The sequence below is a fragment of the Arcicella gelida genome, assembly GCF_034931025.1.
In the GTDB taxonomy this organism is placed as follows: Bacteria; Bacteroidota; Bacteroidia; order Cytophagales; family Spirosomataceae; genus Arcicella; species Arcicella gelida.
In genome coordinates, this window is sequence record NZ_JAYGIL010000008.1 from 1 (window position 1) to 115,343 (window position 115,343).

The 115,343-nt window shown below is 34.4% G+C and carries 98 protein-coding genes, 2 pseudogenes and 1 CRISPR repeat array; of the genes and pseudogenes, 26 read left to right on the forward strand and 74 right to left on the reverse strand.

What is annotated here, in order from left to right; translation table 11 throughout:
- Nucleotides 1–400: 400 nt before the first annotated feature.
- Both VB776_RS07940 and VB776_RS07945 read left to right on the forward strand, forming a co-directional pair.
- Entirely contained in the window at nucleotides 401–1,030 is a 630-nt protein-coding gene (locus tag VB776_RS07940) for a S41 family peptidase (RefSeq protein ID WP_323327787.1), read from the forward strand.
- A gap of 273 nt (nucleotides 1,031–1,303) precedes the next feature.
- Nucleotides 1,304–1,828, forward strand: coding sequence for a hypothetical protein (locus tag VB776_RS07945; protein ID WP_323327789.1), 525 nt, complete (start codon nucleotides 1,304–1,306; stop codon nucleotides 1,826–1,828).
- A 230-nt stretch (nucleotides 1,829–2,058) separates the two neighbouring features.
- Here VB776_RS07945 and VB776_RS07950 read toward each other — a convergent pair whose 3' ends face one another.
- The 10 genes from VB776_RS07950 to VB776_RS07995 all read right to left on the reverse strand — a co-directional run bounded on the left by VB776_RS07950 (nucleotide 2,059) and on the right by VB776_RS07995 (nucleotide 7,979).
- Nucleotides 2,059–2,805, reverse strand: coding sequence for an SDR family oxidoreductase (locus VB776_RS07950; protein WP_323327791.1), 747 nt, complete (start codon nucleotides 2,803–2,805; stop codon nucleotides 2,059–2,061).
- Between the two features lie 13 nt (nucleotides 2,806–2,818).
- Complete coding sequence (locus tag VB776_RS07955) at nucleotides 2,819–3,358, reverse strand: NADPH-dependent FMN reductase (RefSeq protein WP_323327793.1); 540 nt, start codon at nucleotides 3,356–3,358, stop codon at nucleotides 2,819–2,821.
- 10 nt (nucleotides 3,359–3,368) lie between these two features.
- Nucleotides 3,369–4,235 (reverse strand): pirin family protein, encoded by an 867-nt coding sequence (locus VB776_RS07960; protein ID WP_323327795.1) that lies wholly within the window; start codon nucleotides 4,233–4,235, stop codon nucleotides 3,369–3,371.
- A 138-nt stretch (nucleotides 4,236–4,373) separates the two neighbouring features.
- A complete protein-coding gene (locus tag VB776_RS07965) occupies nucleotides 4,374–4,802 on the reverse strand; it encodes a nuclear transport factor 2 family protein (RefSeq protein WP_323327797.1) in 429 nt (142 codons plus the stop codon).
- A 142-nt stretch (nucleotides 4,803–4,944) separates the two neighbouring features.
- Entirely contained in the window at nucleotides 4,945–5,526 is a 582-nt protein-coding gene (locus VB776_RS07970) for a Crp/Fnr family transcriptional regulator (protein WP_323327799.1), read from the reverse strand.
- A 190-nt stretch (nucleotides 5,527–5,716) separates the two neighbouring features.
- Nucleotides 5,717–5,929: a restriction endonuclease subunit S domain-containing protein gene (locus VB776_RS07975; RefSeq protein ID WP_323327801.1), complete on the reverse strand. Its 213-nt coding sequence runs from the start codon at nucleotides 5,927–5,929 to the stop codon at nucleotides 5,717–5,719.
- A 15-nt stretch (nucleotides 5,930–5,944) separates the two neighbouring features.
- Nucleotides 5,945–6,280, reverse strand: coding sequence for a DUF1016 N-terminal domain-containing protein (locus VB776_RS07980; protein WP_323327803.1), 336 nt, complete (start codon nucleotides 6,278–6,280; stop codon nucleotides 5,945–5,947).
- Between the two features lie 47 nt (nucleotides 6,281–6,327).
- The gene (locus VB776_RS07985) at nucleotides 6,328–7,344 is read right to left on the reverse strand and encodes a PDDEXK nuclease domain-containing protein (protein ID WP_323327805.1); all 1,017 of its coding nucleotides are present in this window, start codon (nucleotides 7,342–7,344) and stop codon (nucleotides 6,328–6,330) included.
- A 3-nt stretch (nucleotides 7,345–7,347) separates the two neighbouring features.
- Complete coding sequence (locus tag VB776_RS07990; protein WP_323327807.1) at nucleotides 7,348–7,599, reverse strand: type I restriction-modification system subunit M N-terminal domain-containing protein; 252 nt, start codon at nucleotides 7,597–7,599, stop codon at nucleotides 7,348–7,350.
- A 206-nt stretch (nucleotides 7,600–7,805) separates the two neighbouring features.
- Nucleotides 7,806–7,979 carry a hypothetical protein gene (locus VB776_RS07995; RefSeq protein WP_323327809.1) on the reverse strand — a complete coding sequence of 58 codons (174 nt, stop codon included), beginning with the start codon at nucleotides 7,977–7,979 and terminating at the stop codon, nucleotides 7,806–7,808.
- A 187-nt stretch (nucleotides 7,980–8,166) separates the two neighbouring features.
- On the opposite strand from VB776_RS07995, the gene VB776_RS08000 reads away from it, so the two are divergent.
- Nucleotides 8,167–8,352: a hypothetical protein gene (locus tag VB776_RS08000; protein ID WP_323327811.1), complete on the forward strand. Its 186-nt coding sequence runs from the start codon at nucleotides 8,167–8,169 to the stop codon at nucleotides 8,350–8,352.
- 107 nt (nucleotides 8,353–8,459) lie between these two features.
- Nucleotides 8,460–8,855 (forward strand): DUF1281 family ferredoxin-like fold protein, encoded by a 396-nt coding sequence (locus tag VB776_RS08005; protein WP_323327813.1) that lies wholly within the window; start codon nucleotides 8,460–8,462, stop codon nucleotides 8,853–8,855.
- A 676-nt stretch (nucleotides 8,856–9,531) separates the two neighbouring features.
- On the opposite strand, the gene lodB is transcribed toward VB776_RS08005, so the two are convergent.
- The 7 genes from lodB to VB776_RS08040 form a co-directional block, all read right to left on the reverse strand.
- Nucleotides 9,532–10,632 carry a lysine-epsilon-oxidase maturase LodB gene (gene lodB / locus VB776_RS08010; protein ID WP_323327815.1) on the reverse strand — a complete coding sequence of 367 codons (1,101 nt, stop codon included), beginning with the start codon at nucleotides 10,630–10,632 and terminating at the stop codon, nucleotides 9,532–9,534.
- 1 nt (nucleotide 10,633) lies between these two features.
- On the reverse strand, nucleotides 10,634–12,688 hold the full coding sequence (lodA, locus tag VB776_RS08015; RefSeq protein WP_323327817.1) for a CTQ-dependent lysine 6-oxidase LodA: 2,055 nt from the start codon (nucleotides 12,686–12,688) through the stop codon (nucleotides 10,634–10,636).
- Between the two features lie 923 nt (nucleotides 12,689–13,611).
- Complete coding sequence (locus VB776_RS08020) at nucleotides 13,612–13,923, reverse strand: AtuA-related protein (RefSeq protein WP_323327819.1); 312 nt, start codon at nucleotides 13,921–13,923, stop codon at nucleotides 13,612–13,614.
- A complete protein-coding gene (locus VB776_RS08025) occupies nucleotides 13,920–15,251 on the reverse strand; it encodes an acyclic terpene utilization AtuA family protein (RefSeq protein WP_323327821.1) in 1,332 nt (443 codons plus the stop codon). Before VB776_RS08025 ends, VB776_RS08020 begins: the two co-directional genes overlap by 4 nt.
- Nucleotides 15,248–16,546, reverse strand: a complete 1,299-nt coding sequence (locus VB776_RS08030; protein ID WP_323327823.1) for a CitMHS family transporter — start codon at nucleotides 16,544–16,546, stop codon at nucleotides 15,248–15,250. The genes VB776_RS08025 and VB776_RS08030 overlap by 4 nt, the downstream gene beginning before the upstream one ends.
- A 6-nt stretch (nucleotides 16,547–16,552) precedes the next feature.
- Entirely contained in the window at nucleotides 16,553–17,422 is an 870-nt protein-coding gene (locus VB776_RS08035; protein WP_323327825.1) for an alpha/beta hydrolase, read from the reverse strand.
- Between the two features lie 11 nt (nucleotides 17,423–17,433).
- Nucleotides 17,434–18,306, reverse strand: a complete 873-nt coding sequence (locus VB776_RS08040) for an alpha/beta hydrolase (RefSeq protein ID WP_323327827.1) — start codon at nucleotides 18,304–18,306, stop codon at nucleotides 17,434–17,436.
- 303 nt (nucleotides 18,307–18,609) lie between these two features.
- Between VB776_RS08040 and VB776_RS08045 the strand changes: the two genes are divergently transcribed.
- Entirely contained in the window at nucleotides 18,610–19,806 is a 1,197-nt protein-coding gene (locus VB776_RS08045) for a hypothetical protein (RefSeq protein WP_323327829.1), read from the forward strand.
- A gap of 182 nt (nucleotides 19,807–19,988) precedes the next feature.
- On the opposite strand, the pseudogene VB776_RS08050 reads toward VB776_RS08045, so the two are convergent.
- Nucleotides 19,989–20,603 (reverse strand): annotated as a pseudogene (locus VB776_RS08050) (FMN-dependent NADH-azoreductase).
- A gap of 110 nt (nucleotides 20,604–20,713) precedes the next feature.
- Between VB776_RS08050 and VB776_RS08055 the strand changes: the two are divergent.
- On the forward strand, nucleotides 20,714–21,076 hold the full coding sequence (locus VB776_RS08055) for a winged helix-turn-helix transcriptional regulator (protein WP_323327831.1): 363 nt from the start codon (nucleotides 20,714–20,716) through the stop codon (nucleotides 21,074–21,076).
- A 98-nt stretch (nucleotides 21,077–21,174) separates the two neighbouring features.
- Here the strand turns inward: VB776_RS08055 and VB776_RS08060 are convergent, their stop codons facing one another.
- The 15 genes from VB776_RS08060 to VB776_RS08130 form a co-directional block, all read right to left on the reverse strand.
- Nucleotides 21,175–21,492, reverse strand: coding sequence for a nuclear transport factor 2 family protein (locus tag VB776_RS08060; protein ID WP_323327833.1), 318 nt, complete (start codon nucleotides 21,490–21,492; stop codon nucleotides 21,175–21,177).
- A 19-nt stretch (nucleotides 21,493–21,511) separates the two neighbouring features.
- Nucleotides 21,512–22,306 (reverse strand): SDR family oxidoreductase, encoded by a 795-nt coding sequence (locus VB776_RS08065; protein ID WP_323327835.1) that lies wholly within the window; start codon nucleotides 22,304–22,306, stop codon nucleotides 21,512–21,514.
- 320 nt (nucleotides 22,307–22,626) lie between these two features.
- Complete coding sequence (locus VB776_RS08070; RefSeq protein WP_323327837.1) at nucleotides 22,627–23,667, reverse strand: hypothetical protein; 1,041 nt, start codon at nucleotides 23,665–23,667, stop codon at nucleotides 22,627–22,629.
- Nucleotides 23,664–25,316: an NAD(P)-binding protein gene (locus VB776_RS08075; protein WP_323327839.1), complete on the reverse strand. Its 1,653-nt coding sequence runs from the start codon at nucleotides 25,314–25,316 to the stop codon at nucleotides 23,664–23,666. The genes VB776_RS08070 and VB776_RS08075 overlap by 4 nt, the downstream gene beginning before the upstream one ends.
- A complete protein-coding gene (locus tag VB776_RS08080; protein ID WP_323327841.1) occupies nucleotides 25,313–26,809 on the reverse strand; it encodes a polyamine aminopropyltransferase in 1,497 nt (498 codons plus the stop codon). The genes VB776_RS08075 and VB776_RS08080 overlap by 4 nt, the downstream gene beginning before the upstream one ends.
- A 2-nt stretch (nucleotides 26,810–26,811) precedes the next feature.
- Entirely contained in the window at nucleotides 26,812–27,030 is a 219-nt protein-coding gene (locus tag VB776_RS08085) for a DUF350 domain-containing protein (RefSeq protein ID WP_323327843.1), read from the reverse strand.
- Nucleotides 27,031–27,084: 54 nt separating this feature from the next.
- A complete protein-coding gene (locus VB776_RS08090) occupies nucleotides 27,085–27,258 on the reverse strand; it encodes a hypothetical protein (RefSeq protein WP_323327845.1) in 174 nt (57 codons plus the stop codon).
- Nucleotides 27,259–27,260: 2 nt separating this feature from the next.
- The gene (locus VB776_RS08095; protein WP_323327847.1) at nucleotides 27,261–28,628 is read right to left on the reverse strand and encodes a DUF4178 domain-containing protein; all 1,368 of its coding nucleotides are present in this window, start codon (nucleotides 28,626–28,628) and stop codon (nucleotides 27,261–27,263) included.
- Nucleotides 28,597–28,947 carry an S-adenosylmethionine decarboxylase family protein gene (locus tag VB776_RS08100; RefSeq protein ID WP_323327849.1) on the reverse strand — a complete coding sequence of 117 codons (351 nt, stop codon included), beginning with the start codon at nucleotides 28,945–28,947 and terminating at the stop codon, nucleotides 28,597–28,599. Before VB776_RS08100 ends, VB776_RS08095 begins: the two co-directional genes overlap by 32 nt.
- 92 nt (nucleotides 28,948–29,039) lie before the next feature.
- A complete protein-coding gene (locus VB776_RS08105) occupies nucleotides 29,040–30,323 on the reverse strand; it encodes an McrC family protein (RefSeq protein WP_323327851.1) in 1,284 nt (427 codons plus the stop codon).
- A complete protein-coding gene (locus VB776_RS08110; RefSeq protein ID WP_323327853.1) occupies nucleotides 30,320–32,134 on the reverse strand; it encodes an McrB family protein in 1,815 nt (604 codons plus the stop codon). Before VB776_RS08110 ends, VB776_RS08105 begins: the two co-directional genes overlap by 4 nt.
- A gap of 66 nt (nucleotides 32,135–32,200) precedes the next feature.
- Nucleotides 32,201–32,386 carry a hypothetical protein gene (locus VB776_RS08115; RefSeq protein WP_323327855.1) on the reverse strand — a complete coding sequence of 62 codons (186 nt, stop codon included), beginning with the start codon at nucleotides 32,384–32,386 and terminating at the stop codon, nucleotides 32,201–32,203.
- A gap of 307 nt (nucleotides 32,387–32,693) precedes the next feature.
- Complete coding sequence (locus VB776_RS08120; RefSeq protein WP_323327857.1) at nucleotides 32,694–33,128, reverse strand: hypothetical protein; 435 nt, start codon at nucleotides 33,126–33,128, stop codon at nucleotides 32,694–32,696.
- Entirely contained in the window at nucleotides 33,128–33,643 is a 516-nt protein-coding gene (locus tag VB776_RS08125; RefSeq protein WP_323327859.1) for a helix-turn-helix domain-containing protein, read from the reverse strand. Before VB776_RS08125 ends, VB776_RS08120 begins: the two co-directional genes overlap by 1 nt.
- Before the next feature lie 138 nt (nucleotides 33,644–33,781).
- Nucleotides 33,782–34,006, reverse strand: a complete 225-nt coding sequence (locus VB776_RS08130; protein ID WP_323327861.1) for a hypothetical protein — start codon at nucleotides 34,004–34,006, stop codon at nucleotides 33,782–33,784.
- Nucleotides 34,007–34,242: 236 nt separating this feature from the next.
- Between VB776_RS08130 and VB776_RS08135 the strand changes: the two genes are divergently transcribed.
- Both VB776_RS08135 and VB776_RS08140 read left to right on the forward strand, forming a co-directional pair.
- Nucleotides 34,243–34,842, forward strand: a complete 600-nt coding sequence (locus VB776_RS08135; protein ID WP_323327863.1) for a Panacea domain-containing protein — start codon at nucleotides 34,243–34,245, stop codon at nucleotides 34,840–34,842.
- A gap of 53 nt (nucleotides 34,843–34,895) precedes the next feature.
- A complete protein-coding gene (locus VB776_RS08140) occupies nucleotides 34,896–35,297 on the forward strand; it encodes a hypothetical protein (protein ID WP_323327865.1) in 402 nt (133 codons plus the stop codon).
- A 9-nt stretch (nucleotides 35,298–35,306) separates the two neighbouring features.
- Here the strand turns inward: VB776_RS08140 and VB776_RS08145 are convergent, their stop codons facing one another.
- Entirely contained in the window at nucleotides 35,307–35,564 is a 258-nt protein-coding gene (locus VB776_RS08145) for a restriction endonuclease subunit S domain-containing protein (RefSeq protein WP_323327867.1), read from the reverse strand.
- Between VB776_RS08145 and VB776_RS08150 the strand changes: the two genes are divergently transcribed.
- Nucleotides 35,545–35,877 (forward strand): hypothetical protein, encoded by a 333-nt coding sequence (locus VB776_RS08150; RefSeq protein ID WP_323327869.1) that lies wholly within the window; start codon nucleotides 35,545–35,547, stop codon nucleotides 35,875–35,877. The genes VB776_RS08145 and VB776_RS08150 overlap by 20 nt on opposite strands.
- A 207-nt stretch (nucleotides 35,878–36,084) precedes the next feature.
- On the opposite strand, the gene VB776_RS08155 is transcribed toward VB776_RS08150, so the two are convergent.
- The 8 genes from VB776_RS08155 to VB776_RS08190 form a co-directional block, all read right to left on the reverse strand.
- On the reverse strand, nucleotides 36,085–38,865 hold the full coding sequence (locus tag VB776_RS08155; protein ID WP_323327871.1) for a hypothetical protein: 2,781 nt from the start codon (nucleotides 38,863–38,865) through the stop codon (nucleotides 36,085–36,087).
- Between the two features lie 5 nt (nucleotides 38,866–38,870).
- A complete protein-coding gene (locus VB776_RS08160; protein ID WP_323327873.1) occupies nucleotides 38,871–39,887 on the reverse strand; it encodes a hypothetical protein in 1,017 nt (338 codons plus the stop codon).
- Between the two features lie 21 nt (nucleotides 39,888–39,908).
- On the reverse strand, nucleotides 39,909–40,724 hold the full coding sequence (locus VB776_RS08165; protein WP_323327875.1) for a fimbrial biogenesis chaperone: 816 nt from the start codon (nucleotides 40,722–40,724) through the stop codon (nucleotides 39,909–39,911).
- 149 nt (nucleotides 40,725–40,873) lie between these two features.
- The gene (locus tag VB776_RS08170) at nucleotides 40,874–41,308 is read right to left on the reverse strand and encodes a hypothetical protein (protein WP_323327877.1); all 435 of its coding nucleotides are present in this window, start codon (nucleotides 41,306–41,308) and stop codon (nucleotides 40,874–40,876) included.
- Nucleotides 41,309–41,832: 524 nt separating this feature from the next.
- Nucleotides 41,833–42,747: a helix-turn-helix domain-containing protein gene (locus VB776_RS08175; protein ID WP_323327880.1), complete on the reverse strand. Its 915-nt coding sequence runs from the start codon at nucleotides 42,745–42,747 to the stop codon at nucleotides 41,833–41,835.
- A gap of 55 nt (nucleotides 42,748–42,802) precedes the next feature.
- The gene (locus VB776_RS08180) at nucleotides 42,803–43,840 is read right to left on the reverse strand and encodes an aldo/keto reductase (protein WP_323327881.1); all 1,038 of its coding nucleotides are present in this window, start codon (nucleotides 43,838–43,840) and stop codon (nucleotides 42,803–42,805) included.
- Nucleotides 43,841–44,021: 181 nt separating this feature from the next.
- Nucleotides 44,022–44,339: a nuclear transport factor 2 family protein gene (locus tag VB776_RS08185; protein ID WP_323327883.1), complete on the reverse strand. Its 318-nt coding sequence runs from the start codon at nucleotides 44,337–44,339 to the stop codon at nucleotides 44,022–44,024.
- 26 nt (nucleotides 44,340–44,365) lie between these two features.
- Nucleotides 44,366–45,160, reverse strand: a complete 795-nt coding sequence (locus tag VB776_RS08190; protein ID WP_323327885.1) for an SDR family oxidoreductase — start codon at nucleotides 45,158–45,160, stop codon at nucleotides 44,366–44,368.
- Between the two features lie 124 nt (nucleotides 45,161–45,284).
- Here VB776_RS08190 and VB776_RS08195 point away from each other — a divergent pair, with 124 nt between their 5' ends.
- Both VB776_RS08195 and VB776_RS08200 read left to right on the forward strand, forming a co-directional pair.
- Nucleotides 45,285–45,653 carry a winged helix-turn-helix transcriptional regulator gene (locus VB776_RS08195; RefSeq protein WP_323327887.1) on the forward strand — a complete coding sequence of 123 codons (369 nt, stop codon included), beginning with the start codon at nucleotides 45,285–45,287 and terminating at the stop codon, nucleotides 45,651–45,653.
- An 80-nt stretch (nucleotides 45,654–45,733) separates the two neighbouring features.
- Nucleotides 45,734–46,669 carry a hypothetical protein gene (locus VB776_RS08200; protein ID WP_323327890.1) on the forward strand — a complete coding sequence of 312 codons (936 nt, stop codon included), beginning with the start codon at nucleotides 45,734–45,736 and terminating at the stop codon, nucleotides 46,667–46,669.
- Between the two features lie 199 nt (nucleotides 46,670–46,868).
- Here VB776_RS08200 and VB776_RS08205 read toward each other — a convergent pair whose 3' ends face one another.
- From VB776_RS08205 to VB776_RS08245, 9 genes are all read right to left on the reverse strand, one after another.
- On the reverse strand, nucleotides 46,869–47,774 hold the full coding sequence (locus tag VB776_RS08205; protein ID WP_323327892.1) for an alpha/beta fold hydrolase: 906 nt from the start codon (nucleotides 47,772–47,774) through the stop codon (nucleotides 46,869–46,871).
- 195 nt (nucleotides 47,775–47,969) lie between these two features.
- Nucleotides 47,970–48,800: a helix-turn-helix domain-containing protein gene (locus tag VB776_RS08210; protein WP_323327894.1), complete on the reverse strand. Its 831-nt coding sequence runs from the start codon at nucleotides 48,798–48,800 to the stop codon at nucleotides 47,970–47,972.
- A 402-nt stretch (nucleotides 48,801–49,202) separates the two neighbouring features.
- Nucleotides 49,203–49,451 carry a hypothetical protein gene (locus tag VB776_RS08215; protein ID WP_323327896.1) on the reverse strand — a complete coding sequence of 83 codons (249 nt, stop codon included), beginning with the start codon at nucleotides 49,449–49,451 and terminating at the stop codon, nucleotides 49,203–49,205.
- Nucleotides 49,421–49,624, reverse strand: coding sequence for a hypothetical protein (locus VB776_RS08220; protein ID WP_323327898.1), 204 nt, complete (start codon nucleotides 49,622–49,624; stop codon nucleotides 49,421–49,423). Before VB776_RS08220 ends, VB776_RS08215 begins: the two co-directional genes overlap by 31 nt.
- Nucleotides 49,625–50,294: 670 nt before the next feature.
- On the reverse strand, nucleotides 50,295–51,593 hold the full coding sequence (locus VB776_RS08225; RefSeq protein ID WP_323327900.1) for an HlyD family secretion protein: 1,299 nt from the start codon (nucleotides 51,591–51,593) through the stop codon (nucleotides 50,295–50,297).
- A 2-nt stretch (nucleotides 51,594–51,595) separates the two neighbouring features.
- Nucleotides 51,596–53,803, reverse strand: a complete 2,208-nt coding sequence (locus tag VB776_RS08230) for a peptidase domain-containing ABC transporter (RefSeq protein WP_323327902.1) — start codon at nucleotides 53,801–53,803, stop codon at nucleotides 51,596–51,598.
- Between the two features lie 12 nt (nucleotides 53,804–53,815).
- The gene (locus VB776_RS08235) at nucleotides 53,816–56,974 is read right to left on the reverse strand and encodes a lantibiotic dehydratase (protein ID WP_323327904.1); all 3,159 of its coding nucleotides are present in this window, start codon (nucleotides 56,972–56,974) and stop codon (nucleotides 53,816–53,818) included.
- An 18-nt stretch (nucleotides 56,975–56,992) separates the two neighbouring features.
- A complete protein-coding gene (locus VB776_RS08240; protein WP_323327906.1) occupies nucleotides 56,993–58,198 on the reverse strand; it encodes a lanthionine synthetase C family protein in 1,206 nt (401 codons plus the stop codon).
- Nucleotides 58,199–58,586: 388 nt separating this feature from the next.
- Entirely contained in the window at nucleotides 58,587–58,820 is a 234-nt protein-coding gene (locus VB776_RS08245) for a class I lanthipeptide (RefSeq protein ID WP_323327908.1), read from the reverse strand.
- 257 nt (nucleotides 58,821–59,077) lie between these two features.
- Here VB776_RS08245 and VB776_RS08250 point away from each other — a divergent pair, with 257 nt between their 5' ends.
- The 5 genes from VB776_RS08250 to VB776_RS08270 are packed head-to-tail and all read left to right on the forward strand — an operon-like array spanning nucleotide 59,078 to nucleotide 65,388.
- Nucleotides 59,078–60,958 carry a tetratricopeptide repeat-containing sensor histidine kinase gene (locus VB776_RS08250; protein ID WP_323327910.1) on the forward strand — a complete coding sequence of 627 codons (1,881 nt, stop codon included), beginning with the start codon at nucleotides 59,078–59,080 and terminating at the stop codon, nucleotides 60,956–60,958.
- The gene (locus VB776_RS08255; RefSeq protein ID WP_323327912.1) at nucleotides 60,948–61,703 is read left to right on the forward strand and encodes a LytR/AlgR family response regulator transcription factor; all 756 of its coding nucleotides are present in this window, start codon (nucleotides 60,948–60,950) and stop codon (nucleotides 61,701–61,703) included. Before VB776_RS08250 ends, VB776_RS08255 begins: the two co-directional genes overlap by 11 nt.
- 46 nt (nucleotides 61,704–61,749) lie before the next feature.
- Nucleotides 61,750–62,637 carry a DUF6734 family protein gene (locus tag VB776_RS08260; protein ID WP_323327914.1) on the forward strand — a complete coding sequence of 296 codons (888 nt, stop codon included), beginning with the start codon at nucleotides 61,750–61,752 and terminating at the stop codon, nucleotides 62,635–62,637.
- 5 nt (nucleotides 62,638–62,642) lie between these two features.
- Nucleotides 62,643–63,530: a DUF6734 family protein gene (locus VB776_RS08265; RefSeq protein ID WP_323327916.1), complete on the forward strand. Its 888-nt coding sequence runs from the start codon at nucleotides 62,643–62,645 to the stop codon at nucleotides 63,528–63,530.
- A gap of 10 nt (nucleotides 63,531–63,540) precedes the next feature.
- Nucleotides 63,541–65,388, forward strand: a complete 1,848-nt coding sequence (locus VB776_RS08270; RefSeq protein WP_323327918.1) for a lanthionine synthetase LanC family protein — start codon at nucleotides 63,541–63,543, stop codon at nucleotides 65,386–65,388.
- A 151-nt stretch (nucleotides 65,389–65,539) separates the two neighbouring features.
- Here VB776_RS08270 and VB776_RS08275 read toward each other — a convergent pair whose 3' ends face one another.
- From VB776_RS08275 to VB776_RS24535, 4 genes and pseudogenes are all read right to left on the reverse strand, one after another.
- On the reverse strand, nucleotides 65,540–65,707 hold the full coding sequence (locus tag VB776_RS08275) for a hypothetical protein (protein ID WP_323327919.1): 168 nt from the start codon (nucleotides 65,705–65,707) through the stop codon (nucleotides 65,540–65,542).
- Entirely contained in the window at nucleotides 65,697–65,993 is a 297-nt protein-coding gene (locus tag VB776_RS08280) for a hypothetical protein (RefSeq protein WP_323327921.1), read from the reverse strand. Before VB776_RS08280 ends, VB776_RS08275 begins: the two co-directional genes overlap by 11 nt.
- Nucleotides 65,994–66,288: 295 nt before the next feature.
- Nucleotides 66,289–70,263, reverse strand: a complete 3,975-nt coding sequence (locus VB776_RS08285; RefSeq protein WP_323327923.1) for a M12 family metallo-peptidase — start codon at nucleotides 70,261–70,263, stop codon at nucleotides 66,289–66,291.
- Nucleotides 70,264–70,401: 138 nt separating this feature from the next.
- Nucleotides 70,402–70,551: pseudogene (locus VB776_RS24535) on the reverse strand (IS1 family transposase); the annotation flags it as partial.
- A 231-nt stretch (nucleotides 70,552–70,782) separates the two neighbouring features.
- Here VB776_RS24535 and cas6 point away from each other — a divergent pair.
- The gene (gene cas6 / locus VB776_RS08290; RefSeq protein ID WP_323327925.1) at nucleotides 70,783–71,607 is read left to right on the forward strand and encodes a CRISPR-associated endoribonuclease Cas6; all 825 of its coding nucleotides are present in this window, start codon (nucleotides 70,783–70,785) and stop codon (nucleotides 71,605–71,607) included.
- 141 nt (nucleotides 71,608–71,748) lie between these two features.
- On the opposite strand, the gene VB776_RS08295 is transcribed toward cas6, so the two are convergent.
- Nucleotides 71,749–72,522: a DUF3800 domain-containing protein gene (locus VB776_RS08295; protein ID WP_323327927.1), complete on the reverse strand. Its 774-nt coding sequence runs from the start codon at nucleotides 72,520–72,522 to the stop codon at nucleotides 71,749–71,751.
- A gap of 384 nt (nucleotides 72,523–72,906) precedes the next feature.
- On the opposite strand from VB776_RS08295, the gene VB776_RS08300 reads away from it, so the two are divergent.
- The 7 genes from VB776_RS08300 (at nucleotide 72,907) to cas2 (ending at nucleotide 81,356) form a co-directional block, all read left to right on the forward strand.
- The gene (locus VB776_RS08300; protein WP_323327929.1) at nucleotides 72,907–74,802 is read left to right on the forward strand and encodes a hypothetical protein; all 1,896 of its coding nucleotides are present in this window, start codon (nucleotides 72,907–72,909) and stop codon (nucleotides 74,800–74,802) included.
- Between the two features lie 28 nt (nucleotides 74,803–74,830).
- Complete coding sequence (locus tag VB776_RS08305) at nucleotides 74,831–75,775, forward strand: type I CRISPR-associated protein Cas7 (protein ID WP_323327931.1); 945 nt, start codon at nucleotides 74,831–74,833, stop codon at nucleotides 75,773–75,775.
- Nucleotides 75,776–75,778: 3 nt separating this feature from the next.
- Complete coding sequence (gene cas5b / locus VB776_RS08310) at nucleotides 75,779–76,579, forward strand: type I-B CRISPR-associated protein Cas5b (protein ID WP_323327933.1); 801 nt, start codon at nucleotides 75,779–75,781, stop codon at nucleotides 76,577–76,579.
- A 1-nt stretch (nucleotide 76,580) separates the two neighbouring features.
- Complete coding sequence (gene cas3, locus VB776_RS08315; protein WP_323327935.1) at nucleotides 76,581–79,406, forward strand: CRISPR-associated helicase Cas3'; 2,826 nt, start codon at nucleotides 76,581–76,583, stop codon at nucleotides 79,404–79,406.
- Nucleotides 79,406–79,942, forward strand: coding sequence for a CRISPR-associated protein Cas4 (gene cas4 / locus VB776_RS08320; protein ID WP_323327937.1), 537 nt, complete (start codon nucleotides 79,406–79,408; stop codon nucleotides 79,940–79,942). Before cas3 ends, cas4 begins: the two co-directional genes overlap by 1 nt.
- A 77-nt stretch (nucleotides 79,943–80,019) precedes the next feature.
- Nucleotides 80,020–81,024, forward strand: coding sequence for a type I-B CRISPR-associated endonuclease Cas1b (gene cas1b / locus VB776_RS08325; protein ID WP_323327939.1), 1,005 nt, complete (start codon nucleotides 80,020–80,022; stop codon nucleotides 81,022–81,024).
- A 68-nt stretch (nucleotides 81,025–81,092) separates the two neighbouring features.
- Entirely contained in the window at nucleotides 81,093–81,356 is a 264-nt protein-coding gene (gene cas2 / locus VB776_RS08330) for a CRISPR-associated endonuclease Cas2 (RefSeq protein ID WP_323327941.1), read from the forward strand.
- 223 nt (nucleotides 81,357–81,579) lie between these two features.
- Nucleotides 81,580–86,107: direct repeats of the CRISPR family, unit length 30 nt; unit sequence CTTTTAATCGTACCATAGAGGAATTGAAAC.
- Between the two features lie 750 nt (nucleotides 86,108–86,857).
- Here the strand turns inward: cas2 and VB776_RS24540 are convergent.
- On the reverse strand, nucleotides 86,858–87,133 hold the full coding sequence (locus VB776_RS24540; protein ID WP_407653800.1) for an ATP-binding protein: 276 nt from the start codon (nucleotides 87,131–87,133) through the stop codon (nucleotides 86,858–86,860).
- A gap of 181 nt (nucleotides 87,134–87,314) precedes the next feature.
- On the opposite strand from VB776_RS24540, the gene VB776_RS08340 reads away from it, so the two are divergent.
- On the forward strand, nucleotides 87,315–88,844 hold the full coding sequence (locus VB776_RS08340; protein ID WP_323327943.1) for a sigma-54 interaction domain-containing protein: 1,530 nt from the start codon (nucleotides 87,315–87,317) through the stop codon (nucleotides 88,842–88,844).
- A gap of 46 nt (nucleotides 88,845–88,890) precedes the next feature.
- Here the strand turns inward: VB776_RS08340 and VB776_RS08345 are convergent, their stop codons facing one another.
- The 12 genes from VB776_RS08345 to VB776_RS08400 all read right to left on the reverse strand — a co-directional run bounded on the left by VB776_RS08345 (nucleotide 88,891) and on the right by VB776_RS08400 (nucleotide 101,656).
- Nucleotides 88,891–90,264 (reverse strand): sigma-54-dependent transcriptional regulator, encoded by a 1,374-nt coding sequence (locus VB776_RS08345; RefSeq protein WP_323327945.1) that lies wholly within the window; start codon nucleotides 90,262–90,264, stop codon nucleotides 88,891–88,893.
- A gap of 13 nt (nucleotides 90,265–90,277) precedes the next feature.
- Nucleotides 90,278–92,563, reverse strand: a complete 2,286-nt coding sequence (locus VB776_RS08350) for a tetratricopeptide repeat-containing sensor histidine kinase (RefSeq protein WP_323327947.1) — start codon at nucleotides 92,561–92,563, stop codon at nucleotides 90,278–90,280.
- A gap of 12 nt (nucleotides 92,564–92,575) precedes the next feature.
- Complete coding sequence (locus tag VB776_RS08355; RefSeq protein ID WP_323327949.1) at nucleotides 92,576–93,055, reverse strand: Dps family protein; 480 nt, start codon at nucleotides 93,053–93,055, stop codon at nucleotides 92,576–92,578.
- Nucleotides 93,056–93,170: 115 nt separating this feature from the next.
- Complete coding sequence (locus VB776_RS08360; protein WP_323327951.1) at nucleotides 93,171–93,992, reverse strand: alpha/beta fold hydrolase; 822 nt, start codon at nucleotides 93,990–93,992, stop codon at nucleotides 93,171–93,173.
- Between the two features lie 90 nt (nucleotides 93,993–94,082).
- The gene (locus tag VB776_RS08365; RefSeq protein ID WP_323327952.1) at nucleotides 94,083–94,526 is read right to left on the reverse strand and encodes a DMT family transporter; all 444 of its coding nucleotides are present in this window, start codon (nucleotides 94,524–94,526) and stop codon (nucleotides 94,083–94,085) included.
- The gene (locus tag VB776_RS08370) at nucleotides 94,519–94,977 is read right to left on the reverse strand and encodes a DoxX family protein (protein WP_323327954.1); all 459 of its coding nucleotides are present in this window, start codon (nucleotides 94,975–94,977) and stop codon (nucleotides 94,519–94,521) included. The genes VB776_RS08365 and VB776_RS08370 overlap by 8 nt, the downstream gene beginning before the upstream one ends.
- 44 nt (nucleotides 94,978–95,021) lie before the next feature.
- Nucleotides 95,022–95,960 (reverse strand): ring-cleaving dioxygenase, encoded by a 939-nt coding sequence (locus VB776_RS08375; protein ID WP_323327956.1) that lies wholly within the window; start codon nucleotides 95,958–95,960, stop codon nucleotides 95,022–95,024.
- 73 nt (nucleotides 95,961–96,033) lie between these two features.
- Nucleotides 96,034–96,393 (reverse strand): hypothetical protein, encoded by a 360-nt coding sequence (locus tag VB776_RS08380; protein WP_323327958.1) that lies wholly within the window; start codon nucleotides 96,391–96,393, stop codon nucleotides 96,034–96,036.
- 39 nt (nucleotides 96,394–96,432) lie between these two features.
- Nucleotides 96,433–97,803: an alginate export family protein gene (locus VB776_RS08385; protein WP_323327960.1), complete on the reverse strand. Its 1,371-nt coding sequence runs from the start codon at nucleotides 97,801–97,803 to the stop codon at nucleotides 96,433–96,435.
- Nucleotides 97,804–97,805: 2 nt separating this feature from the next.
- Nucleotides 97,806–99,581 carry an amidohydrolase gene (locus VB776_RS08390; RefSeq protein WP_323327962.1) on the reverse strand — a complete coding sequence of 592 codons (1,776 nt, stop codon included), beginning with the start codon at nucleotides 99,579–99,581 and terminating at the stop codon, nucleotides 97,806–97,808.
- Between the two features lie 87 nt (nucleotides 99,582–99,668).
- Nucleotides 99,669–100,358: a hydrolase gene (locus VB776_RS08395; RefSeq protein ID WP_323327964.1), complete on the reverse strand. Its 690-nt coding sequence runs from the start codon at nucleotides 100,356–100,358 to the stop codon at nucleotides 99,669–99,671.
- A gap of 791 nt (nucleotides 100,359–101,149) precedes the next feature.
- Nucleotides 101,150–101,656 (reverse strand): recombinase family protein, encoded by a 507-nt coding sequence (locus tag VB776_RS08400; protein ID WP_323327966.1) that lies wholly within the window; start codon nucleotides 101,654–101,656, stop codon nucleotides 101,150–101,152.
- A gap of 59 nt (nucleotides 101,657–101,715) precedes the next feature.
- On the opposite strand from VB776_RS08400, the gene VB776_RS24545 reads away from it, so the two are divergent.
- Nucleotides 101,716–102,009 (forward strand): Tn3 family transposase, encoded by a 294-nt coding sequence (locus VB776_RS24545; RefSeq protein ID WP_407653804.1) that lies wholly within the window; start codon nucleotides 101,716–101,718, stop codon nucleotides 102,007–102,009.
- 230 nt (nucleotides 102,010–102,239) lie between these two features.
- On the opposite strand, the gene VB776_RS08405 is transcribed toward VB776_RS24545, so the two are convergent.
- The 5 genes from VB776_RS08405 to VB776_RS08425 form a co-directional block, all read right to left on the reverse strand.
- Complete coding sequence (locus VB776_RS08405; protein WP_323327968.1) at nucleotides 102,240–103,973, reverse strand: hypothetical protein; 1,734 nt, start codon at nucleotides 103,971–103,973, stop codon at nucleotides 102,240–102,242.
- A gap of 190 nt (nucleotides 103,974–104,163) precedes the next feature.
- The gene (locus VB776_RS08410; protein WP_323327970.1) at nucleotides 104,164–104,931 is read right to left on the reverse strand and encodes a response regulator; all 768 of its coding nucleotides are present in this window, start codon (nucleotides 104,929–104,931) and stop codon (nucleotides 104,164–104,166) included.
- Nucleotides 104,932–104,934: 3 nt separating this feature from the next.
- The gene (locus VB776_RS08415) at nucleotides 104,935–106,758 is read right to left on the reverse strand and encodes a tetratricopeptide repeat-containing sensor histidine kinase (RefSeq protein ID WP_323327972.1); all 1,824 of its coding nucleotides are present in this window, start codon (nucleotides 106,756–106,758) and stop codon (nucleotides 104,935–104,937) included.
- A 260-nt stretch (nucleotides 106,759–107,018) separates the two neighbouring features.
- A complete protein-coding gene (locus tag VB776_RS08420; RefSeq protein ID WP_323327974.1) occupies nucleotides 107,019–109,142 on the reverse strand; it encodes a fibronectin type III domain-containing protein in 2,124 nt (707 codons plus the stop codon).
- A gap of 21 nt (nucleotides 109,143–109,163) precedes the next feature.
- Nucleotides 109,164–114,959, reverse strand: coding sequence for a carboxypeptidase regulatory-like domain-containing protein (locus tag VB776_RS08425; protein WP_323327977.1), 5,796 nt, complete (start codon nucleotides 114,957–114,959; stop codon nucleotides 109,164–109,166).
- Nucleotides 114,960–115,343 lie beyond the last annotated feature (384 nt).

The following is a 115,343-nucleotide window of genomic DNA, read 5'->3' on the forward strand; positions in this document are numbered from 1 at the left end:
TTTACAACTAGGACACGATAACATAGAATAATACAAGTTTGAGTAAATAACTCTTTTTACACAAAGTTATACCAAAGTTAATCTAAAATGATAGAGAACATTACTTGTTTTACACTACCCAATATTTTTTGTAATAATGTTTGCTCTTAATTCTTTTAGTCAAATTAAAGATAAAGAGGAATTAAAAAAAGTATCAAATGAGATACTGACATACATTAACAAATACTCAATAGTAACTGACTCCATAAATTGGAAAGAATTCAATGAGGACATTTCAACGAAAATTGCACAATTGAATGACGTAGATTCAAGTGGAATTATTTTTTCTTCAATTTAAAATAAGTTACGACAGTATGGGGACTTTCATTCATTTTATTATGATAAGTCTAAATCAACAAAATTGGTATCAAACGATACGGCTTTAATATACCCATCCTCAAAAATTATTGACAATTCAATTGGTTACCTTTTTTTACCTACACATCTATCAATGAATCAGAAAGAAAATTTTATTTATGCCGATACATTAAGAAAACAAATTGAATTATTAGATAAAAAACATCTCATAAAAGGCTGGGTTGTAGATTTAAGGGAAAATAGAGGTGGAAATATGTGGCCAATGTTAGCAGGGCTAAACCCAATTATTGAAGATGGCACTGTTGGATATTTCGTGACTAAAGGCAAAGCAATAAAATGGAAAAGCAATTCTAAAAATACTTATAAATGCAAAAACTTAAATAATAAGATAGCAATATTAATTGATACATTAACTGCAAGTAGTGGCGAAATGACAGCAATATCATTATTAGGCAGAAAAAATTCAAAATCTTTTGGTAAAAGAACAAGTGGTTATACTACAGCAAACCAAAACTATAAATTATCAAACGGAGCAATGCTTTTTTTAGCGACTGCCTATTGTGAAGATAGAACAAAGAAAAAATATATTGGAAGAATAACTCCCGATGTTGAAGTTTTAGATAATGCAGAAACCATGATTGAATATAAAAAATGGTTACTTGAAAAAAAATAAACTTCCTTCGCTAGTCTAAGTGTTTTTCACTTAGACCAACAAATAACTCAAACTAGTCGTAGGTTGTTTCCTACGACTCAAAATGTTAGAGAGCATAATGTATCAGGGATAAATATTCCTTTTGCCTTGAAGCATTTTAATATATTCAATAAGCCCTTTCGAGCATGAGGCTCTTCCTTGTTTTAGGTCTTAGGAAATCCTAAGACTAGTTTGGGAATAATACAAAAAGTACTACAAAACTTTCACATATTAGCGAGTTGGCAGCAAACAAAAATGACTTACCTCAAATTTATAACAGGACTTTTATTAATCACACTGTCCACTAGTAGACAAACCTCAAGTGTAACAAATACTAAAAGTTTGGAGATAAACCGAGAGTATCCTTCCTACATAATTTTTGGAATCTTTTGTGGTGAATGTTCTGGACATTGTTCGACGATGTATCGTTACAATATGATGGGCAATTCAAATACATTATTTATTGACACTACTGACAGTTATTTTAAAAATTATGGCAAAGTTGTTTGTAAGACACAAATAAATGACATTACAAAATTCCAGACTATCAACAAACTCGTTCAACACATTCCAAAAACATTTTTAACGACAGACAAAAAAGAGCAAACTTTTGGTTGTCCTGATTGTGGAGATTGGTGTGGGATTTATTTTGAACTTGGACAAGGTACGACAATTAAGAAATTCTACATTGATTATAAGGAAGACGAGCTTGGAAAAGAAGTAAAAGATTTTGGCGAATTTATAAAAGCAGCAATAACAGAATTGAATAAGCAAAATTAAATCTGTATTGCAAGTCTGCAGCCAATAATTAAGGTTTCGTGGTGGCTACAAGCCAAATCATGAAAGAATTGGCGGACGTCTAGTCTAGCAGTCGGCTTAGTTAATTTCTCAATCTAGTCGTAGGTTATTTCCTATGCCTCAAAATGTTAAAGAGTGTCACGCTCATAATTATTACCCCGTTGGTTGATTGACTATGTTTTAAATAAATACCTTTAATTTTTTATAAAACCTCATACTCTGCCACCACCATTTACAATTATTTGCTGACCATTTACCCAAGCACCTTCTGGGCTAGCAAGAAATGCCACTATACCTGCGATGTCTTCAGGTTCGCCCATTCTTCCTAGGTTCATTGCTTGCCCAATCCTTTCCAATTCTTCTTTCGAAACCTCTTTATCCATTAAAGGCGTCTTTGTTGGGCCTGGAAAAACACTATTTACTGAAATTTGGCGATGACCAAGTTCCTGTGACAATATTTCAGTAACTACTTTGCCAGCGGCTTTACTAGGAGCATAAATACCAAGACCCGCTGCTGGATAAAGTGAACTTGTGGAAGAAATCTGAATAATTCGTCCACCATTCCTAACGTGTTTGGCGGCCTGTTGTAACACAAAGTAGGTTCCTTTATAATTTACCGCATTGATACGGTCGAAGTCAGCTTCAGTAACATCAGTAATAGGAATACCCATAACCGCAATACCAGCATTGGCTACAACAATATCAATACCGCCAAATGCTGTAAGGACATCATTATAAAGCTTAGTGATTTCGACTACTGAGCTAACATCTGCTTGGAATCTTATGGCTAATCCTCCAGCTTCTTTGATTTTATTCACTACTTCATCGGCTTGTTGGGGGTTTCCCATGTAATTAATGGCTACTGCAATGCCGTCTTGTGCTAAACGGGTGGCAATAGCACGACCAATACCTGTTGCTGCTCCTGTTATTAGTGCTACTTTTTTTGTTGATACTGTCATGATTGCTTATTTTTTACCCCAAAAAATCTACCTTTACTTTTTCAATTTTCGTTTTAAGCTCGGTGGCAAATTCAGTATTTACAATTCCGTTTTCAACATCAAAATTTTCGTAGAAACTTGGCAATAAAAACGTTTCAATAACTTTTGCACCATAATATGGAAGTGTATTTTTGGCTAATTCTAATACCGAAGCTCCACCTCTTAATCCTGGAGAAGTAGCTAATACAAAAACGGGTTTGTCGCCAAATGCTTTGCGTTCGGGAACAATAGAAATCCAATCGTAAATATTTTTAAAAGCAACTGAATAAGACCCATTGTTTTCTGCAAGTGCAATAAGCAATAAATCACTTTCGTCAATTTTTTTGGCAAAATCTAGTGCCAATTGTGGGATGCCAATCGTAGGAATTTTATCTACGCCAAACAATGGCATTTCATAATCATTCAAATCCAAAACCTCTACAGAATGGTTCTCGAAAAAAGTAGAGGTATGAGTTACTAATTTTTTGTTGATAGAAGCAGTACTGTTACTTCCTGCAAATGCTAATATTTTCATGGTCTTAGTTTTATTTTGTTAATTTAATTTTTCCGTATTTTCCAGCATAAAAATCTCGATAAGCATCTGCTATTTCGCCTTGGGTATTCATTACAAATGGTCCTTCGGCTACTACAGGCTCTGTATATTCTTCACCACCAAAAAGTAATATATCAATGGCTACTTCGAATGTGTTTTTTAGCTCAATTTCACCTGCTTCTCTATCAAATTCTACAAACTCTCCTTTTTGGAATTCAGTATCGTTTAATACCGCATTTTGCATGGGTAAAAAAGCTGCAACTTCAATTTTATCTTTTATTTCAAACGAAAATTGTTTTCCTGCATTCAAATGAATATGATACAAAAACTGCACTGAATAATTTGGAATAATTGAACTCAATTCTTCGTACTTGCCTACAATTATTTTTATCCATCCATCTTCGTTAGGTAATGTTTTTATAGGTACTTCATTGGCTTGAATTGCTAAATGAGCAGGTTTTTCAGCTTTGTTTTTTGCAGGTAGATTAATCCAAAACTGAAAGCCTTGGATATATTTACTATCCGTTTGGCTATCGTAATTAAAATTCTCATCGTGGATAATTCCATTGCCTGCTTTCATCCATTGAGCCCCACCCGAATGTATTTTGCCAGTATTTTCAGCACTATCAAAATGTTCTACTTCTCCCTGAAGAATATAAGTCAATGTAGCAATGCCCCGATGTGGATGCACCCCCATGCCGTTTTTTGTGATGGTTTCTTTGATTGCAGGAGCAACATAATCAAGAAATACAAAAGGCCCAACTTTGTCGGTATAGCGATTGGGCAACATTCTACTGATACTTAAAGGACCTAAATCGGCACTACTTCCTTTTGTTGAAAAACTTGTTTGCTTTTTCATAACTATATATTTTAATGATGTAAAATTGCACCCAAACGAAGCCCTAAAACGATGAGATTTGATAAAAAAAAGCGTTGACATATATCAACGCTTTTTGAAATTTGTTTAAAAGCATATCGGTTTAACTTGATATCGCTATTATTCAGCAAAACTACCACCGCTCATTGCTTTCATAAAAGCTTGCGGATTCCAGTATTCACGGTAGTTTACAATAAGCCCATCACGGAAAGTTACAAAAGTGGCATAGCTCATTTCGTAAGGATTACCATTGCTAATTACTACCCCAGATGCACTCCATTCTGCAATGGCAACATTTGCATCATCAGTAGCATAGATTTTTAAGGTAGGGATAGTTTTTACATCTATAAAACTTGGGTAGTTACGTAAGTATTCATAAAGTGCCTCACGACCTTCAAACCTAGCTGGTGTACCTTCAGGGGCAAAAGGAAATTCTGCAACCACATCCTCAGCACAAAGCTCTGACCAACCTTTCATATCCTTGGCAAGAAATGTATCTAAACTATTACGAAGAAGTTGAGTAGCTGCTGTGTTTGTTGTATTTTCCATGTTATTAAAATTTAATGTTTTTATTTACTGATTTTACGATACAAAATTGCATCATAGCCAAGCCCCTCAACGATGAGATATGATAAAAAAAACCGTTGACAAATATCAACGGTTCTGTAAAATCAAGATTTAAAATGGAAAACTATCTCATCGCTTGTTTTCTGATTCTGCTTAACGTTTCTTTGGTAATTCCCAAAAAAGAAGCAATGATGTGTTGCGGAAATCGTTGAATAAATTGTGGGTGATTCTCTGCAAATTCTTCATAGCGTTTTTCTGCTGTATTACTGATAGTAGAGCTTAATCTTCGTTGGTTAGCAATGGCGTTTCTTTCATCCATTAGTCTTATCATTTTTACCAATGCAGGTATTTTTTCCATTAAATCCAACATTTCGGCTCTTGTAATAATAAGCATTTCGGTATCTTCCCAAGCATCAATATTATATTTCGAAGGGGCAAGCATAATAGAGCTTTCACGGTCGCCTGCCCAGTAGTTTTCAATGTATAAATGAACGATATGCTCTACGCCTTTATCGTCAACACTGTATTGTCGCATAGCCCCTTTTATAATAAATCCAACATGCTTACAGACATCACCCTCTTGCAAAAAGTATTGTTTTTTTCTGAGTTTTTTGGGTTGAAAAGTAGCTCTAATTAAGGTTTCTTCTTCGCTTGTAAGGGGTAAATTAGCATATTGGTTGATGTATGCCAAAAGGTTTTTATACATTGGTTTTGATGATTAAATTACGCAGATGCAAAGGTATAAATAATGTTTCGTAATCTTAGTTCACTTGACTGTTCATCATTTTGCTATCTACGTGCTATTCAATGTTGGTAATTTTCTGTTTCCTTATTTCCATAGGTGGTGGTTAACAATTACTTCGTCTTTAACTTAGCGTCTAAATATAATAGTGATTTTACTGGAAGTAGCTAAAACTCATCATTGATAACTTAGGCTTATCAGCCCAAATACCATAGTGCATGTACATTTCACCATAATGAATACATGGTAAACCTTCGGAAATAATATCAGTTTTTACAAAACGTCGACCTCTAATAAATTCTCCAACTTCCCCCAGCGGTTTCCACTCAACCACAATCCCTTCTAATAATTTATCTAACTCGCTCATGCTCTAGTTTTATTTTTAATTAGTTTTTGTTTGCACTTCTGCAATAGCGATGGCTTTATGAAGTTTGTCAATAAACCATTGTTTGTCTGGAAGTTGGGTAAGATACTGTGCTACTTTGATGTTTTCTTCTCCCAGCATTAATTGTTGCGACAGTGTCGCAATAATTTGTTTTCCATAGCCCGAATATACTTCGTGTTTTAAATCCACCAAAATATAATGACCGATAGACCAATATAAATGATTGGTAGCTTGGTTCAGATAAACAACTGCTTGCTGACCTGTTTCCTGTATTAGTTGCTTGATTTTGTCAAACAGCTCTTGCTTACCTTTATTTATTTTTTCTGAGTTCATATTTTTCAGTCCCTTCTACTATTTTATCTAACTCGCTCATGCTTGTGTTAGTTGTTATAAGCTTTTATTTCATTGACCAACAAGTCTTGCAATTGGTCTTTTGGTAATAAAAGCTGATATTCTGCCACGCCAATAGGCTTATTGATGTCTTGGAGGGCAATTTCTACATCTAAATGGTCTTTATCGGCACAAAGAATAATTCCGATAGAATTATTTTCGGTTTCGCCCTTCTCCAATTTATCAAGTAACGACAGGTATAAATTCATTTTGCCTACATATTCGGCTTTAAAACTGCCTATTTTCAATTCAACAGCTACCAAACTTCGCAAACCACGATGAAAAAAAAGCATATCTACAAAATACTCTTTGTTATTGTATTCTAAGCGGTGTTGGTTGCCAATAAATGTAAAGCCTTTGCCTAACTCCAATACAAAGTTTTTGATTTTTTCTACCAATCGTTTTTCTAATTCCGTTTCTTTTACTTTTTCGGTAATGCCCAAAAAGCCAAGATTATAACGGTCTTTAAACACTTCGTTGGCATAATCTGCATCAATGGCAGGAAGTGTTTCATTAAAATTGTGCGATTTTATTTGTGTTTGATGATGGCTGAAGCTATCCATTTTGATGGCATTGAGCAACCAATCTCTGGACCAGCCTTTGGTAATTGCTTCGTTGGCATAAAAAAGTACAGCTTCGAGCGACTGAACTTTGTTGATTAACAACAAATTATGTCCCCACGGCAAAACTGCGACAGCCTGTCGCAGTTTTAAGTCTGCCAAATAGTAACGCTCATAAAATCGTTTCATATCCCACAAATTGCGGGGCGATAAGCCCATATCGGGAAATTCTTTTTTGAGGTCAACCGAGAGTTGATTGACTACTGCACTACCGTAGCCTTCGACTAATTGTTTTTCAGCAATCAACTTTCCAAGATTCCAATAAATCGATTGTGTGGCATTGTTTAATTGTTTGGCAACAATTATTCTGGTTGTACGAATTTGCTCAACCGCTTGTTTCAAAATACGTTCGTATTCTTCTTTTTGTAGGCTTATTTCTTTGCTCATCGTTTAACCTTCAATCTCGTTTATAATGGCATCATCTTTTATATCGGGCGTTATAATTTCATCAGATAAGTCGGCATATTTAATACTATCGTCGCCCCCCTCAATATAATTAGTAAAATTTTCACTGATAAATCGGTAGAACAACGTACCCAAAACAAACTGTTTAAAATCCCACCCATCTACCGAGCCACGTACCTTGTTGGCAATTTTCAATATTTTAGCTTGTAATTCTGCTCGTTGAATTGTACTTGTCATTTTTATTCTTTAATGAGTCATTTGTGTTTAATATCTTTTCCAATACTTCTTTCATGCCTGTTTGAAAAATGGTCGCTAAGATAGACCTAATATTTTAACTATCTCTTTACGCAATAAAATTAATGGATTTATTGTCAATCCTTCCGTCTGTTGTTCGTCAAGATGTTAACCTTTAAAAAATTGTATTTACTCTTGAAGTTCAATTTCTAATTTTCAATGGCTTCTTTCGTAGGTGCATTTCTTGTTCTTGCAAATTCTACTGTATGTAATATATAAATACTGGTTTGTATAACTAAATAGCCCATTTCCCAAATGCCTTTCCCATAGGCTTCCACAAATATTTTTATCCAAGAGTCAGATGCTGTTTTGTCCCATTTCAAGAGCAAAGGTATGATCGTGTTCTTAACGCATGAACAAGGTCATGCCAATGTTTTCCAAAAAATCTCCACCCTTATGGGTTGTATTTATTTGGTAAAACCTTGTTCCTGCTAAACACTAACCTTTTATGCTCGTGAAACGAAACAAAGCATACTCCGACTCTTTACACGAATAAAAAAAATGTCAGAAATGAAAAAATATAGCATTAGAAATGGCAACAAAGTGAAACGAAACAGCACCACCACTCATTGCCGAATAAATCTTGAAAAACAAATTAAAACTCTTTCAATAACACAAAAAAGTAAAATAGTGGATAGCCTCTATTTGTCAACAGATGGAGCGGAAAAATTAAATCTAAATCAAATCACAGGCTAGAGGCTAGCCTTAAAAAAACGTAAGATATAGCAAATTGGTGCAGTAATACAGTTGTCTTCGAGGGAAGTCCCGAAGCAATCAAACAAATACAACAGCTTTTCCAAGCAATGAAGGAAAACGAAGAAAAGACGAGTCACGGACAATTACCTCATTTTGTTTCCAACATTAATGGAGGGTATTTCTTCAATCTATATTGGAATGAGGGAGACGAAGGAATGTTTCAATACGAAACTAAATGGTCTCCAAATTCGAAAGTGTTACAGAGTATTGCAGATATGTTTAAAGTTGATTTTGTGCTAGATTATGAAGAAATGGGGAACCTCATATATGGTAGAGCATCTTATCAAAATGGAATATTAGATGATGTGTGTTTAAGCGATGAAGAATTGGAAAGCTATCAATTTGACGAGGATACTGACACCTATCATTTTGAAGGGAAAACCTACGATAGTGATTGCGAGATACTTGAAATACTTTTGGAAAGAAAACTATCTTTCCTATAACAGTGACAAATTTGAATGGTTGCTTCCTTAAGGTGATGAGCCTTAGGGAAGTTTTTAGAATAGCCATACTTTACAAAGCGTACTGCCAAAAGGGTAAAAAAATCCGAGTTTGACGAAATACTTTGCAATCAAAGAACAAGTAACAGCACATCCACATTTAAAATCATGAATACAATTTTTTTCAATCAAATACAGCAATCAGACTTTACAAGAGTATTGCAACTGAACGTCTCAAAAAGACTATGAAATAACCTAATTATACCAGTCATTGTCAACAATGAACACATACTAGAGAGGCGGTAAGTTGTTTCCTACGACTCAAAATGTTAAAGAGCGTTACGCCCGTAGAATGTATCAGGGATCAATATTCCTTTTGCCTTGCAACATTTTAATAAATTCAATAAGCCTTTTCGAGCGTGAAGCTTTTTGTTTTTGGTCTTTGCATGACATAAGTTATTAGATATACTCATGATAAGCTTGTTTCTCCATTTGAGTAATGCAGAAGACAGACATGGCACTTTTCATTTCCAGTAAAGGACATTTGTTAAAAGACTGCCTATAATTATCAAACAGATTACTTTCTCCTATTCATTTTTTTGATTTAGGAGGCATTAAGATTGAAAATTTTATCTCAAATAAGTTTTCCAAAATCTAATATAACTTTTATCGAAGATGATTAATTTCTTTTTTTCCAAAACGAAGAGTCATTCCATCGGTTTTCTTTATTGTAAAAAAGTGTTTTTGTTTCAAGATAATGCTTGAAAATAGCATTGATATTTTCTTGATAATTTAAAAATGTATTTGAATCATTAGCATTGTCTATGATAGCTTTTGCTGCATGACAAGCTGAGCTAATAGCAAAGCCAATGCCCATTGATGAAATTGGATCAAAAGAAGCTACAGCATCACCAACAGCCAAAAAATTACTTTTAGCCCCTATATTTGAGATGTGAGAGAACGCATTTCTGACCCAAGGTTTGGCGTTAGAAGAAGTATTTGCAAGCATTTTTTTGATGTGTACTGTATTTGAAAGTAATTCATTCCAGTTTTCTGTTTTTTGTAACTGCTTTTCTTTTACTATTGTTGAATCTGTAAAAAGTGAAACCACCATTTCTTGATTAGGTAATCCTGCAAAATACCACCAACCATCTTCCACTGTCTCTAGTAAAATTTCCTGTTTAATAGCTCTTTTAGTATCCTTGAAATACAAAAATGCGCCAATAGCCACTAAATCATCATATTTCTCGATCGGAATTCCTAATTTTCGGCACACATGACTTTGTCTTCCACTAGCATCAATCAGATAGGTGGATTTAATGGTGAAATCACCTCTGGTTTCATGCCTTAATTCGATAGTCCAAGCAGTATCAGTTTGTTTGAAATCAATACATTTTGTTCTTGGGAAAACAATTGCCCCTTTTTCAGAAGCTTGTTTCAATAGCATTAAATCAAAATGTTCTCTATCTAGTTGAAAACTATCTACTTGTGTACTAAAAATAGAATGCCTTGACGAAATATGTGAGCTTCCCCAAGCGGCTAGACTACTGTATCCGGGTAAAAGACTATTCTCTTCAAAATCACTTTTATTAATGCCTATGTAATCAAGTAAATCAAATAAGCTTGCATTAACTTGTTCTCCAACTCGGATGGAATTTAAGTCGTTTTGCTCAATAATCATTACCTTTAAGTTAGAGTATTTAAGCAAACTTAAAGCGGTGGAAGAACCCGCAGGTCCCCCACCAACTATAAGTACATCTGTTTCAACTGTATTTGGCATGTTAGCGTCTATTTCGAGTTCCAGAACGAGGTAAACCAAGTCCTTCGCTATGAATTTCAATGGCTTTAAAACCAACTTCTTCAAAGTGTTCCATCAATACTCTTGCTTTATTACTTTTTCGTTTTACTGCGGAAGTACTTGCTTCAATAAAGAAAACAGGAATGGTTGTTTCAGCATCTTCTGGGTTGCCACTTATTGTACTTACTGGGACTTCCTTCGATGTGAATATTTCATTATTTCTTTCTGTTTCAAGCATGAAAGGGAAACCGCTATTATACGAATTTTTATCACGAATAAAACCTAATGAATACCAATATTGAACCATTTGGGTGAAACTATTGATGCCACGGGCATAGTTCATTTGTTGACCAGCGGGAATTCCACCTCCAGCTACTTGACCTTCTTCCGTCAACTCGCCCACCAAAACATCCCAAGGACTTTGTGGCGGCCACCAGTACGAATAATAAGTAGGAGGTAATGGAGTACTAGAACCATCTGGGAGCTTAATTTTATTGACAGATGGATCGGTAAAGTTAATATACTGAACTGTGCATTGGAAAAAGTCAGCTTGCCAAGGACATGCCATTCTTTTTGTTAAATCTCCAGGTTCACATCCACCACCTTCACATTCGTCTCTCGAAGGAGTCAATCCATTGGCTAAATACCAATTTTCATCTTGATATTGTAAAATCGTATAAGGAGAAGCATAAACAATGGGATTTTGCATACTCCAAGTAACTTCTATGCCTGGACACATCGGTAAACCAACACAGTTTCCTACGCTTGCTGCATCTAATTGATTGACAGGGAATGGTTGATAGGATGGGTTACTTACAAAATAACCATTCGCCCACTGTTCTAATAGAAAAAGTTGTGTTTGGTCTAGTGCCAAAAACTTCATGATATTGGTATTACTTACCGAATTACTTCCTGAATTTAATGGCATCATAGGGAACAAATTATCTCCATTTGTTTGAAATAATTGTTCTTGTGGCAAAGTTGGAGGAACTGGAGGCTGACCGTCATTTTGCCTAAAATAATAGGCGTAATTCAGTCTATTTGATTTATTGGCTTCAGAAGGGTCTGAATAATCAAATTGATAACTAGCAAAAGCCATCATTGACTGAACATTCGCAACCCATTGATACCTGCTAATTCGATTTATTATTGGAAGAATATCACGTTGGAAATTTGCAATATAATTTGGATTGTATTGCCCATCGATACACATTTCGGGTACTAGATTAAAACATCTTACTCCAACATCAAACATCGTATCGCTTAAATTGGAGATATTTACAATCTCTGGAGCAAAATCAGGTGAGCCTACAATAACCCATGCTGAAAGTGTAACAGGAGGCGTTCCATCATTAAATGTGACTGTACAATAAACAGGTCCATCCGAAATATCATCGTGCCAAGTACTAGAGCCACCGTATGAAGTTAGGGGTAAATCTCCTCCAGCATTTCCATAACCACCTAAAACTATCAATCTTCCACTGTTATCTGTTAATAAATCTCCGAGAGTGGTTACTGCCACACCATACTTTACCTCTGAATTGGGATATTGAACAGGATAATTAGCTGGGGCGTTTTCTCTGTCAAATCCAATTGAGCTAAGTTTTCCTGAAATCGTTCTTGGTCCTGGATCAATGATTAGCGTTTGTCTTTCTGAACCCGTTATATCTGGGTTACGGAAAGGGATATTTTGATTCTCATAGCTGTTTTCATTCCCATACAACAAATTGCCCTGTAGTTCACTATATTGATACCAAGCAGCTTTTTTGTTGGCTAAATGAACAGTCCACTCTATCGAAGTGACGTTTGATGTGTCAAGTGTAATTTCTTGTCCATCGTCTTGAAATATTTTAAATGGTTGCCCTTGTCTTTTAATGAGCCCTTTGACATCTTTAAAATTGGTTATTGGCCCAATCAAATTTCCGGAGTTATCTGCATCATAAGGTAGTCCTCCAATGCTATCTGGCGACAAACAAATTTCAGTTGTACTATTTCCCAATCGAGCAACTCCAATTGAGGGATGAATTTTAAGTTCCATGTTGTGATTGTTTTATGATATTTCCTACTCTTATGGCTTTTCAGAATACGCCCCGTTTTTTGAGAAGGTTCAGGCTTCTTCTACTACATTACAAATTTTTCATGCTGGGTTGTCAGCCCTTATTATCTTGACGTAAATACTTATTTTAAGTAAAACTTTATTTAATTAAATATTAAATTAGAGGTAAACAGATATTGATTAACTTCTTTAACAAAAGTAAAAATATATCATCACAGATTTTAGCGTATAAATACCTGTTTTCATCACTTATATTTATTTTTTAATTCTATTCTACTTTTAAAGTATAAACACTCTTTTTCTTAAAAGAGAAGTGAGGTGTAAAAAAATACATTAAACTTAAATTATTAATGATTGAATATTCGATGGATTTCGCTAATAATACTAACCGTTAAATACATTGCATTTGCATTCAGGATTATATTAAAACGGATGTAAATGTAAATACCCACCAAGCGTAGAGAGCTTGTCTTGGAGGGAAAATTAATCATAAAGCAACCTTAACAAATGGACGATTTATTTTTTTAGAAACGATTTAGTGAAATGAAAGGAGGGATAAAAAGAGCATTACAGGGAAGTGATTGCTGTAAGGGTAGGTATTGCATAAAGGGGAGTGTTTTGTGGTTATTCCTAGTTGTCATCTAAAAATCTTAACGATTATAAGTCAAACGTACTTTTTATTGTTCACCTTCGTTATTGTAGAATGTTGGGCTATACATAATTGTAAATACGAATAACGCAAGTAGGAGAGGATATTATACCTTGATTTAAGCATTTAGAACTATCTACAACCACAAAATCAAAGTAAAAATAAATCTCACTTTTAAATGATAAACCTTAATTTAAAGTACTGAAAATCAATAGATGCAAAACAATATACGTTGAATACCTAATTATTTATCGTTTCATACATCAATTTCCAGTTCTAGCAAAGCATAGTTTAATGTCTTTCCGTGTGGGTCTATGGCTAATGAGGTTGTTACGCCACCGCTCAAAGCTTCTTCACAAACAAAAAGTAACGATGAAATATTGGGTAATTCATAACGAATGATATTGCCTTTGACGATGCTTTTTAAATGCTCTTTTACTTTTTGGACTGTTACTTGTGCTACCAAACTTGGAAAATCTTCTTCTTTGAAGGGAATCAAAGACAACATCAAGGTATTGCCTTTATCGCCTGCACGGCTGTGGGCGATATGGTATAATTTAGTTTTCATGATTCAAAGATTGAAAAAGAGTGATTAATACTATTGCGACTCATCAAGATAGATTGTATGCCAATGATTTCGGTTACAGATTTTCTTACGCCACCACCGCCTGATGGGCCATTGGTATAGAGTGCTTCCACTTCCTCGCCGATGAGTGCCGCTGTTTCTGGTGAATTGGCCATTCCTGCTACTCTTAAGCGAATTTCATAAGCGGTAGTATCCTCTTGATTGATGCCTGCATGAGCCGAATTATGACCGATATAGTCAATTTTAAGCGTATCTTGAAACAATTCTGCTAAACGTAAACGGACTATTTCTCCAGCCATTTTTGCTCTTTCCATTGCAAATGCTCCTGCGTACAAAATTTCTCCTTCGCCCATAAATCCAGCCTGATAGCCAATACTAACTTTTAATTTTTCGGGTTTTGATGAGCCACTACCATCACTTACTTGTACACGATTTGGGGCAATTTGCTTGAGTGAAACAGTGGTGAAATCTGCTGAAACATCAGGAGTAAGGTAGGTAAAAGGGTTCAGTACTTCATAGAGAAGTTGCTCTTTGACGGTCGCAAGGCTGATGATTCCACCAGTGTTTTCTACTTTACCGATAACTGCTGTTCCATCTGCGGAAACATCGACAAACGGATGCCCCAAAATGGCTAAATCAGGTACTATTTTATTGACTCCGTCAGCAAAATAACCGCCTGTTACTTGTCCTGCACATTCCATCAAATGTCCGATTACTGTTGCTTTTCCGATGAGGCCTGTATCATCATACGACCAACCAAATTCATACATCAACGGAGCAACCACCAGCGAAGGATCGGCTACTCGTCCTGTAATAATAATATCCGCACCAGAGGCAATGGCTGGCAGAATGCTGTCTGCTCCAAGATAAGCATTTGCAGAGATAATTTTGCCAAAACTGTTTAATGGTTTTCCTGATTCTATAGTAATTTCGTTTCCAGTAATCAGTGAAAGCACATCGTCGCCAATAACAGCGGCCACTTTTATGGTAATATTGTTCTTTGCCGCTATTTCAGTTATTTTTTTTGCTGCGGCCAAAGGATTGGCCGCACCCATATTACTGAGTATTTTTATATCTTTTTCTTTAATAATTGGTAGCAGTATTTCCATCCGCCTTTCCAACAGTGGGTCATAGCCTTTTGATGAATCGGCCAGTTTTCTTTTCTGAGCCAAGGCAATTGTTCTTTCTGCCAAGCATTCCAGTACTAAATAATCTATTTCTCCAGCCTCAGCGAGTATTTTGGCAGGTTCGAGGCGGTCGCCAGAAAAACCTGCTCCTGCTCCAATTCTTATTTTTTTTAATTCTTTCATAATAAATGAATCGCACCAGTAATGATGGCTGTCAAGGTCATTAAAAAAGTAGTCATAAAAGCCCACTTAAAAGTAAATTTCTGATGGTCGGATAATTCAACTTCTGAAAGCCCAACCAGCACAAAAGTGGAAGCCGTAAGCGGACTTAAAGGAAAACCCACAGTCATTTGTCCTAAAATGGCTGCTCTTCCTACTTCTATCGGATTGATTCCATAGTGGATAGCGGCTTCTTTTAACACAGGTAAAACCCCGAAATAATAAGCGTCTGGCGTAAAGACAAAACTCAGTGGCATACTTGTTACTCCTACCAATGTAGGAAGGTAACCTGCGTGTTCGGCAGGAATAAGGGTTACAAGCGACTGAGCCATAGCATCTATCATTTTAGTTCCTGTTAAGATTCCTGAGAAAACACCTGCTGCAAAAATCATTACAGATACAAAAAACACATTGGCAGCATGTTCTTGTAATCGACTTTTTTGCTCGGTTTGAGAAGGGTAATTAACGAGCATCGCCACAGAAAAGCCTATGATAAACAAAGCTGATGGTGGCAAAAAGGCCATAATCAAACAAAAGATGAGCGAAATCGTCAATATGGCATTTACTAAAATAAGTTTGGGTCTTCTGGTTAGTTTTTGTGCTTCGGTCAATTCGTCGGCGTGTTTATAATCAAATGCGATGATTCCCAGTCTTTTACGTTCTTTTTTGCCCAACCACCACGATACGCCCAGTACCCAAATTATACCTACAATCATAGAAGGAAGTACAGGAACAAGTAAGCCAGAAGCATCCGTTTGCATGACTTGCAAGGCTCTCGCCATCGTACCCGACCACGGCACTAAGTGCATAACGCCTGCACTCAAAGCCACAATACAGGGAAGAATAAGCCGATTGATGCCCAATTTTTTATAAATAGGCAATAAAGCTGAAATAGTAATCATAAATGTGGCTGTTCCGTCGCCGTCTAAATGGACAATCATGGTGAGCAGTGCCGTTCCCATTGTAATTTTCAGTGGGTCGCCTTTTGCTAAGTGAATAATACCTGAAATGACGGGGTCAAAAAGACCCGCATCAATCATCAAAGCAAAGTACAAAACGGCAAAAATCAACAGAATACCCGTCGGAGCTACTTGTTTGATACCTGTCACAATCATTTCACCAATTGCCTGTGGCTCAAAGCCACCAATGATGGCAAAAAATACTGGAATGATAATTAGCGATAACAAGACTGATAATTTTCTTGAAATTACCAATATTAGGAACAGAAGTATGGTTAAAAACCCTAATAATGCCAGCATTTTATGTTATGGTTTTTTAGCTTGAAGTACTTTCTGGAAGAATAAAAAATGATATGGCAAAGCATTTTCCCAATAAGGCCAATCATGTTTTCCTGGTCTTTCGGTATAATCATGGGGCGTTCCGTTGGCCATTAAGAGTTTGTGCATTTCTCGGTTGGGCTCAATCAGGAAATCATCTACGCCACAATCAAAAATCAAATGGAGTTTGGCGGCTTTAATTTGCTCTGTCATCGTAATCAGATTATAGCCTGGATAAAAAAGACCCGATTCTTCCCGTTCACCAATCATTTTTTTAAAATTCTCTATGCGAATTTTGGCAAAATCCGTAGGAACTTTCCAAGTACTGGGGTTAATATTCATTACTCCACTCATGCTTCCAGCGGCACAGTATAAGTCGGGATGTTTGGTAGCAATGTACACAGCCCCATGCCCGCCCATCGACAAGCCCGTAATTACTCGCCCTTCTCTGGTTTTGATGCTGCGATATTCCTTGTCTATTTTTTCCCTTACTTCTTTTGAAATAAAAGTTTCGTATTGGCTCTCTTTTAGCAAAGGACTATCAAAATAATAACTTGAAGGTCCGCCGTCGGGCATTACGATAATGACACCAAACAAATCGGACATCCTCGCCACAAGCGATTTATCGGGCGTGAGTTCCGTCCAGTTTTTATAATTTCCGCTTCCGCCATGCAATAAATACACGACGGAGTAATTTTTTTGCGAATGTTGATAGCCTTGTGGCGTAATAACTACTGCTTTCAGCGTTTTATTCATCGCCAAGCTTTGTATTGCCAAAGTATCTGTTGTGGCAGCTTGAGTTTTTTGCCCAAACACTAAACCAACAAAGGCCAACAAAATAAATGCACAGTTTTTCATGGTATGATATTTTAATACTTGCCCGAATTGACAGATTTAAGGACTTTAGAAAAATACAGCAGGTGGTAGTAAAGAGAGTTTTCCCAATACGGCCAAGCATGACCGCCCGGTCTTTCTGAATAATCGTGAGGAGTATTATTGAACACTAATCTGCGGTGAAGTTCACGGTTTGGTTCAATCAAAAAATCGTCTGTTCCACAGTCAAAAATAAGACTTACGCCATTGGTTTTTATTTTATCCGCCATTGCAATTACCGAATATGCTTCATAGCCTTTCGGGTTATCATTGTACGAGCCAATGATAGCATCAAAAGCTTTTCTAAGGTTTTCGTTGGCTTCTTTGGGTAATTTCCAACCTTGTAAATCAGGATTAAGAGCCCCACTCATACTTCCAGCGGCTACAAATAGTTCAGGATATTTTCCTGATAAATACAAAGCCCCATAACCGCCCATCGAAAGACCTGTAATTACTCGCCCATTTTTAGAGGCGATTGTTCGATAAGTTTTATCTATTTTGGTAATTACATCTTTTACAATGTAAGATTCAAACTGACTATTTTTATCAACAGGGCTATCAATATAATAACTAAATACTTCACCTTCTGGCATCACAATTACTAAATTATACTGGTCAGCTAGGTTCTGGATAAGGTTTTTGTCTGGAGCTTTGGCAAGCCAATCATTAAAATGTCCGATACCTCCATGCAATAGATAAAGTACAGGGAATGATTTTTGGCTGTTTTCATAAGACTTTGGCAGTGTAACGGCAGCTTTGTAAGTCTTATTCATTTTTGTTGAGGCGATTTCAAGCGTGTCGGTTTTAGCAAATACGCCCAGCGAAATCATTTGGAAAAGAATTAAATAGACAAGACAGTTTTTTTTCATTTTTTTAAGGTTAATTATTTATATTTTTATGTTTTGAATTTTGCCAATACTTTCTTGGCAAAGTATTGTCTTTGTTGTTCTCTTGAATTTGAGTGGTTAAATTTCAAGCAATTTGAACCGACAACCAATCCATCAATGAATAAGTGGCTATACTTCAAATGTATGAAAGGCAAGAAATTTATCATTAGTTTTGGCTGAATGAATACATTCCAGAAATCTAATCTTTATTTCTGGAAATACTTAATTGTCTATTATTCAATAATTTATACAAATACTGAGTTTTGTAAATACTCATCCGACGAAATGGAATTAAAATCTGGTAAAGAAGAAATAGCTTATTTATTAGGGAAAGTCATTGAAAAATTTGAAACAGAAAGTGGTCAGAAAGTAGTTCGTAATTCAAACCGAAAAAATTATGAAGAAGTAGCCAAAGTTTTAAGTGAAATAAGTAACCAACTACCTTTTACTTCAGCGGAGCTTCGCCACGAGGATTATGCTCCTGAAAAAACTCATCGACCATCAGAGTATCCTTTTCGCAAGTATGACATTACTGGTAATCAAATCAAAGATGCTTTTTATAATCAGATTGTTACCAATCCGAGGCCTTTCTTGGTAGATTCGGCGTACATTTATCTTTTTGGTATGGGGCGTAAAGGTTTTGCTGAAAACCCTACCGACCCCGAATTGATAGATTACGAAGAAAATACTGCTACAACATCAGGCACTCAAAAAGTGGATAAAACCAGAGGTTCTTTTGGTATAAGTAATTTACCATTTTTTGTAAAAGGCTTATTGCTATTTCTAACAGTGGGGTTTTCTACGAGTAGTTATTTTTGGCTAAAAGAAAAGAAACAGCTTGAAACCCTGAAAGAAGATTTGAGTATTGTGCCTTACTTACCCTCAAAAGCAGAGATTGATAGTTTGGAAGGTATTTGGCTTTGCTATACGGGTTCTCCGCAAGCTCGTAGTTTTGACCCCGACCGCTACCACATGGTAGTGTCCAATATCATGAATGTAAGCTATAAAGATGGCTATTTTACATTTATCCGTTACGGTTCAAATTTTAACCATAAAGGTTTTATGCAATTTGAATCACCGTGGTTGGTATCTGTTCACTCTCGGGTAAAGAATGCTCCTGAAAACCCATCTCCCAAACATTCTTTATTGAAGTTTGAAAAAGGCAAAAGCTTTGCAAGTGTAATTTCTGCTTCTTGGAATTTTGATATAGGCGAGCGAAATAAAATTATCGGTATTCGGGAAATATATATCAAATTAGGCAAAGGATTGACCGTGAAAGAAATAATCAATGAGCCAGAAAATGCACTTTGTCGCTGTAAAATCATTAAATTAACCAAGCCAGATGGGCATATTCGTTCATTCCAATTGAAAAATGAAAACCTTGAAAAGCTTCCTTATGAAGGAATAAAAAGTCTTTTAGACGAAAATAGTATTTTGTTAAAGGACCCAGAAAATGGTGTTGTTTTAGGGAGAAAAAAATAACTATTTTGAAGTATTAAAATTTTTATATTTACTTTCTTTGCATGTGTTAAATCAACAATGAGGTCTGGGTGTATAATTCTATTTATTGAGTCTTTAGAAAACTCAAAGGTGAATTCGGATTTTTATCGATTTGACTGAGTATGGGACACAGCCAAATCGACGCTATCAAATTGTTTAAGATTTTAAAAACTAAAAACTTCTACAGTCTCCAATGCTTTCGTAACTGCTTGTTCGCCCAAATTTGGCACAGCAACACCTTCTAGGCGAAAAGTGCTTACGTCGGTCAAGCCCATAAATCCGAGAACAGCACGCAAATAGTTTTCCGTAAAATCATAAGCTTTCATTATCCCTTCTGTGTATATTCCACCAGATGTAATAGCCAAGTAGACTTTTTTATTCATCAATAAACCTTGGAGAGAGCCTGTTGCATAACTAAAAGTTTCATTGGCACGAGCAATTTGGTCGATCCATGCTTTCAGGCTGGCAGGAATACTAAAATTATATAATGGAACTGCCAGAACTACAATATCTGCCTCCTTGATTTGTTTTATAGCATTTTCGGAAGGCTGAATGATTGCTGTCTGCGTTTGGTTACGTGCCTCTTTCGGGGTAGAAAATGCCCGATACATTTAATTAGTAAGAAAAGGCAGAGGGTTTTCGGATAAGTCGATGGTTTCAATCGTGCATTCCGAATATGTGTTATTGAGCTTTTCAATGATTGCGTTTGACAGCAGATTGCTTTTAGAAGCATCGCCGTTGATGCTTGCTTTAATGTGAAGTACTTTCTTTGTTGACATTTCTGATAATTTGTTTTAATGATGCCTCAAAGCTATGTATATTTGCTTTCCAAAAGTTACTACTATACATAAGGTAAGTAGTTACCTTTGGGTTAGTTAATCGTAAAAAAATGGAAAACGTAATTAGCACAGAAAAATGTAGAAACTCTATCAAAGCCCTTGAAGACGCTATGTATGTAATAGGTGGCAAATGGACTTTGCGAGTAATTATTGCCTTAAAAGACGGACATACTCGTTTCAATGACCTACAAAGAACCATAGATGGCATATCGGCGAAGGTACTTTCAGGTGTATTAAAAGACCTTGAAGAAAATGGTTTTGTAAAAAGAAAAGTAGATATTGGTGTACCTGTGGTAGTAGAGTACGAACTATTATCTTATGCAGATAGCTTGCAAGATGTACTTTCGGCTCTTGTTTCGTGGGGTGAGATGCACAGACAAAAAGTGATTAGAAGGCAAGAAGAGTTCGTTTGAAAATCCGATGTTGATTTAGTGGACGAAACACGCAGTTAAACTGCGTGTTCCTGTGACTTGCAACTATAAAAAAAGTAGTTGTTAGTTGTCTTCGTTTGTCAGCCTGTTATTTTCAATGACTCAATTAGTCCATCTTTTAATTTAAAATGATATGATAATACAATAGGGCTACCCGGAAAATTGCCTGAGACTTCTGCTTCTAGGACTTCTTCAGTTAAAGAATATTCCAAAGGTTTCATAACTGCTTGGTACTCATCATTGGCTTTTTCAATCCATTGTTGGATTTCCGTTTTACCCTTATGGGTTTTTCCTTCGTCAAAAACTACAGCAGTTTCCGAAAAACAATTGGCGTAAGCCACACTGTCGAAATTGTTTTGTGCGTTTGTTAAATCTACAATTACATTTGGTAAGTTCATATTCTTGATTTTTAGATGATTAAATTGTTGGTACTGTGCCTCCATCTATTACAAAGTTGGTCCCTGTTAAATAATTGGCTCTTGGTGAAACCAAAAATCCAACAAATTCCGCAACTTCTTCAGGTTGGGCTGGGCGACCGAGAGGAATTCCGCCCAAGGCATCCATCACGCTTTGTTGAGCTTCTTCTATGGTGCTATTTGAATTTCTTGCAATCTCGCCCAACCAGGCTTCCGATGCTGTTGTATTTATCCATCCTGGTGAAACAGTTAGGACACGAACTCCTTTTGGTGTAACTTCATTTGATAAACTTTTGCTATAATTAATCAATCCTGCTTTTGCGGCTGCATAAGGCAATGTAGAATCATATAGCGGTAGTTTTCCTTGAATAGAAGCTATGTGAATAATAACACCACTTTTTTTAGCTAACATTTGTGGTAAAAAACCTCTGTCTAGTCGGACTGGAGCAAGCAGATTAGCTTGTAGGGTTGATTCCCAATCGTCATCAGTTAATACAGCAAAACCACCAGCAGGAGTTACTGAAGAACCAAGGTTATTCACAAGAATGTCTAGTGTCCCATAAGTCGATAGCACTTCGCTAACTACTTTTTGTGCATCTTCTGCTTTGCTTAGATCGGCAGAAATGAAATGTAAATTGCTGTTTTCTTTTTCGGGTGGGTTTCTTGCGGTAATAATAACCGTTGCACCAGCTTGTAAAAGCCTTTCTGCAATGGCTTTTCCAGCACCTTTTGTTCCGCCTGTTACCAAGGCAACTTTTCCTGATAATTCATTATTGAAATTAAATTCCTGTTCCATTGTTTGTTTTTTTTGAGCAAATTTCAGCCGTACATTGCTCTAAAGCAATTACGGAAATACGATTCACATAGGGATAAATTTATCCCTTATTGCACAATTTGGAACTGTGGTTTACTTTTGCTTTATGTATGAAAGGAAAATTTTACCGAACCTCAATTGCGGTCTGGACGGATGGGCGTACAAGTTTATTAGACAGAGAGTTAAGTGTAAATTTAACTACTGGTAGCAAAGTTAGTATCATAAAGCTTTAAGTTTGTCTCAAATACTACTTGCGAATGTTACTAACTAATAATAATGACAGTAATTTTGAAGGTCACTTATTATTCAAACCCTCTCTTCCATATAAAACCATCTAAAACATAATGAGTTACTTGTGGAAGAGCTAACAAAGGAATGAAGAAAGACAACGCTACCGTTGAAAATGTAGTAGGCAAAAAATACGCCCAAGAAAAAAGTGTATCGTAGCTTCGCCACTGGGTTGCGTCCCAAATAGCTTCTTCAAAATAGGCAATCAAAACAATGGTAGCAATGAAAAACAAAATTCCATTTTTACTGAAAACAAGCCTACTAAATCCTTTTACTTGCCCTTTTCGTTGATGAAGGTCAACCCAAATTAAGCACATATACGGAACGCCATGAGCTACTATATTAAGAATTGTAAAGATTAAATCGTTGTTGAAATAAACAATCCCAAAATACCAAGAAGCCATTGTTCCAGCAATCAATAAAAAACGAGGAATGTTTACTTGATGATTCAGCATACAGTAAGATTCTTTAATCAAATAAAGCACCACTAATCCAACATAAATCCAATTAATCACAGGTAAATAGTTAGTGGCTGTAAATGAGTAAAAGTCTTGTTCTACAAACCAAAGAAATTCTCTTGGTGAGTTCAAATGCCAGTGGATTATTGGCAAAATAGTAGCTCCGTAAATGGTAATTTCATCAAATAAATCTAAATATTTTGACTGATTATGTTGGCGATTGTACAGGCGAACGAAGCCATATTGTTGTCTTATAAAGTGAAATACAGCTAAATACGCTAAAATACGCCAAAACCATTCACTACCACCAAGCCAATAAATTGAGACAAAAACGAAATAGCAGAGTAGGGGAGTCAGTGTATAAAGTATTCTATGTTTTTTAAAGCTTCCTGCATCAAAATAGGTTTTGAAAAGCATACTATGAACATGGGCTACATCTATCAATAATACAAAAACTACCCATGCCCACAGGGGCGTTGTTTCATGGAAAAAATAAGATTGAGCAAAAACGAAAGCAAGTGCTAATGCCACAAAAGTTGGGGCAATGATGAATAATAAATCAGTCTTTGCGTTGGTAATCCAAGGTTGTTTGGTCATGAAATTGATAAGTATGGTAGTATTTCATTGGCTACTCGATTGCCTTGATAAAATGATTCTTCAAAAATAGAAACACCGCTCAAATCACTGTGGGCAAAGAATATTCGATTATCAATATTTTTGGAAGCCAATTTTCTGTTTTCAGATGAAAGAAAGCCAATTGTCGGAGCAATCATACCATGCCCCCAAATTTTAAGATTAATTTCTTCAACTGTTTCTCTTATATTAGGATGAAAACTTTCTAAATCTATTAAAATTTCCTCCATCCACTCTTCATAAGTTTTCTTAATTGCCTCTTTACGTGCTTCTACAGGTGATTTATGCGATAAGGGTAAATAATAAGTGAGGACCCATTTATCTATCTCTCGACTTACTTGTTGATGCGTCGCACTGATATAACCCAACGAAGTAGAATTGTATGCCACATTATCCCAACATAAAAAACCATCTCTTTCTATAGGTGCTTGATTGACCGAAATGTTGGCAACTAACCAAGGTGCGTATTGAAATAAATCAGTTGATATTTGAATAGATTCTTTTGGTAAAATTCGCTGATTGATGAATTGCGGCGTAGCCAAAATAACTCGTTGAGCTTTAATTTTTACCAATACATTCTTGCTCCAATCGTAAGCCTTGGCTTCTACTCCATCATTATTCCAATTTACTTGCGTTACAAGTGTACTCGTTCTGATTTTATTTTTGAAATCGGTTGATAAGGCTTTTGCCAAAAAGTTGTTTCCTTCTGCCCAAGTCAATATCGCATTAGTTTCGGCATTGTCTGCCTTTCCTCTTCTGGAGGCAAAATAATGAATACCAGCATAAGCGGAAGTATTTGTACTTGTGATGCCATAATCATCTCTACAACAATAATTGACGTACCAAAGTAAATATTCAGAATCAAAATGATGCTGACTCAAAAAATCGGTCATTGAAATTGTATCTAATTGTTGATACACTTCATCTTTTGATGCCAAAACCAAAGGAATATCAAAAGCCCAACGTCCATCACTTCCTTTTTCCTGACGGTATTTGTTCATCAAAGCTAAAAAATTACTTATCTGTTTTCTATCGCTTTCTGAAATACCATAATTGGGGATTAATCCTTCTTGCCAACGCCCTTTCAAAAAAAGTCTTTCTTGTGGTGATTGACATAAATGATATTCATTGTAAATGGGTAAACCTTTTGAATTATAGCCCGTTATGATATTGTGTTCTTCTAAAAACGTCAATAATTCTTTGTCTTCATTATTAGGAATTGGCAAGTAGTGAGCTGCCCAAGGGTAAGGTGTGGTTGTATTTTTACCTGCATCAGCATTTCCGCCGATATGGTCTTCTAAATCCACTAATAAAAAGTTTTGATGTCCAGCTTTGTGTAATTTCCGAGCAGCACTTAATCCTGCAATACCCGTTCCTACTATTAAAATAGGTACTTCAATGATTTCTTCGCTTTGCTTTTCTTCGCCTTTTTTAGGAATTGATAAGTTTCTTAATAAATGTCCTATTTGATGATTAGCTCCTAATATTCGTCCTTTAATTGCGGGTTTTACTGGGTTTAAAATTGCTTTTGTTCCCCACGACAATCCAAAGAAAGCTCCCAAGCCTGCTAAAGAACGGAGTAGAAATGTCTTACGTGTTAACTTATTTTTCATTGCACCTTTCCCCATTCTTCTTCAAAATAATGTACCAAAATCTGGTTATTCAATTTATTGGTTTCTGTCTGAACAGATTGCATATCTTTCGGAAAATACGCCATTTGTTTGAAAGAATCTTTGGTTAAAAATTTCAAATTTGGCACATACATTTCAGCTACATGAAATGCTGATTTTGAAGCTAAAACATAGCCCCATTCTCCAAATGAAGGCACATAACAATGATAAGGTTGCGTTTGTAGTCCGACAGATTGAAGTGTTTTATTGACACACCAAAACGATTTTGGAGCAACAAACGGCGATGTTGATTGCACCACCAAAATGGCTTCGTCACTCATTAATTTACAAACTTCACGGTAAAAAGTATTGGTGTATAGTTTTCCAACGGAAAAATTAGAAGGGTCTGGAAAATCAATCACTACAAAATCAAATTGCTCATTCGTATTTCTTGCCCACTGAAAGGCATCGGTATTGATAACTTTTACTTTAGGATTAGTCAAAGAACCTTGATTTAGAGAAGTAAGTAGCGGATTTTTCTTGAATAAATCCGTCATGTAGGTATCTAAATCAACCAAAGTAATGTGTTGTATTTGAGGATATTTCAATAATTCACGCACCGCTAAACCATCCCCACCACCTAAAATCAATACCTTTTTAATGGCTTGTCGGCTTGCCATGCCTGGATGAACGAGTGCTTCATGGTAGCGGTATTCATCGGTTGAACTAAACTGTAAATTTCCGTTGAGAAATAATTTCAACTCTCGTTTATTCCGAGTTAAAATAATGCGTTGGTAATGGCTTGATTTCGCAAAAATAATTTTATCCTGATACGCCATAGATTCCGACCAAGACATGATTTTATCGGAAAGTATAAAGCCAATAACTAATAAACCTAATACTGCCCAAGCAGATACTTTTAGGGCAATTTTATTCTTTAATTCATCCGAAAATTGATAACAAACAATCAATGCAACGATAGTATTAAAAACGCCAAAGAAAAACGAAGTACGGATTAAACCCATGTAAGGCACAAAAAGCAAAGGAAAAAGTACGGAAGCCAACAACGCTCCGATGTAGTCGAAGGTGAAAACTTTAGAGACAATTTCTTTAAATTCAAACTTACTTTTTTCTAATACTCGCATCAATAGGGGGATTTCTAACCCTACTAAAATACCTGTAAGTCCGATGAGGAAATAAAGGATGATTCGGAAAGATGCTACTTTATCGAATACCAAAAACAAAATTGAGGAACTTGTTCCGCCTACTAAACCCACCAAGATTTCAATTTTTACGAACCAAGCCAATAATTCTTTCTCGACATACTTTGAGAAAAAAGAACCAACACCCATCGAAAATAAGTAAACCCCAATAATGGTTGAAAACTGCGTTACGGAGTCACCCAATAAATAACTAGCGAGCGTTCCAGCAATAAGCTCGTAGATAAGTCCACAAGTAGCAATGACAAAAACGGCAAATAATAAAAGTATGGGCATAATTATCCGTGAATAGCCGAGCTAATGATGATGGCAATTGCAATAATAAAAGCGGCAAAAATGATGGCAATAGACGTATTGTTTTTGTCCACTACTTGCTTGTAAATATTCTCAGGTGTTATTTTTTCAACAATCACGAAAGAAATTACTAAAATACAAATGCCAATAAATGAGAAAAGAATTGAGTCAACAACAGACTTTAGGTGAATGATATTTTCCATGTTTTTGTGCTAAAGGGTTTATGCGAAATCGAAAATGATTTGACTGTAAAATACTTATTTATGTTGAAATCCATTACTGGTACCCTGTGGCGACCATTTTTCTGGATGAGAATCCACAAAGTAAAATAAGCCCTGTCCATTATATCTACAATATGAAAAGTAGAATAATAGAAGAGCTACAAAACTAATGTAAGTAATTTTTTCGGGTGCTTGTTTATTAATTTTCATATTCAATTTTGATTAAAAATATCCAACCAAGATTCTTCATCAAAAGGAGAATAATCACTTGCCTGCCAACGACGATACTCAAAAGTTTTTTCCTGATAATAGCTAATGCAGGGGTAAATACTGAGTAAAAGTAAAACAAGGATAAAGCCACTGTAAACCCCCACTCCTCGATGGACTCTCACTGTAAAACTTGAAACTAAGTTTGGAAAAGTTGAAGAAGGAGAAATTTCTAAATGGTATAATCCCTCTGGTATTTTTTCGAGCATGGCATCAGTATCGTGACTACCTTCTGTCCAAGACTCTCCTTGTTCAATACCTGAGTAAAACTCAACTCCCATCAACACATTATATTCGTCTCCAGTTTTTTCATTTACTAAAACAATATCTGTTTCGAGCCAATTATTATCGACATTGGCGTCAAGGGTAAATTCTACATTAGCATTCCCATTTTTTAATTGAAAACTTGGCGAGACATAGACCTTCGTGCTGTCATAACCACCACTAACAGTACGCATTTCACCAATTGTTTCAGCGTAAAATTTCTTTTCAAATACTAATTCACTCCTTGAAAAATATATTTGTATAAACAAGAGTAATGCCACCGCTACAACACTAATTTGCATTAATTCCGTAAACCGAACTCTTGGTATATAAGGCTCTAAAACACCAACGCCAAATATTTCTGGAAGACGTATTTTCCCTTGCAAAGCTTCATCGAGTTCTTCTATGGAAAGATATTCACCTTTAAACCAGTGTTTTTTATTATCATTTTTTTCCGATGTTATTAATAATGGAGGCAAAATGTATTCCTTCACCAAAGTCTTTGGTACTTTGAGTAAGTCTATTGGAAACTCGCCATTAGCCCCCTTTATACTTGCATGGTAATAGCTGAATAAACGATAATAATCATGGTTATAAACTGCTTCGTTGTCGTTAGTGTCCTCTTTTATGAGTTTTTTGTCGTGTATCTCTTCTAAAAAAGTCCAATGACCTTGATATTCAGTTAAAAAACAATAACCTACTTTGGCATTGTACAAATAATATTCTTGCCAAGTATAAGTAGTATTGCCTTCTGCTTTCTTTAGTACGCCAACAACTTCTAAATCAATGCCTTTAAGGGTTAATTTAGTGCCAGTGGGTATAGTAGAATTACTTTTTTGAAACTTGTTTTTATGAATTTCATCCAATCGAAACTCACCATCATAGACTAAACTTTTTTGTAACACATGAAGCGTACCGCATGATTTACAAACTAAGTTTTTTGTTTCATCTTTCGTAATGCTGAGTAGCGAGGAACAACCACCACATTGATGGTCTTGGTCATAGCGATAAAGTTGATTAGCGGTTAATCTCATGAGAAGCAATGACATTGGCGTTGAACAATTCTATGAGTTTAGCGTAAATTCTGTGAGCTATTTGATTATTGACTTTCTGATAATTAGAAAGGAAAACATCAAACGTTATACGCCCAAATTCTGGCCATGTATGAATGGAAATATGTGATTCTGTTAGACAAACTACTCCAGTAAAACCGCCTGAAGGGAAATTATGATAAACCTCTCCAATTTTTGATAAGCCTTCACTTTCAATTAGTTGGTTAAGCAGTATTTGGCAAGCTTTATAATCAGACAAAGTTGTGGTTTCTTTACTAAGACAGTCACAAATAAGGTGCAATCCTGGTTGATACATGAGTAGGTTTTTTTCAACAAAAATAGATAAAATCTAATTTAACACAAGAAGATTTAGAACAAACGGTTAAATAAGATGATAATAGTTTTCCATTAATTAAATGCTAAAACCTCGTCAATCTGCTTAATTATCTCATCTTCTTCAATACAAATATCAATATCTGTCGCCTTGATTGTTACCAACTTACCATTGGCAAATTTATCGGCAATGGTAAAAATATCTACTTCTGTGGGCTTCACTCCGTTTTTTGGATAAATCAATAATACTTGGTCAATTGCTCGCCTGATGGAGTAGGCAAGCATTTGATACATATCCGTTTGAGAAATCCCCTTTTTATTGTCTTTTTTATCTCGGATTTTGTACTTGGTGTCAATCACCAATTTAGGATTTTGCAGGATAATGTCATTCTTTATCTGAAATACATTTTGCTCTGTCAAAAATCCTTTTCCCTGAGCGTTGGGTTTTCTATCTTTAAAATGGGTCTCAATTATTCCAAAAATAAACTCCTCAAAAACTACCTCCATCGGCAGTAAAAGACAGAAATTGTTTTTATTGGAATCCGACTGACTAATACTCGACGACGACAAAAACATGCGAGACATTTCTAACACAATCGCCAAATCTTGATAAAGTGGGTTGAGTTTAACCAAATCACAATGGCTCTCTTGGCAATATTCATCCGCTACATCGTCTAATAAAAACAACAGACTATTCAGTTTTTGCTTACTTTTTTCATTGTTTGTGAACGATAAAAGCATTCTGGAAACGAATTTTACAATTCGATTAAACTGATTATCGTATAGAAATGGCTCGTAAGTACAATGAAAAAACTGATGTCTGCCTGTTAATACATTATGTTGTACATACTGCGAGATAGCCAACGAACCCCGCAAATAACTCGTTTCTTCGGTAATCTCTTGGTAAGATTGATAGGGCTGATTGGTCAATATTTCTTCTGTATGGTGGGCAAACAGAAAAATAAAGGCTTCCAACCAAGTATCAAATGCTTGACGGTCGAGGGGTAATTCAGCAAAAGGTAAATTAATTTTCTTCCCATAACTTAACCAATAAAGTACCTTTGAGATAATTTGCTCTTGGGGCATTTCTTGGCAAATTTTAGGATAAATATTAACCCTAAGCTCCTCAAACTTAATAAAACCGACGTAGTTATTCGCTCTAATTTTATCTCCATCAAAAGTAAGAAAACGCTGGTTTTTCTTGTCTGAACCATAGAAAGAATCTCCTTCGTTTTCCTCCAAACCATACTGTTTCCTGCTTTGCCAAACTTCATCGAGATAGGTTTTAAAACGCTTGATTTTATCGTCAGAAAAGCCAGTACTTACTTCTTTACCAAATTCATAAATTGATTGTATCATTCAATGAGCAGTTGATAAGGATTTGTAACAAAAGTATGAGTAAAACCAGCTTTAGCAATCGCTTTTTCTACCAAACCGGCGACAAGCTTGTTATCCTTAGCATTGTAAAAGTATTCGTTCAACAATGGAATTACCTTCTTATTCATCGTTTTAACGAAGTCTAACTCCTCACCATTTTTAGTCATAAAATAAGAATGCCCAATGGTGAAATCTATTCCCTTTTTAGCGATAATTTGCTCATTGAGCGATTCAAAAAACGGTTGATACTTGGGGCTAACTTTCAATGAATCAGGATATAAAGCCGTAAATTCAAAGCGTCTTCTCAATGCAATATCCAATAAAGCAATAGATTTGTCGGCTGTATTCATTGTACCGATGATGTACAAATTTTTGGGTACTGTAAATTTGGTAACACCATCGGGCAAACGTACTTCTGTTTCAAATTCATTTCCCCAACGTTTGTCTTCTTCAATTAAAGTAATTAACTCTCCAAATACTCTTGAAATATTGGCACGGTTGATTTCATCGATGATGATTACGTAGTTTTTGAGAGGAACAGCGTTTACTTGCTTAGATTTTGTGCTTGCTAAAGACTTAAGTTTCTCAATTAAAGGATAATAATAAACGCCTAAACCCTGTATATTATATTCTCGATTGCCTTCATAGAGGTCTTTAATCGTTTTGAGCGTTAAAGTGTGATTCGTACCACCACCCTGTTTTTCAAAACCCAAGTTCCTCTCATTTATATTTATAAGCTTGAAGGAATGGTTATTTGATTTCATCTGAATGGTAATTGGCATATTATCCTCAGCTAAAGGACGGATAAAATCATCAAAAACTTCATTGAAAGTAGGTTCTACAATACTACCATCTTTCGCAGATTGTTTTAGATTTTCCAAAGCCCTCTGACATATTTTGAAAAATATACCTTCATGTCTATTGAAACTCAGTCCATCGCCTTCGTTGAGGTCTGGCTTAATACCCATCACAAAATCTTCATAACTATAATTTTGATGAAAAGTAATAAACTCAACCTGACGGTCTTCTGTATTAGCTAAAGCCGTTTTGTACCAATTACGAGCCTCTTCATAGCTATTGGGCGTATCGTCATGGATAATTTTATAAGCCAATTCAACAGTACTGTAAGTTTTACCAGTGCCGGGAGGGCCGTAGAGAATTTGGTTGAGTGGGTAAGAGTTAGGCCTTGCCATGTTGCTAATGGTATTTTTTGAATGATACTTTTCCGGCTGTGAATTTGATTTATACTCCCTATTTCTGAAACCTTCAATCGTTTTTAAGTAGCTATCAAAGCCCGAAGGCGTTATGAAAAATTCATTACTCAGCCCGTTTTCATTAATATAATGGTCAATTAATGGCTTTTCTTTTTCCAGAAAATAGCTCAAAAAGCCTCTCCAATCTTGAGGATTCGAGTACAATCTTCTGTATTTCCTTTCTGTTTCCATCTGAAACGCCCCTTGTGTTGCCAATGTTTCTAAGATTCCTTGATAAAAAGGAACATAAGGTTCAGACTTTTCATCTCTAAATGTGATTAAAAGATACGCACTTATGATTTCTTCATTTTTAAATTTGATGAAGATTCCAATGGTTCTGGTTTTATTATCGCCGTCGTTAGGAACATAAAATCCAATAAATAAGTAGTCGTCATTACCATTAAACCAGTAGCCATCTGAGAGGGTTTTCCCATTTGGTATAGACCTTGTTCTTGGTGCAAAATAAAAAGAAGGATTTTTCTGATGATAATCTAATAGAAAAGCGTAAATATCTCTGTGTAGTTGTTGTAGTTGGGTCATTTTGGAAAATGGTAGTTTTGAAAAAAATGATAAATTTGATTTAAAATGATTGATTATCTAGGTGTTTTAAACCTCTTTTTCTTCCTCTTGCTTTCTGATAGCTTTTCGTTCAGCAAGAAATTTACTAAAGGCTGCTCTATCACTTTCTGTTTCCACATAACCAACTGACTTTGCAGCTTCATAAGAATTAACAAATAAATCACTTCTATGGAGTCTCTCTAAGTCAATTGTAGGGGTCTTTTTTTTAGGCATTTTTTACTTTAAAGTAAAAAAAAATCGCCCATTATTTAATTGAAATGACGAAATAATTAGGCTAAAATACTTATCATTAATGTTATATTTTTGGGGATTCAAAAGCGATAAATTATTGTCATTTTATACACAATGATGTGCTATTTGGTATTGATAAATTTAAAGAAATACAGAGCCTTAAACCTATAATTTCAATATATGAAATGGTATATATTTTGTAAATGTTACTGGTTCATGTATAAAAAAAGGCTGTTTTGTATACATATAATCTTACTCATGTATATAAAACTGCCTTTTTCTATACATATTATTCAAAAATTACATCATTTGGTACTAACGCCGTTACGTCAATAGTTGGTAAAATGAAATGATTAAAGATAGTATTTTCTGTTTTGGTATATAATACGCCTCTTAAAGTACCAACTACCAACATCCCTAAATGAATGCCAAAATTCTGAGGTAACACAATTTTATGGGCTTCTTCAAGCATTGACCAGTCGTCTGGATTAACCTGAAACTGGCATGATACTGTTATGATGCTAAAAGGATGATTATTCTCAACATGATGAAAACGAGCCGTTTTTTTTACATAAATCCGCTTGTTTTCTTTGTCGATTCCAAATGATAGTTCATGTTGAATTTGGGCAGGCTCTGATACCTGATAAGCTTCTGGTAATAAAGCAAACTGCTCTGTACTAAGTTGAATAATACTAAAACCTATGTTTTTTTCTGTCTCTTTCATTATGATGCCATTGCGTATTGAAGCTTTCCGACTGCTTTGGTTTCTGATTGTATTTTGCTTTCAACTTTAAATGCAGCCTGATAGTTGATAAATCCTCCGTTATTACTTGGAATAATTAGTTGATTGTATTGTAATACAATCGTAATAACATAATTAGAAATGGTGGTTGTTTTCTGTTGACTTTCAGATTTAGAAAATACTTCAATTAGCTTTACTTGCAAGGCATCTTCTAAACGAGTAATTGTCTCAAGTGTCAAGTTTTCCTGACCTTTAACTATTTTATTGATTTGTTGTGGCGTAATATTCAATATTTCAGCCAATTCTTTTTGTGAATTTGGGCTTTTACCCAGCAAGCGATTTTGACGTAGCGTATCAAGAATTTTAAATGCAATTTTTGCAGAACGTCTAAGACTCTCTTTATTGGCTTTACGTTGTTCTGCTTTGGCTTTCCAAATAGTATCTGGTTGAGCAATGGCATTTAGCAAATCTTCTGCGGATAGCGTACTGTTTTTCATAAATTTAATGATTACTTTTTGTCATTTGTTTAGTTTTTCAATTCCTTTTTGGTACGATTGAAAGGTGAACACTTAGGCAAATACATTCCTACTCTGTAAAGGTTCAATCCCACCTCATTTTAAGAAATATTTGTTTACTTAGATTTCAAAAGAAATAAAATCAAAATCTATATTTTCTTTAAGAAGATTCCTTTTTAGTCCATTTGCTACCTTCATTAAGTTGTTTAATTCTTGTTGCGTATGCTCATGCTCTTGCATTGTTTGAGTTAGTTTTATAGCTCCGCCAGTAACAATAAATACATCTTGTATCTGTATGGCATAAATACGCAACCAGCTCTTTTTATGTGTTCCGTAACTTTTCAATGCAGCTTTTAGAGGGTCATAATATGTTTTTGAGATAGGGAAGAATATTTGAGATAGCGTATTCCCATGACGATGGATGTATTTCTTTGAGCAAGAGAAAGAATTTGTTCTTCAAAATCAGATGGAAGGTATATGTTATTTACAGGTATTTGCTTGTAATTTAACGATATTTTACAAGGGTTTTACGAAAATTTACGCTAATTTTACAGCGTATTTTACCAAAAAAAAATAAAACTATGACCCCTTTATTCACATATACAAAAGAGGAAGTAGATAAAATCGGTAATGCAATCATCTATCTGACTGAGAAAATCCCTTTCCTCTCCAAAACAAAAATTCTCAAACTGATTTACTTAATTGAAGAAACTTCCATCAGAAAACATGGACTGCCTATCTTTAATTTGAGATTTTTTCTCTGGAAATTTGGCCCAGTTTCAAAGGATTTATTCATAGAATTATCCTCAGAACCCGATTTGTTGAAAAATTATATCGTTGCAAAAAGAAACGATGACGATTGTAATAATTACTTTACTGCTCTTCAACCTTTTTGTGATGATGAATTTTCGGATAACGAAATGGCTGTCATCGACTTGGTGATTGATAAATTTAAAGATTATTCTGCCGAAGCATTAGTGAAATTTACGCATCGTACACACTCTTTGTGGCATACTACTGCCGTAGAAGCAGGGGTACTCGAAAAGCTTGAAAATCAGTTGATAAACAATACCGATATTGAAATTGATTTCTCTGTGTTGTTGAAAGGTGATGCGTTCAAGCAAGAAATGTATCTGCAACACAAAGAATACTTAATGCTTTCTCGCTCCTTAAAATTCTAATCTTGTGTTTACAGAAGGCTCTATTCTCTTCTTTGACCCTTTTTATTTCCGAAATGGCAATACCGCCAAAGCTAAGTTTTTCATTCATTGTACTGAAAGTAATGGATGAAAAAGTAGTTTTGGCGACTTTGCCCTCCAGCCAAGACTACGTGCCTGCCACCATTGTAGATGCCGACGTTTCGCCTTGTATCGAAATACCCAATGCAAACTTTAGTTGCTATTTCCTAAAAGCCGAACGTATCGTTACGACTAATGATTGGGCGTTTTCTAAAGATACTTTTTTGTATGGACATCAATTAGATGCTTATGAGATTGCTACGCTACAAGATATTTATCCTATCGAAGGTATTGATTATGAGTATATTGGTACACTAAGCTCCGACGTTTTTAATGAAATAATTACTTGCTTTCGTAATTCTGCCTCTGTAAAACGTAAATACAAGCGTTTACTCTGATACCTCAAGTCACCCCGTTAGTAAATCTTGCATTAAACCTTCTTTTATTTTCTTGTACTTCTGTAAAGTTGATTCTTCGGCTTGAAGTTTTTCATCAACTGATTTTATTCGATTAGCAATACTTTTCTGTTCTTGATATGATATTATTAAAAAAGGTATTTTGTAAAAGTCGCCATGTTTTAAATCTGGAATAGTTGTAGTTCCTGCATAGTTTAATATTAATAATAATAATAATATAGCCTTTGAAATGCTGGCAGTACGTGCCAAATCAGATGGTGTAGAAATTGAATTTACAGAACCATTGAAAGAAGGTGTTGGCGAAAAAGCATCAGACTATGACATTCGTCAATGGTGGTTTAAGCCAACTGGCAATTATGGTGGCCCTAAATTAGATAATGAAAGCTTACCTGTAAAATCAGTAAATGTATCTAGCGACCGCAAGAAAGTAACCCTACAACTAGCTGGTATGAAAAGTAAACACGTTGTTTATATCCATTTGAACCGAAAAACGATTGTTAGTCAAAATGGCAATAATCTGTGGAGTACAGAAGCTTGGTATACGATGAACGTTTTACCATAATAAAAACCAAAGTATAACAGAAAGGCTATCATTATTAGAAGTAAAAGCTTCCTATAACGATAGCCTTTTTGTATAAATGGCTATCGACTCATTTATATAGGAATTTGTATCAACATTATCTACATCAATTCAAAAGGTATTAATCCATAAAATATTTTTACGAGAAGGCACAAAGTATAACTTTTAACGCAAGTGTATGTACGTCAGCTATTTATTAGAAGGTGATACCGAAGGAGAAGTAAATTTCTTGATTTCAATTTTCCTTTGTTTTACTTTGATGATGAAATCAGTCGTGGTAATATTTCCATTTTCGATTTTTATATCTTTGCCATTATTAGGTACTTCTAGCTCTGAAGATAACAAAGAGGTATCAACACTCACTTTATATTCACCCAAAGGCATATAAAACGCATATCGACCATCAGAGGATGTTCGGGTACGAAATACTTTACCAGTTTTATCTACCGCCAACATCACAATACCAAACAAATCTATGTCTGTTTCGTAACTAAACTGGCTACGAACATAACTGAGCTGCCCTTTCAGCGTGCCTGTTATCTGTAAAGGAATGCCTATTTTTGTTTTTTTCTGAAGTGTAATTTTTTGTTCAGGAGCGTGCCATCCTTGCTGATAAGGTACCGAAACCGTCATTATACCATCTGGTAGATTTTTATAGATAATATTCCCTGATTTGTCGGTTATGAATAATTTTTTATCAATATTCACCATTAAACCACCAGCAATTGAATCCGTTTTACTATAAACTCCGTCTTGGTTTAAGTCTTTATAAACAAATACTTCTAACAAATTACTACTTTTAACATTTACTTTAATCGTCGGAAAATGATGGATAAGCCCCAGCTCTAAGATACTTCTTTGGCGATTGTTATATCGATTTAAATTGAGATTGGTATAAATACTTGTCTTATCTCCAGCCACATATTCCATTCTTTCGGTCAGGAACTGACTAGAACCAAAGTTAGAATGATAAGTAAATGAAATTCCAGTATTGGTTTTTAGCTTTTTAGAAAACCAGCTTTTCTGAACAAATGAAGCGAAATTGAAAATATTGCTCTGCTTCGTAGAACCCATAGCGCTATTAGGAATTTCGCTCAAATAAAAAGCCCCTAGCTGAATAGAACCGTTCAAATTAAAAATACCATTTTTATAATATAGGTTAGTGCGTAGGTGTAAATTAGCTGTAGAGTCGCTACTAAGTGAATACGCACCCATCTCAGAATTCATGAAAAAACTTTGATTTTTTGCAGAAGGAAGTGAAAAATTAAACAGTGCATTCCATGCGTTGAGCGATTGTTGCCGAGCTTCTCCAATAAAGGAGTACAATGGATTACCCTTTTCATGGGTAAATACTGGAGCGAGTGAAATCGCTACTTTTTTGCTTTTTAGAGATACTCCCCACTCAGCTCTTAAATTCCTTGTAGCAAATACGAATTGGTCTGGCGAAATCTGTTTTGGAGAAAAGTTTCGAAAATTAAAAAACCACCAAATGTTTGCTTTGGGCAATGACCAATTCACTCGTTCAGACAGATTCAAAGCGCCTCTTTGAAGACCCGGATAATATCCAGTACTCAAGTAATTAGAACTATTAATATTCACTTTCCCGATAGCCCCATTTACGTTTACAGTCATAGACATCCCGTATTTTTCTACATTGCTATTCTGTAAAGAAGATACTCTGCCTCCGTTTAAATTCAGTCCATAAACCATTTTTTTATTACTGGTGTACTGAAATTCATTTCCTAAAAGCTGATTCTGAACGCCCTGAATACCGTCGTAATCCAAAACAAAAAAATGATTGGTTCGCCATTGTTTGTCTTGATGCTTAAAAGCAATCCAGCCAGCCCTGCTCCCCCCAATGTTGATTTGATTATTTTGACGACCCAGTAAGTTGTTTTCTTTGTCGATAAAACCTACTTCCCAAGTATCAGTTTTTGAAGTACTCAGGTAACCCATTACGCCCCGACCTGTTAAATTAAGGTCGAGCGAACGAAAAATATTACCAACTTTTATTCCTCTTTGCTTATTGCCATACTCTAACCAAGTATTTTGAATCAAGATTGGAGAAGCACGATTTTGCCAACTAGAAAGGTTTAAACTATAACTTAGCCTATCTTTTCCCAATTCAAAACCACCACGCCCTCTTACTAAATACGACTGATTGCTATTGAATAAATTTTGTGAGCCTATCTGTAAAGTATTATCTGTAAAAGCACTGCTACTTAATTCATCACGATAATTTCTGGTACTTCTGGCACTTTGTACTTGTACTAAAGCATTGCCCACTACATCCCCATTAGCATAGACTCCAGTAATATTAATATCAAAGGCTTCAATATTGAGCATACGTTTAGTGATTGGCTTCGAAAAAACGATAGTCGTATCTGTTGATGCTGGCAAGGTCAGCTTTATGTTTTGATGAAAACCCTGTTCATCAATACTTAACGGATAAGTGCATACCAGAGTAATAGCTTGCACAGTATTACCTGAATTAAAAACCTGAACAGGGATGAGAATTGTATCACGAAGATTATCCAATAAAATACTGGAGACAGCGGCATATAGATTTACCTTACGCTTCGGCGAAACATTGATTTCAGAAGCTACTGCTGCAAGTTTATTTTTATGTTCATCGTACAGTACAAATTTGATAGCATTCGCCACACCAGCTTTTGCTTTCTTTGTTACAAATATTGATACAGAAACAAAGCTACTATCATGCGGTGCTACATTTACATGAAAATCATTTTTGGAAATAATAGTCAATCCAGCATCGGCTGTAATAGCAATGCGTCCGTTTAAAGTACCTTCTGAATAATTACTCAGTTTCAATAGTATCACCACACGTTCTTCATTGTTGGCAAGAATATTAGTATTGGCTGTGGTTAATCCAAATAATTTTCCTTGCTGAGCATGAGCAACAGAGCAAATAAAAATGAGTAATGCCAGTATCTTGATATATTTACTCATTTTCACTATTGAGGCAGAACTACAAAAATTATGTTTACACTGTATCTTCCGCTGGGTTGCATAAGATTGGAGGTATTCGCTGAAATAGCATATATCAGGTTATATTCTACCATTTGTTGACTGATGTCCAAAGGATTAGCAGTACTGATAAGTACTTGTTCGTTGAGTGATAACTGTCTGGTATAAAATGAAATGTCTGCATTAGTGGCTGTACTTTGAGATGCTTCTAAACTTATTACATTAACAGGAATCGTAGCCGAAGAAGTACTAGAAGTAAGAACATCCGTACTAGTTTTTACAATAACCTGATAAGGTGCAGAAGCAATCACTTTCAAACCGTTGGCAATATTAACCGACTTCTCTGAACTATAATCATTTACAGTATTGAATACCATATTAACCATTTCTGCACCATTTTGCAATAACATCGTAAAACTGTTATTAGCGGTGGTTTGAACCTGAAATGCAACTGGTATCGTGACTGTTGATACGGCTTGATTGTTTTGGTTATACAGTGTAAAAATAAGACTACTGGTATAAGTGCCATTAGGAACGAGTAAATGGTTTCCACCTTGAATAACCATATCAAATGTATGTTCTGTATAATCGCTGAAAGCTGCGTTTGAATTACTGATGAGTGTTACATCGCTTATACTAAGAGGGTAGTCGTTATTACTTACGCCTATTTCTGAAGCTGTTGGCGAACCCTGACTCACTCGATTGAAGCGTAACGAAATATACTGCGGTGCCACAAAATTAGCTCCATTAGTAAAATTATCTGTAGTTCGTACTCGCAGACTCCAACCATTACAAGTGCTTGAATTAGGGTTATATTGTACAGCTAGGGCATCTGTAATCGTTACACCTGTCATTTGGCTTTCATAGTCACTAAAACTATAAGTAGCACCAGTATTACCAGAAATGGCAATTCCGTCACAATTATTCGTGGATTGACTGTAACATATAATACCCTTCGCACAAAGCAATGTCACGAACAAGGTGTAATACAATAATTTATACATTGGTTAGTGGTTTCCAGCTCGTTATCTTTCAAATTCAAGTTCGGCTATTTTCAACTCATCTTTATTTCCGTAGGTGACGATGGCCGTAGCGGTATATTTCCCTTTGGCTAGTTTTACGGGTAAGGGTTGTTTTAGAATACGGTTATCGCCTGGCAATGAATAAAAGTTTAAATCGTCAAGCTTTTGTTTTTCACCTGTTTGTGTATTCAGTAACTCCCAATTTACTTTACCTTCTACCCATACTTTACTTTTATTTTGAAAAGCTAATTCCAAACGACCAGCGTTGCTTTTGGTGCTGTCTGCCACATCCTTAAAATCGGTAATATCAATATCTCTTTCTTCCTGTTGACTAAACGAATGATACAATTTTATGCCTATCCGCATACTTACTTTCATCATTGCGCCATTGGGGGATTTGCTATCTACAGGGGTCAATTGCGTAAAATAGAGCATCGCTGTATGAACAGGAATATCCTTGTTGGCATTTTGAGGTACATTAAGCATAATGTTGACTACCTTTTTTTCTTTTGCTTGTAAAGTAAAAAAAGCACCTGGAGAAATCTGAATCCAATCAGCGCAAGTAGTTGGTTGTGTGCCCGGATTAAAGCTAAGATTATCGCCCAGAGCATTATAAGCCCAGTCGTTAATAGCAATACCAACATCCATAGCTTTATCACTCGGATTAGTCACAGTTACTTTTTGTGTACCCATGCCACCTGCATCAACTTTATAATAAATCCTACTAGGGCCAACCATGATTCCATCTTGGGCAAAAAGCTGGAGATTTGTTAAGAGTAGTATTGAAACAACTGTAAAAAAATATCTTCTGATTTTCATAGAAACTGACATTACATGATAATCTCAAAAATTATATTTGATGAGATTACCCCCTAAAATATCAACAGTACTCAATAGAAAAAAAAATCTACTGAGTACTGCTGATTGATTATTTATGAAGAGCATTTAAAATGTATAGCGATAATGAATTAAGGTGCTGCAATCGTAAATACAACAGGGATAATATTAGTACCTGCGGCTTTATCAAATACTTTTTCACCTCCATAAACACTATAATTAATACTAAATAACGCTTCTGCATTCTGTTCCGAATTATTGAAGGTACTTCCACTAGCCAAGATAAAATTTCGCTCTGTACCATCAATAGAAGTGCCTGACCTATCTGTCACGTTATCGGTTCTACCTCTGGAATTATCACTTGGAATGGCAGCTAAAACTATTAAGTGATCTCCTAATGCCGACGGATTAGTCGAAACAGTTCCTACTTTAACGGTTACTCTATAGGCTTTTGTACTTATTACTGTCAAATAATCATCAAGTGTACCATAGATCCCATTTAAATAGGAATCAATATTATTAAAAGTTACAGTTGTAGTAGTATTACCATTAATGCTTAATGACATTACATCTTCTAAGACAACGTTAAATGTACTAGTTGCAGTTGACTGTGCTGAAGATTGGTTTGCAGTAAATAAGCCTACTGCTAAGGCGGCGGATAAGAGAATTTTCTTCATGTTTAAGTTTAATAACTTTTATATTGTTTGATGTATAATATACGTAGCCAAATTATTGATTTTAACAAATCCTCACAAATCTTGTCGCATTTTTTTAGTCCAATAATAGAAAAAACAAGTCCAATTTATTGGAATTGGACATTTAACAAAAATACACTTTAAAAAAACAATATTATAACTCGAAATACTGAGTTAATTCACTTGTGATCTACTTAGCCCAAATTAACAAAAGTTTTCAAGGCTAATGCTAAAAATAGCCCTAAAAGCTACCTTAGAAGTAAATAAAAAGGCTTTTTCGTAATTCTATCAGAAGAGTCGCTCAAGAATCATGAAACATCAAAATTGTAAGAATTAACAATACTGTTACAAACGGTATTGAATTAGTTTTTTAAGGAATAGTTATTTAGGTTTTTTTAGTTGAAACTATGTCGGTATTCAATGGGTGTGAAATTGGTTTTACTTTTGAAAAGTTTACTAAATGATTGTGGATATTCAAAACCCAATTCATAAGCAATTTCAGTTACTGTTAAACTAGTAGTCGTTAAAATTTCTTTCGCCTTTTCAATCAGTTTATCATGTATATGTTGTTGTGTATTTTGTCCTGTTACGCTTCTGAGCATATCACTTAAATACGATGGAGAAACATTTAGTTCGGTCGCCAATTTTTCTACGGTAGGTAAACATAAGTCTGAATTTTCGGTAAAATGTTTTTCTAAAGTATTTTCAAAGTTTGTTAGTAAATCGTTTGTTGCCATTTTTCTTGTAATGAATTGTCTGCTATAAAAACGATGACTATAATTGAGCAGGAGTTCAAGGTTTGAAACAATTATATCTTGGCTGAAATTATCTAAACGTGAAGTAATTTCTTTTTGAATATTTTGAACAATTGTTTCTATTATTGCTTCTTCTTCGCTTGAAAGATGCAGTGCTTCGGTTACAGTGTAGGAAAAAAAGCCATAGTTTTTAATTGCTTTTCCTAATGGATATTGCCTAATTAAATCAGGATGAAATAATAATGACCAACCTTGATTGTTTCTATCTTCTTCACTATCAACACTGATAATTTGATTAGGTGCGATAAATGACATTGTACCTTCATCAAAATCATAATGATTTTTCCCGTATTTCAACTTTCCTTTAAAACTTCTTTTAATTGAAATATTATAGAGGTTTAAAAGTAATTTTTGGGAATCCAGTAGCTTGGAATGTTGCGTTTCAGCATGGTCTATAATTGTTATCAATGGATTTACCGCACTTGATATACGTATAAAAGAATGCAGTTCTTTTATAGAATTTATCTTTATGATATTTGGCTCTGTATTTTTCATCTTTATAAAGAAATAGGCGGTTATGACTCACCGCCTACTTTGTTACGTCATCAATTTAAGCATTTAGAAAATCAACACCTACACTTCTGTCGGCTGTCATTATTTCCAAAACATTGGCAGGATACTCAACAGGTAATTTGCTTACTTCATTTAACTGATTTAATTCCTCTATCGTAAATACTACATCCACCGATTTTAAATTATCTTTAAGTTGGTGAATTTTAGTTGCACCAATAATTACACTACTTACTACAGATTGATATAGCAACCAAGCCAATGCCAATTGAGCAATTGAAACTTGCTTTTGCTCTGCCATTGGTGTAAGCACATCTAACACATTATATGCTCTTTCTTCATGAAATGGTGGGAATGGAAAACTCTTTAATCTGCCTACATCCTTTTGTCCGTTTCTTTTGTACTTGCCAGTTAGCAAACCACCACTTAAAGGACTCCAAACCAACATGCCTACTTTTTGGTCTTGTAACATAGGTACGATTTCTCGCTCTATATCTCTTACATCCAATGAATAATTGGCTTGAAGAGAAACAAACCTATCTAAATTATTGTACTGGGAATAAGCCAAGCCTTTCATTAATTGCCAAGCAGCAATATTACTTGCACCAAAATACCTGATTTTTCCACTTCTAACCAAATCATCTAACGTTTTGATGGTTTCTTCGATAGGTGTTAATGGATCTGCGGTGTGAATTTGGTAGAGGTCAATATAATCCGTTCCTAGTCTTTTTAAGCTGTCTTCTACTTGTTGAATAATATGCTTTTTTGAAAGACCTCTATCGTTTTCACCTTTACCCATTGAGCCTCTTACTTTTGTAGCCAAAACTAAATCATCTCTGTTGATAGCAAGATTTTTGATTGCTTGACCAATCATTACTTCCGAAAGCCCATCTGAATAAATGTTTGCGGTATCAATAAAATTAACTCCTGCTTCAGTCACAGTTTTAATTTGTTCATCAACAGCATTTTGGTCAAGATTACCCATATAGCCAAAAAAACCTTTTCCACCATAATTCATTGTTCCTAAACACAAAGTTGAAACCTTCAAGCCTGTATTTCCTAAAATTTTGTACTTCATCGTTTTATTTAATTGTGAAGTACAAAGGTCGGAAGCTTAAAAAGTTCGGCTGTGTCTAAAATGCAGTTTATTGTGTTCAAAATGGAGTTTAGTATCGTTTTAGGTATTGGCAAAAGTAAGAGAATCTACGTTCGTCAACTCTGCTTTTGCCAATACTTTTTAAGTCGCTAAAACGTAATTATTAAACAATTTTCAGGGTTTGAATTTGTTGATTTTGAATGTCAAACAAATAAGTCAGTACAATAGGACTGCCTGGAAAACTTCCAGAAACCTCTGCTTTTAAAGTTTGCACGTTTTCAGAATATTCAAGCGGTTTCATCGTTGCTTGATATTCCTTATTTGTTTTTTCTATCCAATTTTCTATTTCCTTTCTTCCATTGTGCGTTTTGCCCTCATCAAAAACTCCGGCTGTTTCGGTAAAACAATTTGCATAGGCTGTGCTGTCAAAATTGTTTTGTGCTTTTACTAAATCTGCGATTACTTTGGGTAAATTATTCATGATTTGCTTTTGTTTTATGGTTGATTTTATATTGTTGGAATTGTTCCGCCGTCGATTACAAATTCTGTTCCTGTTAAATAATTGGCTCTCGGCGAAACCAAAAAGCCCACTAATTCGGCAACTTCTTCGGGTTGGGCTGGGCGGCCGAAAGGAATTCCACCCAGAGCGTCCATTACACTTTTTGTTGCTTGCTCAAAACTTATGTTAGAACTTTCAGCTATTCGCTCCATCATTGCTTTTGAAGCACTGGTATTTATCCAGCCTGGCGAAACAGCAAGTACACGAACTCCTTTGGGTGCTACTTCGTTTGATAAACTTTTACTGTAATTGACTAAGCCAGCTTTTGCAGCCGCATAAGGCAAGGTCGAATCGTATAAAGGCAACTTCGCTTGAATAGAGCCGATATGAATGATAACTCCACTTTTTTGAGTAATCATTTCGGGTAAAAAAGCCCTATCTAAACGAACAGGTGCTAATAAATTGGTTTGAATAGTTTGTTCCCAATCTTCATCAGTCAAGACAGCAAAGCCACCCCCTTGCGTTTCAGAGCCGCCCAAGTTGTTGACTAGAATATCTAATCTGCCAAATTTTGCTAAAATTTCTGCTACTACTTTTTCTGTTCCTGCTGGTTTACTTAAATCGGCAGCGATAAAATGTAGTTTTTCGTTTGCTTCCTCGGGGGCATTCCTAGCGGTAATGATGACACTTGCACCTGCTTTTAAAAGTCGTTCGGCAATGGCTTTCCCAGCACCTTTTGTTCCGCCTGTTACCAAAGCAACTTTTCCTGATAATTCATTATTGAAATTAAATTCCTGTTCCATTGTTTGCTTTTTTTGAGCAAATTTCTGACATACATACACATGAAACAATTACGGAAATACGATTCACATAGGGATAAATTTATCCCTTATTGCACAATTTGGAACTGTGGTTTACTTTTGCTTTATGTATGAAAGGAAAATTTTACCGAACCTCAATTGCGGTTTGGATTTGATTGGCGAGGTGCTTTACGGCAAATGGAAAATCCGTTTGTTGTGGTTTATCAATGAAGGAAATCAACGCCCGAGTGAGCTTCAACGCAAAATACCCGATGCTACCCGAAGGGTATTAAATATTCAGTTGAAAGAATTAGAAGAACATGGCTTAGTTTCTAAGATAATATATCCTGTAGTTCCACCAAAAGTGGAGTATAGTCTTACTGAATTTGGTCAAACTTTAATTCCAATACTTTCTGCTATGGGTCAGTGGGGTGATACAAATGAGGCACATTTACGTTCGGTTATTTTAAAACGCATAGATGTTGGAAGTCAGTAGTTAATAATCGCTATTTTACCATTTATATTTAGACTGAATACTTCTCTGTCTTATCCTCAGTAATTAAAATCAATATTTATATGCTCAAGAAAAACCTAATTATTGTACTTTTTTTCTCTCTATTATTGAATAAACTTACAGCTCAGTCCATCAAAAGTGATGAGAATACCTTTCCTGAAAATCGTATTTTGATAGCTCCAGAAAGTGTATTTAAAATGTTTATTGAAGCTGGAATGGAGCCTTCAAACCATGTATTGACATCCCTCGAAAAAGAGAAAGTAGAGCAAGCTTTTGCCATATTACCTCCATTGTATAAAAAAGTACTGAAAGAGCATTTGAAGAGTATTAGTTTTATGGACAATATGCCCAATACGGCGCTGACTTCGCCCATTGAAACGAGTGACTCTACCAAACAATTTAACATTACTTTTCGAGCGGGAATTCTCAACGAAACGATTTCAGAATGGGCAACATGGAAAGAAAAAACCATTTTTAACAATCCAACAAACTCAGGATTTGAAATACTGATAGATGCAGGGAAATTAGATGCCATCCAATATGTTTTACTGCATGAGGCTACACATGTTGTAGATGCCATTTTAAACCTTGCTTCACATCCAGACAAAAAAGACTCTTTAGTTGTACATACGACATTTACTAAAAATATATGGAGTAAGATGAATACACCAGTAGCAGAATTTACTAATCCATTACTAGAGAATACACGCTTTAGAAGTGGTAAGGTTCAACCAATTTCATCAGCCCCAGAAATATATAATGCACTCAAGAAAACCCCGTTTCCATCACTTTATGGAATGGCTTCATGGCATGAAGATATTGCAGAACTTTTGTCTATTTACCATCTGACCAATAAACTAAAGCAACCTTTCGTGGTTACTGTCAAAGAAAAAGGTAAGATTGTTGCCACATTTGAACCGATGAAGAATAAATTAGTAAAAAAGAGAGTAAAACAACTCCGTTTTTTTTACGATAGTGATAAGGTAATTAAGGTATAAAACGTAAAGGTTGCGTTTGTCTGTTGTTTATCATCTTACTTTGTTTCCCCTTTAAAAGTTGAATAAATTTCAAGCATTAGCTTAATAATAAAGGTAAAGGCAAAATAATAAAGAAGATTTCATCGAATCGTTTTTTGACTTTGCTTTTACTGGAAATCGCCCTTATGACCGAAACGTCATAAGGGCGATTTCTGATTTATTATTGGTTGGCAAATTTTTCAAGCTCTTGATTGAACTTTGTAGCTTCTTCTACAAACAAGGCGTGTCCACTTTCTTCAAATTTTACGATGTACGAATTTTTTATTCCTTTGTTCAACTCTTCAGCCAAAGGGAAAGGACAGAGTTTATCTTGTGTTCCATGAAATATGGCTACTGGAATGTTAATTTTTGCCAATACAGGACGCAAGTCGAGGTCAAGCAAGGAATTCATAGATTGTGTTGTAGCATAAGGAGATGCCTCTAAATTGATACTTTCCAACCATTTTTCAACATTTTTAGAAATATTACCTTCTTTTGCAGGGAAGGCACTTCCAAAACCAGCAATTAAATCTTGTCGCTGAGTCAGGGTTTGGTTGATTAAATTCGCACCAGCAATTTCAGAAACACCAAATGGAGAGCTATCTCTTTGTTTCCAAGAAGGGGCAGCAGCACCAAAAAGAGCCAATTTACTTACATGAGCAGCATTGTATTTAGTTATGTAATGAATCACAACTGCACCGCCCATCGAAAAACCACCTAAAACTGCATTTTGAATCTTTAATTTTTCTAGTACAATTTTAATATCATCTGAAAATACATCGAAATTATACTTACCATAAGGTTTATCAGATTTTCCAAAGCCACGTAATGTAATACCAATTACTCTAAATCCTTTTTGAACCAAATATTGATATTGATATTCATACATGGCATCACTCAATGGCCACCCGTGAATCAAAACGATAGGCTTACCATTGCCGAGGTCAGTTACGTGTAAGCGTACATTTTTTTCTACTTCTATGTACTCTGCTCTCCCTGCCGAAGCTGGCACTCTTTTGGTTTGAGCGATTAGGCTATTAGTAAAAAGAGAAACTAAAATTACGATTGCTAAAACTGTCTTTTTCATGTTTGTATTTGTTAGAATTGTTGTTGTTTTTTGATGATACAAAGTTGGAGCAATTTGTCTTGTGCCTCAATGGACACTTTTCGCTTTTGGTTGTACTTTTTCCCCACTGATAAAAAATTGCTTTTGATGTTCACAAAACACAAAAAAAGCATGACCTTTTGAGCCATGCCTTGTTGATATTTTTATGTAATTATTTTAAAATTGCTTTCGAAAAGATGTTGGAGATATACCCGTATGTTTTGTAAAAAACCTAACGAAATAGGCATCATCTTCATAGTTTAGGCTATAGGCAATCTCTTTGACACTGAGTGTGGTATGTGCCAAAAGCCTTTTACTTTCAAGGATTATTCTATCTTTGATAATATCGTTTGGTGTATTTTTACTCAGTAAACTGATTTTTTTACTGAGGTTTTTGGGGGTTATAAACAGCATGTCAGCATAATCTGCTACGGTATGATGCGTTTTGTAATGTTGCTCTACGAGCTTGCTAAATTTTCTTAAAAACTGTACATCAACGTGCTTACTGTCGTCGGCCAATTGATGTTGTTGTTTCCAAATCCTAGTTGATTTCAAAATAATGAGTTTCAGTAAGATTCGTAGCATTTCTTCCGTATTAGCATCATCCGTTATCATTTCTAAACGAATTTCTTCAATGATATTTTTGATATTTACGGATTGGTTGGAGTCTAATTCAATAAAAGGAACTTCAAAAACATTATTGTACAAGATACCGTCACAAGCAACTTCTTGGTCGTGAAGTTCGATACAATAAAAATCTCGATTGAAATAAATTAAATCGCCATCATTGGGGGCATCACCTAATGGCTGAATTACCACTTTAGGATTGACAAAAAGTAAAGCATCGGTCTTTAAATGAAACGCTTGAAAATCAACCTTTATCTTGAAATTTGCTGGTAAAAATAAAATTTTGATGTGTTCATGAACACCAGAGAGCGAATTATCATTATTATTAATTTCTGATAGTTTGATATTACCAAACTGTTTATAGGTAAATTCTTTGAGCATTTGCTGTTTTAGGAGTCGGTTTTGGAGGATTAAAGTTGGATATTATGTACTTTGCTCAAGCACTGATGCAAATTTACGTTATTTATACTAATACAAGTAAGTTTGGCTCATCGTTTTACTCTCCTGATGGATTACAACAAAATAATTGCATTCCGACTACCGTAGTAACTTTTCACTAAAGAAGTTAAAATGACACAAGGCTTGTAAAGAATGTAGTAAACAAAATTTATAAAGTACAGGAGAAAGGAAAAGAGTAGGAGAGAAGTCTTGTTGCTGAAATAAAAGAAAGAATTTTACTAACAAAGCAGCAGAGTTAATATTAACGAAGAGATTTTATACAATAATGCTAATTTGTAGATTTATACTGTGTAGAAATTTCATTAATGAATACCACTCGAGACTTCAATTCTTTGGGCATTGATCCATTTTGACTCTTCTGAATATAGAAATAAATACAATAACACCTCCAATATCATTGGGCAAACCAACTCTTCCTAATGCCGTATTGCCTGCAATCATATCGTTTAAAGCTTGGTTATCTCTGACAGCCCCACCACCAAAATCAGTGGCAATAGCTTTCATGATGGCATAAGCTGCATAGTTTGGATAGCTAAAACGAGTCAAACCCGAAGAAGTATTGACGATACACACGCCTTCATTAATGAATGGAAGTAATTTTTGAGTAAGGAAAAAGGGGCTTTCAGATGAGTAGTAGCCATTTCGTCGAAGCCAGCCTCTGTCGTATCTTCAATAGAAGCGTAATAGCCCATTCCTACATTATTGACTAATGAATCAATTTTAGTTGTGCCAAAGTTTTTGTCCAAAATATCTTTCAATGCTGAAACAAATCCGTCAAATATCGCTGATTCTATTAATAGTGATAAACTGTTCTTTTAATAAAAGACAAAATCACTCCAAATATGAAATGTCCATTTGTATTTAATAAGCTAAAAATGCCATTACTTAGCCAAAAATAACAACTGTAGTACACTAGAATCCGAAAATTTCACATCGGGGAAATATCAATGCAAAAGAAATAGTCACTTAGATATATTTAAAGAATAGCTATGTTGTAGCCTTATTCTTTATTTAACATAATTATATATCAAATAAATCATCCAATAATCAAACCAATAAAATAATTAGAGAAAGACTTATTGCATCATATCATCTAAGCTAACGTCCCTTGTTCTAATACCTTCATTTTGTTAATTTATCAAAATGAAGGTATCTTTAATTTACTTATTAGATACTCTATCATCTTTCCCTTATGCCATTTCTACAGAAACTATATAGGGTATGGTACCCTAACAATTGTATTTTTTGGGGTAAAAGCTTTTCAAGAGAGTGTCATAATTCTTATAATTCCAGAATAGTCTATTCGAGATTTAAAAACATAAAATTGGCTTAATATCTCATATTTTATATTAAAAATGTAAGTTCATTTTAGTACTGTTATAATCATAAAGTATAAAGTGTTGTTGACATTTTTCATTAAATTCCAGCAGTATCATTATAGACCAGATTTATTTTTTTTAGTAATCTCTCTGTTAAGCTAGTATTATCAGTAATGATATTAGCAACGCCATTCATTTGGGGTTTAAAGGGAATATCTTTATTTAAAGAACTTCTTAAACCATTCTTTAGACTTATTTGAACAGTATAAGAGTTTTGATTGGTGGCAGAAAAAATTTTGGAGACAATACCTGTTATCTTTCCAAAGTCATTAGCAGCATAACTATCAAGTGAAATCAATACTTTTTGCCCATTTTTTAATTTCCCAGAGTTAAGAGATGACATAGTAATTAATCCTATATAAGTTGTTTGTTCTGGAACAATTAAAAATAAAGGGTCACCTGCTTTAACAAATTGGTCGTCCGTCAAATTCTGTAAAAATTTAAGACGTCCGTTTGAGTATGCTTTGATAGAGTAATTTTTTTGCCAATTAATAATGGCATTTGTTAAATTGCTCTTTTTTTGGAAAATACTCTGTTCTAATAATTTTGTTTTGGTTCTAACTTCGTTGTTTAGCTCTAATTTTTGGCGTTTTAAATCTGTAATAGCAACATTAGTCTGGATAATATTCTTTTTTAGTGTAATAAAATCTTGTTGTTTTCTACTTAACTCATCTTGTTTCTCTTGAAATTCTAAAGGAGGAATAACTTTATCGTCAAATAGTTTTTTAAAAATGCCATTTTTTTTCAGTGCATTGTCAATATCCTTTTCAGCCATTTTTAAAACCTCATGATTAATGCTCAATAAGTCTGATTGATTTTTAAGCTGACTTTCTATACTTTTGATTTTTTCGTTATAAAATGGGTTTAGGGTTAATTCTTGATATTGTTTTAAATCTGTTATGAGTTGAGAATATTCATTTTGCAAATCGCCTAAATGTAAGGAATCTTGGAATTTTGATAAATTAATGTGAAGTTCATTCGATTTTAACTCAATAGAGTTTAATGCTTTTTTTAAAGTAAGTACATCTAAATTATTAGCGGGGCTTTCGACTGTTGCTATAATATCTCCGATATGTACAGAAGCCTCATCTTTAATTGATATTCTTTCTAAACGTCCAGATACTTTATTTACGATAGTAACTGTTGGGTTTAAGGTCGTGATGGTTACTTGGCCTGTTAATGTTTCGGGATATTTTATAATTGATGCCAATATAAAAAAGATGATGATAATAAGGAAAATTACACTAATCCCCCATTTTATAAGCCATGTAGGAGTATAAGACATAAAATCAATTATCTCTTCAGAACGAATCTCGATATCTTTTTCTCGTGTCATTTTTATGAAGTTGATTTTGAATCTAATTCTAATTGATTTTTTACCAAATTATAATAATATCCTTGTTTTTGTACTAAAATGTCATGATTCCCCGTTTCAACTACCTTACCAGCATCTAAAACGATGATATTGTCGGCATTTTTGACGGTGCTAAGTCTATGTGCAATGATAACCGATGTCCTATTTTTTAAAAATTCATTCAAATTTTCAATAATAATTTTTTCATTATTGGCATCTAAGGCAGAAGTTGCTTCATCAAAGAAAATTAATTTAGGGTTTTTATAAACAGACCTTGCAATTAAAACTCTTTGTTTTTGTCCAGTACTTAGTCCAACACCATCTGATCCGATTTTTGTATTATATCTTGCTGGAAGTTGCTCAATAAAATCTTGAATATTAGCAATATTAATTGCGTACAATAATTTCTTCTTATCAATTATATTTTCACCAACAGCAATATTATTTGCAATGGTATCATTAAAAATAAAGCCTTCTTGCATTACAACGCCACAAGAGTCTCTCCATATATGTTGAGGAATGTCATTAAGGCTTACATTTCCCAAAGATATGCTTCCTTCGTTTACAGGGTAAAACTTGAGTAACATCTTCATCATAGTCGTTTTCCCACTGCCGCTACTACCAACAATTGCAGTTGTTTTATTGGCAGGAATAACGAATGATAACTCTTCAATTGCATCATTTAAAGCTCCTGGGTACCGATAACTTACTTTATTAAAAACAATATCTTGATTAAAATTAATCTCTTCTGGAGAGGTTGTAAATTCATCTATGATATCTTCTGATTTCATGTCGTAAATTTCATTAATCCTATCTAAACTTATTTTGGCATCTTGGAATATTTGCAAAAATGATGTGAATTGTTGGATAGGGGCATTGAGTTGTCCAACAATATAAGATACAGAAAGCATCATACCTATGGTAAGATTTCCATCAATAACCATTTTAGCAGTAACAATTGATATTAAAATATTTTGTAATTGTCCAATTAGAATAGCACCTGTACTTTGAAATTGAGATAGTGTTGTACTTTGAAGAGTCAACCTAAACTTACGAGCCTGAATATATTCCCAACTCCATCTTTTTTGTCGTTCGGCATTACTAAGTTTAATGTCTTGCATCCCAGTTATTAACTCAATCACCTTATTTTGGTCTTGGCTCATTTGGGAAAAACGCTTGTAGTCGAGTTCTTCTCTTTTTTTGAAAAATAATAAAGTCCAAATAATATATATAATACTGAAAATGGCAAAAATGGCAAAAATGTTAAAGCTGTAGGTTGCCAAAACAATTCCCAAAATACCGACATTAAAAAATGAAAATAAGATATTTAGACTTGAACTCGTCAATAAACTTTCAATACGATGGTGATCATTGATTTTTTGCATGATATCTCCCGTATGCTTTGCATCGAAATAAGCAATTGGAAGTTTCATTAGTTTAATGAAAAAATCTGAAAGCATTGATAAGTTTACCCTTGAGCTTACGTGTAGTAGAATCCAACTTCTAATGAGTTCAATTGATGTCGTTCCTAAAAATAAGAAAAGTTGTGCAACCAATATTAGATATATAAAATGAATATCTTGGCTCTGAATTCCAACATCAACAATACTTTGGGTAAGAAAGGGGAAAATTAATTGTAAAATACTACCTGCAAAAAGCCCCAAAAACAGTTGAAACATGAGTTTTTTATAAGGACTAAGGTATTTTACTAAAAAAACTAGCTTTCGTGTTTTTGTTTCTTCAAACTCATTTGTATAAAATTCTGGTGAGGGTTCTAAGGCTAATGTAATTCCTTCTTCAATTTCTTCTGACAGATAATTCCCTATCCAATTATTGATAAACTCACTTGGTGAGTATTCAATTAATCCAAAAGATGGGTCAGATACAAAAACCTTGTTTGGGGTTATTTTATAAACAACAACATAATGCTTTTTATGCCAGTGTACAATACAAGGCAAGGGTATCTCCTCTGAAAGTTGTTTGTAGCTAATTTTTACTCCAAGTGTCCTAAACCCTATTTCTTCAGCTCCACCTGCCAAACCTAATAAAGAACTTCCAATTCTTGTGGTTTCACTTAAAACACGTAATTGTGCTAAAGGAATAGTTTTTCCATAGTATTTTGAAATGATTTTCAAGCAAGTTGGACCACAGTCCATCTCATCGTGTTGAATGTATGAGGGAAATTTTGCCAATTTTAATGTTTTTTAATCAAGCTTTTTTCTCTGTGCAATTTCTGATCGATAAAAATGCCAAAGCAAATGGTATTGAATCATCTCCGTATGTCTTTGATTAGAGGTGAAAAGACGATTCATAATCATGTGGATATAACTACTTAATAATTGAGACAATGGCGTTTCAAGTAAATTTGTTTGGTGTAATCTTAAAACAGATTGAGCAATTGTATCACACATTATTTTGGATTGGTGCAAAATATTGAATGCTGTTTTAAAATCATCATCCAAATTATATTCATTTTTCAAGCAATTAACAATCGTATTTCGTTCTTTCCTAAATCGTTCTCCAATTTGTTTTTTTAGTTCGAGGTTCATATTGAATTCTCTTCCAAAATTTTCTGATAAATTTTCTAACAAATCCTTTTTGGCATAAATATCAAATTTAAAGCTATCCAAGAGCATATCAATCGTTTTTAATCCAAAAAACCAACTAATTTCATTATCTCTGACTTCATCTTCTCCATTAAGTATTTCCAGGAACTGTATTATTTGTTCACTACTTAGTTGAAATAGACTTTCTGAAAATTCAATTGAAGATGCTCCATACCGTTCTAACTCTCGGTTATATGTATCTGTTTGAGTCTTCCAAATGAGTTTATTATCTAAAAAATAAGAGAGACTACCCTTTAAAATTTTTATAACCTCGGAAATTTGGAATGTATCTGTAACCTCAAAACGAACACGCAGATGATTTTTTGGGTCTGTATAACGAATAAAGAACCATTTCTTAATTAACCCGTTTTCACGTAACTGTCTTAAGGCATCTGTTAATCCATATTTTAAAATTTGGTCGGCAGTCTTGGCACCACAATAAATTTTAAAGTACAGCCAATCTTCACCTGTTATAAAAGAACGTTTTATTGGAATAGTATTGATAATTTGAGGTAACTCATAAAGTGATTCATTTTTATTCAACTTTTCATTTCGGTAAAATGCAATGACAAATTGATTAACATAGTGGTTGTTGTCAGAATCAGTGATTAGGCAATTGTCTTTATTGAACAGAAATTCCGTAAGTTGAACAAAGTCACGTTTTTTTATCGTATTTAGAAATGTTTTTGTACTCAAAATATTTTGTAAATCAACCAATAATTCATTATCAAAATCAACCAATTGAATAATATTGGGCATTTTCCATTCGCTCTTCCAGTCTTGCACACCTTTCATCAACTGTTCGTTATCTTCAATTTTAAGCAAATGTTCAAACGTGTCTTTGCGAAGTATCCACTTGGCTGGGGAAATAATTGACTGTTTATAATTTACTCTTGGTAAAAAATTGTAGTTATTTTCTAACGCTCCCCAGTTAAAACTTACTCCACCTCTACTATGCTGGGTTTGCAAATCACAGAGAAAGTTGTATATTGGTAATGAATTATGTCCAAAATTATGGGCATTGGTAAGTCTGGGAATGATTATTTTATTTAACTTCTTAGACCTTAAAAATACGTTAGACCTTCTGACCGAAATATACAAATCATCTGGGCTTATCTGAAATTCATCTGAAACTGAAGCCTTGGCTAAGTAAGGAATTTCGTAATTTCTAATCGTTGGACGCATCAAGATATTTCCTGTTCTTGACTCAGGTAAATGAACAATTTCGGCCAAAATGGTATCTGAAGATTTTAATTCATCTTCTTTGGTAATAATACTTCTGACTAATGCATCAATGTCTTGACTTGCGTGGCAAAACCTCCCTAAAATATTTCCCGCACTTGACCCGCCGCCGTTAGACATTACAGTTTTAATTTGACCACCACTATCCTTCAATAACTCAACCATAAATCCGATAGTATCTTGCTGGTCATCCCAATTTTCTTTGAAATCTTTAAAATCTTCGTCTATTAAGGTAATTTCAAAAGTATTGGATACTTTTGATTGAAGTATTTTATTTAACAAGATTTCATCTAGCTTGCTCCACGAAATTTTATTCTTATTATTATCCGGATTATCATTTGATTGTATATATCCAATACCTGTTTCTACATCAAGTGCATACAAGAGAGGAATTTCTGCATCTTCATATCTTTCATAAAATGCTTTTGCAAATTTTTCTAACTTAGTTTCTCCGTATTTAATACTTATTTTGTTAAGAAAACGAGCCGTTGATACTATGTCAGTCAATATGGCTTCGTCTAAAGTACATTTGTCTGATTTTCTTACAAAATCAGTTTGAAACAATTTTCCTAATTCTATCTCAATGCCTAACTGTTTTAAGTTTTCTGCAAATGCTAAGTATAAATGAACATCATTGTACTCGGAGTTATCTAATTCATCAAGTTTTTCTTGAATAGAAATAAGCAATTGAACCAATGAGCCAATTGACATAACCTGTTCATTGATTGTAAACGATTTATCCGAAGGTAATTCTTTTAAGGTGTTGATAAGTTGAAAAATAAATTCTTCACCACATACAGATGGTTCTAATTGGCTAACTAATAACTGACTCGTAATAATTTCATTAATAAAAATATCTGCTTCTTCTTGAGAAATTTGATCATTAATGATAGCATTAGATAATTGTTGTTTAGTAGCTCCAGATTTAGCGACTTCAAATATTTTCTGTAAATATTCTGAAAAATCTACCGAAGAAATTTGATGAATTCGGCGTGTGTTGTGATAATGATATTCTACATATCTAACTTCTTCACCTATTAAATAAATACTATTATTTACATAAAACTTGATTTCTTCCTGAATAACATCAATCTGTACAATAGCGGTAGCCAAAGCACACAAATAGTTCATATCTAGTCTTGTATGGCGATTTTTGGCAATTTGAGTATCAATAATAATATTTGTATTTGATTTAATATCACCTACACCAATACCTGCGAATAAACCGAATGGAGTACATCTAGTTGTCATCCTTTGGAAGTATTTCATTAAAGAATAGGCAAGAGCTTTCACTTTGGTTTGTTCTTTGATTTCACCTTTATAATAATCCAATAAACGGCTCTTTAAGTCTGGAGAAGCAAGAAAAAGAGCCTCTTGGTTGATAGGTTCTTGAAAAAAATTGAAAAGGGCATTCATAGATACCTCTAAACTATTTTGAGAGAGGACTACCTGCAACTTTTCGATAGAGTAAAGAGGTGTTCTAACAATAAATTGATTGAAAAATGAGTAATTCAACTGTTTAACGTTTAAGAATTAACGAATAAATAACAATTCTTCCCAAGATGGATCTAAGCCAGAGATTCGATATAATAAAACAAGCCCTATGCCTGAAATTCCTTGTAGAAAATTATAAGAAGGTTGTTCACCCCCGTATTCTTTGGGGCTAAAGTTTTTATATCCTGCATAGCCATCAGTAAAAATTGCCATTTTTAAAGTTACATCATACCAATAATCTGCGGTCTCTTTAAAAGTTAATTCATTAGTCCAATCATAAAATCGCTGAAATATGTGTGCCGCCATAGCAGATCCATGGCATAACCCTGCATCATTAATTCTTGTTTCTTCAAAACTTCTTCTTTGAGATGCACGTACCATAATATTGATGGTAATATTTTTAAGGATGTTATCATCAAAGACAAGAGCAGATTGCCACAACGAACAGCAGATTCCTAAATCCCCATAGCACCATGCTAAACGACTTGGCTTAGATTTCTTGCTTTTTTCGTTTCCATATGTAAAATCTGGAAATTGTGAATAATAAATAGATGGGTCAAGCTGATTTTTAAGTATGTATTGAGTAGTTGCCAATGCCATTTTTCGTGTTTTAACAGGCATTATTTCTTCTTTATAAGCCTTTAATAAAAAGGAAAGTATACTTGGAATACCATGAGCAAGCCCCATATTAAATTCATCTTTCTGGGATATATTATTCGTAAAATCATAAAAGGGCCATTTCATGCTTAAATCATTATTAATGACCGCTTGATTATCTAATTCAATTACAAAATCCTCAAGATATTGTCTTGCTATTTTTGTTTTACGGCTACGATATATAAAGTAATAACCAATACCGATTGCTCCATGTAGAAAATCATAATTGCCCGCTTTTATCATTCTCATCATTTGCAAATAAAGATATTCATCAATCTCTCCGAGTATTTCATTGGTGTCTATTTCCATCCATCCTTTCTGTTCGATATATTCCAAAAAAAAAGTAAACCCTGCAACTCCATTACAATAAGTCGGGTCATAGTCTTCAACAATCATTTGAGAAAGATACTGTTCTATTTTCCCTACTGCTTTATCGAGCAATAGATTATCATGGGAATATTCATATAAATGTAAGTTGAATAGAATGATTCCAAGGTCACCGCCTATTAAGTTAGGTTGATTGACTGATGTATATTTATTTTTAAAGATTTGTACAATATCCTCTAATTTTTTTTCTAGCTGTTTCATTATCAAATTAACAAACTTATTAATTGAAATTTTAGACTATAACAAAGAGACTTAATCATAGCTTTTTGCTAACGGATAGTTTTTAAAAGCACAATATCCCTACTTTACCTCACAAAAGGCTATTTTGTTTAGAAGAGAGAGTAATCAATTTATAGGTTTAGTAGGGAGAAACGTGTGATTTAGATGTTTTTAAGACTTTGTTCAGACTAAAGTTGGGTTTTCTGGCAATTAAAGTGATATTTAACACCAGAGATGTTCAAAATAACCCCTTTTATTAATCATAAATATCTTTTTATTGACTTGAAAATTACGAATAAATAAAAAATATTCGTTTTATTACAATTTGTTAAGATTAAAGGCACACTTTAATCTTAACAAATTTAAACTATCATAGACATGTAAACTGATGATTGAAGGTTACACAATTATCAGTTGGTCTTGGACACATTATACTTGTACTAGGTCCCCAAGTCATAGTATTTCCGCCACTACCAGCTCCACACCCACCAGTTACACCACTTTGTGTATAATTTCCTCCATTAACTTGTGTCATTGATTCTTCAGATAAAGTAGCTACCGAACGTTTGCCTAATGTTAGTTTACTTGCAATTTTCTTTTTCATGTTATTAATTGTTAAAATGTTAAAATATGTTAAAGTAGAATTAATGTGAACAACTATTAATTTACCCTTGTCAAATGTATCTAAAAATAATTTTAGACAAGAAGTCATTGATTATTCGCTGGATTATACTTTATATAAGTATAGTAATATCTATTATTTGAGAAGAATAATTTTCTGAGGAGTAGTTATTTAAAATTGTAGTTTTTATACTTGGGCTAAGTCATTAGATTTGTAATTATTATTCAATAAAAAATACAATGAAGAAATTGGTTCTATTTATTTTTACTGTTTTAATTTTAGCTATTTCTTGTAACAGGACAAAGGATGAAAAACTAGAAGTAGAGTCTTATTCCAGACTTATTTTCATCAAATCTTCATTTGATGAAAATAATCTTAATAAGGTTAAATCTCAATTAGATTCTATGGAAAAATGTTGTTATGAAAATTTTTCAGCGACAGAAAAGGCTTATTTTCATTATTTATATTCAAATTATTTTAGCCAAAAGCAGGACGAAAGAGCGGAAGGAGAAATAAAAAAAAGTGAGTCATTCGCTAGTAATATAAAAAATCAAGAAATTAAGGTGAAGATTTTAATTGCTCAAAGCTACTTGTATCTTTATAAAGATGACTTAGGGAGAGCATTTAGATATATTTTAAAAGCTAAAGAAATTGAAGAGTCTTCAAAAACTGGACAGCTTGCTAATATTTATTCTATTATGGGAATGATAAATTTTGAGATGCAAAATTTCAAGAATGCTATCAGTTATTATACCAAATGTATTACATATACAAAAAGCGATAATTACAGTACATTGAGTGTATCATACTATTACTTGGCACTATGTTTAATTAATTTAAAAGAATATCCGCAAGCTCTTTTCAATGCCCAAAAAGCACTTTACTTTGCCAAAAAATCTGATGTAGCAGAAAGAGTTCATATCTCATACATTGCTATTGCTGGAGTATTCACAGAAATGAAAAAAACAGATAGTGCTTTATACTATTTTGAACTTGATGGAAGATATTTAGTCGCCCATAAAATGCTCAATAATCTCGAAAAAGCTAGATTGTATAGCAATATTGGAGAAACATATATAAGTCTCAATAAAATCGATAAAGCTATTTCTTATTTAAAGAATAGTGAAGAAATTTGTCGAAAAGTTAAAGTTGAAGATATTGAATGGGATGATATTAGGTATGGCTATTCTCTTGGTTTGGAAAGGTGTTATTTGAGAAAAAAGGCATACAAGTTAGCTTATTATCATAATAAAAAAGCAGTTGAGTTACTTTACAAAAGGCAAACTAAAGAGCATGATTTAAAAGTTAGAGAATTGGAAGGGAAATACAATATAGGCAAAAAGCAAAATGCCATAAATAAACTACAAACAGAACTAACTTTCAAAAATGAAATTGTAAAACAGCAATATATTATTATGGTAGTTGTGATATTGTTGGGTATTAGCGGAGTGTTGTTATTTTACCTTTTGGTAAAAAGAAGAAAATTAGAAGCTGAAAAAGAGCATATTGAATTAGAACAGCGACTATTGCTATCACAAATGAATCCCCACTTTATGTTTAATGCTTTGAGCGCAATACAAAAGGAAATTATTTTGGGAAATACGAAAATAGCAAATCTTTATCTTACAAAATATGCTGATCTAATGAGATTGATTTTAGAAAATTCAAGGCAAAAATATATTAATGTAGAGGATGAATTACTCATTTTAGAACATTACCTTTCACTTCAAAAAATTAGATTCTCAAATAGATTTGATTATAGAATTGAATATACTCCTGAATTAAAGAATTCACTATTATGCATTCCTCCTATGTTAATTCAACCCTTTATTGAGAACTCTATTGAACATGGTTTTTCTAATATCAATTATCAAGGATTTTTAAAGATAAATTTTCAGCAACGAGAAACTCAACTCGTTTGTACAATTGATGATAATGGACAAGGCGAACAATCTGCAAAAAAAATTGCAAAAAACTCTCATTCAACATCTATTACAAGAGAAAGATTAAATTTACTTTCAAAAGAAACAGGTATTAAGTCTTCGTTAAATACTATTAAAAAAGAAGCTCCAGATCTAGGCTTTCATGTTACTATAACAATCCCGTTGCATGATTCATAAAGCTCTCCGTATATTAATTGTTGATGATGAAGAGTCTACTCGTATCATTGCTAAAACATATCTTGCCGATCGTACTGATACTTTATTATTGGGTGAGTGCGAAAATGTTTCTGATGCCAAAGCTATGATAAAAAAAAATCAGGTTGATATACTTTTATTAGATATCAAATTAGGTAATGAAACAGGCTTTGATTTATTAGCACAATTCCCTAATTTCTCTTTTAAAGTTATTTTTATTACAGCTTATGACCAATATGTTTTGAAAGCATTGAAAGTTGGGGCATTAGATTATTTATTAAAACCAATTGGAGAAGATGATTTTCATCTAGCTATTGATAAAGTTAGAGAAAAACTTGTGACTATAGAGCAATACCAAGTAGCAGCAGAACATTTGCAGCATAAACCCCAAAGGATAACTATCAATACAAGAGAAGGATTACACATATTATGGTTGGAAGAAATTATGTATTGCGAGGCAGATGGTGGTTATACTACTTTTTTTTTAAATGATGGGAGTAAACCTGTTGTGTCAAAACCTCTTAAAGAATACGAAATACTATTGCCAGAAACGACTTTTTTAAGAGTACATCAATCATTTATTGTTAATATTAATTTTATCGTCCTCTTTAAAAAAGAAAATTGTTCTATTATTCTCAAACATAAATTAACAGGGAGTACCAAAGAAATCCCTGTGTCAACTCGCAAAAGAGAAGAAGTTCTGAATCTATTAAGTGACTTAAAATAAAAACTAATTTTTATAATATGATAACCCGACAAATCTGCTATTAAAAATGAAAATTATTCATAGTTTTTGGTCTAAACCAAGTTTGGATAAAAGTATTGAACGCTTTGAAGATAGAAAAATGGGCGGTTGGTTAGACAAAAAATATAATTATATGAGTTGGGCATTAAGTTGTCTTCAGTTTAAAAAACACTACGGTTTTATAGAGCTAGTTACAGATAATGAAGGCAAAAAATTATTTATAGATAAACTTAACCTTCCTTATGATAGCGTTAGGGTTGAGTTAGATATCTATAATAATTATCATCCGGATTTATGGGCTATTTCAAAACTACATAGTTATACATTACAGAATGAGCCTTTTCTTCATGTGGACGGGGATGTATATATTTGGAAGATATTAGATAAAGTTAATAACAAGCCTTTAATTGCTCAAAATGAAGATATTGATTTTAAATATTATACAACCGTTTGGAATGATATTATATTAAATTTTGAATATATACCAACGTACATGATGAGTGATTACCAACGGGAACCATCCATCCATTCGTGTAATGCTGGGATTTTTGGAGGTAGTGATGTGAATTTTTTGAAAGAGTTTGCTTTTGAGGCTTTCGAATTTTTAGAAAAAAATAAGGCTCATTACGATAAAGTTAATTTAGGCAGCACTGTTCTCATCTATGAGCAATATTTATTTTCGTGTTTAGCAAGAGCTAAGAATAAAAAAGTTTCTTTTTTATTCGATTCCATGACGTCTTCCTACGATAAAATAACTCAATTTGCTTCTATTCCTAATCGTAGACATTATGTTCATGCAGTAGGAAATGCTAAAAAGAAGTTTGTTGCTTGCGAGAACTTAGCCAATCGACTGTTGTTTGAATATCCAGATTTTTATTACAATATTTTAGCGTTGATTGAAAAGAATGAAATTTAATTCCTATGAAAATTATACAAAGCTATTGGACTAAACCATTTTATACGAAAGAACTTGATAGCTGGGAAGGACGAAAAATGGGCGGCTGGCGACATCGTAAGTATTATTATATGAGCTGGGCATTAAGCTGTCTATTACTGGATAAATATTTTGGAAATACAGAATTAATAACCGACGCAAAAGGTAAGAATGTACTTATTGATATTTTAGAACTGCCATATTCGTCTGTTAAGGTAGAATTAGATTGTCTTAATAATTACCATGAAGATTTGTGGGCATTAGGAAAAATATACAGCTACGGTATACAAAAAGAACCATTTTTGCATTTTGATAGTGACGTTTTCATTTGGAAAAAGTTTGAATCTTCAATTTTAGATGCACCTCTTGTAGCTCAAAATATTGAGATAGATTTTGACTATGATAAGATTATCTTATCGGAGATTTTAGAAAATTTTGAATACATCCCAGAGCCAATATCAAAGACTTTTCCTCAACAATTAATTTCTTCAAACGCAGGCGTTATAGGCGGCAATGACACTGTTTTTTTTGAAGAATATTCCAAATTAGCTTTTACTTTTATCAATAAAAATATCCAACAATTACCTTTTGTCAATATTGGGTTATCAAATATTATATTTGAACAGTATCTGTTTACCTGTTTATCTCGGAAAAAAAAAATAGATATTGCTTATCGTTTCCATAATATTGGAAATTTATATCGTAAGTATTTATGTGACTTTCAAGGAGTATCATATAGAACTTCGTATGTTCATATCATAGGCTCTTATAAGAAAGAAATTGACTCAGAAAACTGGCTCGAATCTCGTTTACTGTTAGAATTTCCTGCCTATTACTATCATATCTTAGCATTAATTCAAAGTGGAGACTTATAATAAAAAAATTATGGAAAGTAACCAAAAATATTGGGAGGTTATTAATCAAACGCTACCTATTTACATAGAGGAAAACAAATCAAAGATTAATGATACTAATACACAAAATTATATCGATATAACAGATGATATTTTGCTATTACTAGCCATACATAAAAAATACAGGAATGTTGAAATACAATTAAAAAGCTTATGTGAGAAACTACAACGAATTGAAGCTGAAATACCACATACTTATTGTTTGTTTACCGGTAGGGGAAGAGTAATATATACTTATTTAAAAGTTTACGAAGCATTACTGGACAAACAGTATTTGAATTATGCTAACACTTTTATATCGAAATCCAAAGTAATAGATTACGTAACCAACTCTCAACGTTCTAACTGTCTTCTCAAGGGTAGAATTGGAGTATTACTAATATTACATTATTTGAATAAGTTCAGTCCAGAATTAGTATTAGAAGATATTATTAATTCAACTTTTGATATAGTAATTCAGAATCTAATAGTCGATAAGTTTGGTATAACAAGTTTTTATCCAGACTCTAATAAAAGTTCTCTAACTGGTTTGGGAAGTGGAAATGCGGGATTAATATGGGTATTTAATCTTTTATCATCAAAGAAGTACCTTACGTCAGAAGAGAAAATAATAAAGTCTTTATTAGCTTCATTGGAAGGACAATGGAACAAAAAAAGGCTTTGTTGGAATGATAATTTGTTGAAAATATCTACAACAAAAGAACATTTCAACTTAATCGAACACTTTAATTCAGACGATATTTATTTTTTTAAACAGCCTCAGGTAAATACAAATTTTTGGGAAGGTTCTTTAGGCATTTGTATTTCACTTGCTAATTATATCTTGAGTTCAGATGTTCAAAATCAGGAATTGGTACATAAAATAGAGCTATGCTTGACAAAGATTGAAAGTAAAGAAAGTGATACTTATAATATAAATAACATTAAGGAATTATGTTATTTATATTGTAAGCTCTACAAAATAACTGGGAATGTAAAATATGAACTAAAAATTATAAGTTTGTTAGATACAACAGGCTTAACCATTCCTTTAAAATTATCTTTGTTACTATGCCTCACGAATGACTATGATGTCGATATATTAGATGTACTACCCAACATTAACTTAACAGATTGTCTGCCTGAAAACCTTGAACATCGTATTCAAAAATCTTTAGTTATGCGATACTATCCGCAAACTATGTTCATTTTGGAATATCTTGAAAGAAACTATTTTGATTCTAGTCTGATGCAGAATAGTATATTTTACAATCAAGCCTTTTTCCAAACCTTTGAAAACATATTAAAAAATTGTAGTTTTTTTAAAACGCATCAAAATCGAAAAGTACTTAAAAATTCTTTAAAATTTGAACAATTTAATAGGAAATGTATTGCCAAACATACGAATAAGATTTTCTTAAAGATAGAAGAGATTGTTCAATTTTCGTTGGCAAACCATATACTTAATTTAAAAGAATCAGATTTGCTTGCAAAGCAGTTTATGATTGCTGATAATGTTTATTTGTTCGAGTCTAAATGGGAGTGGTGGAAGATGGATAGAAAGCCTTTAAGTGAAAGCCTTTTAATACCTCCTTCTAATTATTATGGAGCAATAAAAGTAAAACCTAATCATGAGCAAAAAACAGTTTTAGGACTTTCAGAAAATCAATTGATTTTTTTAGAATCATTTTATGAAAGAACGTCAATCAAAGATGCAAAAGAAACGTTTCTAAATAATTTTGAAATTCAAACTGAAATTGAACAAAATAAGCTTTTAACTTTTATGGATGAAACTCTTGAACAATTTATTTTCAATGGACTTATTCAACTAGAAAAATAAAACTTTAAGACAGATTCAATACTGCCAAATAAAAAGAATGGGATAGAGCCATTTTTGGCGAGACACTTTGATACATTATAACCTGTCATAGGAATCTTTTATTTAACATAATATCAATTATAAAATAAAACATATACTATTGGAAAAGTATTCATTTTTCAAAATTTGAGGTCATAATACCTATCTTTGTCAGTCCATGAAGGACGTGCATAATCCAATAGTCTTTTTCAATCAATGCTGCTTGAATGCCTTTTTCCTCTTCAAGAGTATTCAGCAAGTCAACAAAGTTTCGGTGATGGTGCAAATATTTAGATGCCATAAACTGTATTGAACTCTGCTGATAAAAGTTTTCCTAAAAGTTTTTTTGTTCTAACACTACCATAATTTTTAGTAGCTTGTACTAATTTTTTTACATCAAAGAATTGTTTCTTTGAATAAACCTTTTCCAAAACTTGTTCCTTGTCTTCTGCTAAATTTTCTAAATTATTAACAAGGTCAACAAGCAAAAATTCCTTTGTTACTTTCTTTGAAAAATGAGGCTTTATACAAAAAGAAAAGGTTCTTTTGCCAAGCATAAACTCCCCATGACGCTTATGATTATACACAACACGCTTATTATAGAGTTGGGTAGTACCAACGCCTAAAGTATTATAATTATAGAGGTTAGGGACATCACTAAAAAACGGTCATCTTTCAGAAACTGATGTACTAAGATTTCTTCGTCTGGTGGCGTTTGCCCAAAACTGTTTTCTTTTGGCAGTAATAAAGTCCCTGTGACAGCTTTTGAAGCACATTACTTTTTACAAGTGCATGGATATGACGATCAACAGATTTAGACCATTGTGCTAAATCTGCTCTGCGATAAACCTCTTAAACCAGACCTATACAATAATGTTCTGGTTACTCCAATACGATTTTAGTAGTACCTGTATGTTCTTTTTGTTGAAATTTTAAATAATATGTTCCCGGTTTTAGTCCATCTACTAGAATTGTGGTCTGTTTAATAAAAGTGTTTGACAGTACTTCTCTTCCTAAAGCATCATAAAGAAAAAATGTTGTGTATCCTTCCATGTCTGTTTGGACTTGAATTATACCATTGGCTGGATTAGGAAAAACCTTAAATTCTTTGTTGGGTTCACTCTGATTACTTAAAATAAGCTCTACTTTCAATTCAATTTGAGATTTTGTAATACAACCATTTTTGTCTGTAACGCCAACTTTATAAATGCCTCCATCCTCAATTTTAACACTCTTTAGTATTGGGTTTTGTTCATTAGATATATAATTGTTTGGTCCATCCCAACGATAGGAATTCCCACCAGTAGCAGATAATTGAACATCTGTGCCAGTATAGATAATTCCTCCTGTGGTATTTGAAGAAAGTGAAGTTTTTACATTAGGATTAGGGTTAATTATTACATCAACAAATGACGTATTTTTACATTCATTATCTCCTGTAACCTCTACAGTATATGCTCCAGCATTAGCAGAAGCTACATTTGTAATATTAGGATTCTGTAATGTTGAATTAAAATTATTGGGGCCTTTCCAAATATATTTTCCACCACCTGTCGCATTTAAGGTAATTTCTGTGCCCATGCAAGCTGAAATATTCTTGGTAACACTAGTAGGTAATTTTAAGATAGTTATTTCAACAGAATCTTTGGATGTTATTTTGGGCGAAGAACTTTCTATCTTTAAATAGTATTTTCCTTCGGGCAGAGATTTAGAGAATGAAAAAAGAAAGTCTTTGTCTTCATTCACTTTAGTAAAGGATATAGACGTATTAACTTTATCTGCTGATAAATATACTTTAAACTGATTGTCACTATCAAACTGACCAGCTATTTGGGGACTTACTTTTATGCTATCACCCTGACAAACTTGTTTTTTATTGACATTTCCAATTGTTAGAACAGGTAAAACTGTTACTTTCAAATCCATTTCTTTACTTAAGCAACCATCATCATAGCATTGGGCTGTATAAGTGGTATTGATTGTTGGGGAGATATTTAATACATTAGTTGATAGTTTTAATTGGTCTTTAACACTTTCATTGGCATTTTGCCAGTTCCAAATTACATTTTTACAGCCTTTGGCTACCAGTAAGTTATTCTCTCCAAACTCCATTGTTATTTTCTCAGCAGACAAGTCTGGTTTAATAGCTGTTGTTTCACAAGGGTTAAAACGAAGTAATCCGAAAACATTGCTAAACCATATTTTTCCAAAATTATCAATATACATTTTTTCCGCTAAACTAGAATTCGCTAAGGGGGGAAACTCCCCTAAATTTTTCCAATTTACATGGTCATATTTTAGTATTCTTACATTATCAACCAAATAAATATTATCATTTTGATCAATCCCAAGTTTATTTGGATTTGAAATCAATGAATTATTATTGTCAAACACTTTCCAAGTAGTACCATCAAACTTTATTAACAATTTGATACCATTATTAGATACAATAGCCCATAAATTACCTTTAGAATCTAATTTTGATTCTTCAATATAATTTCCCAATATGGGTATATTCTCTTTGTTAAAGACCGTATAAGTCTTATTATTTAAATCATAACGCCAAAGTTCCCATGTTTCCTTTATTGAATCATATACTTCATACCAAGCATAATCACTGTTCCAATCCAAGCGTGAAAAGGCCTTATCACTAATATTAAGTTTTAATATTGTTGTGATTTTGCTATCAATGATGCGGGATAATGTGTAGTTGCCTCCTGCATAACCAAAAATCAAATTACTTTTGATGTCAGCAGACATTAGGTAAGTATCTTCTGGATTACTAATGTCTAATTCTGTGATTTTTTTACCTGTTTGTTGATCCATTTGAATTAAAGAATAGGCGGTTTGGGCAAAAGCTCCATCATAATCGTTAATTTTACTGATAATATTCATAACCCAAAGAGAATTATCGGAATTGACAGTACTTAACCCCAATATTCTGTTTCCGATAGAACCATTCGTGCTGTTTCTATCTAAAATATTGGTTGTTAAACTATCAGTACTAATCCGAACTAAGCCTCGACTATTCTTAATATAGATACTGTTAGTTCCAATAGTAAATGAACTGACATCACGTGCAAACGTTGAGATTTTATCGTTATTAAAGAAAGACCATTGATTCGAAATTTTAGTATTACCTGTTCTAAACTGTCGGTCGTATTGAAATAAAACGCCTATTGGCACATTTCTCGAATATTCATATCCGTCTCCTTGTTTGTATATCTCTTCAACTCTTACAAAATAATCAGTATTAGGTGATAAATTTTCTGCCATATATACATAGCTATTGCTCGGATGTTGAGTGGGTGGGAAGCTTTTAGTTTGAACCACATCTGAAAAATCTTCTTTTAGTGAAATAGTAAACCTTATTGTAGCTCCAGCAATGTTATAGTTTCCGAAATATCCAATAGGAAAGGTTGAAGGAAGATTTACGCCATTATTTGGTAGGCTAATTACCTCTGCTCCAGATTCTCGAAGCCACATTATATTCATTTCTGACCAAGCACTTTTAGTAGTTTCTCCAACAGCCCTTACTCGCCATAAAAGTGCTTCATAATAGGTCGTTTTAAAGGTAAACTCATTCGTGGTTACAGTTTGTTTTTGTATAGGATTTTTAAAGAATTGGTCATAGTATGAAGTAACTTCTACTTCATAAGCTTTTGCAAAAGGAACAGTAGAAAATCTCAGGGTAAGCATATCATTTCGGACTAAATTAGCAGCCTTATGTAAAGGGAATGTCAAAGCCGGTGGTAACAAAGTAGCATCAGGAATAAACAATGTATTGACATTAGACCAGGCTGATTCTCCAAAACGATTTATGGCTTTCACTCTCATAAAATATTGTTGATTACTCTTGAATGCCTTAAAATTATAAGCATTAATAGAAGAAGAATCAGACCACAGTTTGGTACTAAAGTCAGCCATTTGAGAAATCTCAACCTGATACTTTTCTGCGGATGGTATTGACTCCCACGTAAATATCGTATTATTATCAAAAGTAGATAATGATGGTAAAACAGGTACAGTAGGAATAGTATTGATTCTTTGGAAGTTTAAAGCCGCATGGTTTTGCATAACTACTTGACAAAGAGGATGAAATGTTGGAATATAAATACTACAATAACTCATAATACTCCCTCTGATGGCTTCAATTGCATCTTGATAGCAATCTGATTCCGCAGGAACACAATAATCTATTACTCCACCCGGCCATGAACAGTTTTGGGTATGTGGAGAACCAAAGTTATGTCCTAATTCATGTGCAGCCACTATGATTCCCTTAGAGTTTCCGTCGTCACCCAACGGAACTACACTTTCTCTACCACCAAGAAAAGCTATACCTCCAGCCCCTGTAAATCCTTTACTAACCATATACATTACCTTATCGTAACGAGAACTTAATGACTTTAGTGAACCATTGTTTCCCCATGTATTATCAACGATATCAAGCATAGTAAAAATATTATTAACGCCTCTGTAAGGGTCTTGAGTAGCATCTTTCCAAATATGAATATAGGTAACAACTAATTGGGTGTTGATTTCTTTTTCATAGATTTTAGAAATTCGCTCAATTTGTTTATAAACTTCATATTTAATAAAAGTTGTATCTCTATTAAATTGCTCATAAGTGTCAGAGTCAATTTCTATTGCCATCCTACAAACATATAATTCTTTTGTAGCAACACGAGCGGAAGCACGTTGTTTTAACCAAATAGGTGCCATCTTCATCTGCTCAAGAATTTCTTTAGATAACACAGCATCATTGACTCCACATGAAAACGATTGATGTTGGTCTTGAGCAAAAGAAAAAAAGGTGTTGATGTAAAGAAGTAAGAGTAGTAAAACTTTTTTCATTTCTTTTAAAGTGTTATAGTAAATCAGTTAATATGGTTTTTTAAAAGTACCTTTTTTATTTTATTACCCGAATAAAATAAATCAAATACTTTTATCAGAACTTATTGGATAGTAAAATCATCTTAAAAATGGATAGTCCTAAAAGCCTGTATTACCTTTGAAAATAGTTGGTATTTTTTCATAAAATAGTGCTGCATCTTCGGCTGAACGTCCTCCTACGTGAAAAGCTATAATTTGCCTATTGATAGGGTTAAGAGCAAGCCACAACCACCGTTGATTGCTCTTCTTCCCGACAAAACTCTATAGCTGGAGCCGCCAGGTCAGCCATAAAACTCCACCCTCACACATTGAGCTGGCACTTATCAAGATTACCGCTAACTTCTTTATTAAAATAGGTAAAATTGGACAAAAAATGACATCTGCAAAAAACAAAATATTTTTTCTTGGATTGTCCAGATTATTTACCAAATTGATGATGATTTTTTAATAGCCCTATAAATAATAATACCTAAATACACAATGAGATTCAAATTACATCTAAAACCTGTGCAAGACAGACAAAAATTACTCTTCAACTACCAATATCCGCTTCAAGCATGGTTGTATAAATTAATATATCAAGCAGACGAGAGCTATGCCTCTTTCTTACACAACAAAGGTTATTCCGTGCCTGATAGTTTTAAAACCTTCAAACATTTTACTTTTTCTTCTTTACAAGTCGCTAAAGCCAAAGCTGTGCGAAAAGGCGATACGTATATACTATTAAGTTCGGAGAATAGTTTCCTGATTGTTTCTTTCTACATCGACAAAGCCGCAGAGGGTTTTATCATGGGATTGTTCCAAAATCAGCAACTAAGTATTTTTAACCGAGAACTACGAGCAGATTTTGTGGTGGAGCGAGTAGAAACCTTGCCAAATCCTTTTGAGGAAATACCAGATGGAAGTATTGTTACGCAGTCTTTCAAAACGATTTCGCCCATGGTGGTTGCTCGAAAAGAAGAAGGATTAGACCAATACCTAAGCCCAAGCGACGAGCAATTTGCTGATTTCTTTGCACTTAACTTAATTGACCGACACCGTACTATCGATGGCAACGCAGGAATGAAAGTTGATGCCACTTTTGCCAAAAATATTGTAAAATTTAAACCTCTCTCAGATTCAGACAAGATAAAGAAACGAGGCTTTACGGTAAAAGAAGGCAAACTCCGTGATGAGACAAAAGTAATTGGCTATTATGACTTTAGCTTTGAAGTAACCGCTCCAGTTTCTTTATTGAAAGTTGGCTATTTTGGCGGTTTTGGTAAAGAGAGTAGTATGGGCTGTGGTTGTGTTGAAATAAATTAAAGATAATTGGAATTGGAAATAAACGATTAAAAAGGTATTTTTGTAAAGAAAACTGATAAGTGTCTTTATCTCAGAACGCATAACTACTTGCGGGTTACCAGTATTGGTACGAGGGTAAAGGGATTTATCAGTTTTTTATTTTTATAGGATTTGCTCAAAAGGATAGGCTTTCTCAATACGAAATAAATCGTTCTCGTTATATAATTTGTTTCCGTCATATAAATCAATCACTGTGCCAACTAATGGTTCTATGGTTTCCCAAAACCTTCTTTCTTCTTTATAGATATAACGTTGTAATGCCCACAAAAAATAATCAACGACACTAAGTTCTGGAAGAAAATTACTTTTCTCAATTGTACATTGATAGTCTATCTGCTCAATAATTCCCTTTTTTTGATTACTTTTATCAATGGCTTTTTCAATAGAATTAATTAATTTTTCTGTAGTAGATTTTGATTTATGAGCCAAGTAAATATGATACTTTACATTTTCTGTCCAATGATTTTCAAGTAATTTACGAATAACATCAAAATAAAACTCAGAGGCATTATTATTATGTTTTCTGTTAAAGATACCTATATCTTTTCGAGCGATAACTGCATGAAATTTAATACCCTGATACTGACGTAGAAATTTGAAAAACTCAGCTCTTACCTCTGGGTGGTCATTTTTGGCATGAAGAAACCAATTTGGGTCTTTTACTGATGGGATACTCTTAAAAAGAGTATCTTGTAGAATTGACTCACTGAATTCACGAACAGCTTTATTTAGCTCTTTACGATTTTCAGTTTCAATCATACCGATAATTAGTAATGGTTGATAACCTTGTGTGCCAACTAAAAGGCGTTTGCCTTTACCATAGAATTCTGGGTCACCACATTCATCAATAAATATATATCGGTTTTGTTTTGTCATTGAAAATTAATAAAAATTACCATTTAATAAGTTTTTGACTTTTATCAAGGTTTTTTATTTTCTTTTTTAGAAATTGTACAAGAATTAATAGAAACTACATTATGAAAATATTTAAAGCGTTGCAAAAAGATAAAATATTAGCCTAACTGCTGTAACAGTTAGGCTTTGGTGTTTAAATTCCTATGTGGTACGATTACGCTAAGCCTAGCGTGAATTATTATTAGTTTCAAAACCTATTTAGGAATCAACGTCACAAAAGTATTACACTTAAAAAACAAAAACAAAGTATTTTGAAAATATTTTAATAATTAAGCAAAGCATTAATTATTATTATGAGAAATTTATATATTTGTCACATAATTATAAGATATAAACCAAGTACCTATGCTTAGAGAACTAATAAACTTTACCGATTCTTTAGACCCTGAATTTAAGGCTTTAGGAATGAAACATAAAGAAGGGCTACATATTTTCTTGGAAGTTCAGAATGATGGTGAACGTCATTGGATTAATGAAAAAATGGAAGTCGTCTTTACTCGCAAAAAAGAGATAACACCTGAAGACAATACTCTCATAAAGTATTCGTCAACGTTAACCCAGCTCTCTTGGTGCGTAAATACTAACAAATGTTTTGATTTACCTATTAAGGCTATTCACTCTTGTTCGCCCTATTGTCTTGCTCTCAAACGTGAAAACTTGGTTGGCGGAGAAAAATATGCAAGCAATGCTTCTGGTAAAAAATCGCAAGTATATGAACGTATCAATGCCTATTTTGGTAAAGCCTCAGAGTTGCTGGAATCAGAAGAAGAGAAACAGTACATTGAGATTTTCAAGAATGCTTTGAACACAGAAGAGCGTTTTCAATTTTGGGTAGAAAGCTCTGGATATTGGTCTGAGTTGAAAGACTCGGATTACGTTATTTTCTATTTGAAAGAGCCGATTGAAAAGTACCAAACAACTAGTAAAAAGTATTTGACAGATAAGCTTTTTAATACCAGTGAGTATAATGTTGAAATTGGACAATCAGTTTTTGGTACAAGTGATTTTTTCAATGGGTTTCCAACCAAAAAGGCTTTTTTGACGCATCAGTCAGCTTCATTTGATATTTCTGGAAGAATTTCTGCCGGCGATGCCAAATCATTGTATGAATTTCAGGATATAATCGGGAGAAATATTTTACCGAATCCTCTACCCATTTTTATTCATAGAGAAGAACTTAATAGAGTAGATAAAAAAACATTATTGGGAGAAAGTATAAGTCTTTTCAAAAAAGAAGCGATAAACGGTGTTCGTATTAAATATCAAGAGATAATAAAGACATTGTACAACGACTTCAAGGATGATTTCGGCAATTATTACCTACTTTTTTACAGTTTCGGAGAAATTAAAGACTTTGATTTTGTCTCAAAATTTGAATATGAATTAATAGACAGAGAGGGGAATAAATGGGAAATAAAAGATTTATTTGGTGTAAAAAATAACAGAACATTAGATAATGTTTTCGATTTACACTTTGCTGTAATGCAACCTGCCTTTAATAATTCATTGGTAATGAAGACTAAAACAGGAGATTTTCAATATCGTTATTTTGATGATATTGACTCAAAGTACTGTAAATCAGACAATACTTTCCTGTTAGTCAATAAATACAGAAAAGCGTTTTACGATTTCATCTATAAATCTAAAAGACAAGCAGTTACATCATTGATGTTTCATGATATTATGCGTACCAGTATTTTAGATGATATACGATTAGATGAACTTAAAAACGGTAATCACTCAGAAAGGTTTTCGATACTCCAAAAACTCAATATTTGGTTTAGTCTTTACGAAAAATTTGATTTACAAAACAATAAAACAAACGCTGAAAGTATGGCAAGCAAACTACAAGTCCATCGAGAATTTATAGAAAAACTCTCGAAAGGAGAAACATCTATTGAATCAGATGACCAATATGCTTTTGCAGTTGGGCAAGTGATTTATTATCTACTTACTAAAAGTAAAACCTCTGACACAAGTTACAAACGCCTTGAGCCATTTGTACAACAAGTTCACGCTAAAGAACTTAACAAAGCAATTGCAAGACTTTTTGATACTTATAAACATGAGCCATTTTCTGCTAATTTCAGAAATCCATTTGCAGAAGTAATGGATTATGAAACCACGGCGAATATGAGAGATTTTATGCCAACACTGCTGGCTGGTATTTTCTCGAAAAATGCTCTTTTTAGTGATAAAGAAGTGGTATCAAGTGAAGAAACAAAAACTGAAGAACAATAATTTTTATACCTTTTAACAACATTCAACAATGAGCAACTCATTCAAAAACCGTGTATTTGGCTGTGCCATTATTAAATCAATTAATTCAAATTATAATGCAGATTTTTCGCATCAGCCACGTACTTTGCCTGATGGAACAGTATATGCAACGGATAAAACTTTTAAGTACAGTATCCGAAACTATATTTCAAAGAATTTTGGTAGTGAAAAAATATTCTACTTCAAAAGTCTGAACGAAGAGATGCAACCTCGTGACCTTGACCAGACTTACACCAAACATTTTGGAGATTTCCCTAAGAAAGAAGCTGGCAAAGATGCTGCTTTAAAAGTTCGTAAAACTATCTTAAAGAATTTACTGGAGTGTATTGATATTCGCTTATTTGGAGGAACTTTTGCCAGTAAAGATGCCAATATTTCTTTGCATGGATCTGTACAAATTACGCACGGTGTAAATCGTTTTCCAGAAGGAATTATTTATTCTGAGCAAATTTCTTCGCCCTTCCGTAACTCTAATGATAAAAGTACCGATTCGATGCAAACGACATTGGGTACTCAGTTCAAATTGAGAGAAGGACATTACGTTCATCATTTTTCTATCAACCCCAGAAATTTAGAAGATTTGGCGAGTAAAGTATATAGCAATGGAGTCACGAGTGAAGACATTAGCATTTTGAAAGAAGCCATGCGTTCGGGTGTGTCTTTTTATGATTCTTCAGCTAAAGCTGGCACAGAAAACGAGTTGTTGCTTTGGATACAACTAAAAGAAGATTCAAAATTGGTATTACCTTCTTTTGTTGAATTGGTTTCGGTAAATAATGATAATAACAGAACAATTGATTTTACAAAGGTTTCTGCTGTTTTGGCAAAAGAGAGCGTAAAAAGTCAGATTGAGAAAATAGAGTTGTACTACGATAGTGCTGTTACAACTTTAATCAATGCACCTGCTGATGCAACAGTATTTGAACTTAATTAAGCTATGGCAAATCAAAAATTAATTTCTTTTGATTTACAGGCCGACTTTGCTTTTTTTAAGAAACCAGACCATAATGTAGGGATTGTTCTATCTTATAATATGCTTCATAAGCCCGCATTGTTGGGTATTTTAGGAGCGATTATTGGATTGGAAGGTTATCAGAAAAAAGGAGAATTACCCGAATACTATCACAAATTGAAAGATATTCCAGTGGGCATAGAACCTTTGGAGGGCTTTCATGAAAAAGGTAATTTTCAGAAAACGTCTGTAAAATATACCAATACCGTTGGTTATGCCAACGAAGATGGTAATTTATTGGTTGAAGAAACCATGTTGGTTAAGCCTGCGTATCGCTGTTATTTATTGTTAGATTTGGACGATACACTTCATGCGAAATTATATGAGTATTTGAAAAATGGTAAAGCTGAGTATGTACCATATTTAGGAAAAAATGAGTTTCAAGCGTGGATTATTTCAACAAATGGATTTATTCAGGAGTATGGTTATGAGGAATTTACCAAAAATAATGATTTTTTTATTCGCTCAATTTTTATTAAAAGTGGTATTTTAAAAAATCAAAAAGTAAACGTCAAAATAACACTCAGGAATAAAGACACAGTACACAGACCTACTTTTACTTATTTTGAGCGATTACCTGTTGGATTTGAAGAAGATAAAATGATTCAATATGAAATGGCAGAGTTTGCTTTGACAGATTGGACAATTGCGGCTGATTCGAGCATTGGGCAATTATACGAAATTTATAGGGATAACGATAAACCTCAAATCATCCAGTTGTTCTAAGATGCTTACCTGTAAACAAATCTTTGAGTTGTTGCTCCCAATTGAGCAACAACTCAAAAACCACAGTGACTATTTAGCTCACTTACCTAATAAAGAAGATGCTGAAAAAAAATCAGTAGAGCTTTTGCATGAACATTGCCATTTAGTTAATACCTATTTCCTCAAACTAATCGAAGAACATGACTTAGAAAATATTATTGATTCTTTGATTATAGATTTATGCAATAAGCTAAAATTTGAAGGGAAGGAAAAAGTTGAAAATTTCATTAAAAAGTTATTTGTCAGCACGATAGTTTTTCATGATTATGGTAAAATCAATGAAAACTTTCAAGCTTTGAGAATGACTAATAATAAATTTAGGAAAAATACAACATCCCCTTTTACTCCCCCACATGGACATTCTTGGTTAGGAACATATATTTTTAATAGTCAGTTTTTAGAAGAGGTAGTTCAAGAACAATTTGAGGAATATGATGAATGCTTGCTTTTTACAATCACTACTTTTTTCAGTTATGCTATTTTAATGCATCATAGCAGTAATTTAGGTAGCGTTAGTGAAAAAATTAAAGATTCAAATTTTGGTAAATTCTATGAAGAAATGAAATCCTATTTATCAAAATATGGATTTACATTTAATAAAGAATATTCTGATTTTATTCTTAGAGATGATTATGAAACTTTATTGAAGCAGTTTCGTGAAGAACAACAGAATGAAGACTCTTTCCCACTTTACGCACTATTAAAACTCAATTTTTCTTTACTCACTGCTTCCGATTACTTGGCAACGCATGAGTATATGAATAGTTCTGAACATGGAAAAGAAGGAGCTACGGTAGATTTCGGTGTGTTTAAATACAGAGAACGAATTGTAGAAGTTTGTGAAAATATTCGTAAAAGTCAGCTTCATAACCAGAAAACATTTTCTGAATTAGAGTCATGGAAAGATTATGATGCAGCCGAAGAACTGCAAGAAATGTCGAAACCGAACTTGAATCTTCTTCGTCAGCAAATGGCGGTTGAGCTTATTAGAAATATTCGGAATAATACCGACAAAAGGCTTTTTTATATCGAAGCTCCAACTGGAGGCGGAAAAACAAATCTTTCAATGATTGCTCTAACCGAATTGTTAGACCAGAATCCTGAATTGAATAAAGTATTCTATGTTTTTCCTTTTACTACATTGATTACCCAAACGTACAAATCGTTGAAAGAAACTCTTATTCTTAATGATAATGAATTGGTTGAAATTCACTCAAAGGCAGGGTTTCATAGCAAACGAGAAGAAAATGAAGATGGAGAGTATGGAAATGAGAAAAAAGATTACATCGATAACAAGTTTGCATTGTTTCCTGTGAGTGTGCTGTCTCATGTGAAGTTTTTTGATATTCTAAAAACCAATAATAAAGAGACCAATTATCTTTTACATCGACTCGCAAATTCTATTGTAATTATTGATGAAGTACAGACATACAACCCCAATATTTGGGATAAAATGCTGTATTTTATCAGCCAATATTCAGCCTATTTTAATATTCGATTTATTCTAATGTCGGCAACTTTACCGAAAATTGACGAATTGGATATTCCTACATTTAAGGAAGAGTTTGTGGATTTGTTACCTAACGCTCAGAAATATCTCTCAAATCCAAACTTTAGCAAACGAGTACAATTTGTATTTGATGAAGAGCTAATGAACAATTTAACAATTGAAAAACTGAGAGATTTTGTTTTAGAAAAATCAGAAATATATGCCAATAATAAAGGAAGCGTTCATACGATAATCGAATTTATTTTTAAAAAATCGGCTTCAAATTTTAGGCAACTAATTTTAGATTCAGGACAAACCTTATTTGATGAAGAAAATATCTTTGTCCTTTCTGGAACGATATTGGAGCCCGAAAGAAGAAAAATCATCAATACGATAAAAAATAAAGATAATCGAGATAAAAATATCTTACTCATTACTACGCAAGTGGTAGAAGCAGGAGTAGATATAGACATGGATTTGGGCTTTAAAAACACTTCTCTTTTAGATAGCGATGAACAGTTAGCTGGGCGTGTTAATAGAAATGCAAGTAAGGATACCTGTGAAGTGTATTTATTCAAATTGAATGATGCCAATTTTATTTACGGTAAAGATGAACGGTATAAGGTTTTAACCTCAAAAGATACAAAAGCTAAAATCTCAAAAGAAGATATATCTGATATTTTAAACAAAAAAGAATTTTACCGACTTTACAAAGAGGTTTTTGAAAGAATAAACCTGTATAACCGAAAAGCTTATGCTGATAATTTTGGAGCAGAAATTCTGGATAATGTAGAGAAATTAAACTTTGATGAAATTGATAGAAATTTTAAAATCATCGACCAGAAAAATGAAACAGTATTTGTTCCTATACAATTACCTGTTCAAATAGAATCAAGCATAACAGGGGAACAAGAAGATATTTTTTCTAAAGATGAATTAAAGTTTTTGGAAGTGTTTAATCTACTTCCAGAAGCTGGAATGCTGGATGGAAGAGATGTATGGGATGTTTATGAATCGTTGATTGATAGAGAGATAAAAAATAAAAAGGAAGAAAAAGGATTTGACATCAAGGTTAAAATTGATTTTAAAGTCTTACAAAGTATTATGTCCAAATTTACTTTTTCGTTGTTTGCTCATTCTAAAGTTGTAACAGAATTACAGACTTTGGGATTCATGCAAGAGAAATACGGATTCCTATTAATTACTGAATCTGGTCTTAATTTGAGTAACCCTGTTTATTTGATAAAACATGGCTTGAATGAGAGTGCTATTCAGACCACCGAAAATTTCTTTTTATAATGAAAACCATCAACGCCACACTTATCAATATTTACCATATCTGCCATCGTGAGTTATGGCTGCATGCCAACGGTATCACGATGGAACATACTTCTGATATTGTTTATGAAGGTAAACTTATCGGTGAAGATACTTATCCGCAAAGAGCCGAGAAAAATCAGGAATTGGAAATTACAGCTGAATTGGACAATGGAATGATGGCCTCTGCTAAAATTGACTTCTTTGATGCCAAAAATGGAATTGTTCACGAAACTAAAAAGTCGGCCGCCAAAGAGAAAGCTCATGTTGCCCAAGTAAAGTTTTACTTGTATCTACTTCGCAAAAATGGAGTAAAGGCTGAGTATGGTCTGATTGATTATCCGAAAATCCGACAGACTGAACGAGTGGATTTGCCCGAAGAGGAAATGGTTGAAGTAGAAAAGTGGATTGCAGCCGTTACCGAAATTATTCAACTCGAAAGCTGCCCTCCTACCCTTCCGATTTCTAAATGTAAGTCTTGTAGCTATTTTGACTTTTGTTGGGTTGGTGAAGAATAAAATTTTCTGAGGTACTTGTTTACGCTTAATATTTATTTCAAACTTAATATAGAAAGCAATTATTCTAAATATTCAACATGAAAAAATCTTATTACCTATTTAATCCCGGACGATTGAGTCGGAAAGACAATACACTCTGTTTTACTCCTGTTGATGAGCATGGAAATGAAGGACAAGCTCGACATATTCCGATTGAGTCGGTCGATAATCTTTATTGTTTCGGCAGTTTAGATGCCAACAGCGCTTTGTATAATTTTATGGGGAGAAACCATGTAGCCGTTCATTTTTTTGATTATTACGAACATTACACAGGTTCATTTATGCCAAAAGAGTATCTGTTGGCAGGCAAAATGCAAGTAGCCCAAACTAAACATTATATTTCGGATAAAAAGCGTTTGGTAATTGCCCAGACTTTAATCAACGGAGCGGCTTTTAATATGAGCCGAAATTTGAAGTATTATCAAAGTCGGGGGAAAGATGTTTCTGAAGCTTTGGCACGAATAGAAGATTACACCCAACTAATAGAATCAAGTAAAAAAGTGGATGAATTAATGGGCATTGAAGGGAATATTCGTCAAGCCTATTATAGTGCTTTTGGTACAATCATTAATGATTTTGAAATGGGCAATCGTAGCAAACAGCCCCCACAAAATGAAGTAAATGCCTTGATTTCATTTGGTAATATGATGTGTTATACCGTGTGCATCGACCAAATTTATCATACACAACTCAACCCAACGATTAGTTTTTTGCATGAACCGGGTGTAAGAAGATTTTCTTTGGCATTGGATTTAGCAGAGATTTTCAAACCTATTTTAGTCGATAGAACGATCTTTAGTGTACTAAACAAAAAACAAATTCAAGCAAATGATTTTCGGCAAGATACTAACCGTTGCGTACTGAAAGATTCAGCACGCAAAACCTTTACTCAAGCTTTTGAAGATAGATTGAAAGAAACCTTTAAGCATAGAAGTTTAGGCAGAAATGTGAGTTACAAGCATTTGGTAAAGTTGGAATGTTATAAACTTAGTAAACATATTTTAGGTATTGAAAACTACAAACCTTTTAAAATGATGTGGTAATATCAATTAATGAGTTGTGAGTGAGTGATTTAGTGAATAAAGTTGATGAAATTAAAACTTTGATTGATATGTACGTAATATTGGTTTATGATATGGGAGAAAAGCGAGTAGGCAAGATGTTGAAACATTGTCGAAAGTATTTGAATTGGATACAAAATTCAGTTTTTGAGGGCGAAATCACCGAAGTAAAACTAAAAGAAATGTTGTACGATGCCAAGAAAATAATGAATGAAGACGAAGATAGTTTGATTATCTTCAAGAGTAGAAACGAACGTTGGCTCGACAAAGAAGTGATTGGACAAGAGCGAATGAGTACTGATAATTTCCTGTAAGACGCTAACGTATATCAATATAGGTAAGACGTCGAACCCCAAAAAGTTCATTGAAATCTTGATATTTATAAAGGCGTTAGAAGCCCATTTTAGGATAAGTATCTGATTTTCAATAGTCGTCGAAGGTACGGTAAAAACCTACCATTAGCCTTCGACGATTTTTTCATTGTATTTTCGAGAAAAAAAGTGCATTTTTGGAGTCTCAAAGCCATTTTTATAACGGCTTTTAATCGTACCATAGAGGAATTGAAACTCAGTTTTATTGACCAACACACCCAATACTTTAGCCTTTTAATCGTACCATAGAGGAATTGAAACATATAAATATTTCCTCCAACACCTCAGAATTTTTTCTTTTAATCGTACCATAGAGGAATTGAAACATTTCGAAGAAGTGTTCAGAACGATGATGGAATTTCCTTTTAATCGTACCATAGAGGAATTGAAACGATCCAATTTTTCGCATGGCACTTCTTGTACGCAAGACTTTTAATCGTACCATAGAGGAATTGAAACGGCAAAGGAAAATTTGGCGGTACAACCGACCAAATTGCTTTTAATCGTACCATAGAGGAATTGAAACGGAACAGAGCCAAACGAAGAAACATCTAAACCGACTCTTTTAATCGTACCATAGAGGAATTGAAACATCTTATATGTACTACCCAATAGCAAGCTAATTGCAACTTTTAATCGTACCATAGAGGAATTGAAACAATATTAGTTTATTTGTACTTGCTTGCTGTACAATCTTTTAATCGTACCATAGAGGAATTGAAACCAGAATACAGGGCGTAATATGCTTCCTGTACCTTCTTTTAATCGTACCATAGAGGAATTGAAACTGAGCCAACTGCTTATTTTTATTAATTGCCTCATCTTTTAATCGTACCATAGAGGAATTGAAACAAAATTCTCTATTTGAGTATCAGAACCACCATTTTCCTTTTAATCGTACCATAGAGGAATTGAAACAAACTGTACCAGACTGAGAAAATATATTTTGCTGAATCTTTTAATCGTACCATAGAGGAATTGAAACAAATACATGAGTTGGTGATGTTAAAACACTTTTCAACAACTTTTAATCGTACCATAGAGGAATTGAAACTGAATTTTAAAGCATTAATGGGGCTATGGTAAGACTCCTTTTAATCGTACCATAGAGGAATTGAAACAAAGATTCCATCCTTATGATCCCGATCATTTGGCTCTTTTAATCGTACCATAGAGGAATTGAAACATAGATTTCTTTTCCCGAAATCTATACAACGTACACTTTTAATCGTACCATAGAGGAATTGAAACGCAGGATATAGATTTAGCCATTGCACAAGCAAAAACTTTTAATCGTACCATAGAGGAATTGAAACACACCATCCAAGTATCTTTTGCCCATTGTACGGCTCACTTTTAATCGTACCATAGAGGAATTGAAACCAAAGATATAAATATGGAAATTGGAAAAAAAATTAAACTTTTAATCGTACCATAGAGGAATTGAAACATTTTACGCTTTCAGAAAATAAGACGAATAGGTTTGTCCTTTTAATCGTACCATAGAGGAATTGAAACTAAAGCACCAAATGTTCTTTGAACATCGAATCTGTTCTTTTAATCGTACCATAGAGGAATTGAAACCCAATATCGGAATGTTAGATGAAGGTTTTAAGAAAAACTTTTAATCGTACCATAGAGGAATTGAAACCAAGCTTCTTTGTAACAATTTCGCTCTCCATTTTTACTTTTAATCGTACCATAGAGGAATTGAAACTAAACTAAAATGGTTTTGATTCTATTTTCTTTGAAATTCTTTTAATCGTACCATAGAGGAATTGAAACCTACCTAATAGACATACTACTGTGTTATCAGAGATTTTCTTTTAATCGTACCATAGAGGAATTGAAACCTTGTTCCCCCTAACTTCTCTACTGCATTTTCAACTACTTTTAATCGTACCATAGAGGAATTGAAACTTTCTAGCACCTCCCAAGCCTAAACCTTTATCCCCTCTTTTAATCGTACCATAGAGGAATTGAAACGTTTATATGCCCGGATCATTTCCGTTTATTCCTGCTTTTAATCGTACCATAGAGGAATTGAAACAAATATGGATTAAACAAAACATCTAATTGTTTTACTTTTAATCGTACCATAGAGGAATTGAAACCAACAGTGCTTTATAACAGGTAGGTAAGAATAAGACTTTTAATCGTACCATAGAGGAATTGAAACAAGTAATTCCCAAACAGCTAAGCACCGATTCAAGAGCTTTTAATCGTACCATAGAGGAATTGAAACTATTCAATCGAAATCTTATCATTGCCGATAATCTTCTTTTAATCGTACCATAGAGGAATTGAAACACCAATGGTGTCGTAGCTGAAACAAGGTTTTTAGTTTCTTTTAATCGTACCATAGAGGAATTGAAACACAATTTCTGCAATTAAAATCTTATTTATAATATCACTTTTAATCGTACCATAGAGGAATTGAAACTGTCCAGTCGTCTTCTAATACTAATGTGTATGGATCTTTTAATCGTACCATAGAGGAATTGAAACACGAGAAATTCGGCAATTGCCTGATTTTGTATTTTCTTTTAATCGTACCATAGAGGAATTGAAACGGGGAGCGTTTAAAACTCCCCTTTGCCATCCACCCGCTTTTAATCGTACCATAGAGGAATTGAAACATGCCTGATAACTTGCTTAATCCACTTTTTCCTACACACTTTTAATCGTACCATAGAGGAATTGAAACATGGTGTTTGTGCTACAGACTTTGCAAGCTCTATACTTTTAATCGTACCATAGAGGAATTGAAACTTACATTCTTGAATTACTATTTGCTTTCTCATTTTCTTTTAATCGTACCATAGAGGAATTGAAACAGAAAAGATAGGAAAAGGAATAGTTGATTTACTCCTTTTAATCGTACCATAGAGGAATTGAAACAGAAAAGAGAAAATAACACTTTGAAGCTACCAACACTTTTAATCGTACCATAGAGGAATTGAAACGATATTTTCGTTTTCATTTTTGTATTTGATTAAATTCTTTTAATCGTACCATAGAGGAATTGAAACAGAACAATTGTTCTTTTAGGAGCAATCGTTCTATTTCCTTTTAATCGTACCATAGAGGAATTGAAACATATTGGGGTTGATGATGGTTTCTAGTACTTCGTGCGACTTTTAATCGTACCATAGAGGAATTGAAACACCTCCAACGCATTGTATCGTCTTACTTCGCCTATTTCTTTTAATCGTACCATAGAGGAATTGAAACATGCCCTCAGGAGCATTTTTTTCCCACATTGATACTTCTTTTAATCGTACCATAGAGGAATTGAAACTGAAGACTTTGACATTGACGAATGGAATAAAAAGTTCTTTTAATCGTACCATAGAGGAATTGAAACAGTAAGGGATAAAACTGCGTTTTATGAGAAATTGAAGCTTTTAATCGTACCATAGAGGAATTGAAACGAACTACAATTGTTCAATTCTTACTTTTGAAATAGTTCTTTTAATCGTACCATAGAGGAATTGAAACGCTCCTGAAAATACATATTTTCTTTGCCCCAACAATCCTTTTAATCGTACCATAGAGGAATTGAAACATACGACCCCGATTTTGGAAGTATTTCCGTATGAACTTTTAATCGTACCATAGAGGAATTGAAACTACACAAATCCCCTTGTCTCACAACTTTTGTATAGTCTTTTAATCGTACCATAGAGGAATTGAAACAAAACATTAATGCCTTGGTTGCTCAGAACAATAAAATCTTTTAATCGTACCATAGAGGAATTGAAACATACTCGCACCAGCTCAAAAGAATTGAAAGAAATTGCTTTTAATCGTACCATAGAGGAATTGAAACAAAATAATTAAGGATGAAACAGGTAAAACAAAAATCCTTTTAATCGTACCATAGAGGAATTGAAACACGATACCTGTCAACGAATTGAATTCTATACCGATAGCTTTTAATCGTACCATAGAGGAATTGAAACGAGGAAAAGGCACTTGTAAAGACACTTCAAAATGAACTTTTAATCGTACCATAGAGGAATTGAAACAACTAAAAATACAACCCCTTTGAGGTTGATTTTTTCTTTTAATCGTACCATAGAGGAATTGAAACCGAATGATGAAGATTCTTTGAAATGGGAAAAGGCTGGTCTTTTAATCGTACCATAGAGGAATTGAAACACTTTAAATATTTCTACGAGCATCTGTCATCTGACTTTTAATCGTACCATAGAGGAATTGAAACAGTGAATCCAACCCAAAAATTTCTTAATGAAAAATATCTTTTAATCGTACCATAGAGGAATTGAAACATACCGATAAACCCTATATGTTCATCTTCTGTGAACTTTTAATCGTACCATAGAGGAATTGAAACTTTTTAACTTTTGCCAAAAATGCAATCTTTTTGTCGTCCTTTTAATCGTACCATAGAGGAATTGAAACCCTGCGAACATGGTGATGGAGTATATGCTAAAAGTACTTTTAATCGTACCATAGAGGAATTGAAACCCTTTAAAGAAGGTATAATCATTCAGTTTTGCTTGCACTTTTAATCGTACCATAGAGGAATTGAAACTGGAGGCTATAGACCAAGAAGACTATTGCGGGATTGCCTTTTAATCGTACCATAGAGAAATTGAAACGGAATATCACTATAATCAACCTGATTAAGCATTTCACTTTTAATCGAACCATAGAGGAATTGAAATTGCGTGGTTTGGTTTAAGTATAAGGGTGTTACTTCACTTTTAATCGAACGATTGATGTTGGTCTTGAGCAAAAGAAAAAAGGTGTGATGCAAAGAAGTAAGAGTAGTAAAACTTTTTTCATTTCTATAAAGTATAATGAAGTCATCTTTACTTTTTGCTGGTATTACTTAAAAAATAAAAAAGGTGGCATCATCACTTTCTTTGTACTTTATACATACTACAACAAACAAATGCTATTCTTGTAAAATCAAACAAAACGACTATCGTAATAATTTCTTAGAATAATTATTTGCCAATAGAACCCTTGTAGAGTAGTAAAATAAGCCTTCAACAATGATTATACTAAGCTTAAATTATCATTATTGTAAAAATAAGAATTTTTTATTTTATTTATTTTTACACAAATGTGAAAATAAATAAAATAATGGCTTTTAATAATGTTATTCCAACATCAAAAAGAATAGAACGTTTACAGTACGAAAACCCTTGGTGGCTCTCAGGTCAAGTACAACAAACGTACATGGATATGTCAAAAAGACTATATTTTGATTTGTTTTATCCTTTTGTAAAAGAAACCGAAATAAAAAGAGCGGTGGTTTTAATGGGGCCACGACAGAACCTTGGAGAATCTGAACATTACTTTTGTCACTGCGGCCATTTATGCTTACAACATAGGAGTTGTTACCTTAATTCAAAAATCCAACTGGATGAACGAGTCACTCTGATAGTTTATAGAAAGAGTTTGATTTTCTACTGGTAATGATTTTTTCTCATAGATACACCTTTCAATTCTATTCTGTGAGCGTGATGTAAAAGCCTATCCATGAGTGCATCGGCGATGGTTGGATCAGCAATATATTCATACCATTTGGCAATGGGCATTTGAGCCGTAATTATGGTAGTATGTTTACCATACCTGTCAGTAATTGCCAAACCTCGGGCTATCTCACTACTACGGGAAGTACCTTGTAAATGCAATTGAATAATGCGTCTGATTTGAAACATTACTTTTGTATGGTTTGCCATGATCGTTTTGGCTGCGTTCTGTGCTACGCAATCAAAAACAAACTATGAAAAACTCAGACAACTTACCCACAACTGCTCAATTTAAATCGGAATTGCCTGTGCAACTTGTATCGGAATGAGATACTCAATTTCATCGGAATATGTATATATTTGAATATCATCTTATCTGTAGCACTCAAACATGGGAAAACAACACTCTTTTTCTCCTAAAGTAAATATTGAGAATAATAAAAATAAATTATCTCTTGAAGATTTAAGACATGAAATAAGTACTTTGTCTAGCTTACATAATTTATGTAATAACATCAACAAAGCGAAAAGTATTTCTGAGCTTAAAGGTATTATTGAAACGTTTGTTCATCAAATATTCGGTGATATTTTTTACACTTTGTCATTCTTCCAAGATACTCCAGAAAATGATTCTGTTCTTTTAAGTAATTTACAAGAAAGCCTCACAAATGAATATCCTTTATTTTTAGATGATAAAATACTTTCAAGTGAAAATCCTATCCTATTAAAAGATAATGAATTAATGAAAGATTCTGGCATTGTTGAAAGTATGATTGTGGGGTTTCAAAACGAATTTGGGATGAAAGGATTTTTATCTCTTCATTCAAAAAAACAAGCCATTTTTTCTGAATATCATCGCCAGTTATTGAGTATTATTAGTCATATTATTATTACAAGAGTTTGCTTCATAATCAACAAAGAACATCTTTTAACACAAATTCAATCGAGTAATAAAATTAATCAAGTATCACCTTTCTCAAATTTAAAAGGAGTTTCTCCAAGAATTAAAGAAGTTTATAAATTAATTAATTTAGTAGCCATTTCAGATGCTACTGTTTTATTATTGGGAGAATCAGGTACTGGTAAAGAGCTGGTTGCAAAAGCAATTCATGATACTTCTCTTCGAAAAAACAGAGAATTAATCAAAGTAAATTGTGCTACAATACCAGCCTCATTGCTAGAAAGTGAGCTATTTGGACACGAGAAAGGAAGTTTTACAGGAGCCAATCAGAAACGAATTGGAAAGTTTGAATTAGCCCATGAGAGTACTCTCTTTTTAGATGAAATTGGAGAATTACCGATTGAACTACAAGTAAAATTATTAAGAGTCTTACAAGAAAAAGAATTTGAACGAATTGGAGGACAACGCACGATAAAAGTAAATGTACGCATCATTGCTGCCACGAATCGGAATCTGGAAGGAGAAGTTTCGGAAGGACGTTTCCGATTGGATTTATATTATCGTCTGAATGTGTTTCCGATTTCGCTTCCACCATTGCGAGAACGCAAAGAAGATATTCCTTTACTCGTGGCTCATTTTATTGAAAAATATGCTCCTAAAGTTGGTAAAAAAATCAAAGGTATTTCACATAAAGTCCTCGAAAAATTACTCTTACATCCTTGGCTTGGGAATATTCGTGAGCTTGAACACCTTATTGAAAGAAGTATTTTACTAACAACTGGCGATGTAATCAAACAAATAAATTTTGCAGAAATTCCACAGCAAAGTAATGTTGAATTTGAAATAAAGACTTTAGCCGCCGTAGAACATGACTATATTTTAAAAGTACTAAAATTATGCAATGGCAGAATTTTCGGACAAAATGGTGCAGCTGTTAGACTCAATCTTCCGCCAACTACGCTTATTTCAAAAATGCAAAAATTAGGTATTAAAAAAGAACATTTTGTAACCATAAATTAGCGGTAATAAATCAGTATTTAAACACATCGCTTACAATTCAAAACGCTTACTTATACCCTGTTTTAATACCCAATTTCTTAATTTTAGCATACAATGTTTGTGTGGACATACCTAATATTTCGGCAGCCCCTCCTACTCCTGTTATTCTACCTTGACAAGTACTGAGCACTTTTAAAATATGTTCACGCTCCACTTCTTCCATCGTATTTATAAATTGATCAGAAACTCTTATAACTTGTTTTTTGCTAATATTTGGCAAATTTATATCCCCTATTTCTTGATTAGATGCCAAAAGGACATTTCGTTCTATCAAATGTTCTAATTCACGGATATTACCGGGCCAATCATATTCTTGAAGTCTTTGCAGAGCAGATTCACTAATTCTCGTATTTTTTTTACCTGTGCTGTTTGAGAATTTAAGTAGAAAATAATTTACTAATAATGGGATGTCGTCTTTCCGTTCTCGTAAAGCTGGCAACTCTACAGGAAACACATTCAATCGATAATATAAATCCAACCGGAAACGTCCTCCCGAAACTTCTTCTTCCAAATTCCGATTCGTGGCAGCAATGATACGGACATCCACTTTAATGGTCGTGTCGCTTCCTATTCTTTCTATTTCCTTTTCTTGTAAAACACGAAGTAGCTTTACTTGGGCTTCTAAAGGCAATTCGCCTATTTCGTCCAGAAAAATTGTTCCGCCATTGGCTTGTTCAAATTTTCCGATACGTTTCTGATTGGCTCCCGTAAAACTTCCTTTTTCGTGTCCAAATAGCTCAGATTCAATCAGATTTATAGGCAATGCCGCACAGTTGATGGTTATTAAAGGTTTGTCTTTTCTAGCAGAAAATTGATGAATTGCTTGGGCAACTCGTTCTTTTCCAGTTCCACTTTCTCCTAAAATAATGACGGAAGTATTGGTTGGTGCTACAATTTTTATTTTCTCTAATGAATTCAATAAAGCTGGACTTTTACCAATAATACCGTCAATTCTTATATTTGACTTTTCAGATTCATCTTCATTTTGATGAAAATGCCCCATTTCAATACCGTAACGGTATCTGGCAATATCAAGCATGACAAATAAATCTCTTTCTCGGAATGGTTTTACCAAAAAACCATAAGGTTGTGTCGCTTTGGCTGCTTCAAGTATAGTATGGTTTGTATTGGCAGAAATAAATAAAAAGGGGATTTTTTTTTCTAAGAGTTCATGAGCCAAATCAATCCCAGTTTCATCGCCTTTTAAGAGAATATCCAATAAAACCCAATCAGGCTTTTTTTGCTCGATTAACTGACGGGCACGTTCTACCGTTGAAGCGATACCCGCAACCAAATAACCACTCTTTGTGAGCATTATTTTCAAATCATAAGCCACAATAAACTCGTCTTCAACAATCAGTATTTTATCTTTTTTTATCATTAACCGTAAATCGTTAGGTATTAATAACTGAATGTTCCAATTCAGATTTGAGTGGAAAAACAACCGTGAGTGTTAAACCATGTTGGTTTTGAACTTCTAGAGTTCCTTCTAATTGCTCACTCAAACCTCGCATCAAGCTCATTCCTAATGAGTTACTCTCCTCAACATCAAAGTCTTCCGGCAAACCAATTCCATTGTCGGAAATACTTAATTTGCATAATTTTTCAGATTCACTTTTTAGCATTATTCTTACTTCGCCTCTTCCAACTGGAAAAGCATATTTCACGGCATTGCTGATGGCTTCATTGAGGATTAATCCAACAGGTACGGCTTGCCCAACATCTAATATGATAGGGTCAGTCATTAAATCAAAACTTAGCCTTTTATCTATATTAAAACTCTCTCGAATATAAGACACCAATTCCCTAATATACCATTCCATATCTATCGTTGCCAAATTTTCGGTTTGATATAATTTTTGGTGAATCAATGAAATAGCGTGCATACGATGCTGACTGTTCCGAATGGCTTCAAGGGCATCTTGATTGTGTAAATGTGCAGATTGTGTATTCAATAAGCTAATAACAATTTGTAAATTGTTTTTTACTCGGTGATGAATTTCCCGAATCAGCCACTCTTTTTCGTTCAATAGTCTCTTGAGTAAATCGTTTTGCTGGTTGATTTCTATCTGTTTTTGCTCAAGTTGGGCATTGTTTTTTTTCTTGAGTTGATAGCGATTATACCCCATTAAAAGGAGTATAATTAGCACAAAAGCACCACTTATCGCAATAATTTTAATGATTCTATCATTTCGGATAGTTGCATTCTGTAATTCACTTTTTTGGGTTAATAATAGAATATTTTTATCTTTTTGTTCAGTATCAAATTGAATTTGTAGATTAGAAATTTGCTTCGTTTTATCAGCATTCAATACCGAATCCGAATATGATTTATATAATTTATAATGTTTAATGGCTTCGGAAAGATTGCCCGTAGCAGAATCTGCTTTAAACCAAGTAAGGTAATTTTCGTAAAGCATCTTATTATTTTTGACACTGTTTGAAAGCTTTTCTTGGTCTATCAAAAATGAATACGCTTTTTCGGGTTGCTTAGTATCTAAATAATAGCGGATAATGGCATGATTAAGATACATTTGGTGAATGTTTTCTTTAGGTTCAGAACGATTAAGTAGCAATAATTTTTTGAAGTAAGGTTTTGCTTTATCCAATTGCTTCAATTCTAAATAAATCATTACATAGAGATATGGAATTCTGCCTTTGCTATGAAAATCGTTAGGTGGATACTTTTTTTCAATAAATGCTACTTGGTTTAAGGCTGCTTTATAATCTTTTAACTTCATATACGAAGTAACAATATTGGCAAGAATGATTCTCAGATAATTGGTATCATTGTATTTTTCGGCGATGGAAGCTGCTTTTTTCCAATACTCCAAAGCCTTATCATATTGCTTTAAGTAATGACAACTAAGTCCTAATTTATTATAGATAGAACTGAGTTGTAAACTTTCATCCCCAAGTGATTCTGCGGTTCTCACTGCCAAAAGTCCGTATTTAATAGAAAGTTCATAATTTCCCATTTGGGTATAAACACCCGAAATAATGTTATATACACCTTGCAAATCCTTAAAATGAATTTCTTGATAAATTTTCAAGGCAATTTTTAATTGTTCGATTGCCTCATTAGACTTTCCGAGTATGCTGTAATAATCGCCCAACATTTTTCTTGAAGTTGCTTCATCTTCTAGGGCATTATCTTTATGATATAATTGAACAGCCTTGTGATAATAGGCAATTTTTGTGGCTATTCCGTCGAGTTCATTGTTTTGAAATTGTGCAAAAGTTGTAAAAAAATCCCCTTGTTGTTGATACAATTTATTCTTTTTAGCAAACAGAAAAGCCCGTTTTAATTGAATAATAGCTTTGTTCCGAAACCCCATTTCTGAGTAGATTTTTCCTTGTAGAATCATCGCATCGGCAATTCCACTGGTATAAGAAAGCTTTTTACTTATCTCTAAGGCTTGGTATTGAAAAGTAATGGCACTATCTAAATCAACTTTTAGTTCGCCTGGTTTTTCTAAACAATATCTTCCATATTCAAGTAATAAATCAACTCTTCTGCTACTATTTTCAGCTGTTGTTTTTAATCCTTCTCGTACCGCACGAAGCTCTTCTTGTCGTTTACCAAAACTTTTTTGTGGGCAACAGATACCCTGTACCAAATACAATACAAAGGCTAAAAGCAAAGTTTGCTTGTTGAACAAGGGTATGTGTTTTCCCATATTTTCTAATGATTATTTTAAATGTACTCGTAACATCCAAGCCATTTTTTCATGTCTTTCCATTAAGCCTGTAATAAAATCACTCGTTCCTAAATCATGATATTCCGTAGCAAATTTATTGATGTTTTCTCGTAAATGAATAATCACCGTTTGATGGTCGGACAAAAGTTCTTTGATGTATCCCGCACTATCATTTTCTTCACGAGATTCTTCGCTTAGGTGCGTCAGTTGTAGATACATTTTTAAAGTAGCTGGTGCATAATGTCCAATGGCACGAATTCTTTCGGCTACATCATCCATTACTTCGTCTAATTGTTCGTATTGACTTTCAAAAAATTTATGGATTGAATAAAAATCTGGTCCTTCTACGTTCCAGTGTGCATTTCTGGTTTTGGTATAAAGTACAAATTCATCCGCTAATATTTTTGAAAGTTCTAGGGCTACATCTGCTCTATTTGTTTCAGAAATGCCTATTTCCGTTCTTTTGTTCATGGTCTGAAATGTTTTTAGTAATACCTTTTAGCATTACAACAATGTATTCTTTCTACGAAAAGATGATAACTTTAGGCAATAGAAAAGCCTATTACCTAAAGTTATGTTATTATTTTTACGCTTTAACAAATGCTAAAATATCGGCATTGATTGTAGCCGCTTCTGTCGTTGGCATTCCATGCGGAAAACCTGGGTAAGAAATAAGCGTACCGTTTTTCAAAAGCTTAACCGCTTTTACCGCCGTAAGTTCAAAAGGAACTATTTGGTCGTCTTCGCCATGCAAAACAAGTACTGGAATATCCACAGCTTTGAGGTCTTCGGTAAAATCTGTTTCTGAAAATACGTTCACACAGTTGTAATGAGCAACGATTCCTCCCATCATTCCCTGACGCCACCAATTATCTCTGATACCTTGCGAAATTTTAGCTCCTTCACGGTTATAGCCAAAAAATGGAATCGTAAAATCCTGAAAGTACTGAGGTCTTTGTGTTGCTGTTCCTTCACGAATACCGTCAAATACCGACATCGGAATACCTTCTGGATTACTCTCTGTTTGAACCATAATAGGTGTTACGGCACTAATCAAAATCGCTTTTGCTACTCTTCCTTGCCCATGTTTTGCCACATATCTGATTACTTCTCCCCCACCGGTAGAGTGACCAATGTGTACCGCATTTTTTAAATCAAGTACTTCTGTAAGTTCTGCTACGTCTGCGGCATAAGTATCCATGTCATGTCCTTCTGCGGTTTGGGTAGATCTACCATGTCCACGACGGTCGTGGGCAATTACTCTAAATCCTTGATTGACGAAAAACATCATTTGTGCGTCCCAATCGTCGCTTGATAATGGCCAACCGTGATGAAAAAAAAGTGGTTGTCCTGTTCCCCAGTCTTTGTAATAGATTTCTGTTCCGTCTTTTACTGTAATCTTGCTCATGTTTTTGAAGGTTTAATTGTAAATAATAAATTATGATATAAAAATTGTTAACAAATGATGTTCTGGTATTACACTTATGATTTTATCAATTTAAAAGGAACGGATAATCACAACGCCAGCAATTATTAAAAGCATTCCGATAACTCTAAAAATATTGATGCTATGTTGAGCTTGTACTAGGATATTAAAATGATCAAGCAATAGTGAGATAAACAATTGTCCTGCAACCACTAATCCAAAAGTAAGTGCTGGACCTAAACGTGGAAATGCCAATACAATGGTTGTTACATAAAATGCCCCTAACACGCCTGCAAGCCAAGTATGTGCTGGAACGTTTCGTAATTCGGAGACGCTAAAGCCTTGTTTGGTTACTCCTGCATAGATTAACATCACAATTGTGCCAACAGCAAACGAAATAAGTGATGCCCATACGGGACTCTCAATAGCTTTACCCATTTTGGTATTGAGTCCAGCTTGAATTGGTAGCAAAGAGCCTGCTAAGACTACCAGAAAAATCCATATAAACTTAGTCATGATTGATGGTATTTTGGGATATGATATTGTCTAAACTATATTTTCCTGCACCCGTAAACGTTAAAAAAAGAAAACAAATACTATACATAAATGGTACGTCTCTCACTAATAGACTGTCGTTACCATGTACAATAAAGTACCCCGAAAGGGTTACTGCTAAAACTGGAAGTGTTACCAAACGGGTAAATAAACCTAAAATGATTAATACAGGACAAATAAAATTTGCGGCTAAAGCTACACTATCATTTATCCATTGTGGAAAGCCATAAGGATTAGGAATTACTTCTGCCACTCCATTGTTCAATCCTAATTTTTTCAGTCCGTGAACTATTATTAATTCAAGACTAAGAGCGATTCTGAAAAACAAAAGGGAGTAACTCAGGCCTTTATTTTCCAACTCATTCAATAATAAACCTTTAATAAGACTTTTATCTTTTTTTACATCATTCATATATTGAGAGGGATTTATTCCTTTACGTTGAATTCCTTAGTTAATCAATCAAGCACTGCTAGTTGTTTCTCAATTTTCTTCCGATCTGATTCATATTGTGCAGGTAGTTTTAGATTTTTGCCCAATTCTGCCAAAGGTTCATCTACCGTAAAGCCCGGATTTTCGGTAGCAATTTCAAAGAGTATTCCGCCTGGTTCTCTGAAATACAAAGAGTGGAAATAGTTTCTATCAATTTGATGTGTAATATCTAATCCGATACTTTTGATTTTCTCTCTGAATTGCATCAATACTTCATCATTTTTTACCCTAAACGCCACATGATGCACAATGCCACCCGCTACCCAACCACGAGGTTCTTCGGGGTATTCAACAATATCAATAATGGCAGCAGTATCAATGGCTTTTGTGGCATAACGATAGTTTACGCCATCTTTTTGGATGAGTTCATAACCAAATATTGCTGTTAAGATTTGGGCTGTGGGGGCATATTCATTCAGTGTAAGTGTTACACTATGAAAACCTTTCAAGGCTACTGCTTGCTTGATTTCATCGGTTTCCCAAGCGATGCGATTATCGGGCTTTTCGGTTTCGATTAACTGAAGCTTCAATCCATCTGGGTCGATGAATGTTAGGTACTTTTCGCCAAATTTCACGGCTGGTTTATTGTAAATTACGCCATGATTTTCAAAACGCTCCATCCAGAAATCAAGACTGCCTTTTGGTACAGAATAGCCTATTTCAGTAGCAATGCCTGCTCCTCTCAAGCCCCTTCCGACGCTTTTTCCCCAAGGAAAAAAAGTGAGAATTGTGCCTGCATTACCAAACTCATCTCCGAAATAAAAATGATAAGTATAAGGGTCGTCGAAATTGACGGTTTTCTTGATAAATCTCAATCCTAATACTTTCGTATAAAAATCAAAATTACTTTTGGCATCGCCAGCAATGGCTGTAATGTGGTGAATACCTAAGATTGTGTCTTCCATGTTTATAGTTTATTTAAGAGGCTTGACTTTATATGAATTTCATAGCAATAATCTATTGATAATCAAGCAATACTTATTTGTTAAGATATTCGGTCAGGCGTTGATATTGGCATTCAGCACAGACAAAACTTTGTTCAATCAAGGCTATCTCACGAGCTATTTGCTGAGAATGAGCTACATTTTCAGCGTCAAAAATTCGGTAGATTTTTTCGCATATACTGATGTTCTGATAATACATTTCCAATAAGCGTAACAACTCTTGTTTTATCTTTTGCAGTTCTTCTAACACCTTAACATCGCTTACTTCCCAACAATATTGGTTCAAGAAAGATAGCCCTGCTTGCATTTGCTCAACATCCGTCTGTAATCTTTCATGATACGTTTTTATCGTTGAAACAACAACCTGATATTCAAGAGTAAGCAAAGTATCCATAACCTTATTGAGTAAATTTAGAAGCATTCCTGATTGTATCTAAAACTTAAATTGTGTGGTAAAAGCAGTAAACAAAATATCTTTGCCAGTACTTACTTCTTTCAAATAATCACCTGTTTCAAACCAAGTGCCTTCGAGCCGAAAGAATAAAAATGGATTGAGTTGATAATTAAATTCTGCCGACAATTGTGTACCGATAAACTGGTCGTTGGTATTTTTTCCTGAATAAATCAGCGACATATTGGGGGCATAAATGCCATCTTTTCGACTAAGTCGCCAGAAAATATCGTAATCAATTCCAAACTCTAATCGTTCGTTCAGTTCCAAATCAAGCGATGGGTGAAAATCGAATAAATTGGCTGGACCAATCAGTGCTGCCAAACCAAAATATGCACCTTTGGGGTAAAGCGGATTAAAAGTTTGTAAACGATTATCACCCAAATTTCTATCGCCCGAAATGGCTTCTGTTTTCAGACCCAATTTGGGTTTCAATGCCAGTTGACTGAATTGATAAGTTGTATTTGACGAAAGTGTCCAAGCCGAAATTTGTTGCTGTGCAAATGTGCCAAACTGAAAAACACCTTCGAAATCATACTGCCAATCGCCTTTGTTTTTCCAGATTCTTGTACCTATCGAATGCCTTATTTCCTCCCCTTTGCCAGCGTCGAAAGTGGCTTGTTTTTTACGAATACCCAAATAATACAAGTCGATATTATTCAAAAAAGAAGCATGATTAATGACCGAATAAAAGCCCCAAAGTTGAGTATTTTTATTAAAACTGTCGTCAAAAATGCCTGCTTTGTTGGCGATTGGATGCGTATAAAAGACATCTGATTTAAGATTTTTTGCTTGAAAAATAAATTTTGCACCGTCAAAAGCCAAACGATTGTTGGGGGCTTCACGCACAGCAATCAATCGTTGTGAACCATAAGTCATTTCTTGGCGACCTACTCTCAACAGAACTGATTTATCTTTTTGTTGATATAAGAAAGCGTCTGCAAAAGCTTGGTGAATATCCAAAGTATTTTCTTCTACTGGACTCGGATTGATTCGGCTACTGGCAAGACTACTTTGTACTTGAAAAAATGCCCTGAAAGTAGGATTAATGTGATAATCAATATGAGCCAAATAGCGAGTCAAAACATAACCGTCTTTATCAGCAGGAGTATCGCCCCAATCTTCGTTTTTAATGGCGAAGTATTGAAACCTTACTTCGCCACCAACTGAAATGTAGCTTTCATTTGAATTCCCTATTGAACTATATTTCAAATGATTATACCAATTGTTACTTGTATCTTTTTTGAACGAAGTCCAATTTTCATCGTATCTCAACATTTTAAAAATTGGACTTTGGCCAAATGCTAAGGTATTCCAACTTAAAATTCCCATTAGCCACAACAGTTTTTTCATAACTATTTGGTTTGATAACCACCATAATATTTCACTGGGCTCCAACTTGGAATAACGGGTAAAGCTTGCGGTGCTACACTTTGGAAAGTAGTTGTACCAAATACCACTTTACCGTCAACAATGGTCAATTCGGAAGTAATATCTTTGATTTTCTCTTCGGCTACTTCAAAATAATCATCACTTAAAATAATCAAATCAGCAAAATATCCAGCTTGAATTTTACCTTTATTTTGTTCTTTGATAAGGTTATAACCGCCCGCAGTAATCAATTTTAAAGCTGTATTTCTATCCAAAGTATTTTCTTTTGCCATTACTTGTGTGCCACCGACAGTTTTTCCTGAAGTAATCCAGTACAAGGAAACCCAAGGATTGTACGAAGCCACACGAGTACCGTCTGTTCCCAAACCTACTGGAATCCCTAATTCAAGCATTCTTTTTACGGGCGGACTCGCTAAAGCAGCATTTTTTCCATAACGATGAATAAAACTTTCGCCTTGAAAAGCCATTCTATGCTGAATAGCAATACCGCCACCTAAAGCTTTGATGCGTTGCATATTTTCTTCACTGATGGTTTCGGCATGGTCAAAAAACCAAACTAGTCCGTTCAATGGCGTTTCTTTGTTTACTTCTTCAATCACCGCCAAATCTCTTGAAATACTTTCGTTATAAGTGGCGTGCAAACGAAACGGCCAACGATTTTTTACCAATAATTGTAAAACAGGTTTCAAAGAACTTTCCATCGAATTAGGTAATTCTGGACGAGGGAAAAGGAAGTTTTCAAAATCTGCGGCATCAGCCACCAAGTTTTCGCCACCACCTTCTACATGATAATCTATTTCATTGATGCCATTTCCATGCTGATGCTCAAGGTCAACCAATCCAGTCCAGCGAGTATAATCTTTTAGCTCTGTACCTTTTTTCTGAGCAAAAAGATAATAGGGAAGTCTGACTGTAATTTTGCCTGCTTTGTTGAGCGAGTCAGTAATATTGTAGTCATCAGGAAAATTCTGAAAGCCCCCTCCTGCATCCATCACAGCCGTTACGCCCAAGTGATTAAGTTCCGTCATATATTGCAGTGTAGAATTGATTTTTTCTTCGTTATTTAATTCTGGAAGTTTTGCTAAAGTAGAATATAAAATAAAGGCATTTGGTTCGGCTACCAACAAGCCCGTCGGATTTCCGTTGCTATCTTTTTCGATTAATCCTGCAATAGGATTCGGTGTTTCACCAGTGATATTTAATTTTTTGATTCCCGCCTGATTAAGCCATGCTTTGCCATATAAGTACAAAATAAAAGTTGGCGTATTGCCAGTGGCATCGTTGATTTCTTGGATAGTTGGTAAGCGTTTTTCTTCAAATTGGTATTCGTTCCAACCTCCTACTACTCTTACCCATTGTCCTTCGGGTGTTCTTTGGGCTTGTTCTTTCAACATTTCCAAAGCACGTTTAAGGCTTTTTACACCGTCCCAACGCAATTCAGTATTGTAAAAACGTCCACCACGAATCACGTGCAAATGGCTATCGAACAAACCCGGCACAATGGTTTTTTGTTGAGCATCTACCAATTTTGTTTTTGCATTTTTCAGTTTTAAAATCTCTTTGTTTGTTCCCACTGCCAAGATTTTATTACCAAGTATCGCCACCGCTTCGGCTTTTTGATGCGTATCGTCGAGCGTATTAACTTTTCCGTTGAAAAGAATCATATCTGCTTTTTGTTGAGCGAAGGCGTTGCCAATCAAAGCAAAAAGTAAAAATGCGAGGGAGGATAAAGTTTTCATATTCGTAAGAAGAAGGGTATTGAGGAAAGAGTTTTGTAATAAGACTTTAGGTTACTGATTAACCTAAAGTCTTTAGCTAATTATCGCTTAGTGTTTCAACATTTCGTGAGCGTACTGAATCCCGATACCGTAAGAACCACCGTATTTTTTTACAAGGTTGGTTACTGGTACATAAGTTTCGCTACGAGCCCAATCACGTTGTAATTCTAATAAGTATTGGATGGCAGTAATTGGGTGTGCTCCCGCTTGAACCATACGAGTTACCGCTTGTTCGTGAGCTTCTTTTGAAACGTCACCACTTGCGTCCGTTATTACATATACGTCATAGCCTTCGCTGATGGCTGACAAAGCTGGGCCTACAATACAAACGCTAGTCCACAAACCTGCTAAAACGATTTTCTTCTTGCCTTTATCTACAATTGCTTTGTGTGCATTTACATCTTCCCAAGTATTCATCGTGGTACGGTCGATATAATTAGAAGTAGCTTGTGGATAAAACTCTGAAACTTCAGGAAAAACTGGACCACTAAATGATTTTTCAGCTACCGTAGTTACTACCGTTGGTACTTTAAAGATTTTTGAAGCACCTGCTACGATGGCTGTATTGTTGCGTAAATCAGTCATTTCAATACTTTTTGTCGCAAATCCCATTTGTGATTCATGGTCGATTAATACTAAAGCATGGTTTGTTGGATTAAGTAACATTGGTGAAGGTTTTTGAGCGAATCCAACAAATGATGCTACAGCGAATGCGAGAGTAAGAATAGTCTTTTTCATGATTTTTGTTTAGTTTAAAATTATTTGTATGTGTTTTGAAAATTGATTTTTTGAAAAATTTGGACGTAAACAGTAACCCTCTTATTTGAAGAAGTAATGATGTTATGTCCGATTTTTAAAGAATAAAAATGTTGTGATTATTAACTTGACGATTCAAAATTAATACTTCAATTTTTGCTTTCCATTGAACTAGAACAAGAATAGAAATTACTTCGTTTTGTTCGTTTATAATTTTGATTTATCTCGTTTGATGATTCAAAATTAGTACTTCAATTTTTACTTTTCATTGAACTAGAACAAGAATAGAAATTACTTATTTTAACTATAGCTTATCGATATAACAAGGGAAAAACGAACTACCATTTCGGTACTCAATATTAGGTTGATTCATCATATAAATAGTTTTCATCTTTATTTTATTTATATTTAACCAAAAGATGTGCCATTTTTTTAAAATGCTGTAATACAGTGTATTAGTATTTTTTGACAAAATATAAAAATACGAAATATCGTATTTTTATATTTACTAATACAACGATATACTGAAGTCATCTTAATTTTCTTAATTGCCAAGATAATAAAAGCGATAAAGTTAAAACCCATCCAACTTGAAAGCGTTGTGTTAAATCGCATCGGCGAACCACCCTGTGTCGGCATTCATAAATAGTCCATCAACTGAAATAGTAGCATCCTCCAACATCGTAGTGATGTTCTTCAAAAGTCTGCTCAATGTGAGGTTCTTCTTCCAAATCTGCGGAAAATCCAATTTTTAAACTAATAGGTTAGTTATTCTATTTACATTCAATTCTTTTTTTGTATCGTTTCACAGAGGAAATACTAATTCCTGTTAAGGTTACAATTTCTGAAACAGACATGTGTTTTTCTAAAGCCTTTTTAACCTTTTCATAGTTTTGTTGATTAATACCAATTGGTCTTCCAATATGTTTTCCTTTGGCTTTGGCTAATAATTGGCCAGCTCTTGTTTTTTCTAAAATGGTTTCACGGTCAAACTCTGCCAGAGATGCAAAAATTGACAGGATAAGTTTTCCTGCGGGTGTAGTTGTATCAATACCTACATCAAGAGCTTTAAAATGTACTTTCCTTTTAGAAAATTCATTGACTAAATTAATCAGATGGTCTCTATTTCTTCCCAACCTAAAAAAACGGGCAACAACAACCGTATCATCTTCTCTCAACATTGAGAGCATTTCATCTAAGGCAAGTCGCTGAGTGGTCATGCCCAAAATTTTATCATTGGCTAAATATAAAATCTGAGCTTTGTTCAAGGTCTTGGTCAATGGTCGAGACCCTTAAATAAGCAATATTTCTAGGCATAATCTTGTGATTCTATGATTACATTAATAAAAAGCTCATTGAAGACCACTGGGACGATATTCTCAGGGTTGTCGCATCACTCAAATTAGGAAGAACATCAGCTCAAGAGTTACTTAAACGGCTCAATTCTTATGCCCAACAAAATCCTCTTCACAAAGCCTTGAAAGAATTTGGCAAGATTACTCGAACTGCTTTTTTACTACGTTACTACGATGATTTGGAACTCAGACATCATATTGAGAAGATTTTAGCCCCCATTGAGTTGATGAATCGTTTTGGAAAAGCTATTTTCTTTGGAATTAATCGACATCATTAGAAACTCAACCGTTGTGGCATGGAGTCATGTTAATCTATTAGGCGTGTACGACTTTACTCGGGTGCAGTTTAGCAAACTCCTGAATTACAGGCAATTACAATTTTATTTGCAAAAATAAAAGGAATGGAAATATAAAAAATCTGCCTAAAAAATAACCATATAACTTTCTGTATTTCAGCAGGTTATATGGTTGTATCTTACATTATACCTCGATTTGTACTTGCAACCCATTATCTGAAGTTAACAACATAGCTAATTTCGTTTCTAAATTCATTAAAACTAGTTTGCTTTGATTCTACACTAGGTTTGTTAGAGGTATAAAATAATGATGTCCTAAATTGTTGTTTCTTGGTTATATTATAACTTACAATGGCTGTTGAATTTAATACTAAGCTTTTGCCTTGTTGAGTAATGCCTTGTGTTACGGAGTTATTGAGGTTTACCTGTAGTTTTTTTAGAAACGTTCCATAAAATCCAGCTGTAAACCCTTGATAAGTATTGTTTAATATAATACTAGTCAACTCTGTTCTATTTACATTCACAAATGCCCCTATACCTTTTTTTAAGAAGTTTATAGAATAATTAATGAAATACTGTTTTGTATCAATCGTACTATTTGATGATTTTCCACTGGTAATTACTTGATTATAATCGCTCAATTTGTTTTGCGATGCCGAAACACTAACAATTTGCATAGTATTGGTTTTCATAATTGTGTACCTTGGTGCAATTGTGGCATTTTGTGTAGCTTGTACAATGCGCAATGAATCTGGGTATAGACGCAAGGTATTGGGAGTCTGATTATTTGAGAAATTGCTATAGTTCATATCTACTGCTAAAGCCTTAGATATATCTAAGCTTAAACTACCTGAGCCAATAACACGCTTATTCGTCGAACGTTTTTGATCCAGTAAATTATCATGTTGAAAACCCACACTACCACTCAATCTTAGTCTATTTTTAAAAATACTTAGACTAGGGCCGAACGTCCATGCTTCAAGATCCGAGTTGAAGAAATAAGCACCCATTGTTTTATATTCAGGATCAATGCGTTTATAGTCAACTTTAAGGCCATAGTTTCTGGCTCTGTAAGTCAAAGACGCATCCAATGCAGTATAAAATTCGGTGGTTCCATTCACCTCCATGTATTTCTTTAACTCTTTAATTATTTTTTCTTTTTCAGAGATAGTAATAGGCGAGTTCATATCACGTGTATAAATACTCACTGCTCCTCTGGTTTCAAGAGTAAACCTTTTAAGAAAAGTAATCCGAGTATTGTAACCCAACACATTATTTGATGCTGGTGCAATATATTGATCTGCCTTTACGGAATTACGAGAAATGGTTGTACTATCATCTTTAGCTTGCAAATAACTGAACTCAAAAAAAGTACGATCTGTACCATAGCCTATTTTACCAGCATAGGCAGTCCTTGAGAAAGAGTATGGTACCAAGGCCTGCGTGGTAGTATCAATGGTAGTAGCTCTATTCAATTTACCATACATAAACCCTAAGCGCAGTTTGCCAGGATGTAGTTCTATTCCACCACCTAACATAGTATGCCCACCAAGCGTATAAGGAGAATAATCAATATTACGGTATCCCCCATGTAAGGTTATCCATTTATAGGTAGGGCTAATACCAAATTGATTAAAGGGTTGCCTAAACGAACGATCTGCCTCACTGTAAGTTCCAGAAAACGGGATACTTAACCCATAAATATTTAACGTAGCAGCTACATTAAATAGGTATGAAAATGGCTGCCGACGATTTGCAATTCCGTTTGCATTGTAGAATGTCCCACGGCTTTCAAAACTACCATTAAGAGTTACAGGCTTTTGACCTCGAATATTCGAAAAATCTTGAGCATGTGTAGGAGTAATTATTACCCCCCCAAATAACAATACTATGCAGCTAAAGATATTTTTTTGATATAATCTAATTAAGGTAAAGTTAATCTTCATACAAGGTTAATTATTGCAAAATTTAGGCGATTATTTATTATGTGTTAAGATTACTTAATTTTTGTTTATCGAAATGGTAAAAGTATCTGAACTACACTAATTGGGATGCAAATAGTATCTTTTTGTATGTGTGTGCAAAAGAGAGTTTACAGTATAAATGAAGTGTAAACTTTAAAGAAGAAAATAATAATTACAATAGTTTAAATAGTTGCAGAAAAACATCTTTATAATTCCGACCAAGCGGGATTTCTTCTTCCCCTAGTTGAATCATATTTTCATTAAACGCAGTTAGGTAATTTACGTTAATGGCGTATGAGCGATGTACACGTATAAATTTTTCGGTATTAAAAAGATCAATCACATTTTGTAACGAGTTTTTAATAACATGCTTTTTATCAATAGTTTGAATATAGGTATAATTACCATCAGCCTTTAGGTATTGAATATCGCTAAAAACCACTTTTGTATATTTATAGTTTTGTTTGATGAATATAGCGTTATTAAAGTGTAAGATACCTTCTTGTTCAATAGGTTCTTTTTTAGCAACAGCTTTCTCGTGTGTATCTAATATAGGTGGTTGCTTTTGCGAAAAGTGATACATAGCAAGCTCTATGGCTTTGCGTAGGTCATTAATACGAAAGGGTTTAATTAGATAAGCCGAAGGCATAGTAGCCTTAGCTCTTTCAAACGTGCTATTATCGGCATAGGCTGTCACATAAATAAAAGGAACTTTTTTATAGGTATTTAAGTGAATGGCTGTTTCTATACCATCCCAATCTCCTTTAATATGAATATCAAGCAATATTAAATCTATTTCCTCTCCTTTAAGTATTTCAAGCGCTTCTCTTCCATTATCTGCAATGGCTACTACTTTAAACCCTTCTTGCTCAAGGCTCTCTTGCAATTCAAGAGCTACTATGGCCTCATCTTCAACAATCAAAATACTTACTATTGACATAAATTATAGTGTATTAGTGTTTTTTTTATTTACAACCAATGGAATATCTAACTCAAAAGTGGTACCATCGTTATTTATAATATTGGATAATCCTGCAATTTGTTTGGTCAACATTTTTATCATCTTAATCCCAAAAGACCCTGTTGGGTTATCCCATAATGATTGAGGCATGCCTACACCGTTATCTTTAATTTTTAATCGAATACTCGACGATGTCTGAGCTATGGAGATAATTACTAATGGTCGCCCATCCCAATCTTTAAAGGCATACTTAAAAATATTGGTAATCCATTCATTCATTATTAATCCTAATGGCATAGCTACATCTACATCAATATCATCAACGCCTACTTCAACTATCATATCAATATTATCACGGTTTACACCAAAACTTTCTACTATGCTATTTAATAGTACAGATACAAACTCTTTCATATCAACCATATTAGCATTTTCTTTCTGATAAAGGCTACTATGAATAATTGACATGGCTTCTATACGCTGTTTGCTAACATCAAGGGCTTGCTTTGCTTCTTTATCAACCATTCTGTTTGATTGTAGGGTAAGCAGGCTCGATACAATTTGTAAGTTGTTCTTTACTCTATGATGAAGCTCTTGCATTAAAGTTTGTAGTTTTTCTGCTTGCTCATTAATTTTTTTGTTTTTATCGTTTAGCGTATTATTTCTTTTGTGAATAATCGTATAAAAATAAACAAGAGTAACACTAAGTACCATAAAAATAATAATGCCAGCAATCAGCCATATCATTTGTTTGCTTTTTAACTGATCAGCCTGTTGCATTAAAGCTAAGTCTTTATCTTTTTTGCTACTTTCGTATTTAATTTGTAGCTCTCCTATAAGCTTTTCATTGGTTTGTACATTCAATGAGTCATGAACTTCTAGGTACTTGTCCATAAAAGGTATTGCCTTTTTTAAATCACCTGATGACCTATAGCAATTAGCCATTGTTTCATAAAGTTCCATCGTTCTATATGGTTGCTTTATTTCTTTACTTATACTAATGGCTTTTTCTATATACTTTGTCCCAAGTTCACGATTGCCTTTACGGTAATTTGCTTCGCCTAACCAGCAGTAACCATAGGTCAATGATCTTTTTTTATTTAAGGCTGTAGCTAATGTAATACCTTTTTTAGCATACATAATTGCTTTATCATAATCCTTCATATCTTTATAATGTTGGGCAATGTTATGATAAAAGCTTACTCGTTCACGTTCATATTTAGGGCTCGACTCAGCCATTTTTAATGCTTCAAATTGTGTATAAATACTACTATCTGCGGCTATCGAAAGCCCAAAGTGTCTGACATATCCCCTTCTAAACATTGCAGAGAGACCCATAGCACTAATAATTCGCAAAGTATCTTTGTTTAATTTAGCAGACTGTAGTGCCTTTCCGGCAGCCTCAAACGCCATTGGATAATTGGTATTTTCTTTGTGTAAATTACCAATAAGCATATATATACCTGGTATGGGTTGTTTTACATTGTATTTTTGAGCGATGTTTAAAGCATCTATAGCATGACGCATAGCATCAACATGATTGGCTTTTAGATGTTCGTCGTTTGCTTTACAGAATGAAGCATACACTAAAGAAGCTTGGTCTTGATAGGTAGTATGTAATGCGTAGAACTCTTTTACGATAAATAATAGCGAATCGTTACTAAGTTTTTGAGACTTCTCTACCAACTTATCAAGTTCGTTTTTATAGCTTTTCTCATTGCCTTTGGTATTACTACCTTGGCCATACACTGTTCCATAAACGCATAACAGTAATATAAAAAAATATTGAATCGTCTTTTTAAACATATAAATTTGTTGATGGCAATCTAACAATACAATAATATCCTAGTTTTTATTGGATTACACAATTAAAATAGTTGTTGAAAAATAATCACTAATGTATGGACAATAATTGGGATAATGCGAGCCAAAGTATTTGAACAACTTATTTATGGATGTAAGCGTGAATTTTATGGATGCTAAAATCATAAAAAAGCACTGCCTAATTTAACAGTGCTTTTTACTAAATTAACAATGAAATCTATTCTCAAAAAACGAATAACATCTTATCTTGACACAGACCTAGAAAATCCCATTTCACCTTCTTTGCCATCATTTTCAGTAATGCTAATAGCGTAAATATAGGTTTGACCTTTCTCTATTTTTTCATCTGTAAAGACAAATGAATCAGATGGCATGGTGTGCACTTTTACAAAATCACCACTTGCAGCATTACGTCTGTAAATAGTATATCCCTTGCGGTTTGAATACACTATTTCTGGCAGACCAACCTCTACACCTGCGGTGACGTTACGTACATAAAACTCATTTACAGTTTCTATCTTAGGTTTTGCAAGACTATATTCTGTGACCGCACTATAGGCACTAATGTCACCCGAAAAAGCCACCGATGCTACCCTGTATTGATAGGTTGTGCCTCTTTGGATAAGACTATCCATTAAAAACGCATTACCAACTTCTTTAGGTTTCATGGTAACATATTCAGTATCACCTTTCTTTCTTTTTTGTAACAAGAATGTTTCAATCGCATTGTCTTGTGTTCTGGAGTCATCCCATTGTATTCTCAGTTTTCCATTCACATAATAAAAATCGATATTAGTAGGGGCAACAACATCGATTTTCTTAATAGGGATAATCGTCACGATGTTGCTATACATACTGGTATCATTTCTTAAGTTTTGGTTTTTCACGGCGTAATAATATTGACTTCTACCACTTAATGATTCAGAAGTATCTGTGTACTTTTTGTCTTTCATAGGTCCCGCCACCAAATACATTTTTTTAGGCGATGTACCTCTATATACAAAATATCCATAAAACCCAGGCTCATCAGTGGCTTGCCATGTCAACGCAACATTGCTTCCTTTATTAGCAACGGCTAAGTTATAGGGTGGCAAGGGTTTAGAGAACTTAGTGTATGCCCCTACTCCTTGTGCTGGTGCTACTTGCGTAATGCCGATACCATGTACAAACAATGCTCTTACCTGATAACGATAATGATCACCCACATTTATGGCATAGTCTGTATAGGTAGTATCTATTGCTGATAATATGCCTAGTTGTAGTAATTTATCCTCGCTGTCATATCGTGTGATTTCTATACCTGTTATATAAGGTTTATTAGGTAGTTTATCCCAAGCAATGCGAATACCATTCATTACTTCGGTTACTCTAATTCCATAAATTAATGGTATGCTTCTAGCACCAACGCCAAAAACGATGGCAGTATCTGAATGAGCTCCTTGATTATAGATTTCATCTTCAACCATCAAATAAGCAGTGAATTGCTCATCTTTACTGACGGTACCTAAATAACTATAGGTAAGGGTATCTTGGGTGCGATTGATGTTAGGAATTATTTTGATACCCGGCACAACAATCCCTTGTCTTGCAGGAACTACTCGTCCACTAAGGGCTGTAAGCGGAAATGGTACTGATAGTAAATCTCCGTTAGGGTCAAAAGAGGCACGCATAGTTGGTTTGGGAAACTTATTAATCATGGCTTCCGAAACCTTTAGTTTCCAAGTAATGCTAACAGAACTATCACTCGATTGAACCGCTGATATTTTAGGCTTTAAATAAGGCAAGGCATAATTACCCACTTTACTCTGTGCAACGGCTACACCCCAAGGAAATTCTTTTTTGTTTTTATCTACCCTGATTACCTGATAATACATTACTTCACCATCTCTTACGTCAGTATCTAAATACACTTGTCCTAACATCATACGGGTTTCTATAATAGAATACAGAAAACCATAATCGTTTGCACTTATGTGTTTATCTACAAAGTCAAGGAGTTCCTTGTTTGTTTTTGTACCTAGATACTTTTTTACATCAGCAAGGTCGCTTTCGTTAAATAATTGTTTTAGGTCTTTATCAGTACTTGCTTTTTCAGCCTTGCCAATGGTTTTAAAGTTTTTCAAGGCAGCTTTTGCTTTGGTAGAATCTGTCACCAATACAAAGGGCATTCTTTTAATGATAAAGTAGTCAGTCGCTTTCATCAGCGTAGTGTCTTTTCCAACTACTTCATCACGCCCAGCCAAATAAATGTAATTTCCTGCTTTAGACGAAGCCACTTTTAGTACACGTGGTGATACTTGTTGGGCTTGCAAATTGGCAGTAGCCCAGCACGAGATTAAAAGGATAAACGTTACTATATTTTTCATAAGTTTTTTTCTATTCAAGAATTAGTATAAGCGAACATTAACGCTAGAGCCAGCACTAGAAATATTGAAGTCTGCTCCGATATTGGTACATATTTTAAACCCTACACCACAAGGAATCCAGCTACTTCCGCATGAACAATTAAAACTGCCATTTGGATAGGGAATGCCAAAAAAATAACTAAAACATGGACAGACTGCTGGTGGCGAGCAAAATGTAACGTTGATACTATTACAAGAGGCTCTCTCATCTGTATAAAATTGTGCCGCCATATTAGCACTACCTCTTACAAACCAAGATCCGTCGTAACTTCCTTCTAGATTCATACTAACTCCAGCCATTGCACCCAGAGTAATTCCCATCAACGTAACCCTCATATCGGATGAAGAACTAAATGCTGACTTGGCGTAAAACTTGTTTTCAGCGTATTTATAGTACATCTCTACATTACCCGAAGAAACATATTTATAATAGAAACCAAATGCTCTAAAACCTGCTATTTCGGCATCGAATCGGGCATTGAAGTTTGGTACTATTAATGACCCCTTCAAATAGATGGCATTCATAGTGCCATTGTTATCAAGTCCGTTTTTACCGACTAAAGTCAACATGGCTTTGGCCTCTTCAGGAGCACCCGGAGTACTGTTACTAAAGTTATAACCCAGTGCCATAAATGCGTTTCCCTTCAAGATAGCCCCTGCGTAAGCTTGAGCATTGAAGCCCAGAAACAATGCTCCGTCTGGCGATGAACCTTGTGGTGCCAAGGCATAAAGTACCCCTTCTACTTTAGATTCAACCCCCTCTACCAATTTTATATTGTTTGGCCCAGATTTAACAGTGACCAGTAGCGAATTTCTACAGAAGTCTGCGTTAAAATTCATCGTACCCCACAATTTATCTTTCATCATCAGTCCGCCACTACCGTATATCACTGGGTTGTCGTTGCACTTAGAATTATCAAACAGAATCCCCACTGTGGCATCTTTTACCATGGCCACTGTTTTGGGTACACCCATCGGGCCAAAGCTTCCTTTTAGAAATACGTCGTATTTCCCTATTCTACTATCGATGTCGAATCCCCCGCCTATATTATGCCACATAATGGGTCCCGTAGCCACACCAGCATTGGTTGTAATACTGGCTGCAATCTGGAAGCCCCCTTTGGTATAGTTATAGTATTTAAAGGCCGCTCCAAACTCTTTCGTTGCCATTTTCAGGTTGGCGGCTGCTTCAAAGCCTTGTTTTTCATCATCAATCTGCAACTTCACCTTTCCCATCAGTTTGAATGTTGGCGTTTTCATTTCCAAATCAAAATCATTCAACATTATTTCAGGCCCACTGCCCACATTCCCTACCACAAACGAGGCAGAAGCAGTAGTAGTAAGTCCCTCAAGTGGAAGGGTAACCCCTCCCGAAAGTCCGATAGCCCATGTAGCCTGTCCAGGGGTAAGCTGCACATTGTTAGCGGTTTGTGTTTTAACAGGTTTGGCAGCATCTGTAAGTGCCTGAGCCATGGCTCGCATCGAGATACCGTTACCTACATTCACAAGGAAGGTCTTGATATTTATCCTAGCTACCTTTAAGTCTATGACGGCATTGGGCGAAGCCACCATGTATAAGTCCCAATCTTTACTACGTAATTGGAACTGGTTAACCACGATAGGGAATACACCCGTCATTGACGACTTGATGCCTTCCGAGCCCCCAGCAGCACTATAATTTAACGTACCAGAGGTTTTAAATTCAAAGCTTCCTGCATCAAAGTTGTAACTTATACCAATAGTACCATTCGTACCAGTTGTTTTGAAGTTTAAGCCATTCATGGTCAATCCAGAGGAAGGCAGTTGTACTACCCCAGCTAGGGTAGTACCTGCTCCATCTTTGGTTGTTAGTGAAAGTGATTTAATAGTAAGTGTTCCGTTTTCTTCATTGGCACCATCAAAAACGGTAATCTTTCCCGACATGGTTAAATTGGGGTTCGTTGTACCTAAGCCTGACAAATCCATCTTGCTAACCACCAACCTAAAGTTTTGCATAGTAGCCGTAAAGGGCTTGCCACTTACCCCCATAACGGTTTGAATAATATTAGTAGGTTTCATACTAAACCATTCGTAACTAGGGGTCGTGTTGGCAGGTAGTACCAATCCTGCTATATTTGGTAATTGGTAATACATACTTAAACTATATCCTGTATTACTAAAGCTTGGCGTACTTTTGTTTACTAATAAGCTACCAATAGTGCCTGCTTTAATTTCTAGGTTACCTGTTGCCGCTGGTAGGAAAGAAACCGTTGAAGAAAAGCTTTGACCCGATTCTAGGAATCTCATTCTTAGCTTTCTGCTATTGCTTAGTTCGGGTATATCAGTTGAACTAAATACATAATTGAATGTACTAGACAACAATAAACTATCCTTCACCAAGGCATCGGGCAATTTGATAGGTAGGTTATCAGTAGCACTCGATGCACTAAGGCGAAGCACCAGTTGGTCGCCACCAATGATGTATTTTCCTGTTATAGTTTTTAGCTTAATGGATGGATTACCTTGTACTTCCACATTGGCCAAGTTGAATGCCTTCACGTTCATCACGGCTTCCTTAAAGCTAACATCGCCCTGAGGGATACCATTAATGTCTGAAGGCTTGGCCTTGATAGGCACATCGCTAAAGGTTAGGGTAGCATTACTTGGTTCTACACTGTATAGACTATTAGATGCCACCTTTAGCGAGCCAGTGATGGTAAAATTCCCATCACTCACTTTGGTTATTTTAGTGATAGATACCGGGAAACCTGCTAACGTTTGTAACCTTGGTGCGGTAGCATCTATAAACTGTACGGGGAAATCTACCGTTTTGGCGGTTTCTCCAGCTGCTATTTTAACATCAATAGGTGCAATATACGATGGGTGCACTACACTCACTGTATATTCTTTGCCTGTAGGTAGTGTCAGCACGTACTTTCCGTTAGCATCGGTGGTGGCTTCATAAGGAAGACCGTTAACATATACCTTTGCTCCAGCCAATCCTTTTCCCAAATCTTTATCAGTTATTACACCCGTAATCACCATGGCTGGCGTTAATATCACTTTCATTTCTAAATAATTAACACCATCAAGTATTTTGAATATTCCAGAAGTTTTCATGAATGTAGCCCCACCTGGCACTGGCTCTATCACAAAACTATGCTCTCCTGGTGTGCCTTCGTAATACCATTTGCTATTATCTGATGCAAAAGAAACATCCTTGCCATCTACCGTTACTTTTCCGCCAACTATCTTTTTGTTGCTTAAACTAAACTCTAATATATAACCACCCCTAGGTATTGGAGTAAGCATAATCTCTTGAGCTTCGTAAGCAATTCTAAATTCTTCTCCTTGCGGGAAATAAGTTTTATAGTTATCACTCATTGTACCAGTACCAATCCCCAACATATCTGCTGTAGTCCTACCACTTCTATATACACCTAAGGGATATAACCCTGTCATATAGGATGCCCAACTATTGGCATCGCCAATGCCACTTGCAGGAATATACGAGGAAGACTGATAAAACTTTGTAGTGGCATCAACATAGCCATCTGCATAGCATTCAATTACATTGTTTGGCGATACAGTCGGGAAGGGAACCTTTATGGTATAAAAGCCCTCTGCTGTTGTAGTAGTACTTAAATTTGTACCCTTTAAAACTACCCTAACACCGCCTTTACCATCGTATGAGCCTTTGCCAAACTTTACTCTGCCAACAATAACTCCTTTTGGCATTTTTATGTCAATATTTTTGGTCTGTAGTAGTTCCTCATACTTTGTCGTTACGAATATGTCCGACGGCACTTCCATAAAACGAGTATCGAAAACCGTTAATTTAATCTCAGTATTTGCAAAAACAAATGGCAGATTAGCGAACCGATAATAACCTGATTCATCGGTGATGGACTCGAAGGTAGTTTGCGTTGAGCCGTCTCTGATAGATTTAGCGAGTGTAATCGTAGCAGTAATTTTTGTGCCACCTTTAGGAACTCCCAAAAACGTTAAAATGCCACCAATCTGGTTTCTACTTGGATTATAAACAAAGTTTTTCGTTATAAGCGTTACATTTTTAGTGGTATCCGAAGTACTTAGTTGTGGCAATGTCCCTAAAGGATAATACATTGGCGTTACTCCAGAACTGGTTATCTGCACTAGGTAGTCGTCGACCACAGTACTTCTGAACAAACGTTTAAACGTATTTGCGTTATTACGTTTACTCAGTACTACATAAGTAACGCTGTTATAACTTACGGTCTCAGGGCTGTTTCCAAATACTTGCTTCATTACTGGCGAGGCATTGTATTTCGTTTGATTTAACAGGAAATTGACCGATAGTCCAGAGAAGGTAGCACTTTTACTTACTACAAAAGGCTTTACCTGCATAGAGATAATCTGTAACACAGCCGTTCCGATGTTAGTATCATAACTAGTAGTATTTCTTATCAATTTTACCGTTTGAAAAGCAGGATAAAGTTGGTTGTCAGTATGTTTTGCTATGATATAAAACTCCTGACAGTTATCAGCCAAAGCGGTGTTGATGCTAATACTATAGTTGCCATCTGAACCCGACTGAGCTGTACCAAGAACAGTTATTTCTCCTGAAAACATTTTTCCGTACAACGTAACCTGTGCATTATTTAAGTTGTACTTAGTTGTGCCTGGTGTTGGGTTACTAAGGGGCTGACTGCTAACAGCCTCTGCGATAGGGGCTGTGCCTAATAGGGTCGCTGTGCCTGTTTCATCGCTTTGTTCAGCAGACGAATACGCAAAAGAAACCTGCCCTTTTATGATACTGTTTACGGCTACAACAGGTGTTGCCGTCGTTTCGACTAGTAATCCACCACTTCCACCAGCTGGGGCTGGGGCTCCCCCCGGTGCTCCACCACCTCCAACACTATTTGAAAAAGCTGGTACTGTACCATATTTAAAACTAGTAACAATACTTTGTCCGTTGTTTCTGAAATTGGTAAAACCATTAGGGTCATAGGCGGTTACCATCATAGCATATCGTCTACCGAGTGTCAATTGCGGGTCAGCTGGGCTATATACATACATATTCCCCATTACTTCTTTTTCAAAGAAATAAGGCTGAGTAGCACTCATAATGGCATCGTTCGGGTTACGATTTCCCGTAATTTCAACAATACGGATTCTGTACCAAGTAGCAGGGGGAGCTCCCGGAGGAGTACTCCAGCTAAGGTTTAATAATTGTACAGATGTGCTTGTAATCTCCATGCCGTCGCTTGGAGATACAACCACTGGCGGTTCTATATTGGTAATACTGAAGTTGTTGCTACAACCTGCGGGTTCTTGTGCACTTAAAGGAACGTTGGTATCATAGTTAAAAGCACGGATACACAAACGATAGTTAGCTTCAGGCAAACCGTTTCCACGGATGGCTTCAGCCTGAGTAATCCCCACATAGTCAATATTATCGAGGTTAAAAAAGGCGGTAAAATCTCCACCGTTCAAGACTTTCATCTCACCCGGAGACATCACCAGTGGTGAGCTGCTTTTAAAATTTGAGCGAACTCTCATTTCAATACCATTATCTCCTGTAATGGTACCTCTTAGCTGAACACGTTGTTCACTGGTAGTGGTGTTTAAGATTGTGATTAAAATCTGCTCGGGATGGGAGGTATAATCAGTGATTCTATACCGATAAGGTGGAATAATTTGTACTGTAACACTTACCTGGGCAAACGCACTACTAGTAAGCAGGCATGTCAGGAATAAGACGAGAAACTTTCTGAAAAACACGTACATAGAACTTGATTCGGGTAAGGTTAGCTTCATGTTAAAGTTGGTTTACTACTTAGTATCATATCGATATAAATATCATCGTATAGGATGATGACAAAAGTAATTATTATTTACTGGCTACATTCTGTAGAATCTTGGTAAAGTATGCGAACGCACTTTATTAGGGTGTGAATTAAGAGATTATGTATGTGAAGTTTGATGCTGTGCAGGTGTACAAGAATAAATCAACCAATAGTAAAGTCTTCAATGGGTTGTTCTATCGTAAGATAGGAAAATGACAGGCTGATAAACAAAGTGTATTGAATAGCAATTAATAACGAGCAATACTCAGCAAGGACTCCTTGACCTATTTTATGGTGATGAAAGTCATGTTTGTAGCAAAGGTTACGTTCCTTATGGCTGGCATTCCATGCTGGG

What these genes read in the sequence shown, in the direction of transcription:
- VB776_RS08250 (WP_323327910.1), top strand. Translation starts at nt 59,078, where the DNA reads ATGAAGAAATTGGTTCTATTTATTTTTACTGTTTTAATTTTAGCTATT.
- VB776_RS08155 (WP_323327871.1), bottom strand. Translation starts at nt 38,865, where the DNA reads ATGAGTAAATATATCAAGATACTGGCATTACTCATTTTTATTTGCTCT.
- cas2 (WP_323327941.1), top strand. Translation starts at nt 81,093, where the DNA reads ATGTACGTAATATTGGTTTATGATATGGGAGAAAAGCGAGTAGGCAAG.
- VB776_RS08025 (WP_323327821.1), bottom strand. Translation starts at nt 15,251, where the DNA reads ATGAAAGAATTAAAAAAAATAAGAATTGGAGCAGGAGCAGGTTTTTCT.
- VB776_RS08180 (WP_323327881.1), bottom strand. Translation starts at nt 43,840, where the DNA reads ATGAAGTACAAAATTTTAGGAAATACAGGCTTGAAGGTTTCAACTTTG.
- VB776_RS08085 (WP_323327843.1), bottom strand. Translation starts at nt 27,030, where the DNA reads ATGGAAAATATCATTCACCTAAAGTCTGTTGTTGACTCAATTCTTTTC.
- VB776_RS08305 (WP_323327931.1), top strand. Translation starts at nt 74,831, where the DNA reads ATGAGCAACTCATTCAAAAACCGTGTATTTGGCTGTGCCATTATTAAA.
- VB776_RS08090 (WP_323327845.1), bottom strand. Translation starts at nt 27,258, where the DNA reads ATGAAAATTAATAAACAAGCACCCGAAAAAATTACTTACATTAGTTTT.
- VB776_RS08340 (WP_323327943.1), top strand. Translation starts at nt 87,315, where the DNA reads ATGGGAAAACAACACTCTTTTTCTCCTAAAGTAAATATTGAGAATAAT.
- VB776_RS08100 (WP_323327849.1), bottom strand. Translation starts at nt 28,947, where the DNA reads ATGTATCAACCAGGATTGCACCTTATTTGTGACTGTCTTAGTAAAGAA.
- VB776_RS08200 (WP_323327890.1), top strand. Translation starts at nt 45,734, where the DNA reads ATGCTCAAGAAAAACCTAATTATTGTACTTTTTTTCTCTCTATTATTG.
- VB776_RS07970 (WP_323327799.1), bottom strand. Translation starts at nt 5,526, where the DNA reads ATGTATAAAAACCTTTTGGCATACATCAACCAATATGCTAATTTACCC.
- VB776_RS08150 (WP_323327869.1), top strand. Translation starts at nt 35,545, where the DNA reads ATGCTGGCAGTACGTGCCAAATCAGATGGTGTAGAAATTGAATTTACA.
- VB776_RS07975 (WP_323327801.1), bottom strand. Translation starts at nt 5,929, where the DNA reads ATGAGCGAGTTAGATAAATTATTAGAAGGGATTGTGGTTGAGTGGAAA.
- cas1b (WP_323327939.1), top strand. Translation starts at nt 80,020, where the DNA reads ATGAAAAAATCTTATTACCTATTTAATCCCGGACGATTGAGTCGGAAA.
- VB776_RS08300 (WP_323327929.1), top strand. Translation starts at nt 72,907, where the DNA reads ATGCTTAGAGAACTAATAAACTTTACCGATTCTTTAGACCCTGAATTT.
- VB776_RS08080 (WP_323327841.1), bottom strand. Translation starts at nt 26,809, where the DNA reads ATGCCCATACTTTTATTATTTGCCGTTTTTGTCATTGCTACTTGTGGA.
- cas6 (WP_323327925.1), top strand. Translation starts at nt 70,783, where the DNA reads ATGAGATTCAAATTACATCTAAAACCTGTGCAAGACAGACAAAAATTA.
- VB776_RS08110 (WP_323327853.1), bottom strand. Translation starts at nt 32,134, where the DNA reads ATGACCCAACTACAACAACTACACAGAGATATTTACGCTTTTCTATTA.
- VB776_RS08140 (WP_323327865.1), top strand. Translation starts at nt 34,896, where the DNA reads ATGGCAATACCGCCAAAGCTAAGTTTTTCATTCATTGTACTGAAAGTA.
- VB776_RS08265 (WP_323327916.1), top strand. Translation starts at nt 62,643, where the DNA reads ATGAAAATTATACAAAGCTATTGGACTAAACCATTTTATACGAAAGAA.
- VB776_RS08255 (WP_323327912.1), top strand. Translation starts at nt 60,948, where the DNA reads ATGATTCATAAAGCTCTCCGTATATTAATTGTTGATGATGAAGAGTCT.
- VB776_RS08020 (WP_323327819.1), bottom strand. Translation starts at nt 13,923, where the DNA reads ATGAAAACTAAATTATACCATATCGCCCACAGCCGTGCAGGCGATAAA.
- VB776_RS07980 (WP_323327803.1), bottom strand. Translation starts at nt 6,280, where the DNA reads ATGAACTCAGAAAAAATAAATAAAGGTAAGCAAGAGCTGTTTGACAAA.
- VB776_RS08270 (WP_323327918.1), top strand. Translation starts at nt 63,541, where the DNA reads ATGGAAAGTAACCAAAAATATTGGGAGGTTATTAATCAAACGCTACCT.
- lodA (WP_323327817.1), bottom strand. Translation starts at nt 12,688, where the DNA reads ATGGAACTTAAAATTCATCCCTCAATTGGAGTTGCTCGATTGGGAAAT.
- VB776_RS08105 (WP_323327851.1), bottom strand. Translation starts at nt 30,323, where the DNA reads ATGATACAATCAATTTATGAATTTGGTAAAGAAGTAAGTACTGGCTTT.
- VB776_RS08285 (WP_323327923.1), bottom strand. Translation starts at nt 70,263, where the DNA reads ATGAAAAAAGTTTTACTACTCTTACTTCTTTACATCAACACCTTTTTT.
- VB776_RS08390 (WP_323327962.1), bottom strand. Translation starts at nt 99,581, where the DNA reads ATGAAAACTTTATCCTCCCTCGCATTTTTACTTTTTGCTTTGATTGGC.
- VB776_RS08405 (WP_323327968.1), bottom strand. Translation starts at nt 103,973, where the DNA reads ATGAAGATTAACTTTACCTTAATTAGATTATATCAAAAAAATATCTTT.
- VB776_RS08240 (WP_323327906.1), bottom strand. Translation starts at nt 58,198, where the DNA reads ATGAAACAGCTAGAAAAAAAATTAGAGGATATTGTACAAATCTTTAAA.
- VB776_RS08415 (WP_323327972.1), bottom strand. Translation starts at nt 106,758, where the DNA reads ATGTTTAAAAAGACGATTCAATATTTTTTTATATTACTGTTATGCGTT.
- VB776_RS07965 (WP_323327797.1), bottom strand. Translation starts at nt 4,802, where the DNA reads ATGGAAAATACAACAAACACAGCAGCTACTCAACTTCTTCGTAATAGT.
- VB776_RS08425 (WP_323327977.1), bottom strand. Translation starts at nt 114,959, where the DNA reads ATGAAGCTAACCTTACCCGAATCAAGTTCTATGTACGTGTTTTTCAGA.
- VB776_RS24540 (WP_407653800.1), bottom strand. Translation starts at nt 87,133, where the DNA reads ATGGCAAACCATACAAAAGTAATGTTTCAAATCAGACGCATTATTCAA.
- VB776_RS08410 (WP_323327970.1), bottom strand. Translation starts at nt 104,931, where the DNA reads ATGTCAATAGTAAGTATTTTGATTGTTGAAGATGAGGCCATAGTAGCT.
- VB776_RS08360 (WP_323327951.1), bottom strand. Translation starts at nt 93,992, where the DNA reads ATGAGCAAGATTACAGTAAAAGACGGAACAGAAATCTATTACAAAGAC.
- cas4 (WP_323327937.1), top strand. Translation starts at nt 79,406, where the DNA reads ATGAAAACCATCAACGCCACACTTATCAATATTTACCATATCTGCCAT.
- VB776_RS07955 (WP_323327793.1), bottom strand. Translation starts at nt 3,358, where the DNA reads ATGAAAATATTAGCATTTGCAGGAAGTAACAGTACTGCTTCTATCAAC.
- VB776_RS08190 (WP_323327885.1), bottom strand. Translation starts at nt 45,160, where the DNA reads ATGGAACAGGAATTTAATTTCAATAATGAATTATCAGGAAAAGTTGCT.
- VB776_RS08055 (WP_323327831.1), top strand. Translation starts at nt 20,714, where the DNA reads ATGGAAAACGTAATTAGCACAGAAAAATGTAGAAACTCTATCAAAGCC.
- VB776_RS07960 (WP_323327795.1), bottom strand. Translation starts at nt 4,235, where the DNA reads ATGAAAAAGCAAACAAGTTTTTCAACAAAAGGAAGTAGTGCCGATTTA.
- VB776_RS08160 (WP_323327873.1), bottom strand. Translation starts at nt 39,887, where the DNA reads ATGTATAAATTATTGTATTACACCTTGTTCGTGACATTGCTTTGTGCG.
- VB776_RS08375 (WP_323327956.1), bottom strand. Translation starts at nt 95,960, where the DNA reads ATGGAAGACACAATCTTAGGTATTCACCACATTACAGCCATTGCTGGC.
- VB776_RS07985 (WP_323327805.1), bottom strand. Translation starts at nt 7,344, where the DNA reads ATGAGCAAAGAAATAAGCCTACAAAAAGAAGAATACGAACGTATTTTG.
- VB776_RS08350 (WP_323327947.1), bottom strand. Translation starts at nt 92,563, where the DNA reads ATGGGAAAACACATACCCTTGTTCAACAAGCAAACTTTGCTTTTAGCC.
- VB776_RS08075 (WP_323327839.1), bottom strand. Translation starts at nt 25,316, where the DNA reads ATGAAAAATAAGTTAACACGTAAGACATTTCTACTCCGTTCTTTAGCA.
- VB776_RS08195 (WP_323327887.1), top strand. Translation starts at nt 45,285, where the DNA reads ATGTATGAAAGGAAAATTTTACCGAACCTCAATTGCGGTTTGGATTTG.
- VB776_RS07990 (WP_323327807.1), bottom strand. Translation starts at nt 7,599, where the DNA reads ATGACAAGTACAATTCAACGAGCAGAATTACAAGCTAAAATATTGAAA.
- VB776_RS08365 (WP_323327952.1), bottom strand. Translation starts at nt 94,526, where the DNA reads ATGACTAAGTTTATATGGATTTTTCTGGTAGTCTTAGCAGGCTCTTTG.
- VB776_RS08185 (WP_323327883.1), bottom strand. Translation starts at nt 44,339, where the DNA reads ATGAATAATTTACCCAAAGTAATCGCAGATTTAGTAAAAGCACAAAAC.
- VB776_RS08035 (WP_323327825.1), bottom strand. Translation starts at nt 17,422, where the DNA reads ATGAAAAACTGTGCATTTATTTTGTTGGCCTTTGTTGGTTTAGTGTTT.
- VB776_RS08260 (WP_323327914.1), top strand. Translation starts at nt 61,750, where the DNA reads ATGAAAATTATTCATAGTTTTTGGTCTAAACCAAGTTTGGATAAAAGT.
- VB776_RS08060 (WP_323327833.1), bottom strand. Translation starts at nt 21,492, where the DNA reads ATGAACTTACCAAATGTAATTGTAGATTTAACAAACGCACAAAACAAT.
- VB776_RS08065 (WP_323327835.1), bottom strand. Translation starts at nt 22,306, where the DNA reads ATGGAACAGGAATTTAATTTCAATAATGAATTATCAGGAAAAGTTGCC.
- VB776_RS08095 (WP_323327847.1), bottom strand. Translation starts at nt 28,628, where the DNA reads ATGTCATTGCTTCTCATGAGATTAACCGCTAATCAACTTTATCGCTAT.
- VB776_RS08030 (WP_323327823.1), bottom strand. Translation starts at nt 16,546, where the DNA reads ATGCTGGCATTATTAGGGTTTTTAACCATACTTCTGTTCCTAATATTG.
- VB776_RS08380 (WP_323327958.1), bottom strand. Translation starts at nt 96,393, where the DNA reads ATGGATACTTTGCTTACTCTTGAATATCAGGTTGTTGTTTCAACGATA.
- VB776_RS08135 (WP_323327863.1), top strand. Translation starts at nt 34,243, where the DNA reads ATGACCCCTTTATTCACATATACAAAAGAGGAAGTAGATAAAATCGGT.
- VB776_RS08115 (WP_323327855.1), bottom strand. Translation starts at nt 32,386, where the DNA reads ATGCCTAAAAAAAAGACCCCTACAATTGACTTAGAGAGACTCCATAGA.
- VB776_RS08295 (WP_323327927.1), bottom strand. Translation starts at nt 72,522, where the DNA reads ATGACAAAACAAAACCGATATATATTTATTGATGAATGTGGTGACCCA.
- VB776_RS08170 (WP_323327877.1), bottom strand. Translation starts at nt 41,308, where the DNA reads ATGTCATTAAGCATTAATGGTAATACTACTACAACTGTAACTTTTAAT.
- VB776_RS08165 (WP_323327875.1), bottom strand. Translation starts at nt 40,724, where the DNA reads ATGAAAATCAGAAGATATTTTTTTACAGTTGTTTCAATACTACTCTTA.
- VB776_RS07945 (WP_323327789.1), top strand. Translation starts at nt 1,304, where the DNA reads ATGACTTACCTCAAATTTATAACAGGACTTTTATTAATCACACTGTCC.
- VB776_RS08395 (WP_323327964.1), bottom strand. Translation starts at nt 100,358, where the DNA reads ATGAAAAAGACTATTCTTACTCTCGCATTCGCTGTAGCATCATTTGTT.
- VB776_RS08355 (WP_323327949.1), bottom strand. Translation starts at nt 93,055, where the DNA reads ATGAACAAAAGAACGGAAATAGGCATTTCTGAAACAAATAGAGCAGAT.
- VB776_RS08045 (WP_323327829.1), top strand. Translation starts at nt 18,610, where the DNA reads ATGGAATTAAAATCTGGTAAAGAAGAAATAGCTTATTTATTAGGGAAA.
- VB776_RS08040 (WP_323327827.1), bottom strand. Translation starts at nt 18,306, where the DNA reads ATGAAAAAAAACTGTCTTGTCTATTTAATTCTTTTCCAAATGATTTCG.
- VB776_RS08420 (WP_323327974.1), bottom strand. Translation starts at nt 109,142, where the DNA reads ATGAAAAATATAGTAACGTTTATCCTTTTAATCTCGTGCTGGGCTACT.
- VB776_RS08070 (WP_323327837.1), bottom strand. Translation starts at nt 23,667, where the DNA reads ATGACCAAACAACCTTGGATTACCAACGCAAAGACTGATTTATTATTC.
- VB776_RS08175 (WP_323327880.1), bottom strand. Translation starts at nt 42,747, where the DNA reads ATGAAAAATACAGAGCCAAATATCATAAAGATAAATTCTATAAAAGAA.
- VB776_RS08370 (WP_323327954.1), bottom strand. Translation starts at nt 94,977, where the DNA reads ATGAATGATGTAAAAAAAGATAAAAGTCTTATTAAAGGTTTATTATTG.
- VB776_RS08005 (WP_323327813.1), top strand. Translation starts at nt 8,460, where the DNA reads ATGAAGGAAAACGAAGAAAAGACGAGTCACGGACAATTACCTCATTTT.
- VB776_RS08245 (WP_323327908.1), bottom strand. Translation starts at nt 58,820, where the DNA reads ATGAAAAAGAAAATTGCAAGTAAACTAACATTAGGCAAACGTTCGGTA.
- VB776_RS08225 (WP_323327900.1), bottom strand. Translation starts at nt 51,593, where the DNA reads ATGACACGAGAAAAAGATATCGAGATTCGTTCTGAAGAGATAATTGAT.
- VB776_RS08275 (WP_323327919.1), bottom strand. Translation starts at nt 65,707, where the DNA reads ATGGCATCTAAATATTTGCACCATCACCGAAACTTTGTTGACTTGCTG.
- VB776_RS08345 (WP_323327945.1), bottom strand. Translation starts at nt 90,264, where the DNA reads ATGATAAAAAAAGATAAAATACTGATTGTTGAAGACGAGTTTATTGTG.
- VB776_RS07950 (WP_323327791.1), bottom strand. Translation starts at nt 2,805, where the DNA reads ATGACAGTATCAACAAAAAAAGTAGCACTAATAACAGGAGCAGCAACA.
- VB776_RS08120 (WP_323327857.1), bottom strand. Translation starts at nt 33,128, where the DNA reads ATGAAAGAGACAGAAAAAAACATAGGTTTTAGTATTATTCAACTTAGT.
- cas5b (WP_323327933.1), top strand. Translation starts at nt 75,779, where the DNA reads ATGGCAAATCAAAAATTAATTTCTTTTGATTTACAGGCCGACTTTGCT.
- VB776_RS08385 (WP_323327960.1), bottom strand. Translation starts at nt 97,803, where the DNA reads ATGAAAAAACTGTTGTGGCTAATGGGAATTTTAAGTTGGAATACCTTA.
- lodB (WP_323327815.1), bottom strand. Translation starts at nt 10,632, where the DNA reads ATGCCAAATACAGTTGAAACAGATGTACTTATAGTTGGTGGGGGACCT.
- VB776_RS08205 (WP_323327892.1), bottom strand. Translation starts at nt 47,774, where the DNA reads ATGAAAAAGACAGTTTTAGCAATCGTAATTTTAGTTTCTCTTTTTACT.
- VB776_RS08000 (WP_323327811.1), top strand. Translation starts at nt 8,167, where the DNA reads ATGAAAAAATATAGCATTAGAAATGGCAACAAAGTGAAACGAAACAGC.
- VB776_RS08210 (WP_323327894.1), bottom strand. Translation starts at nt 48,800, where the DNA reads ATGCTCAAAGAATTTACCTATAAACAGTTTGGTAATATCAAACTATCA.
- VB776_RS08125 (WP_323327859.1), bottom strand. Translation starts at nt 33,643, where the DNA reads ATGAAAAACAGTACGCTATCCGCAGAAGATTTGCTAAATGCCATTGCT.
- cas3 (WP_323327935.1), top strand. Translation starts at nt 76,581, where the DNA reads ATGCTTACCTGTAAACAAATCTTTGAGTTGTTGCTCCCAATTGAGCAA.